The organism is Rugosimonospora acidiphila (genome assembly GCF_039543385.1).
Lineage (GTDB): Bacteria > Actinomycetota > Actinomycetes > Mycobacteriales > Micromonosporaceae > Rugosimonospora > Rugosimonospora acidiphila.
In genome coordinates this window covers 114,535-226,122 of record NZ_BAABJQ010000010.1, presented here as the reverse complement: position 1 = coordinate 226,122, position 111,588 = coordinate 114,535, and the positions used below count along the sequence as shown (strand labels likewise).

Below are 111,588 nucleotides of genomic sequence, written 5' to 3'. Positions count from 1 at the left end.
ATCTGTTCCCGATTGGGCCCAGAAGTGATCAGCATCTCCGACACCCCGGGGTGGCGGCCGTCACGAGATGCCGCACACTGGGCCCATGACGGGTTTCAGCCTTGGATTTGACGATGCCACGCTCCCGCTGAAGGTCAAAGATGCGACCGAGGGCCCGTCCGGAATCGACGTCACTGGTCTGCTCAATCAGACCGGACACGTAACGCTCGATACCGGCTTCGTCAACACCGCTTCTTGTACATCGGCAATTACCTATATTGATGGTGATGCCGGAATTCTCCGCTATCGCGGTTACCCCATCGAACAACTCGCGGAGAAGTCGTCGTTCCTTGAGGTCGCCTACCTGCTGATCTACGGGGAACTGCCCACCGCCACCGAACTGGCCGAATTCACCGACCGGATCAAGTGGCACACGTTGTTGCGCGAGGAGATGCGCCGGTTCTTCGACGGCTTCCCGCGCGACGCCCACCCCATGGCGGTGCTGTCCTCGGCGGTCAGCGCGCTCTCCACCTTCTACCAGGACAGCCTGGACCCGTTCGACCACGAACAGGTCGAAATCTCCACGGTCCGGCTGTTGGCCAAGCTGCCGACCATCGCCTCGTACGCGTTCAAGGGTTCGATCGGCCAGCCGTTCCTGTACCCGGACAACTCGCTCGGGTACGTCGAGAACTTCCTCCGCATGACGTTCGGCGTGCCGAGCATGCCGTACGAGCTGGACCCAATGCACGCCAGCGTCCTGGACATGCTGTTCGTCCTGCACGCCGACCACGAGCAGAACTGCTCAACCTCGGCGGTGCGGCTGGTCGGCTCGGCGCAGGCGAACATGTTCGCCTCGGTGTCGGCCGGGGTCAACGCCCTGTTCGGTCCGCTGCACGGCGGCGCCAACGAGGCGGTGCTGGACATGCTCCAGCGGATCCACCTGGCCGGCGACGACGCGGAGTCCTTCGTCCGGAAGGTCAAGAACAAGGAGGCCGGCACCCGCCTCATGGGCTTCGGCCACCGGGTCTACCGCAACTACGACCCGCGGGCCGCCATCGTGAAGAAGGCCGCGCAGGAGATCGTCAACGGCATGGCCAAGCCGGATCCGCTGCTGGACATCGCGCTGCGGTTGGAAGAGATCGCGCTGTCCGATGAGTACTTCATCGAGCGCAAGCTCTATCCGAACGTGGACTTCTACACCGGCCTCATCTACAAGGCCATGGGCTTCCCGACCCGCATGTTCACCGTGCTGTTCGCGATCGGCCGGCTGCCCGGCTGGATCGCGCAGTGGCGGGAGATGATGCAGGACCCGATGACCAAGATCGCCCGCCCCCGCCAGATCTACACCGGCGAGACCGAGCGCGCGTACACGCCGATGGAGCAGCGCGCCTGAGCACCGAACGACCAGATCCTCAGTAGCCAAACCGAAGCGGGCGCGACCGGAGCACCGGTCGCGCCCGCTTTATCGTCGGCGTCCTACTGCGCGGCGAGCACGTCCACGACGAAGCGCAGCGCGCCGGCCGGAGCCCCGTTGGTGGGGTTGTCGCCGTAGGCGAGGTTCGACGGGATGTCCAGTTGGACGCGGCTGCCGACCTTGACGCCCACCAGGCCCTGGTCCCATCCGGGGATCACGTTGCCCTGGCCGACGACGAAGGTGAACGCCTGCGAGTTCTTCCACGACGAGTCGAACTCGGAGCCGTCCTTGTCGGAGACCCCCACGTAGTTCACGGTGAGGTTCTGCCCGGACTTGACGGCGGCGCCCGTGCCCTGGATCAGGGTGGTGACGTCCAGCTTGGTGGGGGTGGTGGTGTCCGGCTTGACGGTCGGCTTCGTGCCCAACGCCGGGTCGGCGCCCGGCGGCAGCGACGCGAACGCCTCGGGGCTCGCGCTCGCGCTCACGGACGGGGTCGCCTTCGCGGCGCTGTCGTGCTTCTTTCCGCCGAACACCAGGACTCCGATGACGACCAGGGCGGCCACCACTATCACCGCGACGATGATGGTGACCAACTGCCGCCGCTGCCGACGCCTCGCGGCCTCGGCCTCGGCGGCGGCCTTGGCCGCCTTGGCGGCGAGCCGCTTCTCGTTCTTGGTCATCGGCTGCTTGCCGACCCTGCCGACCGGCCGGCCACCCGAGCCCGCCTTGCCCCGGGGATAACCGTCGCGAGGGTGATCCGACGCGGTCGGCTGACCCTTACCCAACGGCTGGACCGTCGGCGGTCTCCGCGCGGTCGTCGACCCCCGAGGCTGGCTGCTACGCACCCGGTCGCTCACTGGACATCGCTCCCTGCAGGAAAGTTCGGTGGGGCTTCAATGAGTGGCGTCCGCCGGGCCAAGGCCAGGCGGACCTAGCACAAGGTACCTGGTCGACCTCATAAAGTTGCCAATGCCGCCCGCGCGACTGCCGTTGTGGCCAGGTCCTCTCCCCGCACCGGCCGACGCCGCCGCCGCCCCGGACGTGGCATGCTGCTGGGCATGCCTGGGGTTGGCGGAGCACCGGTACGGGGTGCGCGATGACCGTAGTCTCGGTGATCAATTACAAGGGCGGCGTCGGGAAAACCACCATCGTGGCCAATATCGGGGCGGAACTCGCCTCGCGCGGCCGCCGGGTACTGCTGATCGACCTGGATCCCCAGGCCAGCCTGACGTTCTCCTTCTACCGGCCGCGATACTGGGAGGAGGAGCTGGCCGACGGCCGGACGATCCTGCAGTGGTTCGGCTCGGTGCTGGAGGACGACGCCGGGGACGACAGGGTGCGGACGCTGCACAGGTACGTGCTGACCCCGCAGATCGTCAATGACGTCATCGGCCGGCACGGCACCGGCCGCCTGGACCTCATCGCGTCGCACCTCGGGCTGATCGACGTCGATCTGGACTTCGCGGCCGACCTGGGGGGATCGCGCTTCCAGCACGGCAGCCCTCGCTATCTGAAGCTGCACCGGGCGCTCGCCGAGGCGCTGGAGCACGAGGCGTTCGACGAGTACGACGCCGTACTGGTGGACTGCGCGCCCAACTTCACCATGGTGACCCGTACCGGAATCGTGGCCAGCGAGCACATCCTGGTGCCGGCCCGGCCCGACTACCTCTCCACGCTGGGCATCGACTACCTTCGTCGCAAGCTGTCCGAGCTGGTGCGCGACTACAACCGGGTGGCCGGCTCGGAGGCCGCCTCGATCAACCCTACTATTCTGGGCGTCGTCTTCAATATGATCCAGTACAGTAGCTCCGGCCCGATCCTGGCCCAGCGCAACTATGTGGCTCAGCCGGGAACGATCGAGGTTCCCGTGTTCAACCAGACGCTCAGGGAAAACAAGACCCTCTTCGGCACCGCCGGATCGGACGGCATCCCGGCGGTCCTCGCGCCCGACGCGAACCCCAACGTCCAGTACGAACTGCAGCAGCTCACCAGCGAATTCGTCGCGAAGATCCGGATCTAGGGAGTACCCGTGACAACCGACCCGGCCGACCTCACCCATCTCGTCCTGCTCAAGGTGGCGGAGTTCATCCGCAGGCTCCCGGCCGACCAGCTGGCGGACCTCGCCGAGGGCAGCGCGAAGCTGGAACTGGTGCCGAAGGGTGGCCGGGTGGCGGCTCGCGGTGCGGGAACGAGCCGCGCGACGGCGGCGCCGACCGTGAGCGTGCAGCGGGTCCGGGAGTACCTGTCGGGGATCGGGGACCGCGCGTCCGGCATCCGGTACGTCGACGAGCTGAAGCTGACCGTGGCGCAGCTGCGGGCGCTGGCGAAGGAGTTGGGCATCGCGGTGCCGAGCAAGGCCGCCAAGGCTCAGGTGACCAGCACCATCGTGGAGTGGACGGTCGGCCACCGGCTGGACTCCGAGTCCATCAGCCGCCCGGCGCCGGCCCGGGGCTGACCCCGCCATCCGGCGCTCCAGCGGTCCAGGAGGCGAGAATGCCCAGGGCCTGGTGTGCGGGGGTGCCGGGCTCGGCGGTCAACACCATGAGGCGCTGCCCGCTGCCGTCGGGGCTGTCCCACACGTCGCAGTCGAGGGTGAGCTCGCCCATGATGGGGTGCCGGTAGCGCTTCGTGCCGGCGCTGCTGCTGGAGACCTGGTGGGAGGCCCACCAGGTGCGGAAATCAGGGTCCCGCGTCGATAGCTCACCGACCAGCACGGCGAGGTCGGGGTCTTCGGGGTCTCTGGCGGCCTCCATGCGCAGCGAGGCCACGCCGGTGCGGGCGGCGTTCTCCCAGTCGGTGTGCAGCGCTCGCATGGCGGGATCGGTGAAGAGCAGGCGAACGTAGTTGCGGCGGTTCGCGGGGATCCTCGAGAAGTCGGTGAACAGGGCGGCGGCGCTGGCGTTCCACGCGAGGATGTCCATGCGCCGTCCGAGCACCATGGCCGGGGTCTCGGTGAGCTGGTCGAGCAGGCGCCGCATGGCCGGCCGGAGCCGCTGGGGCGGACGGCGGCGCGGCCGGCCCGCCGTCTTACCGGCCAGCTCATAGAGGTACGCCTGCTGGTCCTCGTCCAACCGCAGTGCGCGGACCAGGGTGCCGAGCACCGAGGCAGACGCTTCGACCCGGCCCCGCTCGAGGCGGGTGTAGTAGTCGACGCTGATGGCCGCGAGCTGCGCCACCTCTTCCCGGCGCAGCCCCTCGACGCGCCGGAACGACCCGGTGTCGGGCAGACCGACCTCCCGTGGTGTCAGCTGGGCGCGCCGGGCCCGGAGGAAGTCTCCGAGACTCGGGGGAGGCGTGTTCACAGGTTCCATTCTCCGCAGCGGCGCCGGGGATGCGGGGGCAAATTCCTTCCCCCGAAGCCGGGTACCCCGGCAGGAATTCCCCCTTCACCCCGGGCCGGGACGGCGGCGACTCTTGGATTCGCCCCCGGCCACTCGCCGGGCGCAGCCGGCGGACACCTCCGCCGGGCGATATCACAGGGAGAAGACCCAGATGAAGACGAACGTCACGTTCGACAGCGCCGGCCTGGCTCTCGCCGGACACCTCTACACCCCCGACGGGCGGCACCCCGGTCCCCGGCCCGCGATCGTCGTCGGACACCCCGGAAGCGGCGTGAAGGAGCAGGCCGCCGGCCTCTACGCCGAACGGTTGTCCCGCGCCGGCTACGTCACACTCGCATTCGACGCCGCCTATCAGGGTCAGAGCGAGGGCGAGCCGCGCGGGCTCGAGGACCCGTCGCACCGCGTCGAGGACTTCAAGGCGGCGGTCTCGTTCCTGAGCACTCAGACCGCCGTCGATTCCGACCGGATCGGCGCGCTGGGCATCTGCGCGTCCGGCGGCTACGTCATCGCCGCCGCCGCGACCGACCACCGCATCAGGGCCGTCGCGACGGTGAGCGCCGCCGACATGGGTCGCCAGTTCCGCGAGGGCGCCGACGGCACCCAGGACCGGTCGGTCATCCAGGGCCTGCTCGACGCCGCCGCGGCGGCGCGTACCGCCGAGGCCCACGGCGAAGGCGTCGGGACCTTCCCGATTTTCCCGGCGACGGAGGAGCAGGCCCGCGCCGGCGGCCAGCACCTCTTCGAGGGATGGGAGTACTACTGCACCGATCGGGCGCGGCACGAGCGCTCGGCGAAGTCGTTCACCCTCAACAGCGTCGACCGCATCGCGTCATTCGACGCGTTCCAGTTCGTCGGGATGATCGCACCGCGTCCGCTGCTCATGATCGTCGGGACCGAGGCCGTCACCTCGTGGATGACGACGCACGCCATCGAGCACGCCGGGGAGCCCAAGGAGCAGTACTGGGTCGAGGGCGCCAGCCACGTCGCCCTCTACGACAAGGACGAGTTCGTCTCACCGGCGATCGCCAAGCTGGCCGGCTTCTTCCGCGCGAACCTGAGCGACGCCGTCTAGTCGGCCGGCGGGGTGAGCAGCTCCGCGAGCCGGTGCAGGATGCCGGGCCAGGCCTGCTCGGGTGCCGCGCCGCGGACCTGGCCCGCGAGGTGCTCGGCGAGGCGCCGGACGTCGCGCTCCCCGAACGCCGCTACGCCGTCCCGGGTGGTGGGGGCCGACGCGGGTACCGACAGCGGAAGCGGCTCGCCGACGCACACGATGTCGAGGTGGCGGGTGGCCCTGGTGAGCGCGACGTAGAGCATCCGGTGCCCGCGCTCGTCGCCGGCCACGATCTGCTCGGGCTCCACCACGATGACCGCGTCGAACTCCAGGCCCTTCGCCTCCCGTGGGCTCACCAGGTTGACCGCGGCGCCCAACTCGCCCCGGTCGGCGCTGCTCCACTCGACCCCGTTCTCAGCCAGTGCCGCCTCGGTCTCCCGCCGGCAGCGGGGCGGGCAGACGATACCGACGAACAGGCCGGCGGCCGAGTGCCGCATGGCCAGTGCGACCGTCCGGCCGGCCCGCTCGCTGAGGCCGACCCGGTGGATTCCCGGCTCCGCGGGACCGTCGCGTACCACCTCCGGCGGCCTGGCCCCCGGCGCCGCGACCGGCAGCAGCCGCGCCGCGTACCGGTACAGCTGGCGCGGCACCCGGTACCCGTAGCGCAGCTCGGCGACCGCGGTCGGAAGCCGATCGGGCAGGTGACGCGTCACCTCCGCCCAGTCGTCGCGGGCCCACGGCCCGGTCGACTGCGCGATGTCGCCCACCAGGGTCAGCGAACCCGTGGTGCTGCGACGCCCCACGCTGCGCAGCTGCATCGGCGACAGGTCCTGCGCCTCGTCCACCACCACGTGACCGTAACGGTCCTTCGGACCATTGATCAGATGGTCCAACTCATCCAGCAGCGGCAGGTCGGCCGCCGACCAGACCTCCTGGGACAGCCGATCCGCTCCCCGGCGTACCAGCGACGCGGTCTCCGCCTCGGTGAACTCGTCACCGGCGGCGGTGCGCAGCCGCTGCCGGGATCCGAACAGGTCGCGCAGGAACGCCGGGGCGGACTGCTGCGGCCACAGCCGCTCAGCGAGGTTGGCCAGTGCCGGGTCGCCGCCCGAATCCACGCCGGTACGCGCGAGGACGAGCGCGACCAGTCGGTCCCGCAGCAACTGACGGCGTTGCGTGTACGGTCCGATGGCCGCACGGCAGGCCGAGACCGCCTCGGCCACGTCGGCGCCCGGCAGGGTGACGAACCGTCCGCCGATCAGCAGCCGCTCGGCCGGTTCGGGCGCGCCGATCCGGGCGTCCAGGGCTCGGGCCAGCAGTCCCGCCATCCGCGCCTCGCCCTTGAGTCCGGCCAGCTCCTCCGGCTCGTTCCGTCCACGGTGGACGTCCGGTGCCAGCCGGCCGACATCAGCCATGCGCACCTGCGTGTCGCCGAGTTCGGGCAGCACCCGCCCGATGTAGCGGATGAATGTCGGGTGCGGCCCGACGACGAGGACGCTGTCGGCGTCGAGCCGGTCGGGGTGTTGGAACAGCAGCCAGGACACCCGGTGCAGGGCCACCGCGGTCTTTCCGGTACCGGGCCCGCCGTCGACGATGAGCACCTGGTCCAGCGGCGCGCGGATGAGGTCGTACTGGGCGGCCTGGATCGTCGCGACGATGTCACGCATCTGGCCGGTGCGCGCCCGGTCCAGCTCGCCGAGCAGGTAGTCGTCCACGGTCGCGGCTATCTCCGCGAAGACCACGTCGGTGAACGACTGGATGGTGTTGCCGGTGCACTCGAACACTCGCTTGCGGCGCACGCCGCGCGGGTCGGCGTGGCTCGCGGCGAAGTAGGGCGCCGCGGCGGTCGCCCGCCAGTTGACGACCAGCACCTCGGAGTCATCGTCCCTGATGAGGTGTGGGCCGACGTACAGCACCTCGCCGGACTCGCCGTCGATCCGGCCGTACGCCACCGCCTCGCCCGCCTGGCCGATCGCCTGGCGGGCCTGCTCGATGTGCTGCCTCATCGGCTTGGCGGCGCCCCGGTGCGCGGTCGCCAGGGCCAGGTCACCCAGCCCGGCGAGCTTGCGCTCGCGGAATCCGGCGGCGGCGTCGAAGTACGTCTGCTCCTCGGCGATCTCCGCGTCCCGGTCCCCGCCCGGCCCCTGGTCCACGCTCGTTTCCTGGTTCACGCCCGACCCCTGCATTCCCAACCGATCCCGATTGCGGCGTCCCTTCAACGGCTGCGTCAGGGTAGTAGCCGGGCGCCAGCGGCGGTGACCGGGGCGTCTCGACCCGTCCTATCTCGTGGCGGTCAGCGCGGCGATGAGCAGGGCACGGGGGTTTCCGGGTTCCCAGCCGGGGAGCGGGTCGATGGTGTCGGCGTGGACGAAGCCGCGCGCCTTCCTGAACGCGTAGGTGGCGGCGTAGGGCGGGTACCCCGCCGCCGGGTCCAGCGTCTTGACCTCGGCGATCCGCACACCGGCGTCGCGCAGCGCGTCGAGCACGTGTTCGATCAGCGCGGTACCGATGCCGTGGTCGCGGCGGCCGGCGGCTGCCGCGGCCCAGCGGATCTCCGCCGCCTCGCCGCGGCGCTCGACGACGGCGAACCCGGTCACCCGCCTCCGGGCTGTCCGCACACGCCCGTTACGGGGTTGCCGGGGCCGGTTGCGTCGGGGTGACGTGGTCCCGCAGCGGCCCGACCCGCAGCCCGCGCCGGGCACACTCCTCCAGCACCCACGGAAGCGCGCGCAGCGTCGACCGCCAGGCGCACGGTGCCTGGTCGCCGTCGGCGTCGTGCAACAGGATGGTGGCGCCGCCGTTGAGACCCGGCCGCAGCTTCGCCAGTATCGACTCCGGGGTGGCCTGCGGCTTCCAGTCCCGCCCCCAGCAGGTCCACAGCACCGGCGTCAGCTCCAACCGCGCGGCGGCCACCAGCGCCGGCGTGCTGAACAGGCCGTGCGGCGGCCGGAAGAACCGGGGCTCCTGCCCGGTCAGGTCCGCGATCAGCGACCGGGCCCGGGCGAGGTCGGCGTACGTGGCCGCGGGGCCGCGAAGCATCAGGATGCGGTGGCTCCACCCGTGCAGGGCCACCTCGTGACCGGCCTCGACAATGGCGCGGCTCAACGCCGGCGCGCGGGCGGCCATGCAGCCGAGCATGAAGAACGTGGCCTTCACACCCGACTCGTCCAGCGCCTCCAGGAACCTCGGCGTCGAGACGGGGTTCGGCCCGTCGTCAAAGGTCAGCGCTATCCGGCCACCGTCACCGACCCCGGTCACGCGCGCCGACAGTCGCGCCCGTACCCGGGGAATCGCCAGCACGCTCGGTGCCGCGTGGGCCACCACGAGCGCACCGATCGCCGCGCCCACCCGTGCCGCCACCGCGGCCGTACTCGGGGATCGCCGGCTCCGGCGCAGCGTCACGCGGCAGGCCCTTCGCCACCACCGCCTCGCCCGGCGAACTCACTCTGCCCGGCGAACCTGTTCGGTTCGGCGAACCCGCTGTGCTCGGCGAATCCGGCCTTCGCGAGATCCGCGACCACGGTCGCCGGATCGGATTCGAACAGGGCCAGCGCGGCCTGGCACTGCTGCAGGCCCACTCCCCCGTCGATCAACTCGGTCAGCGCCGGACCCAGCGCCTCACGGCTGTGGATCCAGTGGGTCACCCCGGCGAGAACCATGGCCTCCGCGTTCTGCGTACCGTGCCCCGGTATCGCGCGGTAGGTGGCCACCGGCACCCCGCACGCCATCGCCTCCAGGGCGGTCAGCCCACCCGCGTTCTCGACCAGCACATCGACCGCGTGCAGCATGCCGAGCATGTCGTCCACCCAACCGAACACGTGACCGACGCCCTGCTGGCACGCCGCCTGGTACATCTCGGCGTTGTCGCCGCACACCACCACCGGTACCGCGGCCCCGCTGCCGGCGACCTCGGCCGCCGTCGCCACCAGTTCGCCCACGCCCCACGAGCCGGCCACCAGCAGCGCGTACCGTCCGGACGCCGGCAGCCCGAGACGTTCCCGCGCCTCCCGCTTCGCCTCGGCCGATGCCGGGCGGAACAGCGGCGACACCAGCCGGCCGACCACCCTGGTGTCCCCGGCCCCCAGGTCGCGTGCCTGGACGCGGGTCACCTCATGCGCCGCGCAGTGCATGTCGACGCCCGGCGCCACCCAGATCGGGTGCACGCCGAAGTCGGTCAGGTACGTGATCGCCGGTACCGTGAGGCGCTTACTGCGGCGCAGCGGCCCGAGTATCTGTCCGCCGAGCGGAAAGGTGGAGACCACCGCCCGGGCATCGGGGGGCAGCCGGCGCAGCAACCGGCGCCGCATCGGGCGCAGCAGCGCCCGGGTGATGGGCGCCGCACCGTTGAAGGTGCAGGCGATCCGGAACAGCGAGTCGTACAGCCTCGGCCGCCTGGTGAGCATGCGGCGGTACATGGCGCGCAGGAACGGCCCCAGCCAACCGGGAAAGACCGAAATCAGGTCCATGCACTCGACCTGGAACCCGCGTTCCGACAGCCGGCCGGCCAGTTCCCGCGCCGCGCCGTCGTGCCCGGCACCGATGCTGGCCGAGATCACCTGGATGCGCGCGGGTCGTTCGTCCGCACGAGTCGCCAGTTGCTCCGATCGTTCCTTGTCGTCCGTTTTCGCGTCCTTTCCGTCTCGCCCACCGGTACCCGCCGGCACCCGACCGGCCATCGACTCGCCGGCGGCCGGCGGCCGGCTACCCGCTGGCCCGTCACCCGCCAGCCCCGCGCCCGCGCGCTCGGCCGTCGCGAACCCGGCGCCCGGGCCCGCCGACCCCGCGGCGGCTCGCTCGGTCGCCGAACGCCTGCGCGCCCCGCGTCGCTCCAACGGAAGCGGTCGGGCCTGCGGCGCCGCCCCGAGGTGCGCGGCTCCCAGGGCCGCCTGCCACTGACTGCGTACGATCCCCGACAGGTCGTGGCTGGGCCGCCAGCCCAGTTCCCGGCCGATCTTCTCGATGGACGCGACCACCCGCACCGGGTCGCCACCGCGCCGGGGCCGGGCCTCCTCCTCGAAACGGACCCCGGTGACCTCCCGGATCTGGTCAAACACCTGCCCGACCGAGTAGCCGATGCCGCAGCCGACGTTGTAGACCCCGCCCTCGTGCCCGGCGTCCAGCGCATCGGCGGCAACCACGTGCGCCGAGGCGACGTCCAGCACGTGGACGAAGTCCCGGATGCAGGAACCGTCGGGTGTCGGGTAGTCACGGCCGTACACGACCGGTTGCGCCCCTCGTGCGACCGAATCGACCGCGCGCCCGACCAGCCCGATGTCCGACGGTCGAGGGCGACCGATCATCGACGCTCCGGCCACGTTGAAGTACCGCAGAACCAGCGGCCGGAGTCCGTGCACCCGGGCCGCCTCCATCATGATCCATTCACAGACCAGCTTGGTGGCACCGTACGGGTTGAGCGGCTGCAGCTCCGCGTCCTCGCCGACCACGTCGCACTCGGGGTTGCCGTAGACCGCGGCGCTCGACGAGAACACGATCTTCTCGATGCCCGCCTCGGCCATGGCCTCGATCAGTGCCTGGGTCCCGCCCACGTTCTGCTGGTAGTAGGTCAGCGGCCGGGCCAGCGATTCCACCACCGACTTGCGACCGGCCAGGTGGATGACGCCGGTGACGTCATACTCCGCCAGGGCGTGCCGAACCGCCGCGCTGTCTCCCACGGACGCCCGCACCAGCGGTACCTCCGGCGGTACCGTGCCGAGGTCGCCGGAGGACAGGTCGTCCAGTACGACGACCGGGCGGCCACTGTTCAGCAGCGCGCGCACCACCGGGGCGCCGATATATCCTGCCCCGCCCGTTACCAACCAGGCCACGAAGGTCCGTTACCCCGATTGCTCGGTTTAACCCTCGCCGCGCGGCGACCTGACACGTGTGTCCGGTTCCCCGGCCCCGTTCCCCGCGTGGGCGTGACCCCCCCGTTCGGGTGAACGCCCCGCCACCCAGTGACCGGCGCGGATGTATCGAATCGGTGCGCGGCACCGGTGCCGGCGAGGTAAAGGCGCCCGCTAAATGGATTGCTCGCAAGGATCGGCGACCGTACCGTTGTCTTCAGCAACGACGAACGAACAACCACGAACGAACGAACAACCACGAACGAACGAACAAGGAGATCCGAGATGTACCGGCAAGCCTCAGTGAGCCTGCGACAGCTGATGTCGCGGAGCGAGGCGAGCCTGCGGGCGCGTGGGCTGCTGCGTCACGCGCCACTGACACAGAAGTGGGTCATCCGGCCGGACCGGCGGCGCTACTGACGCGAATCCATCGCGTTCACGCCGCCCTCCCCAGCCGGGACGGGCGGCTTTTTCGTTTGTCGCTTCCTCACGAGCGGGTTAGGTGCAACAGGCAGCACGCCGGATTCCAAACCCGGAGGTAGCAGGTTCGAGTCCTGCAACCCGTGCGCGCCCCGGCATGCCGGTGGCATCGAGCGTTGACAACTCCACAGTGGATGGCATTTCTGCGGGTTCGACTCCCGCAGTTTCAGGCGGGTTCGGCTAGCGGTCAGGCCGCCGCGTTCTCAGCGCGGAGACAGGGGTTCGACTCCCCTACTCGCTACCACCTGGCGCAACACAGTGGCCGCCTGCGGCGGCCACGATCAGCGCGAGGGCGACCGGACGCCGGCCGAGGCACGGATGCCGCCGCGGACCACCCCGCGGGCTCCGCGCCGGGCCGCCCTCGCCACGCGCTGATGATGGTCGGCGGGACCGCGGCCCGCCGACCCCCTCCCGAGTCGGCTAACCGGCAGGCCGCCGCGCTCTGAACGCGGTAGTCGAGGTTCGAATCCTCGCCCGGGATCCAGGCCCTCGTAGCCAATCCGGTTCGATACCGAGATTATCCACAAGGGACGATCAACCCTTTTCATCATGCCCGGCTGGCCCAATCTTGGCAGAGGCGCCCGGTTCAGCGCCGGGAGGTTCAGGGTTCGAATCCCTGGCCGGGTACGCACATTCTCGGGATGCTCGCCCGCGCCACACCCTGGCTCGGCCGTGCTCCCCGCGGGGGGTTCGACTTCCTCGCCGTTCGCCATCCCGTCGTGGCCCAGCGGTTAGGGCACTGTCCTGATAAGGCAGCGATCGGTGGTTCGAATCCACCCGGCGGGACCTTGCCCCGGTAGCTCAGTGGATAGAGCAGCGGTTTACGAAGCCGCGAGTCACAGGTTCGAATCCTGTTCGGGGTACGCGATCGGGACGTGGCGTGGCAGCGCGCCACGCACGGATCCACCGACGCCCGCCAGGGCGTGGGTACGGGTCCGAGTTCCCGGCAGGAGATCAGGTGCCGCTAGCTCAACGGTAGAGCTGCTGACTCTTAATCAGCGGGTTCGGGGTTCGAGTCCCCGGCGGCGCACCGCGGGTGTGGTGGAGTGGAACCATACGAGACTCATTATCTCGGGACGCCGTTCGAGTCGGACACCCGCAACCAGGTCCGTGGCGCGGCAAAAGCGTCACGTCTACTGACTGTCGGCCGGTGTTCGAGGCCGGCCCGCAGCCGATTCCGCACGTTCGGCTATGGATGGACCCAGCGACTCCACCGTGGAGAAACCGGTTCGAGTCCCATACGCGCGACCATTCCCACGTCGCCCAGTCGGCAGGGCAGCGGATTGTTAATCCGTACGGCGCTGGTTCGAGCCCAGCCGTGGGAGCGGAAACAGATATCCCGCCGGGTGACTCAGCGATGGCGCGTCACCCCCTACAGATTGTCGAGAACTCAATTCCCCGCGATCACCCTTCTCGCGCGTCGTGGTCGGCCGGCCGCCCGGCGGTCCGTGACACGCTCGTCCTGCCCTCGTGGCGCAGTGGATAGCGCGCGACGTTCCGAGCGTCGAGGCCGGAGGTTCGACTCCTCCCGGGGGCACGCACGACCCGGCAGCGCTCCTGGCGCAGCGACTCGCGCGCAAAGTGAGTGATTTTCGGGATTCGATTCCCCCGCCGGATTTCCAGCCATCCACTGTGGAGTCGGGACCAGTCGCCCGCATCGAGTATGCCGTGATCGTCCGGATATCTCGCTCAGTTGCCTATGCCGAACGGTTCCATAATTGCCCATCGATATGGCACTCTCTCATCATGTCGTTCGGCCGTTTCCCCTGAAAGACAACTGAAGGAAAGACCGCGCCATGAAAGATTCCACGGCGAAAAATGCGCCAGGCTCATCGGCGACGAAAAGTTTCATAGCGAAAGCTCCGCTCTCGGAAAGGGCGTGACTCGCAACCCCGTTCAGCGGATGAACGGCGTGCGTGAATACCGCGAGAGGTAAGGCAGCGGATGCGTACCAGCGTCGAAGGAGGCCACGTGTCGTCCCGGTTGACCGCCGGCTACACGGCCCTGATGGCTCTGCTCGGAGCAAGTGTGTTCGCCGCGCCCGGTCTCGGCGCCCTCAGCTGGGCGGCGATCGGGCTGTGCAGCGCGGCCGCCGTGGTCGTGGGCGTCAGGCGCTTTGCCCCGTCGCGGCCCCTGCCCTGGTGGGTGCTTGCCGCCGCGATCCTCGCCATGGGGGCCGGAGACACCATCTACGGCGCGGAGGCCGCCGGCTGGCTGCACGCCCCGGCCCTCGCGGACATCTGCTACCTGGCGATGTTTCCGCTGATGACCACCGGCCTGATTCAGATGGCGCGGTCCAGCGCGGTGCTTGTCGACTGGTCCCGGATGCTCGACCTGCTGACCTTCACCTGCGCCGCCGCGCTGCTGTCCTGGATGTGGCTCGTCACCCCCGGGCTGGGCGCCGACAACCTCGGCCACGCCGCGAAGTCGGTGACGGCTGCGTACGCCCTGGGCGATCTGCTGATCCTGGTGACCACGGTGGGGTTGGCGGTCGCCGCCGGGCGGAACGCGTCGATGACCCTGCTGGCCCTGGGTGCCATCGCACTGTTGGCGGCGGACGTCTGGTACGCCCTGGCCACGCTGGGCGGTGGCTGGCATCCCGGTGGCCCCGCGGAGTCGCCCTACCTGCTGCTCTACTACTGCTGGGGCGCGGCGGCGCTGCGGCCGTCGATGGTGCGGCTCACCCAGCCGGTACCGGCCCGCTCCCCGCAGCTGCCGATCCGCTCGGCCGCGCTGCTGGGCCTGTCGTTGTCGACTCCGCCGGCGGTGCTGCTGGTGGAGGCGAGCGCCGGGCAGGTGCGTGACGGCGTCATCATCGGGGCCGCCTGGATGCTGATGTCCGCGCTCGTCATCACCAGGCTGGCCATGGCGTTGAGCCGGCACCGCCAGACCGTCGACCGGCAGCAGCAGCTGCGCCGGGGCTGCGGCACGCTGGTCGCGGCGAGCGACATCGCGAAGGTGGACGACGCGCTGCGCGCGGCCGTCGGCGACCTCATGCCCGCCGGGCTGGCACACACCGTGTTACTCGCCGTGCAGGACCCGCGCTCGCCGGGGGATCCGGATCCGATCGCCAAACTCATCAAGCGGTACCCGCTGCCGCACGCCGACCAGGGGCGCACCCGCCTGGTGAATACCCGCATGCTGCACCCGGAACTGGGCGACCGCCTGGACTGGCACCCCGCAACGCTGGTCTGCCGCCTCGCCGTCGACCATCGCGACCAGGACGACCCCGAACTGGGCGCCCTGCTGGTCGCGGGTGACGGCGTCGCGCTGGCCGCTATCCAGGACGCGGTCGAGGTGCTCGCCGCGCAGGCCTCGCTGGCGCTGGAGCGCATCGCGCTGACCGACGCCATCAACCGCCGCTCCAACGAGGAGTATCTGCGGGCGGCCACCCGCAACAGCATCGACGCGGTGATCATCGTGGACGGCGATCGGTGCGTCCGCTACACGAGCCCGGCCCTGGCCGACATCATCGGCTCCGACGTGCCGATCCTCACGGCGCTGCGCGACATCGTGCACCCCGACGACCACGAGCAGATCGAGCGCACGCTGCGGGCGGCGCACCGGACGCCCCAGCCCGACGGGGCGCGCGCCTGGTGGCACCTGCCCCGCCCGAACGGCGGCGTGATGACGGTCGAGGTGAGCTGCCGCGACCTGCGCCACGACCGGAGGGTGCGGGGCTACGTGATCACTATGCGGGACCTGGCCGAACAGGAGGCCATGCAGCGCGAGTCCATCCGCCGCGCGCTGAGCGCCCTGCCCGCCGCGCAGAACCGGGAGCGCTCGCACCGCCGGTTCGGCTGAGCGCGTGGCCCCCGACTGTCCACGTCCCGCCTGTCCGGATACCGCCTGTCCGGATACGGAAGCCGCATCCGGAATCCGCGTGCTGGGCGACGAACCACCCGAAACCACCGCGCCCGACGGACCCGACTCCCCGCGCTGGTCAGCGACTCGACTAACGTGATCGACATGGCGACAACCGGCCCGTCCAGCATCATGATGCCGGTGGATCTGGGCACCGCGGAGTTCGTACCCGACCCACGGCGCCCGCGCGCCTGGACCCTCCTCATCGACGGCGTCGCTCAGTCCTATGTGGACCTGGATCGGCCGACCCACCTGGAGTTCGAGTACGCCCGGCGGGTTGCCGCTGTTGTCGACGTGGTGACACGGCGGGCCGAGGCGATCCGGGCGCTGCACCTGGGCGGTGGGGGGCTGACCCTGCCCCGTTACGTGGCCGCCACCCGGCCCGGCTCGGCGCAGCGGGTGGTCGAGCGGGACGCGACGCTCAGCGAGGCGGTGGGCCGGATCCTGCCGCTGCCGGGCGACGCGCGGATCGAGGTACTCATCGGGGACGCCCGTGAGGAGGCCACCCGCCCCGACCCGGTCGGTGAGGATCGCGGACGCTTCGATCTGGTGGTCGCCGACGTGTATCAGGCCGCCCAGATGCCGGCTCAGGTGGCGACCGTGGAGTTCGCCGAGGGAGTACGCGGACTGCTGGCCGACACCGGGCTGTACGTGCTGAACGTCACCGACCTGCCCGGCCTGACCCTGTCCCGCGTCCAGGCGGCCACCCTGCGCGGCGTGTTCGCCGACGTGGCCGTGATCGGTCAGCCCGGCATGCTGCGCGGGCGCCGGTTCGGCAACGTGGTGCTGGCCGCCTCGCCGAGGCCCGGAGGACTGCCGGTATCCCGGCTGACCGCCGCCCTCCGTGACGCGGAGGGCGGCGGCGCGAGACTGGTACACGCGGCCGAACTGGACGACTTCGTCGCTGGGGCCCGCCCGTTCACCGACTCGGCGGCCGGCGTGCGGCTGCGGCCCACGTGGCGGGACTGAATCAGCCGAACACCCTGGCCAGCCACGCCTGCCAGGTGCGGCCGGCCTCCGCCGCGTCCACGCCCGGCGCGAACAATTGGTGCATCGCCAGCATCGGACCCTGGAAGCCGCGCACCATCCGGTACATCGCGTCGTTCGTGCGCACGCAGGCGACGTGGTCGTTGACGAAGTACGCGACGCCCTCCACCGCCTGCGCCCCGTCCGGGCTCAGCCGCACCCGGTCGCCCTCGCGCACCGGCCGGTCGAGGCCGAACGCGGCGCCCAGCGCCGCCCACGCACGATCCCAGTCGGTGATCGGTGGCCCGAACGCGAGGACCGGGGTCGCGGTGCGGTTCGCGAAGTGGTTCACATACTCGACGAGGGTGCGGAAGACCATCGCGCCGCCCTTGGTCATCGCCTCGAACTCGTCCGCCCAGTCGTCGCCGGGCAGGAACCCGCTGGTCACCACGCGAATCGAGGCTCCGCCCCCAGCCCGCGCCTCAACGAGGAAGTCGTAGGCCAAGAACCGCCCGTCCGGCTCCGGCGGGGCACCGTAGGCGAACCGCTTCCCGGGCTCCTCGGCGAAGATGGGCGCCACCGGCGTGTACTGACCGAAGACGGTACGCACCTCGCCACCGGCCACCTCGTTGTGCCCCATGTACCAGGAGTCGATCCCCGGACCGGTGGCGATGGCCTGCCACACCTCGTCAACCGTGGCGTCCACATCCGCGTCGAGGGACACCTCGAACTCGTGCCCCATCTCAGGACTCCGCCCCGTCTCGCGATTCCGTCCCATGTCGGGATTCCGCCCGAAAGAAGTTGATCAGCGCGGGGGCCAGCAGCGCCGGCTTCACCTGATGCGTCTGCCCCGGCAGCGTGGTGCGCCTCGGGTGCGGGATCGCGTCGGCCACCGCCTGGACACCGTTGTGCATCCAGGCCGGGCTCTTGCCCCCGTCCGCCACCAGGGTGGGCACGTCGATGGCACCGAGTACCTTGCGGAACTCCTCCGGCAGGCCCTGCCCACGGAAGGCGTCGCCGAGGACTGCGAAGTCGTACCGCAGCGTCGGCGCCACCGCCTTGAGCTTCGGCCAGGCCGGGGTGAGCCGCAGGACGTACGGCACGAAGGCCGGAGCGGCGACCACCTTGGTCATGAAGAACGAGACGACATTCCCGTTGCGCCCGGCCGCGATCAGATCGTCGACCTGCTTCCGGTAATCCTCCGGCGGCGCTGGCCGGCTCCGGTCGACCAGCAGCGGCGGCTCGTACACGGCCAGGCTGCGCACCTTGCCCGGCAGCGCGGCGGTGGCCCGCATGGCCAGCACGGCACCGGAGGAGATGCCGAACAGGTGCACCGGCGCGCCCGCCGCGTCAATGAGCGCCTCCAGGTCGTCGATCTCCCGCTCCGCCGCGTACGGCTGGGTGTCGCCGCTCTGGCCACGGCCGCGCCGATCGTAGTTGTACACGGTGAAGTTCGGCGCCAGCAGCGGAGCGAGCTCGGGCATCGGCCCGAACGATCGACTGCAGAACGCGCCGTCAACCAGGACGAGCGCCGGCCCCTCGCCGGTCCGGTCATACCCGATGGCGGTTCCGTCGGCGGAGGTCACCGTTCGCGTCGCGGGATTCATCGCGGTCCAATCCTTTCGCCTTTATCGTTGCCATTGTCGTCGTCACGGGTGCCGTCGATGCGCTCGCCGGCCTCGCCGTTGGTGCCGGCGCCCTCGCTGGCGCCGAAGCTTTCGTTGGTGCCGAAGCTTTTGTTGGTGCCGAAGCTGTCGTTGGTGCCGGCGGTGTCGTTGGTGCCGGCGGTGTCGTTGGCGCCGACGCTGGCGTTGGTCGCCACCATGCTCGGATGCACGGCCACGAGCACCCGGTGCTTGCGTCCGCCGGGTGCCCGATCGTCGTGATACTTGCCGACCAGCGCGGTCACCGCGGCGGTCAGCTCCTCAGTGAACGCCGACCGATCCGCCGCTGAGGCGAACCGGACCTCGCCGTCGAGCGCGAAGGTCGCGACCCGCCTGCCGGCCCTGGCGCCGCCGGTGATGAGCGCGCCGACGTCGCGGACGAGCTTCGCGGCAAGCGCCAGGAGCCAGCTCGCGGACAGCCGGTCGGGATCCCGGGCCGGGTCGGGGGCCAGCGACGAGAGCGCGACCGGCGATATCACGTACGACGCTGCGGTGGCCCGCAGCACGCGCTCCGTCACGTTGCCCTTGCGCCGCTCCTCCACCAGTTCGACGAGGCCGTGCTCCTCCAACGTCCGTAGGTGGTAGTTGACCTTCTGCCGGGCCAGACCGACCCGGGCGGCAAGGGTGGTGGCCGACCCGGGCTCGGCCAACGCGGCCAGCAGCCGCGCCCGGATCGGGTCCAGGGACGCCTCGGCGGCCGCCGGATCCTCGATCACTGTTACCTCGAACATGCCATCGAGCGTGTCACCGACAGATTTTTTTGTCAAGACAAGATTGGCTGTCGGGTCAGGGGTTCGGACGGTCAGCGGATATGCGGGTAAATGCCGCGTAACGGTGGCAAGTACGGGCGGAAAGGGGGGCGCCCTCCCGAAACGGGGGGATCGGAATACACAGCCCCGGCGGGATCGGGTACAGTCTGAACCCGCTGAGGGCGATTAGCTCAGCGGGAGAGCGCTTCGTTCACACCGAAGAGGTCACTGGTTCGATCCCAGTATCGCCCACCCAGGTCAGGGGCCATAATCCATTGATGGATGTGGCCCCTTTCGCGTCCGTACAGCAACGAAGTACAGCAATCGCCCTGGTCACGCATCGGCCGACCCGCCCAAGCTCTCGCCCGGGCGCTTGAGCGCGTCCCGGGTCGACTTGCTCGACACCTGCGTGTAGATCTCCATCGTGATGGAAAACTGCGCATGCCGCAGGATCTGCATAGCGACCCGGGGATGCACGTCCAGGTCTGCGAGCAGGGTCCCGCAGGTGCGCCGGGCATCGTGGACCGTGATCCGCCGCACGCCAGCCTTCATGATCCGGGTGTCGTAGGACCGGCTGAAGTTGCGCGGCTCGACCGGCGTGCTGAACCGCGTCGTGAACACCAACCCGGAACCCTGCCACGCCTTGCCCGCCTCCGACCGCGCCTCCCGCTGTCGGACCTGCCGATGGCGCAGCGCGGCGACGCAGATGTCGGGCAGGGGAAGCGTGGCGTCTGAGCCCTCCGTCTTGGTCTCCCGATGGAGGAGCTGACGCCGCACCCGTTGCAGCTGACGGCCAATGGTCAGCTCTGCCCCGTCGAGGTCGATGTCATCCCAGGTCAGCCCCAGCGCCTCACCCTTACGCAACCCCAGCACCAGCACCAGGACGTACGCGGCGTAGAAGACATCATCGTCGGTGCGCGCGGACTCCAGGAACCGACGCGCGTCGTCGCTGGACCAGGCTTTGCGCTTCTTCGATCGTGAGCTAGGCAACGTCACCGAGGCGGCCACGTTCTTGCCGATCAGCTCATCGATGATGGCCTGCGACAACGCGGTGCGTAGCGTGCCCCGGATGTCGCTCACCGTCCGGGCCAGACGGCACGTTATCGCAGCACTGTCCCAAGGCATGGCCGACAGCGAACCCCACGCGGAAGCTGAGCCAGCTCTAGCGCAGAACCAGGCTCTCGATGATCTGTTGTTGCTGCACTCGACCTCCTGGCGGGTAGACGGACCCGCCGTCATGGTGACGTACATTGCGGTCATCTCTTCGTTCGGGCTTGTGCGCGACCGCTGGCCCGACGCGCGACCGGTCAGAATCGGACTTGCAACCGCCGTTGGGAAGCCGCCCGTTGCCAGCCCCGTCGAGCCGCCGGAACCTCGATACATCGACGTTCTAATGCATGCGCTGCGCCACATTCGGTTTCTTTTGGAGACCGACGACACTAACAGCGCCGTGCTGGACCAGCGCTGGCGCCGACACCTGGCCTCGCTAGAGCCGGCATTAGCAGGGATGTACCGGCGAGACCGAGACGCCGCATAGCGCCAGCAGTCCACAGGGCCCGGTCTTCGGACTGGGCCCTGTAGTCGTCCGCGACGGCTAGATGTCTTGGCTCAATCCACCGCCCAGGCGCTCCGCACTGTACTGGCGGCTAATAGCGCGACGAGACGACACATCGTTACGCTTCACTGCGATTCTTCGCAGCGCGGATAAGGGAGCGTGTGGACAAGTTGGAACCTCTGGCGCCGGACGAGCAACAGGGCACACAGCACCAGCAGGTAGAGGCGCCCGATCGTACCTACAAACTAGCCCGTTCCTAATTCGTGTGCCGTCCGATCTCCTGACGCCGCTGCCAGCGGAGTAGAGCAGCCCTAGCCACCAGGGCCGATCGCGCATGACGCCGGTAACGGGTACGCACAGGCCATGTTCACACCCGTCAGACATTGGGGACTCATCGCCGGGCCGCACTAGCTCAGGCGTGGACCTCGCTACAACCCAGTCGTTCGAGACTCGGTTGTCTGCTCATCGTCACCGTAGATTGCTGCCTGTGCATCTCCCATGAGTCGCTGACGCTCGTCCGGGCTCAGGTCGGCTTCCCAGCGCTTGTACTGTTGGATGCCTTGACTGATCGGGTCGGCGTACGCGGACGTGCGGGCGACGCTGCGCAGGTCGGTGCCGCCGCTGAGGAGTTCACGGGCCATCTCGGCGAGTTCCGGGCCGGCGGCGCCACCTTTGAGCCGTTGCAGGCTGCGCTTGACCGCGTCGGCGAGCTGAGGCGTTCCGATCATTTCTTCAAGGTCGCGGTCGAGAGGATTGTCCGTCACGTCAGGCTCCAGGCGCGACGTAGGCGACGTTCGGGAGGTTGATGGCGGACAGGTTGCCGCCCTTGTAGCCCAGGTCCATGCCGGCGCCGGCGATGCCGACAATGACGGTGATGGCAGCGTTAATGATGGTCGAGGCGCTGTTGATGAGTTTCACCATATCGGCGACGATCAGCGTGGCGGCAGCGTAGCCGGCGACGGCGCCGATGCCGGTTTCGGCGAGGACAGTGCCAGCGGCTGCGGTGATGCCGGCGAGGATGGCCTTATCCGCTAGCGCCTGCAAGATGTTGCCGAGCTGGTTCGATAGGTGCCACGCCCCCTGGGCCGCCTTGTGGTATGCCTCCCGACTGTCGCGTAAGGCGATTTGCTGGCCGCTGGCGGCAGAGGCGAGGGTTGAGAAGTAGCCGAACGCTGCGTCGTCGGCATTGCCGTCCCAACGATTATCCAACTGCAACATGCCCTGCTGGATGTTGATGCCGATCTGCTGCATGCACTCAGCCAGGTTCCCCATCGCGTCGCCGAACTTCCAGATGGCGGCCCAGTCGCCGCCAACCCAGTCGGTGAAGTAGCCAAACACGTCGAAGCCGGTGAGGCTTTCGATGGCGCTGTTGATCCACGCCGATGGTGAAACGTAGTTGAACAGGTCCGCCGGGTTGGCGAAGCCGTTGCTAACGCTGTCGTCGGGTTCACCGGGCTCGGTGAGAAGCGCGGTGGGATCGTCCACGTCGGGTCCCCGTTCGCTGTTCTGGTCAGCTGCGGTTGATCGGCGCCCGTGGCGTGGCCGGGTAGGAAGCGTCGATCATCGCCGCCGTCTTCAGATCGGTGTGCTCGTAGTCGTCCGCCTCCTTCGAGAGGACAGTGCTGGAGGCGTCGGCAAGCTCGGCGAGATGCTTCAACATCGTGTTCAGCTGGGATACGAAATTGGCATGCTGAGGAAAAATCATCCCCAAGATGCCTTTCTCGTGGGCGTTCAAGGTGCCCCACCGGTTGACGTAAGTCCTGGCGGCGTCGGCGTCGCGCCAAGCGTCGTCGAGCTGGCCAGCGTAGGTGCGCAGCGCTTGAGGTTCGACGCGGAAACTCATGAGTTCACCTGGTTCAAGGCGATCGCGTCGGCAATCAGCAGGACCAGCCCGATGGCCGTGTAGAGGGCGCAGCGCCGCCAGAGTGCCGTCGTTCGGTAAGAATCAGTGGTGCGATGCAGCCGGACCGCATCAATAGCCGCGGGTACGAACGCCGCACCCGGGATAAGGATCAGCGGCCAGGTAATCACCGGCACCGAGGTGCGTCCGGCCAGGGTAACCACGCCACCCACCAGAACAAGGATGTAGACGAACGCGAGCAGCAGTGCGAACTTGCCCACCAACCGGCGCATCTCCATCGTTTCCGCGCTGGGCTTCACGTGTCCCCTCTCCCCGTATGACACCACTCTGATCTTATCAACCGTTATCCATGCGAACAGGTCTCTGTCTCGTGGCTGACATCGAGAGAGAACCGTAACGTGTTCCGATCAGGCGCCTCCTGGAGACGCCTTGGAGACGATCTTGCGAATTGGCCCTCGGCTGACCATGTCAGGCCGACGGCAACCGCTACCTTGACCAGCGCGTATAGCCGAAGAACCAGGTGGTGAGACCAGCCCGACCTAATTCACACCGAAGAGGTCACTGGTTCGATTCCAGTATCGCCCACCTGGTCAGGGGTCATGTCTCATCGATGGACATGGCCCCTTTTGCTGCCTGCGTGACTAACTGAGTGACTAAGCCCCTCGGGCCTTGCCCGCTTTCGCGGCACGGCGTCAACGTGCGGGTCCTCGCCGACACCCGTGGCCGGCTGCTGTGGGCCTCGCCTGCCCTGCCTGGTGCCACTCACGACCTGACCGCCGCCCGCCGCCACGGCATCCCCACCGCCTTGGCCAAATTCGGCGTCGCCTGCTACGCCGACAACGCATACCGCGCCGCCGGACCGACCATCGCCGTCCCGTTCCGACGTAAGCCACGCCGCCTATCGGCCAACCAGCAGAAAGTCAACGCCAACCATGCCCGCAACCGGGCACCCGGCGAACGCGCCGTCGCCACCCTCAAGACCTGGAAGGTCTTAACGAACCTCCGTTGTTGCCCACGCCAGGCCACCACGATCATCGCCGCCATCCGTGTCCTTCAAGCCGCCGAAGACCAGCACAGATGAGATTGGAAGGGGCTCACTTCTTCGGCCGGCGGATTCTTTCCTTCTGGCGGAGGCGTGTTTCCGATTCTGACAGCCTCGACCGCGAAAAGTTGCGCCATGAGGCTCTGCACGCAACGTCGTACCTCATCGCTGCCGATCAGATGTAGTTGAGCGATCACTCGGCTAATACGAGAATCGGTCTCCTACTGGTCATAAATCCGCTCCATAAGGTACTTCTTATGCGCCTCATCTCGGTCCATCCATGGCAGCGAATCAGCAGTACCAGCCCAAGCCCGTACATCCCTAACCCACGGCTGGAGTGCCTCTATGAGGGCCGTGTAGACCTCTTGACGGCGGTTCAACCACCGGGACACCTCGAATGTGACTGTTTCCAAAATGCTGCTGAGCTGCAAAAACGAGGCTGAAACACTGGGGACGGTGACCGAGGCTCGAAACGAAAGCGACCTGGACTTAGGGTTCCAGCGTGAAGGCCGCGAGACCCAGGAAGAGGCCGCGCGAGTTTGGCCGGGAATCAGGTGGTGAACAGGAGCACGACGAACAGCAGGAACGGGATCCCAATGAAGGTCAGGCACAGGATCAGTGGCAGCGAGACCAGAGCGGGGCCCGGATCGAGCGGATCCGGATGCTTGCGCGTCGCGTTCACGAGCGGCTGTGCGGGCCCGAGCCGGGTAATCCGTCGGGCCCGGATCCGGTTGATGAGCAGCATGATCGGCACCGTGAAGCCACCGACGTGCCACCAGCCCAGCTTCAGAGAGGCGCGCTGCTTCCTGTGGTACTCGTGCAGACCGCAGTCGCGGCACAGAACCGCCTTGACCGAGCTGAGCCGGTAAGCGATCAGCAGGCCGACCATGGACTGAAACACCACTCGACGTGCGGGCGCCCGGCGGCAGTACTCGCACCTCTCGACGTACGACCCGGCCGGTCGCGCCTTAGCCGTCCCGATCCGTGCCGGAGCTTTTTTGGCGGCAGTGGCATTTGTGGGTTCCACGGATGACATGTCTCCCCCAATGATCAGTTCGGCGGCATGAGGCTACAAGCGCCGTCTATGGCCCGTCAACGGCTCTTCGGATTCAATGGCAGCGTCAGCCGGCCTACTACATCGCGCCGCGATCTTTGCCGCGATCTTTGCCGCGATCTTTGTCGAGTCCCACCTGATGGCCGCATGAACGACTGGCCCGACGTAGTCTGCGGGACGGGCATCGCGAGGTGTGTCGGCTCACGTCCGGTCCTAACGATGACGGGTCTTGGAACTTTACGTACGTCGGCCTGGAACCTCTGGCTCCATAGCAGGCCACGGCGTTGCGGGCGTTCCGTCAACCCGGTGTTTCAGCGCTCTGACGGGTGAGTGGCTAACTGCGTGACTGTCATGACGAACCTTGGCGGACACGAGCGCACCGCGATGAACTGTTTGCGCAGATTTCGTTCCGATCGGCCGTCTTGGAGAATTCCCGGAGATGGTCTTAGCTGGTCACTGTTCAGGCCCCCTCTCCCCCAGCCATCAACAGCCGGTCGAGCTCGGCGACTGGCGACCGGGGGTCGAGTACCGGGCGAGCGTCTAGGGCCTCGGCCCAGACCTTGGTCAGACCCGCTACTAGTCGATCGATCATGGGATCTGTCACGTGGGAGTACCGGGCTTGGATTGAGCCGTTCTCGTGCCCCATTTGGGCATCCATGAGCTTGTGGGGTGTGCCTAGCTCTTCCATGAGCGTCTTGTAGCTGTGTCGGAGACTGTGGGGAGTGAGGTTGGCCCCGATTGGTGCCCAGCAGGCATCTGCTCGCCCGGCGGCGTTGCGGCCCCGGACAGGGACACCCGGAAGGGGTGCCGCCCCGATAGGGAGGACGCCGGCCGGTCCGGTCTTCTTTGGGTACCGACCTGTAAGGGCGGGTTGGAAGATCCGGGCGGCGAAGTTGTTGCGCCGCCAGTGTGCGGCCAGGTCGTGCCGACGGCACCGCGCTGGTAGCCCAGTTCTTCGATCGCCGCGACCACCGCCGCCCGAGTTCTCTCCGAGACTGACTCTGGCTGATTGAGCACGGTCGAGGCGGTCCCGATCGAGACACCGGCCCGGCGAGCCACGTCGATCAACCGCGTTCCCGGTACACGAGCGCTGCTGCGGGCCGGACCATAGCCGCGGAAGGTGTACGTCAGCCCGTGGCACGAACAGGCCGTGGGCTTGATGCGGGCGATGTGACCCGTGACGAGTGTGGCCTACCAGTTCGGGATGACGATGGTGCGGTACGAGTCGTCTTTGGGCGGGCACCGCAGGAGTTGCCCGTTGTTGAGTTCGTAGAGTTGCCACTCGGCTAATCAGGCGTACCCAAGCGATCCGGTCACGCAGGTATCGGCATTGATCGTTTCCGTAGGCGACCAAGCCAGACGGTGATCGCGAGCGCCGCCAATGACACGGCTACCCCGACCGTGGTCTGCACCCACGACGGGTAGAGCCAGAACTGCGGAACACCGAACGTGTTGACCGGGTTGCCCAGCACCACGACGCCGGCGAGGGCGAACAGCACCTCTGCGGCGACCAGAGCGCGCCTGCGGGGTTGCCAGCGGGCAGTGCGCATCGCGGTGTGCCGCCGGGCCAACGACAGCGTTACCAACATCAGTACCCCGAGGCCGAACAGCACCAGGCCCGTGATTCCCAGCTGTACCAGGTTCACGGTGCCGGGAGAGCGTGCCGTCAGGGCCACCGTCACCATCCTGCCGAGTCCGAGCGACAGTAGGACCGCCCCGGCCAGGGCCCAAACGCCGGTCAGCGCGGGACGCAGCAGGTTGCGGTGGGCGGCGCGGAGGTCGCGGGCGACCTTTGTCGGCGAGCCGAACCGGGTCACCGCCGCGCGCTCGGCCGCCGCCGGATCGAGCCCACGACTCTTCTCATCCGCCACGGCGGCCCTGAGATGGTCCTCGATCTCGACGAGCGCGCGCCGGCCACCGGCGCCGGTCCCGGTCAGACCGTCGAACACGTCGTCAAGCCAGCGCTCCACGGTGCCGCCGGGCACGAGGTCCGCGCTGTCGTTCTCGTCGGGCACTAGTGCACTCCCTGTCATCCGGTCGGCTCGGGGTGCACCCGGCCGACGATCAGCTGTACTCCCTTGGCGAACTCTCGCCATTCCCGGTTCTTGCGCTGCAGGGCCGTGCGCCCCTGCGGGGTCAACTGGTAGCTGCGCCGCCGCCGCGGAGCCCCCTCCTCCCAGAACCCGGCCACCAACCCATCGCGCTCCAGCCGGTGCAGAGCCGGGTAGACCGTGCCCTCGGGCAGGTCGAAGGTGCCACCCGAGCCCTCCCGCAACGCGATGATCAGCGCGTATCCGTGCGCCGGACCGCGATCGTGCAGCGTGGCGAGCAGCAGGAGATCCAGGTGTCCGCGCAGATCCATACCTAGGAACCTAGGCATAGGCATGCTAGGTGTCAAGTACAGGGCCCAGCAGATGGAGAGTCGGCCGACCATTCGACGGGTTCTCCCGTTTCGAGATCTAACTGGAGCCCGTGCAACGCCAAGCGTGGGCACTTTGGAGACGATCTTGTAAGAACGTCGTCGTCCGGCCACGACAGACCGATGACCACCCACGCCATGACCTGCGCGGGTAGACAAAGAAGCAGACGGTGAGACGAGCCCGACCCCATTCACACCGAAGAGGTCACTGGTTCGATCCCAGTATCGCCTCGCCCACCATGCACAGCGGCAACGGCCATGAGCTGCGGGAACGCGGTTCTCATGTCAACTCATAGCCGGCCGTCTATGGCGGCACCATACCTGGGCTGCGGCGACGCGGTTCTTATGAGGTTGCATGTCGGGCACAGGTGCAGGTGCGCAAACCAGGACTTCGCCTCGGTGTAGGCGACCGGTCATGATCTACTAACGATCTTTGATGATGGTTGCTGAGTAGCGCCGTGGTGTCCGGACTCAGCGTCCGCGAGAGCCCGGGCTGGAAGCGGCCGGCTTCATCCTCAAAGACGCTGGCCCACCCCTGCTCGTCGAGGCCGTACGCGCCGCTCACAACGGCGACGCGCTCGTCTCCCCGTCGATCACCGTACGACTGCTACGCCACTTGACCGTGCCGGCCCCACACCCCGACAGGTCACTGCCGCCGTTGTCCGAACGCGAGATCGAGGTGGTACGGGAGATCGCCCGCGGCCGCACCAACTTGAAGATCGGGGCCGAACGCCGTCTGGGCCTACGAGAACCGAATCATCGGAAACGCCTGAGCCTGCCGCCAATCATGCACCCACGAGCCGCGGTACGCCGGTCACGCAGCGCGTCGCTCGGCGTCGTTCCGGTTCGATTCGACTTGCGGAGCTGCCGCGATCAAACAGGCATCATGCCCGCAGCCGTCGTCGTACTGGCTGGACGCTCGCATCCGCGCCTTGAACAGGGAAAACGCGTTCTTATTCATGTGCGAATGCTCCACCGCCCACGCCCCTGAACGTAGGTCCGTGACTAATATCATGCGTTGCATGGGAAAGGTCATTCTGCACAGCGCGGTCACCGTCAACGCCGCCTACGAGGCGCCGACCCCGGAGGAGTGGTTGGAGCTCGACAACGAAAGCCGCGATGCGAGCCAAGATCAGCTGATGCTCGCCGACGCGATGCTGCTCGGGCGCAAGACCTACGAGGGCCTGGCGGCCCTGTGGCCGACACTCGGCGAGGTCCCGGGGATGGAGAGGTTCGCGGACCGGATCAACTCGATGCCGAAATACGTTGCATCGCGGACACTGTCCGCCCCGTTGACGTGGAACGCGACGCTGCTCGAGGGCGACCTGACCGAGAGCGTCACGAAGGTCAAAGAAAGCAGCACGCTGTGGGTCTCCGGGTGCGGGGAGTTCGCGCAGGCGCTGGCGCAGCGCGGCCTGATCGACGAGTACTGGTTCGGGGTGCACCCGCACCTATGGCCCGCCGGCCCGCGGTTCTTCGACGGCTTCGGGCCGCTGCGGCTCGAGCTGGTATCGGCCACGCAGTACAAGTCCGGGGTGATCACGCTCTGCTACCGGCCCGCGAACGGCTGAGGGAGCAGCGTGACGGGAAAGACGATCATGGGCGCCGTTGCGTCGGTGGACGCGGGCGTTCCGTCACCAGCCCCCAGTGTTTCAGCACTCTGGCGAGTGAGTAGCTAACCGCGTAACTGTCGTAACGAACCCTGGCGGACCCGAACGTACTGCGAGGAACCGTTTGCGCAGGTAAACCAGCGTGCGGCGCGACGGCCGGGGGCGGCAGCCCCACGTCCGTCACCGACGACGACCCGGCGGCGACGGACGCGGACCGGCGTGCGGTCGCTGCCGCGGCCGGCACCTCGCACGCGGCGTTCCTCGGCCCGGGGCGGACGCCGGACGGTGGCTGGCCGGTCCGGTTCTTCACCGCCACCGCCGAACTGTCCGGCTGCGGCCACGGCACCATTGCCGCGCAGGCCGTCCGGTTGACCCGCACCGCGCTGGGCGAGCTGAACGACCGCCAACACACCGGGGGGCGCACGTTCGACACCGTCGCGATCCGCCGCCCCGCCGGCATCGAGGTGCGGTTCGACCAGGGCCTCGTCGCGCTGCGTCACCCGGCACCGCAAGGCTGACCGTCGACGACGCGGCCAGGGGTATCGCCACCTCGGCGGTACCCCTGGTCCACGATGACACTCGAATCAACCTCCGGTGTCGCGAGCATCGGCGTGGTGAGCAGGAAGGTCAGCCGTGCCGATTCCGGACGATGGAGCCGGCCGGCCCCATGAGCTGATTCGTCACGCCACCGCCGGGCTGGAGTCGCCGACGATGGTGGCCAGAATGTCGAACTGCCGCGCTTCGAGGCGACGGGTGGCCACCCGGCCGAGCCCGAGGGCCAGCGCCGCTCCCGTGCCGGCGGCGACCGGTACCGCGAGCCAGGACAGCACCGGCGAGCCGGCGACCGCCCCGACGATCAGCAGCCCGGCGGCGGGAGCGGCGGTGAGCGGAGTGAGCAGGAGCGTCGCGTACGCCTTGATCACCCAGCCCGGGGTCAGGCCGCCGTGGTCGTCCAGGGTCTGCACGCTGATCACCGAGGCGAGCGGGAACAGGCCCAGCCCTCCGCCGAGGATGGCCAGCGTGGCGGCCAGCATCCACGGCCAGGCCCAGGACTGCCCGCCTACCGCGGTCAGCAGCACGCCGAGCACGAGGACGTACGGCCCGACGATGAGCAGCCAGGCGAGTTGCCGGCCGCGGACGTCGGTGGCCGGACCGGCCGGGGCGAGGATGGTCAGGCGCAGCGCGGGCCCGTCGGCGCCGTAGAGGTTCGCCGCGCCGGCCACCGCGATGACGATGGTGAGAACTCCGGCGAACGGCATGAGCCGCTCGGTGCCGTGGGTGACGGCGGGGATCACGCACGCACCCAGCCCGACGATCGCACCGATCATGAGCAGCGTGACCCGGATCGGGTCGCGCAGCCAGAACCGCAGCTCCTTGGCGACAACCGCGCCGGTCGGCGTCTGCGGCAGCAGAGTGTTGGGGGTACGGCGGATCCGCGCCGCACGCCGCCCGCCGGCCCGCCCGTCCAGCCGCCGGCCGAGCACCGCCGGCCACAGCAGCACCAGTCCTCCGCCGAGCAGCAGCAGCCCGGCCAGCGGAGCGATGGTCTCCAGCATGTTGCCGGCAGCCGCACCGCGCACGGCGTCGGCGGCCCAGCCGGACGGCAGGATCCGGGCGGTCCAGGCGACCGCTGGCGACGTACCGTCCTGTACCGCGGCGGACAGCGCCGGCAGCGTGGTACCGGCGACGGCGACCAGGCTGATCACCACCGCGACGAGTACCGTGCCGAAGTCCCGGGTGCGCCGGGCGCCCTGCGGGTTGACCGCACCGACCACCGTAGCCAGCACGTTGACCACCAGTACCGTGAGCACCAGGCCGAGCGCGCCGACGACGGCCGGCCCGGCGCCGTACCGGGCACCGGCGGCGACCAGCGCACCGAACGCGATGGCGAGCACGACGCCACCGGGGTCGAGCAGGCCGACGGCCAGCAGCGCGCGGGCCAGCACGGTCCGGGACACCGGCAGCATCCGGAACAGTTCGAAGCGCAGGGACGCGTCGCCACCGGCGAACGCGGCGTAGCCGATCCGCCCGATCACCCAGACCGCCATGGTGACCGCGACGACGTCGGTGGCGCCCTGGACGCTCGAATAGTGCCGGAAACCGATCAGCAACGTACCGACCGCCGTCAGCAGTCCGAGGACCGCCGAGACGATGGTCGACACGACGGCGAACCGGGTCGCACCGCGATTGGCGAGCATCGCGGCGCGCATGCGGATCAGGACGCGAACCATGACAGCTCCCCACCCGCCGCACCGGCGCCGACCAGGTCGCTGAACGCCTCGTCCAGCGTGCGCCCGGCCCGGACCTCATCGACAGTTCCGCTGGCCCGCACCCGGCCGTGGGCAAGGATGGCCACATGGTCGCAGAGCTGCTCGACCAGTGCCATCACGTGGCTGGAGAAGACCACTGTGCCGCCGGTACGGGTGAAGCCGTGCAGGATCGACCGGATGGTCGCGGCGGAGACCGGATCGACCGCCTCGAACGGCTCGTCCAGCACGACGACGCGGGGTCCGTGCAGCAGGGCCACCGCCAGCGCGATCTTCTTCCGCATGCCGGTGGAGTAGTCGGCCACCAGCCGGGAGCCGGCGTCGGCCAGGTCGAGCACCGTCAGCAGTTCCTCGGTGCGTTCCCGCACCACGTTCCCGTCGAGCCCGCGCAGCAGGCCCAGGTAGGTGAGCAGTTCACGACCGCTGAGCCGCTGCGGCAGGGATTCGCCGTCGGGGAGCACGCCGAGCAGTTCCTTCGCCCGTACCGGCTCGGACCACACGTCGTACCCGAGCACCGCCGCCGTACCGGCGTCCGGCCGCATCAGCCCGACGGCCATCGACAGCATCGTGGTCTTCCCGGCACCGTTGGGCCCGACGAGCCCGAAGAAGGAGCCGGCCGGAATGGTCAGGTCGACGTCGTCGACGGCGGTCAGGTCGCCGAAGGCCTTGCGTAGTCCGCGCAGCCGCAGCGCCGGTCCGGTACCCGCGCTCATCGGGCACTCCCCGGCTTCGCGATCGCCCGGCCGTACAGGGCGATCAGGTCGGTCCCGTACGCCTCGACGTCGAACTCCAGATCCGCGCGCAGCAGCCCGGTCGCGGCGTCGATCGAGGCGCGCAGCGCGACGGCGGCCGCCCGCGCGGGGACCCGGTCGAACTCGCCGGCGTCGACGCCGCCCTGGATCAGCGCCTCCAGTGCGGCGACCGCCTCCTGCTGCGACCGGCCGAAGGCCCCGCGCATGGCGCGGTCGTTGGTCAGCACCTCGGTCATGGCGAGCACCGCCGGCCGCGCAGCCGAGATGAACGCTAGGTTCGCGGTGATGTAGCGGCGTAGCGCCTCGGTGTACGAGGGCGCGCCCTGCACCGCCGGCGTCATGGCCTCTTCCGCACGGCGCAGCACGGTCTGCACGACCTCCTGGAGCAGCTCGGCCTTGCCGGCGAAGTGGTAGGAGATGATCCCCTTGCTGATGCCGAGGTGCCCGGCGATGGCGGCGAGTGAGGACGAGCCGTACCCGCTGGTGGCGAGCACCTCGATCGCACCCGACACGATCTGTTCACGCCGGGCGGCCTCGGTGAACGACCTTTGGTCGCCTGGTTTGGTTGTTGACCGCATGGCCAATTTCTAGCACACCCGGCCTGGATTCAGAAAGCGGTCGGTCATCGTTTCTGGATCACCGCAGTGGAAACCCGCCTAATGGGGGCCAAACCGCCGACTCGCGACGCCGAACGACCGCACCGACCGGAGAGGGGGGTCGGTGCGGCCGCCGCCGCACGGTGTCAGTGGTCGAGCAGGTCCATGCCGCGGCCGCCGTACCGGGTACCCGAGACCAGCTGGCGCGGCACCGCGTCACCGATGCGGGTCAGCTGCCGCGCGGTCAGTGAGATGGCCCCGGCCGCCACGTTCTCTTCGGCGCACCTGACGCGCTTGGTACCCGGGCCACGGTCCGAGGGTGACCCGTAACATCGCCCCCTGGTCGACGAGATGGGCATAGGCGACGGCGACAATGGCTCGTCCGGCTCGCCGACCGGTGCTGGGTCGGCCGAGACGTTCCGGGTCGAGTTCACGCCGACCAGCCGCGACAAGAAGTTCGGGACGTTCCAGCTCTACCTGGGTGGGAGCCCGATCGGGGACGGCAGCACAACCGCCCTGTACCCGCACTACCAGAACTTCTGCCGCCTCTACATTCTGGCCAAACAGCCCGGCCCCCAACAACGAAGGCGGCCTCACCTCGACGACACCTTGGACCACCTGGACATCTACGTAGAGATGACCAAGCTCGACGTGGTCTTCACCCTCACGACCCGCGCAGAGTGGGGGCGCTCCGCCGCCATGGGCGCCACCGGTAGGCACGTGGCTCCGACCGAGCGTTCCCCGGTCCGGATTCATCAGCACCTGGGACCGGGCAGAGCCGCAATCCCGATCTCTCCTGGCACTGCGGTAGCCGGGGCTCCGCCCCGAGACGGCTGCCGGCCCCAGGAGACTCCGCCTATCGCCTCGACTGTGGGGCACGCTTCAAGAGCGAGCGGGCCAGTAACCGGTGCCGCTCGCCGTCACGAGCGGGCACTAACGCACCCGCCGTGACCGGGCGCGCCGAGCGTGCGGCCCCCGAGATCATCAATCTTCCAAAGTGACGGTGCGCGAGTCGCTCGAGGTCCATCCTTGGGCGCCCGGCACACCGCAGTCGTGCAGGACGTTTGGCTCGTGCCAGTATCTGATCATGCGGACGTGGGATGAGCTGAGCCATGACGAGCAGTGCCTGATGGTGAACGCCCGTGAACACGACCTGTTACCTGGTGCGATCTACGACTGGCGTACGGATCTCGAGTTCGCCGACAGGTTGGAACGCGCGCCCGAACTCGGCCCCGTGTTGATTGCTCTCGTTGATCAGGGGCTGATCGAGGTACGCCGTCTGAGTCCAGATCGCACTGACGGCAGCTACGAGGTCATCTCTCGGGAGCGCTTGCCAGAGTTGCTGGCTGACCGGACGGTCTGGAACTACACCGACCGCGGCTGGGATCATCGGGACGAAGGGCTGGTGATCGTCGAGACACCGGCCGGACAGCAGCTAACGCGGACCGACCGATCTGGCGTGCCCAATCCTCAGGCGTCGAACCCCTTCCTCAGCCAGTAGCCAAGGGTCCGGGCCGGGGCATGTCACGAGGCGTGACGGCCTGCCTCGACAAGAGACACAAGACGGGACCCGGCGTCGACCAGTACCCTCCCGACCTTCCCCATTGGTCGTCACTCCGGAGGCTCACCAAGCTATGCCAGTCCGCCTGAAGAAACAGATTCTTCCCGACACCGAGATGCTGGCCAACGAAGTGTGTCTCGAGTGGCATGTGTGGGAGAGCCAGCTTCAGCCATACACGGATCTCGAGTCCGGCGACCACGTGATCATGGTCTCCGGCAAACCGGGCTCCGGAATGCTCACGTGGGAGGTCGAGGTCGTATCTGTCGCTCGCGATCGCTGCGACGACGTTGATGCCGCCTGGCGACTCCTTGAGCCGCTCGCCACGCGGGCCGGCGTGGCGGAGGATCAGTTCCGCGCGGATCCGTTCACTGATCGACTCACCCGAGGCCGCCGATATGTCCTCGGCTGGACCTACCGACTCGTCCGCGAAATCATGCAACCCCGGATCCGCGGAGAGCACGACCTTCTGCGGCACGGCTGGAGAACGATTGACGTGTTGCGGATCGGCTCGTCAGGCAACAGCGCCGCAGCCGGGCAGCGGCAATTGCAGGATGCGATACTTCGAGGCAAGATCGAAGCCGCCGCAATGGGCATGGTCCACGCCTGTCTGGTCCGGGACGGCTGGGCGGTCGATGACATCCACGACACGTCGACGAACAGCCCGTATGACTACGAGATCGGTCCCGAAAGTGATCCGTATCTCGTGTCGAGGTGAAGGGTACTCAAAATGGTCTAGGAGACGTGTTCGTCACCGCAGGCGAGGTGGAGTCGGCCCTGAATGGCGGAGTACGCACCATGCTCGCGATCGTCCACGATCTTAAGGTGACCTTCGATCGGAACGGATCCTGGCGGGTCACGGGCGGCCGGCTGTGGCGCGACGAGGATTGGAAACCGGAGCCGATCCGCCTCCAACCAATCCAGTACCGGTACACGCCGAACCTGGGATGACCGCCTGTTCGACCGCCGGCCCGCGCCGTCACACCCGGAATGCAGGGCGACAGCGGCAGAACGCCTTCCTGCGGCCCGCCGGTCTTGCACGCACTCCGTCATATGCAGGCAGGCCAACCGCTTCAGCGTGCGCTGATCTACCGCGTCCGCGCGCTGCCGGTCTCACGACGGATCGGGCTGGGCCGGTGCCCGGACATGCCGACAAGCGCGCGTCGGCATGGATCGGAGTTCTCGACAACGCCTGTCCCTGCCGCGTCCCGGTCAGCTGGCCAGTGCGCCCTACTTCGGTGCCTGGAAGCCGCCGGTCTTCTGTTCGAGCAGTTCGGCCAGCCGCAGCGGGGTGCGGTCCTCGAACATCGGGCCGATGAGCTGCACTCCGACCGGCAGCCCCTCGGGGGACCGGCCCGCGGGTATGGCGGTGGCGGGCAGGCCGGGCATGGTGGCCAGGCCGGCCCAGACGAGCTGGTCGAAGTACGGGTACCCGACGCCGTCAACGTCGATGCGCCGTTCCAACGGATTGCGGTTGTGGTCGTGCGGAAACGCGGGAGTGGGCGTGATCGGGCACACCACGGCGTCGAACTCGGCGAACAGCTGCCGCCAGCCGTGGCGGTGGAGTTCCCGGCGGTTGTTCGCCTCAATCCAGTCGCGGTGGCTGAACACCATGGCGCGGCGTCGCACGGCGTCAAGACTCTGGTCGTCCGCGCTCAGTCCGGCGGCGCGGGTCCGCAACTGCTCGTGCGATTCGATGGGAAAACGCGCGACGGAGCCCGAGATCAGCAATTGCATGTAGAGCGTCGCGGCCTCGGTCAGGTCGGGCAGCAGCGGGCTGTGCCGTTCAACGCGGGCTCCGCCGCTGGCGAGCGCCTCGGCCATCCGGTTCACGCCCGTTCGCACGGCGGAGCCGGTCGGAATGAGCGGATGCTCGTCGAGGACCAGCACCCGGAAGTCGCGAAGCTGCTCGTGGCGCGCGGGCGGCAGCGTCAACTCGTACGCGACGCCGAGCGTCAGCGGGTCCGGTCCGGCCATGACGTCGAGCAGGAGCGTGAGGTCGCGGGCGGTGCGAGCCATCGGACCGACGACGGCGAGGTCGAGGTCGGCCGGCAATGCCGGCTCGGGCGGCGGGACCATTCCGCGGATGGCCGCCAGCCCGAGGGTCGGCTTGTGCGCATAGACGCCGCAGAAATGCGCGGGGGTGCGCAGCGAGCCGGCGATGTCGGAGCCGATGGACAGGGCGCCGAATCCGGCCGCCAGGGCCGCCGCTGACCCCCCAGAGGATCCGCCCGACGTGCGACCGTGATCCCACGGGTTGTTGGTGGTGCCGTAGACCTCGTTGAAGCTCTCTATATCCTGCAGCCCCAACGGCACATTGGTCTTACCGAGGATCACCGCGCCCGCGGCCTTGAGTCGCGACACCTGTACCGCGTCCTCGGCCGGCATATAGTTCCGGTGCGGCGGCATGCCCCAGGTCGTGGGCAGCCCGGCGATGTTGTACGACTCCTTGACCGTCACCGGAACACCGAGCAACGGCCCATCCTCGCCGCGGGCGCGTGCCTGGTCGGCACGGTGTGCGTTGGCCCGCGCACGGTCGAAGTCCGGCACGCAGATCGCGTTGATCACCTCGTCGTCGCACTCGATACAGGCGATCGCCTCATCGGTCAGTTCCACCGATGTCACCGCACCAGCGCGCAACGCGGCAACAAGCTCTTCGGCCGTCTGAAAGTTCCACTCCATGAATCCGAAGCTATCGGCCTGCCAAAGAGGACACGAAATTCCGGCTCGCGCAACGGGGAGGCTGAACGGGCCACCCTCACCGACGAAGTCGCGCACTCGTTCTACCACCGAAGGCGGCCCACCGCAGGTCACAGCGTCGACGGGTGCGCCAACTCCACCGCAGAGGCCATGAAATGCCGCATCGTACAACAGGATGGATGTCTCAATTCTTGTCCGCTGACCGTTGATGTCCCATCGCCCATCGGGCCTTGTCCAACACATCGTTTGTCGACGGGCAATTGGCGTCATACTTCTCAACGTCCGGACGTGCTACGAGTCCCGCGGCGAAATCGACCGGATCGTAAAGGGCTACGGGACAGCGGCACGACGCTCGTGCCGCTGTCCCTTCCCTTAAGAACGGCTGGGCGCTAGTGCGCCAGGCCGGCCAGGATGGTGGACATGGTCTGCGGTCGGGTCAGGTAGCCGAGGTGGCTGGAGGTCAGGGTGTGCAGGTCGAACTTGTTGTGCGGCGTGGCCGCGTCCGCCTCCGCGATCATCTTGTCCTGCAGGGGCAACGGGATCGCCTGGTCATCGGTGAGCCGGACGAAGGTGTGCGGCACCCGTCCCCACGTCGTCGGGTCGATGCGCGCGTCGGTGAAGGACATCAGCGCGGACTCGTCGGGCTGGCAACCGGCGATGATCGCGCGAAGCTGCTCCTCGGTCCCGTCGGCCAGGAACGCGGTCCGCACCTCTTCGAGGAACGTCGGGTCGGCCGAGCGCCAGTTGGTACGCAACGCTCCGGTCTGAGCGGGATCGCCGACCTTGGGGATCGTGAGCACGGCGCTCGGAAGGCCCTCCGGAGTCACGTAGTAGTCGTACACGGTGGGCAGCTCGACGCAGCAGAAGGCCGAGATATAAACGAGCCGTGAGACCAGGTGGGGCACGCGGTTGGCCACTCCGGTGATGCTGAGGCCGCCCAGGCTCTGACCGACCAGGATGACCGGCCCGTGCGCGGCCACTCGGCGCACCACGTCGGTCAGGAAGCTCACCGTGCTGTCCAGGGTGACCGCGGCCATGTTGGACGGCTCGGTGGCGAAGGCGTCCAGGTCCTGCGGTGCCTGGTAGGACACTGGAATGCTGGCCTGGAGACCGTGGCCCGGCAGATCGACGGCGACGGCGCGGTACCCGAGCGCCGCCAGCTCCACGATGACGGGAGTCCACAGCCCGCCACTGCTGTTGGCGCCGTGAACGAACACGAAGGTAGGGCTGGGGCGGCCGGAGGCGTGGGCGGGTGTGGCGGCCACGCCGATGGCAGCCGCGCCGACCAGCGCACCCTGCGCGGCGGTGCGGAGCATGGTGCGGCGGGTGGTGCGAGGCATGATGGGTTTCCTTTCGCCAGGGTGGCGGGTGGTCAGGCGTGCAGGCCGTCGGGGCCGGACTTGCTGAGCACGAAGGAGCGGAGCACAACCATCAGGACCGGCCGTCGGCGGATGAGCGAGCCGGACACTCACACTCCGGCCAGGCCGCCGACCATTCCGGTCCAGGCGTCACGGATGAGCAGGGCGCGGGGTTGCCGGTCAGGGCCGGCAGCACCAGGTCCACCGCCTCGACGTGAAGCTGAGCAGTGTGAAGAACTCGACCTGGCTGCGCGGGACGACGCGGTACATCACCACGCCGACCGGTGCCGCCGCCGAGGCCAGCAACGCTCACGGCAAGACCAGGTCGGTGAGCAGGGAGCCGATCACGGCTCAGCGCTCGGCCGGTGGCGGTCGCCCACCAGTGCCCTTTGGTGGGTCGGGGCGGCGGCGCTGCCGGTTCGGGGGCGTGGCAGTCCTGGGCGAGCATCGCCGCCTTGGGTCCTTTCGAGTGGCCAGGTCGAACAGGGCAACCAGTTCGCGGGCGTATCCGTCCAGGTCCAGGCCCGGGTTAGCGGCCAGCTCGGTGACGGCGGTGTCGATGGCCGCGCGAAGGGTCACGGCCATGACGCGGGGATCGAAGGCACGGAACTCGCCCGCCTCCTGGCCCCGCCGGAACAGCTGCTCCAGCAGGGCCAGCGGTGATCCGGGCCCGGACATGTCGATGATCGGCGTGCCGGGCGCCGGGCGGGCGTTGGAAGCTATCTCCACCACGGCCCGGATGTGCGCCGGATGGGTGCCGATGAACTCCAGGTTCGAGGTGATGTAGGTGGCCAGCGTCGCCGACGGGCTGGCCTGACCCTGCAGGCGGGGGTGCATGTACGCGGCGGCGGCCCGGAGCGCCTCCTGCACCACCGCCCGGATCAGGTCTTCCTTGCCGGCGAAGTGGTACGAGATCAGGCGGGTGCTGCTGATCCCCGCCCGCTTGGCGATCTGGGCAAACGAGGCGTGCGCATAGCCCAGTTCGGCGATGCACTCGATCGCGGACTCGACGATCTGCGCGCGGCGGGTAGCGCTGGCGGAGCTTTGACTGTCGACTGTCGGCGACGTCGTGACTCGCATGGGTAAAAATTACTCAGGCGAGTAACGACGCGTCAAGGAATTTCCGGATCGTTCTATATCTACATTAGACGATCGACTTCCTGAGGGCTCTGACGCGTTCTTCCGCGTGGTAGACGATCGGGCCAGTCGGGCACCAGCAAGGGATCTGCGGTGCGAGGCGACGTCTCCGAGGGGTGCCTGCCATGGAAAACCGAGTACGCGTCCCGCGACAAGTGTCCTCATTGGACAGATACATCGCCGACGGGTGCGACGATGTGATTCTCACGCCTGGAAGTAGTGGCCCTCGTCGAGGTCGGCGATGAGGCCAGGGCGGGTCGGGGTCCAGCCGAGCAGTTCGCGGGTGATCGCGGCCGACGTCGGGTTGTCCAGCTGCGCGAACGGTCCGAGGAAGCCGAAGTAGTCGGTCGCCTCCTCGGTGCCGATGCTCCGGACCGGGATGCCCAGGTTGCGGCCGACGGCGGCGGCGATCTCGGCGAACGGGACGCCCTGGTCGGCGACAGCGTGCAAGCGCGAGCCGCCCGGCGCCTTTTCGAGGGCTAGCCGGTAGAGGTTGGCCGCGTCGAGCGTGTGCACGGCCGGCCACCGGTTGGCGCCCTCGCCGACGTATGCGGCGTACCCGCCGTGCCGGGCGGCGGCAATGATGGCCGTGATGAAGCCGTGGTGGTCAAGCGAGCTGTGCACCGTGGGCGCGAGCCGGACGATCGAAGAGCGTACGCCGCGCGAGGCGAGGTAGGCCACGAAGTTCTCGCCGTCGATCCGGTAGCCGCCGCCCGGGAACACGTCCCGTTCGGTACCGGGGCGGCCGACGATGCCCCCGACGACGAGCATGGCCGTCCCGCTCGTACCGACCAGCGGTTTGCCGGAGCCGTCCAGACCGTCGGCCAGTGCCTTGAGGGCGGCCAGGTCGACCTCGGCGGCGCCGGCGAGGTCGCCGCTCAGCATGAGGTCGTGACGGAACGCGAGGTGGATGACGCCGTCGGAGGCGGCCGCCTGCTCCCGCAGCACGTCGAGGTCGGACAGGTCGCCGCGGCACACGTCGGCGCCGAGCTTCTCGATCGCGGCGGCCGACGCGTCGGAGCGGGCCAGGCCGACGACCTGGTGTCCAGCGGAGAGCAGTTCCGGCAGGATCGCGGAGCCGAGGTGGCCGGAGGCGCCGGTGACGAATACCCGCATGGTGGTTCCTTTCCCAGGGGTCGATGTCATCTTGCGACATCACCGTACACTCATGATGTCACCATGCGACATGCTCGTGCAAAGATGTCACGGTGTGACATCGGATACCATGGCCGGCATGGCCCGCTGGCAACCGGACGCGCGCGGCCGCCTGGAGGCGGCCGCGTTGGAGCTGTTCCGCGAGCGCGGCTTCGAGCAGACCACGGTCACCGACATCGCGGCCCGCGCCGGCCTCGACAAACGCACGTTCTACCGGCTGTTCGGGGACAAGCGCGAGGCGCTTTTCAGCGGTGGCACGCTACTGGAGGAGATCCTGGTCAAGGCGGTCGCCGAGACGGACACGGCGCCCTTCGAGGCGGTTGTCGCCGGATTCCGCCGGGTGGCGGACGAGATCTTCGCTGATCGCCTCGAACTGGTTCGGATGCGCCAGTCGATCATCGAGAGCAGTCCCGAGCTACAGGAGCGCGAGCTGCGCAAGCTGGGCTCACTGGCGGTGGCGGTGGCCGCCGCCCTGCGCGCCAAGGGCGTCGGGGAGACCACGGCCACCCTCGCCACCGAGTCGGGCGTCACGGTCTTCCGGGCGGCGTTCGCCCGCTGGGTCGCGCCCGGTCTCGACGCCTCCCTCAGCGACCTGATCGCGGAGCTGGCGTCCGAGCTGGCTGCGGTCACGTCGGGCGGGTCGGAGACAATAGCATCATGACCATTGTCAAGATCAATGCCATCACGGTACCGGCCGACAGCGGCGACGAGCTGGCGCGCCGCTTCGCCGCGCGGGCCGGCGCCGTCGATGACCAGGACGGATTCGAAGGCTTCGAACTGCTCCGCCCGAACGACGAGCGGACCACGTGGCTCGTGATCACCCGCTGGCGCGACGAAGAGGCGTTCCAGGCGTGGGTCAGTTCGCCCGCGTTCGCGCACGGTCACCGCTCGGCCGCCGAACGCGCGGGCGAGGCGGCCCCGCCACCGGTCGGGGTACACAGCGAGGTCTGGTCATACGTCCCCGCCGGCGGCTCCGACCCCACCCGCCCCTGACTCTGGGCTCCGGTCCGAACGGATCGAAGGCGAGAGCGCGCCGCTCCGCGCCGCTACGCTACGGGTCATGAGCCCAGACGAATCCAAGTGGAACGATCTGGACACCACCACACCCAATCCGGCCCGCATGTACGACTACCTCCTCGGCGGCGGTGCGAACTTCGCGGCCGACCGCGCCGCGGTGGATCAGGTGCTGCGCACCAACCCACAGGGCCGGCAGCAGACCCAAGCGAACCGCGCGTTCCTGCGCCGCGTGGTGCACCACCTGGCCGGGCTGGGCGTGCGTCAGTTTCTCGACCTGGGCGCCGGCGTGCCCACGGTCGGCCCGGTCCACGAGATCGCCCACCGGTACGCGCCCGAGGCTCGGGTCGTCTACGTGGACAACGAGCCGATCGCGGCCACCTACAGCCGACGCGTCCTTGCCGGGGTGCCCGGCACCGCCGTGGTGGAGCAGGACATCCGCGACGTGGACACCGTGATCGCCCGCGCCGGCCAACTGTTGGACTTCGCCGAACCGGTCGCCGTCCTGGCGTTCGCAGTGCTGCACTTTCTCGCCGACGACGCCGTGGCGGGCCAGCTTGTCGTGGATTACCGGGAGCGCACCGTGGCGGGTAGCTGGCTGGCCATTTCGCACGGTACCGCCGAGGACGATCCCGCGGTGGGCGAGGCGGTGCGGCACTACCAGCACACCAGCATGCCGGGCGCGTTACGCACCCGTGCCCAGGTCACCGCCTTCTTCAAGGGGTACGACCTCGTCGAGCCCGGCGTGGTCGGCGTGCCGGATTGGCATCCCGACCCTCTCGAAGAACCGGGACGGATCCGAGCGGCGTTCCTCGGCGGGCTTGGACGCAGGCCCTGACCGGGCAGGGGCCACGGTAAGTCCCTTGCGAGAATCCACGGCCGAGGCGCCGCGGCTGCCCCGACACGGTATGGATCCGGCAGCGCGAAATCGTCACCGCACAGTGGACACTCGCGGGTAGCTCGCAAGGGGGACAAGCAGATCGCAGTCGGAGCGCGGCGGACACCGCCGGTGATCGCCGCCTGCCGCGGCAATGTGCGGCGCTAATCGCGGGCGGGTCCGCCACCGGAGCCCGGAAGCTCAGCTGAAGTCGGCGGCCAGACGACGGGCCAGATAATCCATGACCGAGGTCGCCGACGGGATCTGGGCGTCGTCAGTCGCTCCCGCCGGCTCGAACCGCATGCCCCGCAACTCCTCGGCGAGAACGTCCAGATCGGCGCCGTGCTGCAGGGCCAGCGACGCCGCGATCGAGAACGCGTCGGTCACCCCGGCCATGGTCGATCCGTGCCGGTCGAGGCGGAGGAAAATCTGTCCCAGCTCACCGCTCGGGTAGGCGTCGGTGGTCAACGTCGCCTCGGTGTCGCCGACGCGGAACGCGAGGGTGTCGGACCGGCGAGTTCGTGGCAGCTGGCGAGGGAAGGCGCGGCCGGGCTGCGAGGAAGGAACGGCTGGTGTCATCACGGTGCCCCCATCATCATCCGTGGTAGCTGGCCGGCGCCGGCCGAGCAATCAGCGCCGACAGCCTAGACCATCGGTGCGGGGCCAAGCCGACGCGACGAGCCGCCGGACGAGTTCGAGTATCCGGATCTCCCGCTCGCGCCGGTGGCCGGACTCGGGCGACCGGGCACCCCTGGTCAGGGGCCCTCTAGTTCGGGAAGTCAAAGATCAAATTAAGAAAATGAAGGTATGCACGTTGACGCCTTAAGAAAATCAAGCTAAAAATGAATGTGTAGGCGGGCCGCCGAGAGTAAGGGAGCCCCAAGGTGGACTGGCAGGAGCTGACGGACCTGACTCGCGGACAGCCGTTCGTGATCGAGCGGGTGCGCCTCGCCGGCAGCGGCGTGGCGGTCGAGGGTCAGTTCGAACCGCCGCAGCTGGCTCAACTCAGCGTCGACGACCAGGTGTTCGTTGCCGCGTTCGTGCGATCGCACGGTTCGATCAAGGAGATGGAGCGGATCTTCGGGGTGAGCTACCCGACGATCAAATCCCGGCTGAACCGGATCGCCGAGCAACTCGACTTCGTCGACACCGACCCGGCGCCCACCGGCGCCGACGTGGTCGACCGCCTGCGGCGGGGGGAACTCAGCGTCCAGGAGGCGCTGGCCGAACTGGAGAAGTCCCGATGATCCCGCAACTGGTGACGGTGCGTTATCGGCGTCTCAACGGCCGCCGGCTGTGGCTGCCCGTCCCCGTCCTGCCGGTACTGCTGGTGCTGTCACCGCTGCTGGTGCTCGCCGTGCTGGGTGGATTGGTGGCATGCCTCGTCACCGGGGTGGATCCGGTGGGCGCGCTACGCGGCGCCGGGCGACTGCTGTGGGCGCTGCCCGGCGCCCGGTTCGAAATTCAGGACGGCCGAACGGCCGTGCTGGTAAGCGTCAGATGAGTCACGGGGAGGAACAATGAACGAGCAGCGCCGCCAGATCCTGGAGATGCTGGCCGAGGGCAAGATCACCGCTGACGAAGCCGAGCGGCTGATCGACGCCCTCGAACGAGAGCAGCCCGAGCCGCCGCCGGGAGCCGCGCTCCGCCCGAAGGCCCGGCCCAAGTACCTGCGCGTGTTGGTGGAGGACAACTCTGGCGGCGAGGCGGCAAGCCGGGTCAACGTGCGGGTCCCGCTGCAACTGCTGCGCGCCGGGGTCCGGCTCACGAGCCTGGTCCCTCCGCAGGCGCTCACCAAGCTCAACGCGGAGCTGGACAAGTCAGGGGTACCGATCGACCTGACCCAGCTCAAGCCGCAGCAACTCGAGGAGCTCATCGAGCACCTCGATGAGCTCACCGTCGACGTCGACGACGCCGACAGCAAGGTGCAGGTCTTCTGCGAGTAACACCGCCACGAAGCCGGATGGCCGCCCGGACCACGGGGTCGGGCGGCCGTTCGGCCCCGCCGCGCGGGCGGCCCGGCGCACCACCTCCGCCGACGCTCTCGACCCGGCGGCGAACCCGACCGCCGTCCTGACTGTCAGGCGCCGGCCGAGGCGGCCGCTTCTGCGGCCCGCTCAATCCTCGCGCGCTGAGCCTCCAAGAAGGCCGCGTCGCGTTGCCCGCTTGCCGAGCCGGCCGCCATTCCCGTCGAGCCGTCGAGCTGTTCGCGCAGGATGTCGGCGTGCCCGGCGTGCCGGCCGGTCTCGGTGAGCATGTGGACCAGGATGTTGAACAGCTTCACGTCGGGACGTGGCCACCACGGCACGTGGCCCGGGGAGTCGATGGTGAGGGCGGTGATCGTCGCGTCCGAATGCGACCACACGCGGCGGTACCGGTCGATGATTTCCTCGCGCGTCTCGTGCTCGGTCGCCCACAGGTCGGCACCGCGCTCCCCCGCGTCGTTCCACCGGGGCGAGGGCTCGGGGAACGGTCGGTCGAAGACCTCGCCGAAGTACCTGGACTCCCAGAGCGACAGGTGCTTGACGAGACCGAGAAGGTTGGTTCCGGTCGAGGTCAGGGGGCGGCGGATGTCGTATTCGGAGAGACCGTCGAGCTTCCAGACCACGGCCTCGCGGATCTCCCGCAGATCGGTGTGCAGGTACTCCTTCGCGAAATCATCGATCACGCGCACGAGCGTGCCATGCGCCGGCCGGCGGGCTCAACCCGCGACCGCGCCGAGATAGGTGAGCACGGCCCGGACCCGGCGGTTGGTGTCGTCGTCTGCGGCCAGGCCGAGCTTGGCGAAGATGGTGGTCGTGTACTTGCTGATGGCTCCCTCGCTGAGGAAGAGCTGGCCCGCGATCGCCGCGTTGGAAAGGCCCTCCGCCATCAGCGCGAGCACCGAGCGTTCCCGTTCGGTGAGCGGGGCGAGCGGATCGGCGTGTCTGGGCCGACCGATCAGCTTCGCGACCACCTCCGGATCGAGCGCCGTACCGCCGGTGGCGACGCGGTCGAGCGCGTCCATGAACTGGTCGGCGTCCAGGACGCGATCCTTGAGCTGGTACCCGACGCCGCCCTGCCCATCGGCGAGCAGTTCGCGGGCGTAGAGCTGTTCCACGTGCTGCGAGAGGATGAGTACGGGCAGCCCCGGCACCTCGCGGCGGGCGGCGAGCGCGGCCTGCAGCCCCTCGTCGGAGAACGTCGGCGGCAACCGGACATCCACGATCGCCGCATCGGGCCGGGTGCGCAGCAGCGCGTCGAGCGTGCCGGGACCCGTGTCGGCCGTCGCCACCACGGAGTGCCCGTACGCCTCGGCGAGGCGGACCAGCCCATCGCGCAGCAGGAACAGGTCCTCGGCTATGACAATTCGCATGACACCGCCACAGTGATACGGGTCGGGCCTCCGGCCGGACTCTCGATTTCCAAGCGGCCACCGAAGGCCGACATCCTTCGCTCGATGCCGCTCAGCCCGGAGCCCGCCGACGCGGTGGCCCCGCCGACCCCGTCGTCGGTCACGGTCGCGGACAGCGTCCGCGCGGCGTAGCCGAGCTCCACCGTCACGTGGGTGGCATGGGCGTGCTTGGCCACATTCGCCAGCAACTCCGCGACGGCGAAGTAGACCGCGGCCTCAACCGGGCGTTCGGGTCGGGAGGGCACCGTGCTGTGCACGGCGACCTCGACGGAAGCGTCGAGCGCCAGGGCCCGGACGGCGTCCACCAGGCCGCGCTCGGACAGCACGGGCGGATTGATGCCACGGACCAACGCTCGCAGCTCGGCGAGCGCGGCGACCGACGAGGCCCGGGCCTCGGCCAGGATCGCCTTCGCCGTGGTGGGATCGGCATCGACGAGTCGTTCGGCGGCCTGCACCGACATGCCCATGGCCACCAGCCGGGCCTGCGCCCCGTCGTGCAGGCCACGCTCGATGCGCTCCAGTTCGGCCGCCTGCGTCTGGGTCAGGTCCGCCCGAATGGCCTCCAGTTCCCGCACTCGCCTGCCGAGCCGCGATCGCGGGCTCGCCCCGAGGAAATGGAGGGCCACCGGCCCGAAGACCCGCCACGCGAACGGGGCGCCGGCCAGGCCGACGGCGATCGCGGCGATGCCGTACCCGAGAAGTCCCGGCGTCACGACCAGGTACCCGCCGACGGCGATCGCGCACCACGGCAGAACCGCGACCGGCAGCGCGGTCACGCCGGCGATCGCTATCCAGGGCAGGTCACGGCGCAGCTGCGCGAATCGGGCATCCATCTCGACGTGGTGGCGTGCGTCCCGCTCGGACCGGTGATACTGGCGGCCGTCCCACCAGTAGCCGGTGGCCATGCGGGTGATCGGTCGGACGGGAGGGTCGGCCGGCTCAATCCGCACGCCGAGCCAGCGTTCCGCGAGCCGGCACGCGGCCCGGTCGAGCCCGGGGCCGGCAAACAAAAGGACGAACAGGACGGGCACGGCGGTCCACACCGCCACCAGCAGTGCGGATCCGAAATCAGCCAGCGCCTGGAGGATTCCGGGCGCGTCCGGCCCCGCGAAGGAGGGCGCCACCTGGGCGAACCCGAGCCCGCCGGCCACGGCCACCGCCGGTACCGCGCCGGTGACGCCGGTGACCAACGCTGAGCGGTAGAGCCCAGGCCCGATCCCGGACAGCCAGCGCCGGATCCGGCCTCCCGCGGGAGGCTTCACGCCTGCGACCCTTCCATCACGACTGTCATTGTGCCAGCCGGGTCCGGACGGAATTGTTCGCGCCGACGGCCGCTGGGCCGGCGCCCTCTCATCGACCATGGAAATCCGCTCCTCCTCCAGCTCAGCGGGCGATCCGCGTTTCGCCCTGCCTACGCTTGCGAAGCTACGGTCGGTCGGCCCGCGCCTGGTATCCCGCTGAGCCCCGGGGATCGTGGGCCTAGCCCCACCCGCTCGGGCGGCCACACCCATGCCGCCGAGCGGGATCCGTTTCTAGCGTCGAAGCCACGATCGCCGAACGAACGAAAGGACCAATCGTGGCCCTCGCCGACGCCCTCGCCGCCCCGCTCGTCCGTCCGACGCCCAAGCGGACGGGCTCCCGGGTGGACTGGATCGACCGCCTGCGGATCTGGCTGACCGTCCTCGTGGTCGCTCATCATGCCGCCGACACGTACGCGACGATTTCCGACTGGTACGTTCCCGAGCCCGGGCGGGACGCGAGCGCATTCGGGCTCACCGTGTTCCTGACCGTGAACCAGACCTACTTCATGGGGTTGTTCTTCCTGCTGTCCGGACTGTTCGTGCCGCGATCCGCGGATCGCAAGGGACTTGGCCGGTTCACCCGCGATCGGCTCCTCCGGCTCGGCGTGCCGATCGTCGCGTATGTCGTGGTCATCCGGCCGCTCTGCCTGATCTACGCGGCGATCTACCTGAACCGCCGCGCCGCCGCCAACGGCCACTCATTCTCGATCGCCCGGTACCTGGCCTTCGGGGGCGACCCGGGCGTGACCTGGTTCCTCGAGGTACTGCTCGCCTTCACCCTCGGGTACGTCCTCATCCGGCTGTGCCTCGGCCGCCTGGCCCGCACGCGCGTTGGCCGCCACGGCGACACCGCACCGGAGGGGGTCCCGGTGCGCGCCCCGCGGCCGTGGATGCTCCTCGCGTTCGCCGGTGTGCTGGCGGCGGCCACCCTCGCCTGGCACTGGCTCACCCCGAGTGGCTCGTACTGGCCGGGCGTCGGGCTGCCCTCACCGGACTACCTGCCCCAGTACCTGCTGTTCTTCGTCGCGGGCGTGGCCGCCTCCCGGAGGGGTTGGCTGGACCGGCTCTCGCGCTGGTACGCGATCCCGGCGGGGCTGGCGGCGCTGTTCGGGGTCGTGCTCTACGCGCCGGTGGTCGGCCAGCCCGTCGGCCTCGCCCAGCTTTCCACCGGTGTCGCGACCGCGGTGGGCCAGACGCTGTTCGCGATCGGCTCCACCATCCTGCTCGTCCTGCTCTTCCGGACGGTGTTCGCGCGCCCCGCCGGTCGGCTCACCCGCCTGCTCGCCAACCAGTCAATGGCGGTCTACGTCACGCACCCGGCCGTACTCGTCGCCGTGGCCGTCGCCCTGCGCCCCCTTGCGGCGCCGTCCGCCGTGAAGGCCGCGATCCTGTTCGCCATCTCCGCCCCGCTGTGCTGGGCCGTCGCCTGGCTCCTGCGCCGGATCCGCGTCGTCCGGGCGGTGGTCTGACGACCGCGGGGGCGGTCGGACTGCGGGTGACGGCGACGCACTGGCGTCGGCGCCACCCGCCGTCGTTCACTTGGTGGGCGTGTCCATCCAGTCCGGGTGCGCCGCCACGAACTGGCTCACGGTGTCGGCGCGTACCGCGTCGAGCAGTTGCCGGCTGGTGTCGTTGAGCGTCTGCACCTCACCGAGCCCCGGCTGCTGCGCGGTCACGTACTGGCCGCCGTTCATCGCGATCCCGATCAGGCCGTCGCCGGGCAGGCCGCGGACGCTCGAGAACCAGTCCGTCAGCGACGCGCCGCCGCTGTCGATGATCAGCGCCTTATCCACTGTGGACAGTAGGTCGCCGAGCCGGTGCGGGTCGGCGAGGGTACCGGCGCTGAGCACCTGGCGGTACACGGCGACGAGGAGCTGATTCTGGTGGCGCTGGCGGCCGTAGTCGCCGTCACCGTTAGCCAGCAGGTCCCGCTGCCGGATGTAGTCGATCGCCTGCGCACCGGTCAGGTGCTGGTTGCCCACGTTGTAAACGACCGGGGTCACCCCGGGTACCGCCCCCATCGGCGGGCTGCTGCCGTCGCGCTTGAACGGCACGGCCTCGTTCCCGGACCTGTCGTACCCGAGGTCGGTGGAGATGGTCTTTTCGTCGACGTACAGGTTGATGCCGCCGATGGCGTCGATGACCTGCTCGACTCCGGCGAGGTTGGCGCTGGCCGTGGCGTTGAAGGTGATGCCCGACAGCGCGGTGACGGTCTTGCTGAGCAGGTCGAGTCCGTGCCGGCGCGCGGCCGTACCGGTGAGCCCACGAGCGCCGTATCCGTAGGCCATGTTGAGCTTGGCCTCGCCGCCCGGGTATGACTGCGCGCCGTTGTTGTAGGCGGGGATCCGCACGCCGGTGTCGCGCGGGATCGAGATCAGATATCCGGTACGGTGGTCCGCCGAGAGGTGCAGGATCATGATCGCGTCCGCGCCGCCGTCGGCGCTGGTCCCGTACGGGTCCTCCCCGGCCAGCAGGATGTTCTCCGGGCCGGTCAGCGCCGCGTGCGACGGAGTGGCGGATACGGCACCGGCCGTGCCGAGCGTGCGATGCGCCGCTGGCCTCAGCGTCACCAGGCCGGCCCCCGCGCCGGCCAGCACGAGAACGAGCGCGCCGGCGAGGCCGACGGTGCGGAAGCGTCGCCGCCGCGTGATCTTGCGGTGCAGCAGCGTCGCGCGGTCGCCCGACGCCGGAGCATCCTTGCTGAGGTCGCGTAGCAGGTGGCGGAACCGCTCCTCGAAGTCGGTCATCGGGTCAACTCCTCCGCGTGGGCACGCAGTTCGGTAATGTCGCGCAGCTTCGCCAGGGCGCGGCTGGCGTGGGTCTTGACGGTGCCGACCGAGATACCCAGGACCTCGGCGGTCTGTGCCTCGGTCAGATCCTCGAAGTAACGCAGCACCAAGATTGCGCGCTGCCGCGCCGGCAGCCGGCCGAGCACCTGCCACACCGCGTCCCGCTCGGCGTGCTCGGCGGCCGGATCGGGCAGGTACCCGCGCCCCGAGTCGGGATCGGGCCAGGGGATCTCCCCGGACGAGCGGCGCCGGCGGAACGAGATGTGAGTGGTGACGATGATCCGCCGGACGTAGGCCTCCGGGTCGCCGCGCACCCGCGACCAGGCGAACCACACCTTGATCAGCGCTGATTGCAGTAGGTCCTCGGCGGCACCCCAGTCTCTGGTCATCAGGTAGGCGACGCGCAGGAGCCGGGGCGAACGTTCTGCAACGAAACGGTCATACTCCGGCCGATCGGTCACGTGGTCCTCCTCAGGTAGCCTCGCCTGGAATACGCCGCCAGCGCGCCGGATGGTTGACCGCGATCATCCCGAACCCGCGACGGTGGGTGGCCCGCCGACGAGCGGGCACGAGGGGCGCGACCGACCGCTGAGCGCGTCGATCGCGGCAGGCGAGGGTGCGGGGAGGAGCGGCGGGAGCCGGGCTACACGCCCGCGGCCGGGAACCGGTGAATGGCTCGCCTCGGCTCGTACCACGTCTGTCCGGCGGGCTCGCCCGCCAGGTTCCAGCTCCACGAGACGGTCGGCGTGATCCGCGTATAGACGCCCGGGCCGACCATGCCGACCCGCTCGACCGGAAGCTCCGCGCGGCCGTAGATCCGGATGCACCGCGCCACGAACGGGTCCATGGACACCAGATCATCGATGACCAGGCAGACCTTGCCGTTCCCGGCTCGGAGGTTGCGGAACTTGCGGGTGTTGACGACGGCCGCACCGGTGCCACCGACCCAGAAGAAGCCGTTGTCGAACTCGAAGGCGAGCGGCACCACGTCGGGCTGCCCGTCGCCGGAGACCGTCGCGACCCGGGCGAGCGGCTGCGACCGCAGGTAGGCGATCTCTTCGTCGGTGAAAGACATCGACACACCTCCTCGTCGCTCGGGCGACTATACGGAGCCGACCGGACCGATTCAAGGAATTCGGGACGTGTCGCACCGGCGGTGGCGCCGGACGCGGACCGGGGCGCGGCGGTAACCGCCACGCCCCGGGACAGCGGTAGCCCCTACGCCGCCTGGTATGCGGTGCGCAGCGCGGTCTCGAACGCCTCGACGGGCTGCGCGCCGGCGACGCCGTACTTGCGATCGAGCACGAAGAATGGCACACCGTTCGCGCCGAGCAGGTGAGCCTCGCGGATGTCCGCCTCGACATCCTTCGCGTACTCGTCGCCGGCCAGCACCCGGTGCGCCTCGGCGGCCGGTACGCCGACCTCTTCGGCCAGCCGTACGAGCGTGTCGGCGTCGTCGACCCGCTCCCCCTCGATCAGGTTGGCGCGCATCAGCCGCTCGTGCAGCTGCCCGCCGAGCCCGTGCGCCTTGGCCAAGTGGGTGAGCCGGTGCGCGTCAAAGGTGTTGACGACGATCGACCGCTCGAAGTCGTAGGCCAGCCCCTCCTCGGCGGCCAGCGCCTTCACCCGGTCGGTCATCGCGCGGACCTGCTCCACCGAGCCACCGGTCTTCTCGGCCAGGTGCGAGTACACCGGCCGGCCGGCGCCCCTGGGGTACTCGGGGTCGAGCTGGAAGCTGCGCCACTCCACCTCGACCTCACCGGCGTGCTCGAACCCCGCGAGCGCGTTCTCCAGCCGGCGCTTGCCGATGTAGCACCACGGGCACACGATGTCGGACCATACTTCGACCTTCAACGACTTCTCCTCGCTCACAGGCATACCCCGTCCGAGCACATCGGGGCGTCATCCCCGGCCAGCACCACCAGGCCGGGCACCGCCGGCATCGGTGCCACCGGCGCCGCCGCCCGCGATCCGTCGGCCGCGGGGCCAGCCTCGGCAGAGGCTTCCAACGGGGCCGCGTCGGGCGACTCGGCGCCGGAGGTGCGCGCCTCCCCGTTCCGCGTGGACAGACTCATCGAGACTCCCCTAACGATTACTGGTCAGTACCCCCATCTTCCGTCAGCATGATCGCGGCCGGAAGGACGCCCTGCGGTGTCGGCCGGCACACGGGCGGGCGCGTGGCCCCACGCCAGCGCTTCCCCACCCCGCGTGGCCCACCGGGGCACCCCCGCCCAGGGCGTGGCCCGCCGAGACGCGCCGGCCAGGGCACGCCTACCGAGGCGCGGGGCAGGGACGCGGGGCGGATACGCGAGGGACGCAGCCGGGGGCCGCAGGCGGCCCGAACGGGTGCCAGCCAGGGGCGAATCGCTCGATCTGTCCGAATAGGGTCAGTTGCCCTATTAAATAATGTTGTCGGGGCTTGCCCCGATCCGAAGGCGACCCGGTGCCGACCCACCGGGGCTTCGCCGAGTACAACGGGCCCACCCCGGCCAGGAACCCGACTCCGGCGCCGTACCCGACTCAAAAGCATTTCTTGCCATCCGAAAGTGGCCAACCGGTAATGGTGCGAATTTATCGCGATCCACCAGAACGACCCGTCGGCCCAGGGTCGCCGGCCACGCGATCCCGGTCGGCGACGGCGAGGGCTGCCCGACCCGTCCGCCGGGCGCCACACCGCCGACTCGTCGCGCGCGCGGGCCCCGGCGGCCACGGTCGACGGCACCTCCGCCGGGCCCGGCTCCTCAACGATGGCAACGACTCGGGACTCTTCGACCCCGGTCGCGTCGCCGTAGCTCGCACGCCGCCCCGGCCGCGGCGATCCGTCCGAATCTCAGCCTTCCGCAGGCCGCAGTTGACCCGAACGGCCGAGCCTTCGCACCGTCTCCAGGTCGCCCGCAAAGACGTTCCGCGCCCAAAAGGCTTACACCGTCACCTGAACGGACCAACGCACGTTACCGGAGTGAGTCATCGGCAGAAAAGTAAAATCCGACGCCAGGCAAATCAGGGCACAAAAGCGGAAGTGGACATCTCATTAAATTTCCACTCAATCGCCTGAGTCTTCTGCTTTGTCATCCCACTACAGAGTGAGATAGAGCCATGGCGGAGCGTGACGAGAGGTATCGCCTTGAGTATGGGAGGGGCGGGGCACAGCGAGCGGCCCCGCGATGGTGTCGGGGGGAGTAGTTCATGAGTGCCATTCGTCCCACGACCGTTGAGGTCGAGACGTCACTACGGCTGGTCGCGCCGGATGCCACCGCCTTACCGGTGCGGGCCAGCCTGCGGTACGACCCGGCCGACCCATACGCGGTGCATGTGCTTTTCCACGCGGAGTCCGCCGGGGGCGAGGCCGTCAGCTGGTCCTTCGCCCGGGAACTGCTGGTGAGCGGGCTCGACGAACCGGCCGGGATCGGCGATGTACGGGTCTGGCCGTGGGCCACGCCGCGTGGCGACTTCATCGCGCTCGCCCTGTCCTCACCGGACGGCAACGCGCTGTTCGAGGTGCCGCGCAGCGTACTGGTGCGTTTCCTGCGCCGTACCTATGTGGTGGTTCCCCGCGGGCGGGAGACCGAATACCTCGACCTGGACGCGGCCGTCTCCCGGCTGCTCGCCGGTCGCTAGGCGACCTCAGGGCTCGCGACCGGGCCGGGTTCCGGCGAAGCCGAGCACCCCAACCGGAAGTTGGTGTCACGACGGGTCGGCGCTATCCAGGCGCCGACTCGTCGTTGGCGTACCGTCGCCGGTCACCGGCCGGGGCAACCGGCAACGGGTCCGGCCCGCCACGGCCGATCCCCCGCCGCTGCTGGCGGGCGCGGTTCGGCGGATGCGGTTCGGCGGGCGCGATGCGGCAGGCGTGGTCCGGCGGGCGCCGGGGTGGTTGCCGCGCCGGCGAGGTGGGAGTTGAGGGTGGGCCGGCAGCCGTGTGGGATGCGGCTGCCGGCCCTCGATCATCGAGCGGTGGCAACGGGGTTGGCCTACCCGTTGTACTGAGCGATGATCTTCGAGAAGTCATACGGGCTTTGTGAAACGCTACTGCATGACCCGTCCGCCCAGTTGTGCGGCACGCTGGGGTCACACGCCCGATCGCGGTTCAGCGACCAGTAGGACAACCAGCCGACGTGCTTGGACCGCGCGTAGTTGAGCAGGGACTGGAAGCTGGCCAGCGAGAACAGTTCCGAGGGTTGGTCGGTGTGACCGTTCATGATCTGTAGACCCAGGTGGCTCCACGCGGTGGCGTCGTCCCAGCCGTACAGGCTCTTGAGCTGTGACTGGGCCGCGGCGGTCACCAACTCGACGCTGGTCACCTGGTCACCGGCATTGGTCAGACCGTAATCGAAGGCCATGATGTTGACGATGTCGAATGCCGCGCCGGCCGAGATGGCCGCGCGGATCTCGTCGGTACCGGTGCCGGGGAAGCCCACCGTGGTCATCGGCACGGTCAGCGACACGTGCAGGGTCCGGCCGGAGGCGCGGGCGTTGCTCTCCAGGATCTTGATGGCGCCGAACCGCACGGCCGTGTTGGTGTCCAGATCGTCGCCCTCGTAGTCGAGGTCGATCCGAGTCAGGCCGTACTTGTTGATCACCGACTGGTACGCCGCGGCGAGGCCGGCCGCGCTGCCGCAGGAGGCGCCCAGTTCGTTGCCGTTGTACCCGCCGAAGGACACCGCCACGTCGCCGCCCCTGGCGCGTACCGCGTTGACCACGCCGGTGACGGTGCCGTCCGAGGCGACGGTGTGCGCGCTGTCCCCGTCCCACGCCGGGGTGCATCCGCCGGAGTCCAGCACGAAGGCCAGGTTGTAGTCGCGGACGCCCGAGGCGTTGATCGCGTCGGTGATGTTCTGCGGGTTGTTGTCCAGCGGCATGAAGTAGATCGGGTTCCGGTAGCTGCCATTGCTCGGCGGCGGATTGCTCGGCGGCGGGCTGGTCGGCGGTGTGGTCGTGGGCGGTGCGCTGGTCGGCGGTGCGCTGGTGGGCGGCGGCGTCGGCCCGTGGGTGGTCGGCGTCGGGCTGGGGGTGGGGCCGCCCGGCCCGTTCATGGTGACGTCGTCGGCGTAGTAGGTGCCCTGGGCGTACCAGCCGTGCAGGTAGACGGTGAGGGTGGTGGTGCCGTTGGTGGTGAAGGTGGTGCTCAGCTGGGTGTACCCGCCGCCGGTACTCGGCGTCCAGGTGGTCGCGGTGGCGGCGCCGGTGGTGCCGAGGTAGACGTAGGCCCCGCTGACATGCGCGGTGAGGGTGTAGGTGGTGTTGGCGGCCACCGTGACGGTCTGCGCGCACTGCGCCGTGCTGGTGGCGGTGGCGGCCCCGGCCAGGGCGTAGCTGCCGGTGTGCGCGTGCCCGGTGACGGCCGAGTCGGCGGCGTCGCACGACCAGCCGCTGAGGCTGCCGGTCTCGAAGCCGGGATTGGTGATGGTGTTGGTGGCGGCCGAGGCCGCGGGGATCGCCACGCTCACCGCCGCCACGCCGATTCCGGCGGCGGCCACGGTGGCGACGGCGGCGCACAGTGCGGTGCGCCCGCGCCCGCGCACCCGTGGTTGGGGTGCCAGTGGTTGGCGTGCTAATGGTCTGCGCATCAATGGTCTGCCCTTCAGGGGTCCGCGCACCGGGCAACTGTCCCGGCGCGGTGGGGCGGGGCGACCCGCCTCACCGCGCCGTCTTCTCCGCCGATCAGCTCACCGAGAAGTCGTCGGCGTGGTAGGCGCCCTGCGCGTACCAGCCGTGTACCCAGATGGTGACCGAGGTGGTCGAGGCGCCGGTGGTGAACCCGACCGACAGCTTCGAGTACGCCCCGGCCGTACCGGGCGTCCAGGTGCTCGGGTCGGAGGTTCCGGTACCCGTCACTCCGATGTAGACATACGAGCCGTTCACCCAGCCGGACAACGTGTACGTGTGGTTGGGCGACACGGCGATGGTCTGCGCGCACTGCGCGGTGTCGGAGTTGCCCACGGCGCCCGCCAGGGCATGGGTTCCGGCGTGCACCGGGCTGGCCACCACGCTGCAGTTGGCTCCCGTCCACGGGGACAGCGCCCCGGTCTCGAAGCCGCCGTTGACCACCGCGCCGCTGCCGCCCCCGGTCGGGGTCGGAGTCGGTGACGGCGTGTGCGACGGCGTCGGCGAGGCCGACGGCGTGTGCGAGGGGGTGGGCGAGGTCGTCCTGCTCGGGCTGGGGCTGGGGCTGGCCGGGTGGCTAGCGGTCGGCGAGCTGCTGGGCCGGCTGCTGCCGCTCGGCGTGACGCAGGTGGTGGTGCTGCCGTTGACGTCGTTGACCACGTCGTTGAAGAGGGTGGCCGCCGGGTCGAGGTCGTACAGGGAGAACATCATCGCCCCGCCGTACCCGTTGCAGTGCAGGTAATCCGCCTTGGCCTTGATGGACTGCGGGGAGTCGCCGACGTAGAGCGTGTTCCCGTCGTAGAACCAGGCGGCCTGGGTCAGCGGATCGTAGAAGGTGTCCGAGGCGTTGGCGACGATGTTGGTGATCTCCTTGTACATCGCCACACCCGGAACGTTGCCCGACAGCGTGAAGCCCTGTGACGGGCCGGCGGCCTGCTGGTAGAGGCCGTGGTTGCTGCCCGCCGGGACCCCGGTCCAGCCGCGGTAGTAGAACGGGAACCCGATGGTGGCCTTGCTGGCCGGGAAGCCGCCGGGTATGCCGTACGCGGGTGCCCCGACGGTCCACGCCTTCATCGCCTCGTCGATGCTGTATTTCCCGGTGCCCGGCGCGACCGGAGTCATCGGGTCGTTGGGCGAGGTGAACGTCGGGTCCTGGAAGTTGGTCGGGCCGGTCGGCTCGAAGCCGCCGTGCATGTCGTAGGTCATGATGTCGCCGAAGTCGAGGTACTGCCCGATCCGGTTGGTCTGGATGTACTTGATCTTGTCCTGGCCGGAGGGCAGGGCGGCGGTCAGCGCGTAGTGCTTACCGCCGTGCGCGGAACCGTAGGCGTCCAGTTCGCTGCGGAACTCGGCCAGCAGCGCGGTGAGGTTCGCCGGGTCGTTGGTCGGGTCGACGTGGTTGCCGAGGTGCCCACCGGGCGAGCCGGGGTACTCCCAGTCGATGTCGATGCCGTCGAAGATGCCGGCGGCGGTCCCCGGACCGCCATAGCCGCCGGAGGCCGGGATGTTGCCGGCGATGAACATGTCGATGCAGGAGCTGACGAACTTCTGCCGGCTGGCCGCGGTCTTGGCCACGTCGGAGAAGTACTTGGAGTAGGTCCAGCCGCCGATGGACAGCAGCACCTTGAGGTTCGGGTGCTTGGCCTTGAGCTCCTTGAGCTGGTTGAAGTTTCCGGCGATCGGCTGGCCGAACGCGTCGGCCACGCCGCTGACGCTGGTGCTGGCGTCGAAGGTCTTCTGGTAGTCGGCAAACTGGTCCTCGGCCCCGTCACCGGCGTTGGGATCGTTCTCCCCGCCCGGGTCGGGATCGGTCGCCTTGGTCGTCTCGAAGCAGGTGAGGTTGGCCGGGTCGATGTTCTCGAAGTCGTAGATCATGTAGTCGAGCTTGCCGGCCACCCCGCTGGTGTCGACGTTCTTGAGGTAGTAGGCGTTCTGGTAGATGGACCACTGGTCGTAGTACGCGATCTTCAGGCCGCCGCTGGTCGCCGCCTGTGCCACGGAGTTGCCCGTGAGCAGGGCCGGCACCACCGCCGCGGCCACGGCGACGAGCGCGCAGACCAGCGCGGCCGCGGGTGCCCTTCTCGACGCGGCCCGCGGCGCGCCGGAGCCCCGGTCCCGCTGCCGGCCCCATTCCGGGCGAATCGCTGCTCTCACCGCTGTCCCCTCCCCATCGGAGCGCCGGCTCGCGCCGCGTGCGGGACGGGCCGGGCGCCGCCAATCAGTAAAGAAACCTTATTGTTGGTGATTAATATTGATAGCAGTCTCCGCGTTGATAAACAAGCCCTGCGCGACAGACCGGCCCTACCGCCCCGGGCACCGGCGTGCCAGAGTGTTCGCGTGGATCATGTGCCGCTGCGTCGACGTTGGTACGACGCGATATTCGTGGCGTTCTTCGCGGTCAATGTCGGATTCGTCACGTACATCTTTGACCTGGAGCAGATCGCGATCCCGGACACGACCCACTTCCGGTACCCGATCTGGCCACCGCGCCCGCTGGTGAACCTGGTGCACTGGTACGGCGACAAGTGGGACCCGTTGCTGATGGCCAGGCCGCCGTTCTGGAAGATGACCATCTGGATAGACGTTCTCTTCTTCGGACCGTTCTACGTCGCCGCCATCGTGGCGTTCGTGCGCGGCCGGGACTGGATCCGGGTGCCGGCGCTGATCTGGGCCGGCATGATGATGTCCAACGTGCTGATCCTGCTGATGGAGGAGAAGTACGGGCAGTGGGCCACTCCTCACTTCCCCATGGTGCTGGCCGCCAACCTGGCCTGGTTCCTGCTCCCGCTGGCGATGATCTGGCGGATGCGCCACGACCGCCCCTTCACGAGGATGGTGACGACTTGACATCCTCCGCCGCCCTAGAGGGCGCGGATTCCCTCGGTCACCCGTGGGTTTTCCTGCTGCACCGACGACTGCCCCGTCCGGGAGGACTCCCGTCGAGGTCTTACACCGTCTCCACAGGCTGTCGCCGCCAGCCCGGCGGTCAAAATGTTGCGCGCCGCGTTGACATCCCGATCGTGGGTCGCGCCGCGGGGGCACACCCACCGCCGGATGCTCAGCGGCATTTCCTCGGCCAGTCTGCCGCAGACCGAGCACAGGGGGGAGGCACACGGGTGAACCCCTATCCGTCTGGGCGGCGAATCGGCCATTCCTGCCCTGCTTCTCAGGAGTCCCGTTTCCTCCCCGGCCCGAAGACCGGGGCATCCACGGAAGGAATCCGATGAACGGCTTCGCCGGCAAGTACGGGCCCTGGGCGGTGGTGGCCGGAGCGTCCGAGGGCATCGGCGCGGCGTTCTCGACCGCCCTGGCCGAACGCGGCGTCAACCTGATCCTGGTGGCCCGCCGCTCCGAGCCGCTGGCCGCGCTGGCCGACCGGCTGACGGTGCAGACCGTACCGGTGGTCGCCGATCTGTCCACACAGGACGGACTGGAGGCGGTCTACTCGGCGGCGGAGGGCAGGCCCGTCGGGATGCTGGTGTGCAACGCGGCGTACGCGCCGGTCAGCCCGTTCCTCGACCTGACGCCGTCCAAGCTCTCCACCCTGGTGGACCTCAACTGCCGCGCGCCCCTGCTGCTGGCCCGGCACTTCCTGCCGGACATGGTGGCCCGCCGTGCCGGTGGGGTCATCGTGATGAGCTCGCTGGCCGGCATGCAGGGCTCACCGGGCCTGGCCGCGTACGCGGCGAGCAAGGCCTTCGGTGCGGTGCTGGCCGAGAGCCTGTGGGCCGAGCTGGCCGGCACCGGCGTCGACGTGGTCACCTGCGTGGCGGGCGCGGTCAGCACGCCGGGCTATCAGGAGTCGATGAGCCGTCCGGCGCCGGGCACGGTCGACGCGCAGACCGTCGCGCGGACCGCGCTCGGGGCGCTGGGTCGGGGCCCACGCACGGTACCGGGGGCGATGATGCGGGTCAGCTCGGTGCTGATGAGCCGCCTGCTCCCCCGCCGTACCGCGATCAAGTTGATCGGCCGGGCCTCCTCCGGGCTGGCCGACTAGCCGGGCGCGCCGGCCGGTGAGTGCCTCATCACCGGCCGGCGCCGGGCCGGACATGGCAGCATTGCTGCTGTGGACATCGAACTGCGCGACAACGCCGACGAGAACCGGTACGAGGCGGTGGTCGACGGACAGGTCGCCGCCTACATCGTGTACCGGGACCGGTACGACGGCGCCCGGGTCTACCTGCACACCGAGACCGATCCGGCCTTCGCCGGCAAGGGCGTGGCCAGCTCGCTGGTCCGGCAGGCGCTGGAGGCCGAGCGGGCGCGTCCCCGCCGGGTCGTGCCGTCGTGCCCGTTCGTCGCCGCGTTTCTGGAGCGGCACCCGGATTACAAGGACGTGACCACCCTCTAGGCGCAGGGCGCGCGCCTACACCGGCCAGCGGCCGGTCAGCCGCCGTACCGCCTGGGCGGCTCCCCGATCCATCGCGGCCCGTACAATCGCGAAGACCACGCCCTGCAGCGCGGCGGCGGCCAGCACCTCACCCCAGCCGCGCTCCTCGTCCAGCGCGTCCGGGGCCTGCTGGTCGCCCGGGGCGAGCCGCCAGATCTGCTTGACCAGGACGCCGGCCACCGCTCCGGCGGCCACCCCGACGAGCAGGCCGACCGGCCGGTAGAACAGCTTCTTCCCGGCCATCTCAGGCGCGCCTTCGCCAGATCACCAGGCCGGTGATCAGCGCGAGCACCCCGGCGGCGCCGGCCAGCAGGGGCCACCGGCCGCCGACCAGGTCGACGACCCGCTCGCGCGAACGGCCGACCCGGTACGCCACGTCGCTGTAGACCTCACCGGCCTTGTCCTGAGCGCGGGCCTTGACGTCGGCCTTGGCGGCCAGCGCGCCGACGGTCTCGCCCAGCGCGGTCCGGGTCTGCTCGATCTCGGCGCGCAGCGCGGCGCGGCGTTCGGCCCCGACCAGTCCGTCGGCGGTCGCCGCGAAGCCCGCCGCCGGGCGGTGCCCGTCCCCGTCGCCGCCCATGCCGCCCGCGCCCATGCCGCCACCACCCGGGCCGCCGCCCAGGTTGGCCTCGTGCGAGGCGCCGTCGCCCGGCCCGGTACCGGCCATCGCCAGCGCGCTGCGGATGGGTGGGTCCGAGGCTGCCCGCGCGCTCATCGTTGCCTCCTGCGCTCGACCGCCGCGGCCACCGCCCCGAGGTCGCGGTGCACGCCGTCGACCGCTGCCTCGGGCAGCGGCGGGGTCGCCTGCTTGACCTGGGCGCGTCCGGTGATGGCCATCAGCCCGCCGATCGCCAGCAGCAGTGCGCCGATCACCATCGCCGCCGCCCACGCGGGCATCACCTGGGCGAGCAGCAGTACGCAGCCGGTCAGGATGCCGAACACGCCGTACAGGCTGATCACGCCGGCGCCGCCGAACAGGCCGGCGCCCTTGCCGGCGTGGCCGGCCTTGTCCATGATCTCGACCCGGGCCAGCGCCAACTCGTCACGTACCAGTGTGGACAGCTGCTCGGACAGGCGCCGGATCAGCTCCCCGGTGGACAGCGAGTCGAGCGCCCGGGATCCGTCCGGCTGCGCGCCGGCCGGCGCGGACGGTGCCGCGGCGGGGGCGTGGGGAGGCTCCGGATCCACGATCACCTGGCTCCGGCTGCGCTCCCGGGAAGAAGACTCGGACATCTTCGCCATTCGCCCCAGGTGCCCCAGGGCGTGCGTGTCAAACGCGTACCTGATAAATGTTCAGATGCCGGGCTCATCGGCCAGCCGCTCCATCAAACCGGCGGCGATCCGGACAATTTGCTGTTCGGCCGGGGTGAGCGCGCTGGTCATCGCGGCGGCCAGCCACTGCTCCCGCCGGGCGCTGTCCTCTCCGAGCACCCGCACCCCAGCCGGAGTGATCTCCAGTAGCGACTGCCGGCCATCCTCCGGATTGCCCCGCCGGATCACCAGCCCCTTGTCCTCCAGCGCGGCGAAGACCCGGGTGAGCGTCTGCGGGGTCACGTGCTCGGCGTCGGCCAGCGCCTTCGGGGTCATCACCTGGTGCCCGTACAGCCGGCTGAGCACGGACAGCTCCAGCGGGGTGACCCCGTGCTCCTGTTTCTGGGCGCGCATCCGCCGGGCCAGCCGGATCACGCCCAGCCGGACCTCCCGGACCATCGCCGCCAGCTCCGCGTCACGCACCGCATCCACGCGTGGACCCTAACCCGCCGTGAGCTGCTCTCCCGACCTCGGCCCGGCCGGTCGCAGGAACCCCGCGTACCGGCCGGCGAGGCCGACCAGGTCGGCGTGGGTGCCGCGCTCCACGATCCGGCCGTCGTGCAGCACGACTATCTGGTCGGCCCGCTCGATGGTGGCCAGGCGGTGGGCGATCACGATGGTGGTGCGCCCCTCGGAGAGCGCGTCCAGCGCCTCCTGCACCGCCCGTTCGGTGCGGGTGTCCAGCGCGCTGGTCGCCTCGTCCAGCAGCAGTACCGGCGGGTTGCGCAGCAGCATCCGGGCGATGGCCAGGCGCTGCCGCTCCCCGCCGGAGAACCGGTAACCGCGCTCGCCCACCATCGTGTCGTACCCGTCGGGGAGCCCCTCGATCAGGTCGTGGAGGCGGGCCGCCCCGGTGGCCGCCCGAAGCTGCTCGTCCGTGGCGTCCGGCTTGGCCAGCAGCAGGTTCTCCCGGATCGAGGCGTGCAGCAGGTACGTCTCCTGGGAGACCAGCCCGATCGAGGTGGCCAGCGAGCCCAGCGTGACGTCCCGTACGTCCGTGCCATCGACGCTGACCGTGCCGCGCTCCGGTTCGTAGAGCCGGGCGATCAGGTAGGCGAGCGTGGTCTTACCGGAGCCGGTCTCGCCGACGATGGCGGTCATCGAGCCGGGCGGGCAGACGAGGTCGAGGTCCTCGATGGTCCACCGCTCGGCCCCCTCGTACCGGAACGAGACGTCGGTCAGCCGCACCTCGCCGCGGGTCACGACCAGCGGGCGGGCGCCCGGACGGTCGTCCACGTCGACCGGCAGGTCCAGCACGTCGAAGATCCGGCCGAACAGGGCCATCGAGACGGACACGTTCTGCCCGATGCCCTGCACGCCGCTGATCGGCCCGATCAGCCGGTTCACCATGCTGGAGAAGGCCACGACCGTGCCGATGCTGGCCAGCGAGGCGCCGTGGGCCACCTCGATGCCGGCCAGCCAGTACACGATCGCGGGGACGACGACCAGCGCCACCCGCCGGGTGGCCAGCCGCCACCGGCCGGCCATCACCGCGGCCAGTTCGACGTCGGAGATCTGCTTGGACTGGTCGGAGAAGCGGCGGACGAGTTCGTCGCGCAGCCCCATCGTCTTGGCCAGCAGCACGCCGGCCACGGACAGCGACTCCTCGACCAGGGTGGTCAGGGCGGACAGGCCGCCCTGGCGCCGCCGGGACAGCGCGCGGCGCTGCCGCCCGAGCCGGAACGTCATGGCCAGGAACAGCGGCACCACCAGCAGGGCCAGCACCGACAGCCGCCAGTCCAGCAGCAGCATGGCCACGACGATGGCGCCGGCGGTGACCGTGTTCTGCACCAGCGAGCTGGCCGTGTTGGTGACCACGTTGTCGACCCCGCCGACGTCGTTGAGCACCCGCGACAGCACGTCCCCGGTGCGGGTACGCGTGAAGAACGCCAGCGACATGCGCTGCAGGTGCCCGTACACGCTTACCCGCAGCCCGTGCATGATGCGCTGCCCGATCACGTTGGACAGCTGGCCGGTGACCACACCGAGTGCGCCGGCCGCCACCGCGGACCCGATCATCCCCAGCGCCAGCCAGGTGATCAGCACCGCGTTGCGCTCGGGCAGCCCGCGGTCGATGATCGCGCGGAGCATGAACGGCGCCACGACATTGAACGCGGCCTGCCCCACCACCAGCACGAGCAGCAGCGCCAGCAGCCAGGTGTGCGGGCGGAACAGCGCGACGATGCGGCGCAGGGGCACCTTGCGCTCCTGGTCCGACGTGTCGAGCACGGCGGGCGCCTGGCGGGTTGCGGCGGATGTCATACGCGTGAGCGTACTATTTTGAGGCCGCCAGAGCGCAACTGAATAAGAAAGTAGTTCGCTGACGCTTACTATCGGGCGGCTGCCGGCCGAGCCTCAACCGGCCTGGACGGCCGGCCCCTGCTCGCCGGTGTGCCGACCGCCGGACAGCGCGTCCCCGGTGCGGGGACGGGTCAGCGCCCAGTAGAGCACCGCCATGCCCACCACCTGGGCCAGGTGATAGGTGGAGGTGGGGTCCAGGTCGATCCAGTGGGTGACGCTCGGGCTCAGCGCCTGGGTGGCGCCGGCCGCGCCGCTCGCGGCGATGGCCAGCAGCACCGGCCAGCCGAGCGGATGGTGCCGGTACGTGGCCCAGCACCACAGCACCAGCACGCTGGTCATGGTCAGGCCCTCGCAGGACATCATCGAGGCGACCCCGGCGTGACCGGTGAAGGCGAGCACGACGTACGCCACCAGCCCGACCGAGCGCAGCAGCCAGAAGGTACGCGCGTGGCCGCTGCCCAGCACCTCGACGACGGTACCGGCGAGCAGGTACGACACCGCGATCACGATCATCACGGTGATGACGGCCCAGCTGAAGCTTCCCCAGCGGGTCCAGCGCACCAGAACCGCGTGATGTACCGAGCCGGCCAGCGCCGCCGCGGCCGTCCAGCCGAAGGCCGACTGCCACGGCCGGGAGATGTTTCCCCTGCGGTGCAACCGCACCGCCAGCGTGGCGACGACGAGTCCGAGAAGGAGATCGGTCAGTGCCTGAGCGGGTTGGGCGAGCACATTAGCACGTTACGCCGCCGCTCCATGACGAACCATGGAGATCGGTCTCGTTGCCGGACTCGCCACCACGCAACCGGCCACCACCGGATCGCAACCGACCCGCGGCGCAACTTGCACAACGCCACGCCAGTTGCGCGGTCGGGACACACTAATCCCAACGCGTGGTCCGGAGGTGACAGTGGGTGGCGGAGTGTTCGTGACGGCCGTGCTGGTGGCCAACCCCGCGCTGCTTGTAGTCGCGGCGCTGGTCCGGCTCTGGCCGCCGCGACGCGCCGGCCGGGAACTGCGCCCCACCGAGATCGCCCTGCTGCGCTCCGGACGCACGGCCGCCGTGTCCACCGCCCTGGTGCTGCTGCACGCGAGGGCCGCCGTGGACGCCGCCATGCCGGGCACCGTGCGCCGCTCGGGCGCACTGCCGCGCGGCTGCGACCCGCTGGCCCGATCGGTCTACGAGTCGCTGGCGCGGCCGGCCGGTCCACGCGAACTGGTCGCGCGCACGCCGGTGCGCGGCGGCCTCTCCCAACTGGCGGCCGGCCTGGCCCGCGCCGGCCTGATGCTGACCTCGCGACGGAGGGTCACCCTGCGGGTACTGGCGATCGCCGCCGGGGTGCTGGCCGTGGCCGCCGCGCTGACCGGGGCGCCGTCGGCCGCGTGGTTCGCGCGGCTGGCACCGGTCGTACCGGCCGCCGCGATCGTCGCGCTCGCGCTGCTGCCCGGCCGCACCCTGGCCGGCCGACGGCTGATGCGCCGGCTGCGCCGCCGGCACTCCGACCTCACCCCGGAGCACGAACCGGACGCCGCCGAGTGGTCGCCCCAGTCGCTCGGCCTGTCCGTCGCCCTCTACGGCGCGCCAGCGCTGCGGTTGACCTTCCCGCGGTTCGCCGCGCAGGCCGGCCTGCTGCGGGACTCCTCGCGGGTGCCCGTGTCGGTGGCGGGTCCGGGGTCGCCGGCCAGGTCGGCCGGGATCAGCCCAGGTTCTTGACCGCCTGCTCGATCGCCCGGTGGAACGTCGGGTACGCGTACATCATGCTGCGCAGCCGGTCGACCGGGACCTCGCCGTGCACCGCGACGACCAGCGCGCCGAGCACTTCGCCACCGACCGGGCCGGCCGAGGTCGCCCCGACCAGCACCCCGCGGTCGGCGTCCGCGACCAGCTTGACGAAGCCGTGGTTGCCGACCTTGTGGATGTAGCCGCGGGTGGACTCGGTCAGGTCGGTGTATCCGGTCGTGACCCGCAGCCCGCGCGCTCGCGCCTGCGCCTCGGTCAGCCCGACCGCGCCGACCTCCGGGTCGGTGAACGTCACGCGCGGCAGCGCCCGATAGTCGGCAGCCGGGCCGCCCTGGCCCAGGATGTCCCGCACCACGATGTCGGCCTGGTACATCGCGACGTGGGTGAACGCGCCCTTGCCGGTGAGGTCGCCGACGCCCCACAGCCGGTCACCGGCGCGCAGCCACTCGTCCACCTCCAGCGTCCGGGCGGTCGGGTCGAGCCCGACGGTGTCCAGGCCCAGGTCGCCCAGGTTGGCTCGCCGCCCGGTCGCGACCAGCAGCCGCTCCGCCTCCAGGACGTCGCCGCCGTCCAGGGTGACCGTGAAGCTCTGCGCGTCGTGCCCGACCCGGACGACCTTCGCGCCGGTGCGCACCTCGGCGCCCGCGCCCTCCAACTCGGAGTGCAGCAGCTTCGAGGACTCGGGCTCCTCCATGGCGAGCAGCCGATCCAGCGCCTCGACGATGGTGACCCGGGTGCCGAACCGCAGGAACACCTGAGCCAGCTCCAGCCCGATCGCCCCGCCGCCCAGAATGATGAGCGACTCCGGCGCCTCGGTGGCCTCAATGGCCTCCCGGTTCGTCCAGTACGGCGTGCCGGCCAGCCCGTCGATGGGCGGCACGGACGGTGCGGTACCGGCGCCGAGCACGATGCCCCGCCGGGCCTGGAATGTCACGCCGTCGACGTCGACCCGGCCGGGCCCGGCGAGCCGGCCGTAGCCGCGCACGAACCGACCGCCCTTGCCGGTGAACCGATCGACCGCCGCCTTGTCGTCCCAGTCGTCGGTGGTCTCCCGCACCCGTGCGGCCACCGGACGCCAGTCCGGCTCCACGGTCGCTGTGCCCGCCATCCCGTTGACCCGCCCGCCCTCGGCGAGCAGGTTGGCGGCCCGGATCATCTCCTTGCTGGGCACACAGCCCCAGTACGGGCATTCGCCGCCGACCAGCCGGTGCTCGACGCCGACCACGGACAGGCCCGCGACGGCCAGCCGACCGGCGACCTCCTCGCCACCGACGCCCATGCCCAGCACGACGATGTCGACCTCGTCGACACTGTCATGATCAGCCATCCGCCCGTCCCTCCGGCTCGCCTGGCGACAAATCCGACCGGGGCGGCCGGCCACCGGTCACGACTAGTGTGCCCCAGTCAGAAGTCACCCAACCCGTGGGCCTTCTGGATCGTCTCGCGGACCCGCTCGATCGCCGCACCCGGCCGCGACGCCTGCTGCGCCGACGTCCGCAGCTGCTCGATCAGTCCGAGCAGGGGTCCGGCGGTGCCACCCTTGAGCGCGTCGGCGACCAGCGTCCGCGCCTCGTCGTAGTCCTGCGCCGCCGCGGCGGCCTTGGCCTGCCCCTGCTCCAGCTTCTGCAGCGCGGCGGCCAGCCTGGTCACGATCTCCTGAGTGCTCATCGGACCCGATTGTGCCCCAACGGCCGCGCCGGGGCACTCGGCCCGCCGGGGCGCCCCGCACAAAACCGCGCGAGGGGCCACCGCACGTCGCCGGGCCCGGGGCTCGCGCCCCGGGCCCGGCCCGGAATGTGCTGGGTTGCGCCGACGGTCCGGCTCGGCCGGCGGCGATTCAGCTAGCGGTCAGCGAGACGTCGTCGATGAGGAACGACGTCTGCACCGAGACGTCCTCGGTGCCGGTGAACCGGATCGTCACCGTCTGGCCCGCGAACGCGGACAGGTTGAACGACCTCAGCGTGTACGCGGTCCCCTTGTTCAGGTTCGAGTAGGTCGCCAGGGTCGTCGAGCCGACCTGCACGTTCATCGCGTCGAACACCTGCGAGAGGCTCGATTCGGCGGAGTCGACGCGCAGATAGAAGCTGAGCGTGTAGTTGCTGCAGCCCAACGGGAGGGTGACCGTCTGGCTCAACGTGTCGGTGTGCCGCTGCGCGTACCCGTCCAGCCACGCCTTCCAGGCGCCGGAGTGGGCCGGCTCCGAGGAGGAGTTGTCGATCACGCTGGCCGATGTGGTCCACGGTGCCGCGGAGCCGGTCTCGAAGCCCGGGTTGCCCAGCTTCTGGCCCGGGCTCTCGCAACCACCGGTCGGGTTGACGAGCCAGTTGAACGAGGTGCTTCCGGTCAGGCCGCCGCCGGTCGCGGTCACCGTGACCTGGTAGAGCCCCTTCGTGGTCGGCGTGCCGGTGATGACCCCGGTCGAGGAGTTGAGCGACAGCCCGGCCGGCAGGCCGGACGCGGACCAGGTGTACGGGCCGGTGCCACCGGCCACGGACAGCGTGAGGCTGGTCGCGGTGTTGACCAGAACGCTCTGGGTGCCCGGGTTGTTCACGGTGAGGCCGCCGGAGTTGAAGGCCGCCGTGCCGTTCGGGGTACCGAGCCCGGTCGGGCCGTCCCAGCCGGTACCCGCGGTGCACATCGGCGCGCCGCAGGAGCCGTTGCCGCCGCTGGTCACGTCGAACAGGTTGCCGGCGTGCGCGTACGGGTAGGAGGCCGGGGTGTCCGAGAAGCCCGGGGTGCCGGCGAGCGCGTAGGTCGCCGCGATGATCGGGGAGGCCGCGCTGGTGCCGCCGTACTCCGCCCAGCCGAGGTCGCTGTACGAGTTGTACACCGCGACGCCGGTGTTCGGGTCGGCGACCGCGGACACGTCCGCCTCGCCGCGACGGGTGCAGCCCGTGGTGGCCGTCTGGAACGCGGGCTTGGGCTCGTAGGCGGAGCAGCCGGAGCCCGCGCCGGCCCAGGCCGACTCGGTCCAGCCGCGCGAGTTGGTCGAGCCGTTCAGCGTGGTGCCGCCGACCGCCACGACGTACGGCGAGGTGGCCGGGTACTGCGCGCCGTTGCCCAGGTCGCCGGTGCTCGCCGTGATGACCTCACCCGGGTGGTTGAAGTGCGCGTCCTCGATCGTCTCGACGGTCGTCTCGGCCCCGCCCCAGCTGTTGGAGACGAACTTGGCGTGCGCGGTCGCGTAGTCCTCGGCCGCGAGCAGGTCGGTGTCGTTGTTCGTGTTCGCCTCGACGAGCAGGATGTGGCAGGTCGGGCAGATCGCCGAGACCATGTCCACGTCCAGCGAGATCTCGCCGGCCCAGTTGGCGTCGGGGGTCGGCATCGGGAACGTCGCACCGGTCTGGTTCACCTTGGTGAAGCAGCCGTTGGCGGTGGTACACGCCGGCAGGCCCCACTGCGCCCGGTAGGTGTTCAGGTCGGAAGCGGCGGACGGATCGTCGAACGCGTCCACGATCGCGACCGTGGCGGTGGTGGTGCCGGCCGGCAGCTTGTACGCGGCCTTGAGAGTGGACGGGCCGTAGCCGGCGGTCACGGCGTTGGGCGTCAGCGCCCGCGCGCTGTGCACGTCGGTGCGGCGCATCGCGAAGCAGGTCGACTGGCCTGGCTGGGCGAGACCGCAGATGGATGTGTAGTTGGCCGCGATGGGCGCGGCCGACGCGGGTGGCGCGGCCAGCACGCCGGCGACGAGTGCCGCCACAGCGCCGACCACGACGAGTACCGGGGGTCTGACCCGCATGCTCTCTCCTTCAACGCAAGGGGTCTCAGGATGGCATGGGGCGCGGGCCCGCAGTTGGCCCCCACCTTCCCATTGATTGACATGCTTAGATGGGAAAAAGTGGCGCACACCAACACAGCAGGGTCAAATGATTGCGCAGAAGACTGGATTTCGCATGTGACGAACGGATGCGAATATCGAGAAGAGCTGTAACAACGCGGCGGCGCTCCGCCGGGCTGACCGCCTCGGGGCCACCTCGCGCGGGGGACGCGACGTCGAGCCGGTGAGTACCGGCTCGACGGGTCTTCCGTTATCGGGGGCGGCTCCGCTCGCCGCCGTCGACGTAGTTGTGCGTTCGTTCAGCCGACGTGGTACTGCGCCCGTTCGGCCGACGTGGTCCTGCGCTCGCTCAGCCGACGTAGGGCATGCGACGGTCGGGGCGGCGCAGCACCGGCACCGGCTGCGGCCGGGAGTCCACCATCCGTCGGCGCCGGCCCGGAATCATCGCCGCGTCGACGGCCTCCAGGTAGACCCGCTCGTACCGGCGGGCCATCAGCGGCGCGGAGAAGTTGGCCCGCACGTGCGCCACGCAGTCGGCCGGGTCGATCTCGTCGATCCGGTGCAGGGCCGCCGGCAGGTCCTCCGGCCGGCCGCGTACCCAGCCGGTCAGTCCATCGCGGACCAGCTCCGGCACCGCGCCGCGGGACAGCGCCACCACCGGGGTACCGACCGCCATCGCCTCGATCATCACCATTCCGAACGGCTCGTCCCAGCGGATCGGCATGATGAGGCACCGCGCCTCGGCGAGCAGCTTGTCCGTGACCGTCCGGTCGGCGTCGGCCAGCAGCTGGATGTCGTCGCCATCCCGCAGCATCGGCCGGATCTCCTCCTCCAGGTACTTGGCCTCGCTCGGCTCACTGGCCTTGCCGGCCAGCACCAGCGGCAGGCCGGCCTCCCGGCAGGCGTTGATGGCCAGGTCCGGCCCCTTGTCCGGACTGAACCGGGCGAGCCAGAGCACCGGACCGTCGTGCCGCTGCGGCGCCTCGACCGGGTCCATATAGGGCAGTGCGTTGTGCACCGTCGCGGCCCACGGCAGGCTCGGGCGCGACGCCCGCTGGGATCGGGAGATGGCGACCAGCCGCACGCTGTCGCCCAGCGCGTCCAGGAAGTCGCCGAGGTCGCTGTTCACGATGCCGTGCACGGTCACGACGGTGGGCGCCTTGCGCATCGCCGCGGTGACCGGACCGTCCGTGGTGTGGTCGTGCACCACGTCGTACTCGCCCTCGCTCATCAGCTTGTTCACCCGCGCGGTGTGCACCAGGGCGGGCAGCAGCTGACCGAGCCGGGCATGCTGCAACGAGGGGTTGCTCGCGATGAAGTGGGAGGCGGCGGTCCCGGTACGTGAGCCGGCGCCAAACAGCGTGACCTCATGCCCGCGAGCCACCAGCGCGTCCACCAACGCACCAGCGATCACTTCCACCCCGCCGTACCCGAGCGGCGGCACCTCGTACCAGGGCGGAACGACCATGGCGATCCGAAGGCGCCGATGTCCCCGGTGCGGGGGCTCCAGTAGTGATTCGGTCACGGTCAGCCTCTTTTCTTCCGCGCTGGGGCTGGCGCCCACACGGGTCGATGTGGCCTCGTTCCCGGTACCCAGGGAAATCCGGCCGTAACGTTGGCGTCCTCGTACCGGCGCGAACCGCGCTCGCGAAATCCGGTGTTCGCCACCCCTTGGCGGCCCCCGGGAAGCACCCCACGAGGGGCACCCGGAAGCCGGACGAAGTGCGGTGAAATGGACATCCGAATCACCCTAAATCACCGTATAGTTGTGGCGTTCACGGGGCCTAGGGATGGGGGACGGGCATGGCCGCCGTCATGGTGGTGACCACTGAGGAGATTCCCGGGTACCGGATCAGCACGGTGATCGGCGAGGTGATCGGGTCGATCGCCCGGCTGAGCAACGCCTTCACCGAGGGGATCCGCGCGCTGGACGGGAATCTGAACCCGAAGCGCTCTTCAGAACTGACCCAGTGGCGCAAGGACGCGGTGACCGAGATGGTCGAGCAGGCCCGGCAGCGTGGCGCCAACGCCGTCGTCGGGCTGCGGTTCGACAACCGGAACATCAGCACGGCCTGGGCCGAAATCTGCGCGTACGGCACGGCGGTCCGGGTCGACCCCGCGACTGGCTGAGAGCCGCCCTTTCCCGGGACCCACGACCTTTTCGCCGCTTGGGGCAGCCTGCGGCCCACTGAGCCCTTAGCCGCCTTATCGTCCCGTCCACCCCGCGCTCGGCGGTTGAGCCCCCTTGGGAACCGCTCGGTCGATCCGGGCGGCCCCGGCATTGTTCTCCCTCGGGCGGCCCCTCGCGCGCCGCCAGGTGCCTTGCCACCCGTCCGGAGCGTCGGGGGCGGATGCGATCCGTTTTCACAGCCTCCTCCGACGCCGGCCCGGCTTGTCCGGAGCCTGGCCGGCGCTAGGATGGCGCGGATACATCCCATGTATGAGGGGGCACGTTGGCAGTCACCGACGAGGCGATCGACAAGATCAAAGGCATGATCGTCTCCGGCGAGCTGAGCCCGGGAGACCGCCTGCCCAAGGAGGCCGACCTCGCCGACCGGCTCGGACTGTCCCGCAACTCGCTGCGCGAGGCGGTCAAGGCGCTGTCGCTGATTCACGTGCTCGACGTGCGCCAGGGCGACGGCACCTATGTCACCAGCCTGGAGCCCCACCTGCTGCTCGACGCCATGACGTTCGTGGTGGACTTCCACCGCGACGACACGGTCCTGGAGTTCCTCGAGGTACGCCGGATTCTCGAGCCGGCCGCCACGGCGATGGCGGCGCTGACCATGGCGGACGCCGAGATCGTGCAGCTCCGGGCGGTACTCGACCAACTGCCCGTCGAGCCGACCATCGACGCGCTGGTCACCAACGACCTCGAATTCCACCGCCGGATCGCGCTCGGGTCGGGCAACACCGTGCTGTGTTCGCTCATCGACAGCCTGTCCGGGCCGACCACCCGGGCCCGGATCTGGCGCGGGCTGACCCAGGAGGGCGCGGTGGACCGCACCCGCGAGCAGCACTCGGCTATCTGCGAGGCGATAGCGGCCCGCCAGCCGGAGCTGGCCCGCTCCTGGGCCACCGTGCACGTCGCGGGAGTCGAGGAGTGGCTGCGCCGGACGCTGCAGGACTGACGACGCCTCGGGTTTGACAATCCGGCGGGTTTGACAATCACCTGCCGGCCGCCGGCCGCCGGCCGCCGGCGGCGCGCGGCCGGGCTGCCCGCCCGGCGCGCGCCACAGGCGGGCTCAGTGCGGCAGCTCCCAGACCAGGTTGATGCCGGAGTCGTCGCCGGAGTAGTCGTCCTCGACCTCCAGCAACTCGGCCATCCGCGCCTGCCAGGGCGCGTTCGCCTGGTGGTCCCGCAGGAAGTGGCGCATCCGCCGGTAGTCCTCGACCTCCACCACATGGAACAGGTCGAGCCCGTCACGCCAGATCCGCCAGTCGTGCACGCCGGCCTCGCGCAGCGCGGCGTCCAGGTCCGGCGGGATCACCGCGTGAACCGCTTCATACTCCGCTTCCTTGCCCGGCGCCAGCCGGGTGTGCAGAGCTATCCGCTGCATCCTCAACCCTTCACTCGATCTAATCCTGCGCCTCGCCCGAGGAGAACCGCGAGACGATCAGCGCGGCCAGAATGATGACGCCGTCCAGCAGCTGATCCCAGACCGGTGGGACGTGCGCGAAGTTCATCACGTTCAGGATGAGCTGCAGCGCGACGACGCCGGTCAGCGCGCCGAACATGCTGCCCCGGCCGCCGTTGAGGCTCACCCCACCAATGACGGTCGCGGCGAACACCTGGAAGATCCAGCCGCTGCCCTGGCTCGCCGAGATGGAGCCGTAGTGGCCGACGTAGAGGATGCCGGCCAGCGCCGCCAGCGTGGAGGCGAGGATGAACACGATGAGTAGCAGGCGGTCGGTGCGGATGCCGGCCGCCCGCGACGCGTCGGGGTTGCCGCCGATGGCGTACAGCGCCCGACCGTGCCGGAACCAGGTGAGCAGCACGATCCCGATGGCGAACAGCACCCCGCACAGCCACACCGATACCGGTACCCCGAACCAGGCCGCTCGGCCCAGGTAGGTGAAGGAGGCGGGCAGCTCGAAGATGGAGTTGCCGCCGCTGACACCCACCTGCAGCCCGCGCAGCGTGATGAGCATGCCGAGGGTGAGGATGAACGCGTTGATGCGCACCTTCAGGATGACCACCCCGTTGAACGCGCCGATGAGCGCGCCGATCAACAGGCACAGCGGAATCGCCGTCCACCCCGGAAGGCCGGTACCCAGCCCGTGGAACCGGCCGCCGTGTGCCGGCAGCACCAGCCATACCGCCAGCACCGGCGCCACCCCGATGGTGGACTCCAGGGACAGGTCCATCCGCCCGGCGAGGAGCACCAGGGTCTCGCCGAGTACCAGCAGGCTCAGCTCGGTGCACTGCTGCAGCACGGCCAGCATGTTGCTGCCGGTCAGGAAGTCCGGGCTGACGATGAACCCCACGAGCAGCAGCAGGAGGATCACCGGTATCAGCGAGAAGTCCCGCAGGCGCCGGATGGCGAACCGGCCCGACACGGGGCGGGTGCGGACGGTCTGGTCAACTATCGTGCTCACCTGACAACCCCTCCATCGCGGCGACCATGCGGTGGTCGTCCCAGCCTCGTGCGAACTCCTTCACTACGCGCCCGTGGAACATGACGATCACCCGATCCGCGGCCCGCAGATCGTCCAGCTCGTCCGAGACGATCAGCGCGGCGCAGCCGCCGGTGGCCGCCGAGGCGACGGTCTCCAGCAGCGACTCCTTCGACTTCACGTCGACCCCGGCGGTCGGGCGCAGCAACACCAGTACCCTCGGCCGCGCGGCCAGCGCCCGACCCATCACCACCTTCTGCTGGTTGCCGCCGGACAGCGCGGACACCGGCTGGTCCGGCCCGGCGGCCACCACGTCCAGCCGCTCCATCAGCGGTACCGCCGCCGCCCGCCGCGCCGCGCCCGACACGAAGCCGAACCGGCCCAGCCGACGGGTCACGGTCAGCGTCATGTTCTCGGCGATGGACCGCAGCGGCACCAGCCCCTCGCGGTGCCGGTCCTCGGGCACGAACCCGATCCCGGCCGCGAGGCTCGCCGGTACGCTGCCGGGCCGGACCGGCCGGCCGGACACCGTCACCGTGCCGGCGGTGGGCCGGCGCAGCCCGGCGATCGTCTCGCCGAGCGCGGTGGCGCCGGCGCCCACCGCCCCGGCAAGCCCGAGCACCTCGCCGGCCCGGACTCGGAACGACACCTCCGCGTAGACGCCCTCGATGGACAGGTTGTCGACGGCGAGCGTCTCGGGTGCGTGTTCGCCGATCGGTGCCGCACCGGAGCCGACCTGCCGCAGCTCGGTCGCCTCGCCGGTCATCGCCTCGATCAGCGCCTCCCGGCCGAGCCGCGCCACGGGCGCGGTCAGCACATGCCGGGCGTCGCGGTACACGGTGACGGTCTGGCACACCTCGTACACCTCCTGGAGGTGATGCGAGATGAACAGGAAGGCGACCCCGGCCTCCCGCAGCGCGCGCAGGCGGTCGAAGAGCCGGCCGATGCCGGCGCCGTCCAGCTGCGCGGTCGGCTCGTCGAGGATGATGAACCGGGCCCCGAAGGACAGCGCGCGGGCGATCTCCAGGGTCTGGCGCTGCTCCACGGTCAGCGTGCCGGCCTCCGCCCGCGGGTCGACGTCGATGCCCCAGGTCTCCAGCAACTCGGCCGCCCGCGAGCGCAGCGCGCGCCAGGAGATCGCGCCCGGGCCGCGGGAGCCGCCCCGATCCTGGCGGTTGAGGTAGAGGTTCTCGGCCACCGACAGCGACGGGATAATCATCGATTTCTGGTACACGCAGGCCACGTGCCGGCGCCACGCGCTCGGGTCGGAGACCGGGGGCGCCGCCCGGCCATCGAAGCTGATCCGGCCGCGATCGGGTCGGGCGAGCCCGGTCAGGATCGACACCAGCGTCGACTTGCCGGCGCCGTTGCGGCCGACCAGCGCGTGCGCCTCGCCGGGCGCCACCCGCAGGCTCACGTCGTCCAGCGCGACGGTCGCGCCGAACCGCTTGGTGATGCCGGCCGCCTCCGCGACGGCCGCGCCAAGTTCGGCGGTCGGCCCGTCCGGAACCGGGTCGGCCGCGGTGGCTTGGTCGGCGGTGTGGCCGGGGCGGTCGGCGGCCGCCCCGGCGTGGTCGGCCTGCCCGCTCACTTGCCGACCTGGTTGCCCCACAGCGACGGGTCGTCGACGTTCTCGCTCGTCACCAGTGGGGCGGGTAGCTGGTCCTCCAGCCCGTTCGGGATGGACACGATGGTGGAAACGTGGTCCGTCGGGCCGGGCTTGAACGTCTTGCCCTGCAGGGCGGCCTGGGCGTAATACAGCGCGTACTTCGCGTACAGGTCGGCCGGCTGGGACACCGTGGCGTCGATCTGGCCCGCCTTGATGGCGGTGTACTCGGCCGGGATCCCGTCGTTGGACACGATGAAGATGTGCTTCGGATCGCTCGGCGGCACCAGCAGATTCTTCTGCTGCAACAGGGTCAGCGTCGGGGCCAGGAACACGCCGCCGGCCTGCATGTAGATGCCGTTGACGGTGCCCTGGTTCAGCGCGTTCTGCAGCTTCGCCGAGGCGACGTCGCCCTCCCAGTTGGTCTGCTCCGCGAGCACCTTGACGTTCGGGTACTTCGAGGACATGCACTGGCCGAACGCGTCCGAGCGGTCCCGGCCGTTGACCGACGTCAGGTCGCCCTCGAACTCGACGACCGTGCCCTTGTCGTTCAGCTTCTTGCCGAGGAAGTCACACGCGGTGGTGCCGTACGCCTTGTTGTCCGCGCGCACCACCATGTAGACCTTGCCCTTGTCGGGCCGGGTGTCCACGCTGACCACGGGGATCTTCTTCGACGCCAACAGGTCGAGGGTGCTGGCCACCGCGCCGGTGTCCTGCGGCGCCATCACTATCGCCTTGGCGCCCTGCGCCTGCAGCGTCTGCACGTTGCTGGCCAGCTTGGTGATGTCGTTCTGGGAGTTGGTCGGCGGCAGCGCGTCGAGCTTCATGCTGGTGATGTCGGACTTGATGTACCCCGCCCAGGAGTTCCAGAAATCCGAATCCGATCGAGGGAAGTCGATGCCGATCTTACCGGCGGACCCGCCGCCGGTAACGGACGATTTCGAAGGGCCACGGTTGCATCCGCTCGCGGCGAGCGCCACGAGCACGACCACGGCGGCAGTGGCCGCCACTGTACGGTTGAGCATTGAGTCCTCGCTCTGGTGTTGAGGGACGGAAACTCGCTGCGTAACTCATCTGTGGTCGAACCTTGTGCTGGTGAAGCCGTCAGTCGGACAACCTATCGCCGCGTGCGGGGAGCGGTCTAGCTCAGACGACCGCCTCCGCCCACGCGGGGCCATGCGGGTACGCGAATTCGGTCAGGGTCTCCGCCCGCATGGTCGCGGAGAAGCCCGGAGCCGTGGGGGTCTGGTACCGGCCGTCACGGATCGCGACCGGGTCGACGAAGTGCTCGTGCAGGTGATCCACATACTCGATGATCCGGTCCTCCATGGACCCGGACACCGCGACATAGTCGAACATCGACAGGTGCTGGACCAGTTCGCACAGGCCCACGCCGCCGGCGTGCGGGCAGACCGGTACGCCGAACTTGGCCGCCAGCAACAGGATGGCCACGTTCTCGTTGACCCCGGCCACCCGGGCCGCGTCCAGTTGCAGGTAGGACAGCGCGTCCGCCTGCAGCATCTGCTTGAAGACGATCCGGTTCTGGACGTGCTCCCCGGTGGCCACCTTGATCGGCGCGATGGCCCGGGCGATCGTCGCGTGGCCGAGCACGTCATCGGGGCTGGTCGGCTCCTCCACCCACCACGGGTGGTACGGCGCCAACTCCCGCACCCACGCGATCGCGGTGTCCACGTCCCACCGCTGGTTGGCGTCCACCGCGATGCGCACGTCCGGTCCGCACACCTCCCGCGCGATCCGGATGCGCCGCAGGTCGTCGGACAGGTCCGCGCCGACCTTGAGCTTGATCTGGGTGAACCCCGCGGCGAGGGCCTCCTCGCAGAGCCGGCGCAGCTTCGCGTCGTCGTAGCCGAGCCACCCCGGCGAGGTGGTGTAGGCCGGGTATCCACTCGCCAGCAACCGCTCGGTCCGCCCGGCCCGGCCCGGCTCGGCCCGGCGCAGGATCTCCAGTGCCTCGTCCGGAGTCAGCGCGTCGGAGAGGTACCGGAAGTCGACCAGCGAGACGAGTTCCTCCGGTGACATCTCCGCCAGCAGCATCCACAGTGGACGCCCGGCGCGCTTGGCGGCCAGATCCCATACGGCGTTGACCACCGCCGAGATGGCCATGTGCATGACGCCCTTCTCCGGGCCGAGCCAGCGCAGCTGCGAGTCGTGCACCAGCTCCTTCCAGAACCCGCCGAGGTCGCCCAGCACGGCATCGACCGGCCGGCCCACCACGAACGGGCGCAGCGCGTCGATCGCGGCGGTCTGCACGTCGTTGCCCCGGCCGATGGTGAAGGCGAAGCCGTGTCCCTCGTGCCCGTCGCCGGCATCGGTGCGCAGCACCACGTACGCGGCGGAGTAGTCCGGGTCGGGGTTCATCGCGTCCGACCCGTCGAGCTCACGGGAGGTCGGAAAACGCACGTCGTACGTGTCGAGGGACAGAAACCGCGGCTCCGGCCGGACCTGTACCGGAATCGTCGGCGCCACGTCGAGGATCTGTTCGGTCGACTCGCTCACCGGCACGCACCCCCCACGGCGGCGGCGCGGCCCGCGGCAGCGCTACCCGTGGCGGCACGACCGCTGGGAGCGGCGCAACGCGAGAACTCCCGCGACCCGACTCCTCGCAGCCCGATGCTTCGCGGCCCGGTGGCCCGCGTCCCGACTCGCAGTGACCTCACGTGCACATCCCTCTGCAGTCAACCCGATACATCGGATGTCTACCAGGTTTTGGGCACGGTCCACAAGAGCAACGATCGGACATTACGGGTAACGATCGGATCAATCACCCCGATTTCGCTGAGCTCACCCCTGCCGGTGGGACGGGCCGAGGCGGTCCGCGGGCCTCGCGGAGCGGGGGGGGCAGGCGACTGCGGGGCGGGGCGAACAGTCGCCAGCGACGGGCGGTGGATGGGCCGGCGCCAGCGGCAGGCGGGGGCGAAGCCAGCGACAGGCGGGGCGAAGCACGCGCCAGCGGCGCCCGGAGAGCGGGCACCGCTGGCGATCGTGGCCTCACTTCCCGTCGATGAACCCCTGCGCCAATCGCTCGCCGAGGGTCACGGCCGCGGCGTGGTCCTCGATCGGCCCGGCGACGCCCGAGGAGCCGGTGAACACGATGAACGTGACGCCCGACCCGACCCCGCCGACCCGCGGGTCCGGGTTGATGCCGAGCCCTTCGGCCAGCGCGTACGAGCCCTCGCCGATCATGTGCGTCGGCCCGACGTCACCTACCACGGCGTACATCAACCGGTCGTCGTAGATCACGGCCGCGACCGAGCCGGCCCGCACCCCGGCGTCCCGATAGCTCCAGGTGTCGCTGATCCCCGGCACCACCACGTACGGCAGCGACGCGGAGTCGAGCGGCTCACCGTCCGATTGCTGGAACGCGGTATCGCTCGCGAAGCAGCAGTCGGTGATCGAGTTGCATTCGTCGCTGCGCTGGCCGTCGCAGTCGACGGCCATGCCCGAACGCCAGAAGACGGCGCCGTTCGCCCCGCAGACCGGCACCGAGCCGGAATCCCCCTCGCTGTCGTAGGTGCCGTCGGAGACCGGTGTGCAATGGGCGGTGGCGGCCAGCAGTTGGGCCGCGCTCGGGCCGGCGGCGGCCACGGCGGCACCGGAAGCACTGCCGGCACCGGTGGCACCGGCACTGGCAGCACCGGCACCAACCTCCGCCGGGGCATCGGCCGCCTCCCCCGCATCCGCCGTCCCATCACCATCGCCGGCAACGGCGGCACCATCACCCACGCCGGCACCACCGCCCACGCCGGCACCACCGCCCACGGCGGCACCGTGCCGGCCCCGGGGCGGGCCCGCACCGTCTCCCGCGGCGGTACCGACCTCGTCCTCGCCGGCTCCGGTGGCGTTGGCGCCGCTCGCCACGGTGATCGCGTCGAGGCCGGGCGCGAGACCGCCCGGGTTGGTGAACGTCAGGGTGTTGACCCCCGCGGCCAGGTCCACCGTCTCGACCAGCGTGCCGACCGGTACGCCCGGGCCGGTGCCGACGAAGTCGAGGGTCACCGGCGCCTCGTCGTTGACCGACAGCCGCGCCTGTCCCGGTGCGGTGCCGGCGTAGGTGATGGTCAGCGTGGCCGACCCGGTCGCGCTCGCGGCGACGCCGTTGAACCGGATACTGCCCGCGGCATCCCCGGCAAAGCCCACCATGCCGCCGCCCAGGCACGCGTCGCAGGACGCCACCTCGGCCGCGCCGGACAGGGTGTTGGCCGCGGACTCGGCCTCGTAGCTGTTCGTCGCGGCGTTCGCCACCTCTGTCATCGCCACATTGGTGCCCACCGTCGCCAGCGCACCCATGCCGGCGAGGAGCACGCTACGCATTCGCATGTTGCCCTCCTGGAATCTCCAACGGGTGTGGTGAAGCGCTACTCCTTCCTCGCGGTAGGAAACCCGGCGCGGCGCGCGGCAGGCGCCGGGTGAGCGATAGGCCCGTTGGCCACCGCGCGGTGCGGGCTCGCCGCCGTCTCGCGCCGGCTCCGGCGACGGCCACAGCGACGGACGGCGGGCGGACCGGACCCGATCGGGTCGAGTCGCCTCGGGCGGCGCGGTGGCCTCTCCGGGCGCGTGGTGGGCTGAGCGCGGTGGTCTGAACGGAATGATCTCCGGCCGAGGCGGCCCCCGGGCGCGGTCGGTCCGGGCGTGATGGGACTCGGCTGGTCAACGAGCTTGTGATGGATCACTCGCGGTCGCGGCTCGCCCGGTCGTGTTGCCCGAGGTCGTGTCCGTGCCGATCCCAGCCGATGCGGGGTGGTCCTGTCTTGGGCTCAGCGTAATGGATTCCGCGCTGTCATGTTGCGTTCCGGGGCGAACCCCGATCGTGACGGCCCCGCGAGACCCGGACTCCGGTTAGCGGGCCGCGACACCACGGCGCGCCCGGACCCACGAGGGTCCGAGCGCGCCGGAGTCGGATGTGCCGGGGCCGGAAATACCGGAGTCGGATGTGCCGGGCCGGGTTCAGACCGCTACCGGCAGCGGAACCTCCAGGTCGGCCAGGATGGTGGTCACCTCGTCCCGCTCGGCGGGCGTGAGAGTGCCGATCGGTGGCCGGACGTCACGGCGGCAGATGCCAAGCTGAGCCAGCGCCTCCTTGACCACCGACACGTTCAGCGCGCTGCCGCCGCGGGCGCGCATGTCCTCGAACGCGCGCAGCCGCCGCCAGGTCGCCGTCGCCGCCGCGAAGTCGCCCGTGCGCAGCTGGCCCAGCAGGTCCAGCGAGTACCGCGGCGCGACGGTGGCCAGGCCGGAGGTGAAGCCCCGGGCGCCGGACAGCCAGAAGTAGGGCGCCCACGTCTCGGCGAGTCCGCAGGACCAGACCCAGCGTCCCGCTCCGACCGCACCGATCAGATCCGCGAGCGCCACCACGTCGGGTACCGCGTACTTGACGCCCACCACGTTCGGGCACGCGTCGGCGAGCGCCACGAAGGCGGCCCCGGTCAGGGCGGGGCTGCGCACGTAGCAGACCACGCCCAGCTCCGGTACGGCGTCGGCGATCCGGCGGTGGTAGTCCACCCAACCCTGCGCCGACTGGTACGGATGCACGGGCTGGTGCACCATCACGCCGTGGGCGCCGGCCCGGGCCGCGGCGGTCGCCGCCGCCACCGCGTCGGCGACGTCGTGACCCACGCCGGCCAGCACGGTGGCCCGCTGCCCGACCGCGGCCACGGTGGTGTGCACGGCCAGCTCCCGCTCCGCCGCACCGAGCGAGTAGAACTCGCCGGTGTTGCCGTTCGCGGTCACCACATCGATCCCCGCGTCCACGCAGCGGGTGAGCACCGCGGCATAGGCCCGCGCGTCGACGGCGCCGTCGGCGTCAAAGGGCGTGACGGCGATGGTGACCACCGATTCGAGGGCTCGCCGGACGTTGTCAACGGACACGACGCCTCCTAGGGGTGTCTTGAGATGCCACCACGATAACGTCATCCGAACCGGTGCTCCCGCGCCCGAGGCACCCACTCGCGCCCCGCAACCAACAGCCGGCGGGCGCCGGTCGGGGACGCGCGGATTCCGGCGGGGCCCGGCGCGCACTGTCGATTCTCCAGGTCAGCGCCTGGCGGGGTCGGAAGCTCGCGGAGATCGGGGGCCACGCAAACCATTGCAGAGGCGGTGCGCACCGGCCCGCCGGCCGTACCCGGACCAACGAAAATCTGGCACACAACCGGGCACCGGCCCAGCTCACCGCCCGGCGCGCCGGCGCCCGACGGGTACCAGCTTGAAGATCGATGTCATTGAACTCTTGACGCGGCTGGCCCATTGACGATTGACTCTGCCACAAACGTTTGCAAAGTGCCGATCGGGCCACCCAGGTCATCGAGGGAGCGCTATGCCGGTAACCATCCATGACGTCGCGCAGCGTGCCCAGGTGTCCGCGTCCACGGTGTCCCGGGCGCTCAGCGCCTCGCATCTGGTGCGCGGCACCACCCGGGAGCGGGTGCTCGCGGCGGCGCGAGAGCTTGGTTACCAACCCAACCCGGCCGCGCGCAGCCTCATCACCGGTCGCACCGGCAACATCGGCATCGTCGTGCCGGATCTGAACAACCCGTTCTACACCGGCGTGCTGCGCGGGGTGCAGTCCCGGGCGCGGCAGGGCGGCTACGCCGTCTTCTTCGCCGATGGCGAGGAGGACCCGGTGGCCGAGGAGGCGCTGGTCCGGGCGATGTCCCGGCAGGTCGACGGGGTGGTCGTGTGCGCGCCGTTCGCCTCGGACGCGCAGCTGCGGTCGCTGGCCGGCCTGACCTCGCTCACGCTGCTCAACCGGCGGCTGCGCGACATCCCGGCCGCCCTGATGGACAGTGCGGGCGGCATGCGCCAGATAGTCGACCATCTGGCGGCGCTCGGCCACCGGCGCTGCGCATACCTCAACGGACCCAACAACGCCTGGTCCAACCGGGAACGCCGGCGCGGCCTGCGCGCCGCGGCCAGCCGCGCCCGGATGGCGGTCGTCGAGTTCGGACCGTTCGAGCCGAAGTTCGAGGGCGGCGTGCAGGCGGCCGACCTGGCGCTGGCCGACGGCGTGACCGCCATCATCGCGTACAACGACCTGATGGCGCTGGGCGTGCTGTCCCGGCTCGCCGACCGTGGCGTCGCGGTGCCGCAGGAGATGAGCGTGGTCGGCTTCGACAACCTGCTCTACGCGGCCGTCTGCGCGCCCCCGCTGACCACGGTCGCGATGCCGATGGAGGCCGGCGGCCGGGCGGCCGTGGACCTGTTGCTGTCCGGCATCGACGGCACCGGCGACGGCGCCGGGCCGCACCGGGAACTCCCGACCAACCTGATCGTCCGGGCGACGACCGCCGCCGCCCGCTCGCGCTCCGCCCGGCCGCACGTCGACAACCGGCGTCCGGCGGCGGGGCATGCCGCTTCCGGACCCACCGCCGCCGCCGTGCATCGGCCGTCCGGCGGCCGGAGCGCGGCGCTGCCCGAATAGCACACACCCGCCACTCACCCCTTGACGACAGGAGTTCGACATGGGTGACCCAGCAATTGGTGACCGCGCAAGCCACCGCGGGCCGGGCCGACCGCCCGAGGCGGGGCGGCGCCCGGCGCGGCGCGCCCGCCCGGCTCGCGCCGGCTCCGGCCGGCGTGGCACCGGGCTCGTGCCGGTCGCCGCGGCGTCGGCCCTGTTCGTCAGCGCCTGCGGCGCGCCGAGCGGACACTCCGCCGCGCCGGTGTCGGCCGGCGCCGTGCCGGACAAGCCGTCGAAGCCGGTGACGCTGAACATCCTCGACGTCGCCGGCAACCTGCAGCTGACCCAGGGCATGCTCGACGACTTCGTCAAGCAGCACTCGGACATCGTCAGCAAGATCACGACCTCCACCGGCAAGGCCCCCGACCTGGCCGGGAAGGTGAAGGCGCAGGAGGACGCCGGCCGCCTCGACATCGACGTGGTGCTCACCGGCACCGACGGGCTCTCCGCCGGCATCGCTCAGAACCTGTGGACGAAGATGACGCCGGACTTCAGCACCCGCCTGTCCAACATGGGCAACTACACCGATCCGGCCGTCAAGATGCAGGAGCTGGCCCAGGGGTACGGCGTGGAGCTGGTCGAATACCCGTCCGGCCCGCTGCTGGAGTACAACCCGGCCAAGGTGACCGACCCGCCGACCAGCACTGACGAGCTGCTCACCTGGTGCAAGGCGCACCCGGGCCGGTTCCAGTACGCGGTGCCCGAGAACTCCGGCCCCGGCCGCACCTTCCTCATGGGCCTGCCCTACATCCTGGGCGACAGCGACCCGAAGAACCCGACCACCGGTTGGGACAGGACCTGGGCATACCTCAAGGAGCTGGGCCAGTGCTCCGCCCCGTACGAGTCGGGCACGGCCAACACCATGACGAACCTGGCCAAGGGGACCGTGGACATGATCGCCAGCACCACGGGGTGGGACATCAACCCGCGCGTCCTGGGCACGGTGCCGGACGACGAGAAGATCACCACCCTCAAGGGCTTCCACTGGGTGACCGACGCGCAGTACGCGGTGGTGCCCAAGGGCATCGACAAGGACAAGCTGTCGGCCATCCTGAACCTGTTGCAGTTCATGCTCACCCCGCAGCAGCAGGCGATCGCCTACGACAAGGGCTACTTCTACCCCGGCCCGGCGGTCAACGGCGTGACGCTGTCGATGGCGCCGCAGTCCAGCCAGGACGCGCTCAACAAGTACGGTCGGTCCGAGTACGACTCGCTCATCGCCGACAACCCGCAGGAAACGTCGCTGCCGGCCGACCAGCAGGTCGCGGCGTTCGCCAAGTGGGACAGCGAGATCGGCGCGGCGAAGAAATGACCGGGCAGCTCACTCCCGCCGGGCCGGCGCGCGCGCCGGCCCGGGACGGGCAGTTCGACCACCTGCGCCTGGAGGGTGTCTGCCGCCGGTTCGGCGACCGGCTCGTGCTGGACGGGCTCGACCTGCACATCGCCGGCGGCGAGTTCGTCGCGCTGCTCGGCCCCTCCGGCTGCGGCAAGTCGACCGCGCTGAACTGCCTGGCCGGGCTGCTGCCACTGTCCGGCGGCAGCATCTGGCTGGACGACCGGCGGGTCGACACGCTGCCCCCGGAGCGTCGCGGGTTCGGCATGGTCTTCCAGAACTACGCGCTGTTCCCGCACATGTCGGTGCGCCGCAACGTCGGCTTCGGGCTGCGCATGCGCGGCGTCGCCAGGGTGCGGGCGCGCGAGCGGGTCGACGAGGCACTGCGCCTGGTGCAGTTGACCCAGTACGCCGATCGGCTGCCCGGTCAGCTCTCCGGCGGCCAGCAGCAGCGGGTCGCCATCGCCCGGGCCATCGTGGTCGAACCACCGCTGGTGTTGATGGACGAACCGTTATCCAACCTCGACGCCGCGCTGCGGCTGGACATGCGCACCGAGATCCGCCGGCTGCACCAGTCGCTCGGGCTCACCACCGTCTACGTGACGCACGACCAGGAAGAGGCGCTGTCGCTGGCCGACCGCCTGGTGGTGCTGCGCGAGGGCGTCGTCCAGCAGATCGGCACCCCCGAGGAGCTGTACCGCTCGCCGGCCAACCCGTACGTCGCGGGGTTCATGGGGTACCGCAACCTGTTGCCGATGAGCGTCGTGCGGGGCGAGGGCGGGTACGCCACCGCGCGCGGAGACGGCATCGAGCTGACCGGGACGGCCGCCGGCACCGAGCCTGGAAGGGACGGGGAGGGCATCGTCGCGATCCGGCCCGAGGACTTCGTGGTCGGCCAGCCGCCGACCGGCGAGGACAACCGCCTGGACGTGGTGATCGAGGTCGTCGAATACCACGGCCGGGAGTTGTCCGTGCAGGCCCGGCTGCCCTCGGGCCAGGCGCTGCGGCTGCGCACCCCGGAGCGGGTCGCCCGGGGCGAGACGGTTTCGGTGTGGGTACCCAGGGGTCGGGTCCTGGTCTTCGCGGCGGACCCGTCATGACGCCGGCCGCGCCGCGGCGCCCGGCCCTGTCGCACCGCCTCGCCGAGCGGGGCGTCGACCGCACCCTGCTGCTCCTGCTGCCCGGCCTGGCCCTGGTCATCCTGCTGTTCCTCTACCCGTTCCTGTACGGGCTGGGCCTGTCCTTCCAGCCCATGCACGGCACCGGGATGTTCTACAACTACCGGAAGTTCTTCGCCGACCCGTACCAGCGCGACACCATCTGGATCACGCTGAAGATCGGGCTGCCGGCCGCGCTCATCAACGTGCTCGCCGCGGTGCCGATCGCGTACCGGCTGCGCGGCCGGGTGCGGGGCAAGCGGGCGCTCACCACGGCGCTGGTCATCCCCATCACGCTGGGCACCGTGCTCACCGCCATCGGCATGCTCGAGTACTTCAGTGGCACCGGCTGGCTGAACAAGATCCTGATGGCGCTGGGCATCACCGACCTCGACCACCCGGTGCCGCTGCTGCACAACTACTGGGGAGTCATGCTCTCGCTGCTGGTCAGCGGGTTCCCGTTCGCCTTCCTGCTGACCCTGTCCTACCTGTCCGGCATCGATCCGAGCCTGGAGGCCGCCGCGGCCACCCTCGGCGCCGGCTGGTGGCAGCGCTTCCGTGAGGTCGTCCTCCCGCTGCTGGCACCCGGCCTGGCCATGACGTTCTGCCTGAACTTCGTGCTGGCCTTCTCGGTGTTCCCGTCGGCCGTCCTGCTGGGCAATCCGGCCGGCTCCACGCACGTCATCTCCATCGCCGCCTACAACGCGGCCTACCAGGAGTACGACTACTCCAAAGCCTCGGCGATAGCGATGGTGATGGCGGCCGTGATGCTGATCGTCGTCTCCGCCGTGCTGTTCGCCCGCGGCCGGCTCTACCGCGGCTCCTCGGGAGGTAAGGGATGAGCGCCGGACCCACCATCGCCCCGGCCGCCGGTCCACCGGGCGGCGCCGGCCCCGTCGGGGTGACCGATCCGGTCGGGCGGCCCGACGGGGTCGGGCGGCGCCGCCTGATCCTGCGGCCGTCGACCTGGGTCACCTGGGCCGTGGTGGCGTTCTTCTTCATCAACCTGCTCGGCGTGGTCGGCTCCGTGGTGGTCAACTCGTTCTCCACGCACTGGTTCGGCACCTGGTGGCCGGCCGGGCTGACCACCCAGTACTGGGCCGAGGCGTGGCACGAGTTCGACCTGACCCACGTGCTCATCGTCACGCTGGAGGTGTCGCTGGCGGTGGTGGTCATCGCCGCACTGGTCGGCGTGCCGGCGGCCTACGTCCTGGCCCGCCGCCAGTTCCCGCTCAAGCGCCTGGTGATGCTGTTGTTCCTGCTGCCGGTGATGGTGCCGCCCATCGCGTACGGCATCCCGCTGGCCACCGTGCTCTACAAGTACGACCTGGCCAACTCGCTGACCGGGGTGATCCTGGCCAACCTCGTACCGTCGGTCCCGTTCGTGGTGCTCACCATGACGCCGTTCATCGAGCAGATCGACCCGAAGATCGAGGCCGCGGCCCGGATGTGCGGGGCGACCACCCGCGCGGTGTTCCTGCGCGTGCTGCTGCCGCTGCTGGTCCCCGGCGTGCTGGCCGCCGCGGTGCTGGTGCTGGTGCGCACCGTCGGCATGTTCGAACTCACCTACCTGACCGCGGGTACGGACAGCCAGACCCTGGTCGTCGCGCTCTACAACGCGTACTACGGCGCGGGGATCCGGGCACCGCAGTCCACCGACGCGATGGCCGTGCTGTACATGCTCACCATGCTGGTGCTGCTCGTGGTCGCGCTACGGTTCGTCAACCCCACCCAACTCGTGACGCGGGTGGCCGACGAGCGCCGCGGTGACTAAGGATGATGCCATGACGGAATTGCGTAGCCAGCGGTGGTACGGCGGGGAAGGCGTGCGCGGGTTCAGCCACCGCGCCCGCACGAGGCAGCTCGGCATCGGTGCCGAGGAGCACACCGGCAAGCCGGTGATCGGCATTCTCAACACCTGGAGCGAGATAAACCCCTGCCACCTGCACCTACGCGAGCGGGCCGAGGCGGTCAAGCGCGGCGTGTGGCAGGCCGGCGGATACCCGGTCGAACTGCCCATGTCGGCCATCGCCGGCGAGACGTTCACCAAGCCGACCGCGATGCTCTACCGCAACCTGCTGGCCATGGAGGCGGAGGAGGTCATCCGGTCGTACCCGGTGGACGGGGTGGTGCTGATGGGCGGCTGCGACAAGACCACCCCCGCGCTGCTGATGGGCGCGGTCAGCGCCGGGCTGCCGGCCATCTTCGTGCCCGCCGGGCCGATGCTGCGCGGCAACCTGCGCGGCGAGGTGCTCGGCAGCGGCAGCGACATGTGGAAGTACTGGGACGACCGGCGGGCCGGCCTGGTCGACGACCAGATGTGGAGCGAGCTGGAGGAGGGCATCGCGCGCTCCCCCGGCCACTGCATGACGATGGGCACCGCGTCCACGATGACCTCGGCCGCCGAGGTGCTCGGCATGACGCTGCCCGGAGCCGCCTCGATCCCGGCGGCCGACGCGGGGCACCCCCGGATGGCCGCGGCGAGCGGCCGGATGGCGGTGGAGATGGTGTGGGCCGACCGGCGCCCCGAGCGGATCCTCACCGAGGAGGCGTACCGGGACGCGGTCACCACCGTACTGGCGCTGGGCGGCTCGACCAACGCGGTCATCCACCTGATCGCGATGGCCCGGCGCGGCGGCATCCCGCTGTGCCTCGACGACTTCGACACCGCGGCCAGGCGCACCCCGGTGCTGGCCAACATCCGCCCGGGCGGGGCGTGGCTGATGGAGGACTTCTACTACGCCGGTGGGCTGCGTGCGCTGCTGGCTCGCCTGGAAGACCTGCTGCACCTGGACCGCCCGACGGTCACCGGCAAGTCGCTGCGCGACGCCATCGCCGGCGCGCAGACCTACCAGGACGACGTCATCCGGCCCCGCGACAACCCGTTGTCGGCCGAGGCCGGGCTCGCGGTGCTGCGCGGCAACCTGGCGCCGGATGGCGCGGTCATCAAGCACATCGCGGCGCGGCCGGACCTGTTGCGGCACACCGGGCCGGCGGTGGTCTTCGACGGGTACGCGGACCTGCTCGACCGCATCGACGATCCCGACCTGGACGTGGACGAGAACAGCGTGCTGGTGCTGCGCGAGGCCGGGCCGCAGGGCGGGCCGGGCATGCCGGAGCACGGGATGCTGCCGATCCCGAGCAAGCTGCTGCGCCGCGGCGTGCGGGACATGGTGCGCATCTCCGACGCCCGGATGAGCGGCACCAGCTACGGCGCCTGCGTGCTGCACATCGCCCCGGAGTCGCACGTGGGCGGGCCGCTGGCGCTGGTGCGCGACGGCGACCTGATCGCGCTGGACACCCCCGGGCGGCGGCTGGACCTGCTGGTACCCGAGCCGGAGCTGGCCCGGCGGCGGTCGGCCTGGACCCCGCCGGCGCCGAGGTACCCGCGCGGGTACGGCGCGCTGCACGCCGAGCACATCCTGCAGGCGGACGCGGGCTGTGATTTCGACTTCCTGGCGGCACCGGGGCGGACGCCGGAGCCCGACGCGCGATGAGTCCCCACCGGCCCAGACAACGGTAAGACCGACAAATGTTCGGATACGATGAGGGTTCTACGGGACGCGTCCGGTAACGCACGCGTGAAAGGTGGCGAACGGGTTGGCCGGCACTGACAATGGCGAAGACACGTACCGGCTACTCATGACGGGCGCGGCGGGCAACATGGGCCAACTGCTGCGCCCGTTGCTCCGGCGGGAGGGCCGGATCGTCCGGCTGGCCGACCTGACCGAGGTCGGGGACCTTCAGCCCGGCGAGGAAACGATCGCCGCCGACCTCACCGACGCCGACGCGATGGCAAAGGCGTGCCAGGGCGTCGACGCCGTGTTGCATCTGGGCGGGATCAGCGTGGAGGCCGCGTTCGACGACATCCTGTCGGTGAACGTGGTCGGCACCCAGAACCTGCTGCAAGCCGCCGTGGAGGCCGGCGTACCCAGGGTGCTGCTCGCCTCCAGTAACCACGCGGCCGGCTTCTACCGGCGCGGTGACGTCCCGGCCGGCTCGGACGGGTTGCCCGGCGACCTGCCCGCCCGGCCGGACACCTATTACGGCTGGAGCAAGGCGGCCATCGAGTCGATGGGCGCGCTCTACCACCACCGGTACGGCCTCGACGTCACCGCGTTGCGGATCGGCTCCTGCTTCGCCGAGCCGTCGGACGCCCGCGCGCTGGCCACCTGGCTCGCGCCGGCGGACGCCGCCAGGCTGGTCGAGGCGGCGCTGAGCCACCCGGAGCCCGGCTTCCGGGTGGTCTGGGCGATCTCCGACAACACGAGGCGCTGGTGGTCGCTGTCCGGCGCGCGGACCCTGGGGTATGAGCCGGCCGAGGACGCCGAGCGGTTCGCGCAGTCGCGGATCGCGGCGGACGGCGAGCCCGACCTCGCCGACCCGTTGCATGATCTGGTTGGCGGCGGGTTCTGCCAGGCACCGCTCGGCGAGCCCATGTAGCCATCAACCATCCGTAATCGCCCCAACGCTCGCTGCAATAGTCCGGACCGCCCGCCCTCTCCGAGGTGGGCCGGATATCGTGGCGCCGATGACGATCTCCACGGTCCCGCCGACCGAACACCCCCGACCGGCAGACCTGCCGTCCGGGCCTGCCCGCCTGCGGCGCCTGCTGGCCCGGCTGTGCTGGCCGCTGGCCGCGGTGTGGGCGTTCGTCGCACTCGTGCGGCTGCTCGGACTGCACGTCGACCGGTGGCCGTTGGCGATCGAGCCGGCGGTGGTGCCGTACGCGGCGATCACCGCCGTGATCCCGCTGGCCGTGGCGCTGCTGTCACGCAGGTGGCTGGCCGCCGCGCTGGCCACCGCCGCGCTGGTCGCGCTGGTGGTCGTCGTGGCGCCCCGGGGATTCGGCGGGCCCGACCCGGTACGCGGCCCGGCCGTGCGGGTGCTGACCGCGAACCTGCGCGAGGGGCACGCCGACCCGGCCTCGGTGGTCGCCCTCGCCCGCCAGCGCAGGGTGGACGTGCTGGCGATCGAGGAGGTCACCCCACCGGAACTGGACCGGCTGCTCGCCGCCGGGCTGTCCCAGCTGCTGCCCTATTCGTCGACCAACCCGCAGTGGATAGGGCCGGCCGGTACCGCGCTGTTCTCCCGGTACCCGCTGACCGGGGTCGGCCGGCACTCGCTGCCGCACACCTTCACGGAGACCCTGGCGACCGTGCAGCCGCCCGGTTCGGTACCGGTGGCGATCGACGTGATCCACTACTGCGCGCCGGTGGACCCGGACCAGACCGCGTGCTGGAACGCCGGCGTACGCAGCATCCCGCCGGCCACCCCGCACGGCCCGGTACGGCTGCTGCTCGGCGACTTCAACATGACGCTGGACTTTCCGGACCTGCGGCACGTGCTGTCGACCGGGTACCGGGACGCGGCCGAGGTGGTGGGCGAGGCGCTCACCCCGACGTTCCCGTACCTGGGCCCGCCGCTGCCCAAGGTGACCCCCGACCACGTGCTGGCGGACTCCCGGATCGGGATCAGCTCGGTGTCGGTGCTGCCGATCCGGGACAGCGATCACCGCGCGGTGTTCGCCGCCCTCACCTTCCCGAAGCAGGGCTGACCCCACCGGGCTGACCCCCACCGGGCTGATCCTCTGCGGGCTGACCCTCTGCGGGCTCAGCCCCCTACCGGACTCAGCCGGTCTCGCCGCTGACCGTGAAGGACCGGAGCCGGTCGATGGCCAGCACCGTGCCGCCGACCAGGAACACCGCGCTCATCACCAGCGCCGCCGGCAGCCCGACGTGCGCCGAGAGCAGGCCGCCGGGCTCGATCGCGTGCACCACGGTCAGCGCGTACTGGTGGATGGACAGCACCCGGGTGCCGCTCAGCACGTTGGTGAGCAGGCTCTCCCAGATCAGCACGTACAGCAGGCCGACCAGCACCGGCCGGCGGCTCAGCAGGCTCAACGCGAGGAACACCGCGCTGTACCCCAGGGACCCGATCGCGCACCCGGCGGCGAGCGCCAGCCCGAACCGGGTCGAGTCAACCACCAGACCGGCGATGAACATCGGTACCGCCGCGGTCACCGCGGTGATCCCCACCGCCACCACCAGCTTGGCCAGGATGATGTCCCGGCGCGGCAGCGGCTTGGCCAGGATGTGCACCACCGTGCCGTCGTCGATCTCGGAGCCGAGCACGCCGGTACCCACGATCAGCGCTATCACCGGCAGCATCACGGAGAAGCCCATGCCGTCGAGGACCGAGGGCGCCCAGTCACTCACCGCGGTCCCGGACGCCTTCGCGGCCACGGTCAGCAGGAGCAGCAGCAACGGCAGCGGGAACAGCAACAGGAAGCGCCGCCGGCCGAACAGGCCCCGTGCGGTGATCCGGGCTACGGTCAGGTTCATCTGCGTTCACACTCTCTGCCAGCGCGTGGCCGTCTGGTAGTTGTCGATGGGCCGTCTGGGACGTGGTCGGGGCCGGGCGTCAGGCCGGGGCCGGCGTCAGGCCGGGGGCGAGCGTCAGGCCGGGGCCGGGCATCAGGCCGGGGCCGGGCATCAGGCCGGGGCCGGGCATCAGGCCGGGGCCGGGCATCAGGCCGTGACCAGGTAGGAGAAGACGCTCTCCAGCGACTCGTCCGACGGGGTGAGCTGGCGCACCCGCAGCCCCTCGCGCAGCGCGATCTTCGGCAGCGCGCGGGTGAAGGCGCCGTAGTCGCCGGCGCGCACGGTCAGGCCGTTCTGGTCGACGTCCAGCCCGTTGACCGAGCCCTCGTTCATCAGGGCCACGGCCAGCCGCCGGTCGTCGGTCGAACGGATCGCGAAGACGTGCGGCCGGTGGGTCATCAGCCGGCGGATGGTCCGGTAGTCGCCGGAGGCGGCCAGCCGGCCGGCCACGATCACCTGTACCGTGCCGGAGACCTCTTCGACCTCCTCCAGGATGTGCGAGGAGAACAGCACCGTGTGGCCCAACTCCCCCATCTGGTGCAGCAGCCGCATCATGTGCAGCCGTTGGCGCGGGTCCATCCCGTTGAACGGCTCGTCCAGCAGCAGGATCTCGGGATCGTGCACCAGTGCCGCGGCCACCCGGGTGCGCTGGCGCATGCCCTTGGAGAAGGTCTCGATCCGGCGGTCCTGCGCGTCGGTCAACTCGACCAGTTCGATGGCCCGCCGGGCGGCCTGTACCGGCTGGGGCAGCCGGTGCATCTTGGCACTGGCCAGCACGAAGTCCCAGGCGGTCAGGAAGCCGTGCACCGCCTCGCGCTCGGAGACCAGGCCGAGGTGCCGGTAGATTTCCGGGTTGCGCCAGGCCGGCTCGCCACCGATGCGCAACTCACCCTGGGACGGCGCGAGGAACCCCGACATCATGTGCAGCAGGGTGGTCTTGCCGGCGCCGTTCGGGCCGAGCAGGCCGGTCACGCCGGCGCCCAGGGTCATCGTCACGTCGTTGATGGCGACGACGTTGCCGTACCAGCGGGAGACGTTGGTCAGCTCCACGGTCCTCATCAGGCGGCCACCTTCCGGTACCGAACGAGCAGAAGCGTCACGTACACGGCCACCAGCACCACCGCCACGATGAGGTACAGATATCCGTGATTGCCGATGTCAATCCCGGTCGACCGGTGATACAACCAGGCCTCCAGGCCCTCGACCAGATCGATGGGGTTGATCACCGGGGCTATCTTGCCGACGGTGCCACCGAGCGTCTGCAGGACGGCCGCCACCGGGGTGGTCACCAGATACACGGCGGCGACCACGGCCGCGGATACGGCCCGGCGACCGCTCAGCGAGGCGAGCAGGATGCCGAGGCTGGAGAAGACGATGGCGACGATCGCCGCGTAGCCGATGCCGCCGAGGAAGTCCATGACCTCGTCCATCGCCCCGCCGAACCCGTCCTTGCGGGAGAACACCCCGCCGATCAGCATCAGCAGCTGGGGTGCGGCCAGCAGCAGCCAGAACGCGCTCGTCATCGCGGCGAGTTTGGCCAGCGCGTAGTCGTCGCGCCGCAGCGGCCGCGAGAAGTAGAGCGGCAGCACCCGCGACCGCAGGTCCCGGGAGACCAACTCGGGCGCGACGACCGCGAGGAACAGCAACAGCGGCAGGCCGATCGTGTCGGTGAACTGAAGGTAGCTGAGGACCACCTGATTCGACTCGGCGCGTACCGCCACCGCGACCATGGCGACCACGAACACCAGCCCGACCACGAGCCACGGGAAGATTTTGGCCTTCGCGCTGCGACCCAGGCCGAAGGCCGTCCGTAGACTGTGGACATACAGCGCCCGGGACGCGTAGCCGCGCCCGAGACGCGATCCGCTGTAGCGCTGGTACCCGATGTCGTGGATGACCCCACCGGACCGGTCGGCCGGCGCCGGCTGGGTGGGCACTATGTCAGCTGGCACGAGTCTCTACCTCCTGCGGGTCCGGCCGGGCCGAGAACAGCTCGGAGACCCGGTGCCGCCGCTGCTCAAGCCTGTGCAATGGCAGGTCCAGCGAGGCGACCGTGCCGATGATGACGTCGTAGGTCTGGTCCGACTCCAGCGGCACCAGCAGCAGCCGGCCGTCCCGGCTGACTCCCAGCCCCGCGGCGGCCAGCCCCTCGGCCAACTGCTCGGTCCCCTCGTCCACCTCGATGGCGAGCACGTCGCGCTGCACGGTCATGGCGGACATCCGGTCGGCGCGCAGCAGCTTCCCGCCATCGATCGCCACCAGCGAGTCGCAGATGCGCTCGACCTCACCGAGCAGGTGGGAGCAGACCATCACGGAGATGCCGAACTGGCTGCCGATGCGGTGGATGAGCCCGAGCATCGCGTCCCGCCCGGCCGGGTCGAGACCGTTGGTGGGTTCGTCGAGCAGCAGCAGGTCGGGATCGTGTACCAACGCCTGAGCCAGCTTGACCCGTTGCTTCATGCCGGTCGAGTAGCCGCCGATCTGCCGGTACCGCTCCTCGTAGAGCCCGACGTGACGCAACGCCTCGGACGCCCGCTCCCGGGCCGCGGTGCGCGGCAACCCGCTCATCCGTGCCATGTGCGTGACGAACTCGGCGGCGACCATGTCGGGCGGGAGGCAGTCGTGTTCGGGCATGTAACCCACCCGAGCCCGGATCGCCTCGGCGTCCCGAGCTGGATCGAGCCCGAGCACCCGGATCGAGCCCGAGGTCGGCGCCGAAAGGCCGAGCAGGGTCTTGATCAGAGTCGACTTGCCGGCGCCGTTGGCGCCGACCAGGCCGATGATGCCGGGCTCGATGTCGACCGTGAACGCGTCGAGCGCGGTGACCCTCGGGTAGCGCTTGGTGAGAGAACGTGTCTCGATCAAAGCCACGCCCCGACTGTACGGTCTCACCGTGACTCGCGGGGGTTGGCCACCCCTGGTGTCTCCCTGATCCGCGACCCCTAGGGTTCGATCATGGAGCCGAGATGACCTCGCACCGAACGGCTCAGCTGGGCACCACGCTGTCCGCGACCACCACGTCGTAGTGCGTGGTGACCGGATCGAAGCTCAGCAGTGCCGCCCGCGCCTCGGGCGCGACGATCGCGGCGGTGGCGTCCGGCCCGGCGAAGCCCTCGATCGCCTCGACCGAGTCCCACAACGTGAGTACCCGGATCTCGGTGGCCTCGGTGTTGTCGTTGCGCAGCAGGTACCCGCCGCGAAACCCGGGCATCATCCGCAGCCCCGGCAGGACCTCGCTGACGAAGTGGGTCTCGTACCAGTCGGCCCCCTCGCCGGTGGCGGTGCCCGACCAGTGTCGCGCGATCATTCCGGACCCCCTGCCCTCGTCGAATCCCCTGCTCTTCGTACCACTCGGGGCGAGGGCCGGGCGGAATTCGGCCGGACCGTCCGGCGCCCGAGGTCCGATTCGTTCAAGACCTCCGGGTGACGGTCGCCGTACCGTGGCGCCATGACATCCCAGCAGCCGCTCGACCCCGACGCCTCCCGCGTCGAATCCGCCGACCGTCGCCCGAGCCTTCACTTCCACTTCATCGGGCTCGTGGTCGCCGATATGGCACGATCCCTCGCGTTCTACCGTCGGCTGGGGCTGGCCGTGCCGGACGGGGCCGACGGCGAGCCGCACGTCGAGGCGCCGCTCGGCGACGGCGCCATCCTGGCCTGGGACACGGTCGAGGTCATTCGCGGCATCGATCCGGAGTGGACACCGCCGAGCGGCAGCCCCCGTGCCGCGCTCGCGTTCCGGTGCGCGGATCCGGCCGAGGTCGACCGGGTGTACGGCGACCTGGTGGGGGCCGGGTACACCGGGCACAAACAGCCGTGGGACGCCTTCTGGGGTCAGCGGTACGCGGTGCTGCACGACCCGGACGGCAACGCGGTCGACCTGTTCGCCCCCAACGGCCAGGGCTGAGACCGCCCCGAGCCGGCCGATGACCAGACGGCCACCGATCGACAGACGTCAGTCGCGAATCAAGGTGCCCAGCGGCACGCCTGCCAGCGCCCGGACGTCCCGGGACAGGTGGGCCTGGTCGGCGTAGCCGGTGCGGGCGGCCACGTCGGCGAACGGTACGCCGCGACGGGCCAGCGCCACGGCGCTGTCGAACCGGAGCACCCTGGCGAGGGTCTTCGGCCCATATCCGAACAGGGTCAGGCACCGCCGGTGCAGCTGCCGCTCGCCGAGCCCGACCCGCTCGGCCAGGGCGCGCACCGAGGCACCGGCCCGCAGCGACGCGACGGCGCGGCCAGCCCACGCATCCGGCGCCCCGGGGCCCGCCGCCGTGGGGCTCAGCGCCGTGGGGCTCAGCGGCCCGGGGCCCAGCGCCGTGGAGCCCGCCGTCATGGCGTCCAGCGCCACGGACTCCAGCAGGCCCGCCGGGTCGCCGGCCTCGGCGATCCGCTCGGCGATCCGGCGGACGACCGCCGGGCGCCACAGCGCGGCCAGCTCGACCCGGCTGTCGCGCAGTTCACAGGCGGGCACGCCGAGCACGGCCGGGCCGGTGCCCGGGGCGAACCGCAGGCCCACGTAGGCGGTGCCCGGCGCGCTCTCGGACAGCCAGGCCCGGGTGTCGGGCCCGGCGACCAGGAGCGTGCCGGACGCCCAGATCAGGTCCAGGCAGCCGTCGGGCAGGATCCGGTCGCTGGTGACGCGTGCGGCCGGCCCGCCACCCGTCACGAGTCTCACTCGGATCGTCTCCGAGCTATCGGACAGCGAGCCATCGGGCAGCGAGCCATCGGGCAGCGAGCCATCGGGCAGCGAGCCATCGGGCAGCGAGCCGCCGGGCGCCGAGCCATCCGGCACCGAGCCGTCAAGGGCGAGGCCGCCCCGGGCTGCCGTCGCGGCGCCGGACGCGAGCCGGTCTCCGGACACCGAACGGGTCCAGAGCACGGAGCCCGCGATCCGGCTCGACGCCCACTGTCGGTACACGCCGGACAGCATGCCACCGCCCTACGACAGGATCCGGTGCACCGGACTCAGGCCCGCGGCTCCCAGTACACCTCCACCCGGTACCCGTCCGGGTCGAGGCACTTGAAGGAGACCATGCCGGGCTCGTCGTCGTACTCGACGATCCGGTACCCGTCGGCGGCCAGCCGATCGTGCAGTTCGCGTACCCGGTCCGGGCTCTCACACGAGAACCCGAAGTGCAGGAAGGGCGGCGCCGACGTCGGCGCGGGGCCGTGCTTGGCGATCTCGTGCAGCGCGAGGTCGAAGCCGTGCCGGTCGCGCACGATGATCGTGCCGTCCGGGTAACGGCTGGCCGTCGCCCGGTCAAACGCGAAGTACGTCGCGTAGAACCGCAAGCTGCGCTCCTGATCACCGACCGCCAGGCCGAGGTGCCGCAGAAACATCTGGACAGGCTCACATCGCCTGCGGTTTGTGGTCAACGGGTAACGTGATCGCCCGACCGAGAGGAGATCTTGTTGAGCGCCCCTTACCCCCCGCAACAGCCTGGTGATTCGGGTTACCCGCCCCCGGCGGGTTATCCGCAGCAGCCGGGCTACCAGCAGCCCGGTTACCCTCAGCAGAGCTACGAACAGCAGGGCTACGAACAGCAGGGCCAGCAGCAGGGCTACGAACAGCAGGGCTACGAGCAACAGGGCCAGCAACAGCAGGGCTACCAGCAGGCGGGCTACCCCCAGCAGCCCGGTTACCCGCAGCAGGGCTACCCCCAGTCGGGCTACCCACAGCAGCCCGGACAGCAGCAGCCCGGGCAGCAGCCGGGTTACCCCCAGCAGTCCGGTTATCCCCAGCAGTCCGGTTATCCGCAGCAGTCCGGTTATCCGCAGCAGTCCGGTTATCCGCAGCAGGGCTACCAGCAGGCGGGCTACCCGCAGCAGCCGGGCTACCCGGCCGGCGGCGGTGGCGGCTCCGCGATAGTGCTGACCACGAAGTTCTTCGTGATGGCCTTCCTGTTCTTCTTCTTCAAGCCGAAGATCGTGATCGACGGCCGGGAGATCCAGGGCGTCTGGGGCCGCAACACCATTCCGGTGACGCCGGGCCAGCACCAGGTGCACACGCACGTGCCGTACCTGATTCCGCCTCAGGTCGGCAAGGCGGACATCATGATCAACGTTGCCCCGGGGCAGACGGTGGAGTTGGAGTACAAGACGCCGCTCTGGGCGTTCACCCGCGGCTCCATGGGGCCGCCTCCGCAGAGCTACAACGGCAAGTGGGTCTACTGGGTGTCGGGGGCCCTCCTACTACTCATTATCGTGTGCTGTTGTGGCAGCCAGCTGCTGAACAGCTAGGCGCACACAGGTAGTCGCCTCGGTCCCGTACCCCGGGCGGGATCCCGACGACCAGCCCAAAGAGGCACGTAACGACCGAAAGGGCCGGAATGTACGACGCAATGATGTCGGAGACGGTGAAGATCAACGGTCACCAGGGAGACGAGGTCGAGGCCTACCTGGCCCGTCCGCTCACCCCTGGGCCCGTGGGGGGCGTCGTGGTGATCCACCACATGCCGGGGTATGACGAATCGACCAAGGAGATGGTGCGCCGGTTCGCCGCGAACGGGTACGCGGCGATCTGCCCGAACCTGTACTGGCGGGAGGCGCCCGGCGCCAGCCCGGACGACGCGGCCGCGGCGGCGCGGGCCGCCGGCGGGGTGCCGGACGAGCGCCTGCTGGGTGACGTGGCCGGTGCGGCCAGCTACCTCCGCGCACTCAGCTCGTCCAACGGCAAGGTGGGCGTCATCGGCCACTGCTCCGGTGGGCGGCAGTCCTTCCTCGCCGCCTGCGAGCTCGACCTCAACGCCGCCGTGGACTGCTACGGTGCGTTCGTCGCGAGCGCCCCGGCGGAGGGCTTCCCGCTCCAGGTGGAGCCGGTAATCTCGCGCGCCGAGAAGCTGGACTGCCCCGTGCTGGGCCTGTTCGGCGATGAGGACCAGTACCCGGCCCCGGCCGAGGTGGCGACCCTCGACGCGGAGCTCAAGCGCCTGGGCAAGCAGTTCGAGTTCCACAGCTACGAGGGTGCCGGCCACGCGTTCTTCGCCGTGGACCGGCCGAGCTACCGCCCGGCCGCCGCGGTCGAGGGCTGGCAGCGCATCTTCGAGTTCTACGGCAAGCACCTGGCCGCGTAAGGCCGCGTAAGGAGAATCCCATGTGCACGTACCTGACCCAGTACGCCGCCATCGACGGCAGCGGTAAGGGCAGTAGCGGCTGGTTTTCGCTCACCCAGGCGACGGTGTACGTCGACCACCCGCAGCACGCGCCGTACGAACACACGGTGAACATCGACCTGGGCAACCCGAAGCTCGGCCCGGCCGCCCGCGTGGCGGTCGAACTGACGGAGGAGGCGGCCCTGGCACTGATCGACTCGATCCGCGCCGCACTGGCCTCGGCCCCGCCCGGACTCGCCTCGAAGGCCGGCAGCGCCCACCAGCAGGTCGCGGCCTGACCGATCGACCGCTCGATGCGACAACTGGCCGGCGCCCGCACTTAGGCGCCGGCCGGTTGTCCAAAGCCCCCAGATAGAGAAGCTCGCCGGCGCCCGCACTTAGGCGCCGGCCGGTTGTCCAAAGCCCCCAGATAGAGAAACTCGCCGGCGCCCGCACTCAGGCGCCGGCCAGTTGTCCAAAGCCCCGAGGTAGAGAGGCTGTCCGGCTTCGCGGTGGTCAGTCGGAGGACTGCTCGCGCAGGTGTTCGACGGCCAGGCGGGCAGCGAGCCCGATGGCGGCGTCCGCGCGGGGGAGGTTCAACGCCGTGCTGGTGCTCCGGGTGAACACCGCCACCGCGTAGCGCCCACCATCGGGATACTCCACCACCCCGATCTCGTTACGGATCGTCGGCAGGGTGCCGGTCTTGCCCGCCACGGACACATCGTCGAACGGGAACCCGGACGCCAGCCGGTGCGGCCACACCTGCAGCGACAGCAGCCTGCGGATGGCACCGCACGAGGCGGGCCCAGCCGCCTCGTCGCGCCAGATCAGGGCGAGCAGGCGGGTGCAGTCCCGTGCGGTGGAACGGTTGCTGGTCAGCGGATCGAGCACGCGCAGGCGGCTGACCGCGGCCGGATCGGTGACCAACCCGCGTTGCTCATCGAGGTCCTCGCGGGTCAACGCGGCCACGTCGCGGGTCAGCAGCGGCACCCGGGTCCGGTGCAGGCCGAGCGCGTCAAGGGTCTCGGCGACGTTGTCGAGTCCCACGTGATCGGCGAGCACGTCCGCGGCGGCGTTGTCGGAGACGGTCAGGGCCAGGTAGGCGAGGTCGCGCAGCGAGATCGTCACCGGGTCGAGCATCGCCGCTATGCCGGTCGGGCCGCCGCTGCGCTCCGCCAGCGGTACCGTCACCGGCGCCCTCGGGTCCAACCGGCCGTCCTCGGCGGCCCGGAAGAACGCGACGACGAGCGGCACCTTGAACACGCTGGCGAGCACGACCGGTTCGTCGGCGCGCAGCTCGACCTCGCTGGCCCGGTCGATGTCGACGGCGTGCAGCCATCCGCTGACCCCGGCCGCGTCGAAGGTCGCCCGGATCCGGGCGAGCACCGGTTGGCCCGGGGTCACGGTGCGCCCCACGGAAGGAATTCGGAGGTGGGGCGGGCTCGCAGCGCGGTGCCCGGGCGGACCGGCCCGACGACGCTCATGCCCGCCTCGCGTTGCAGCACCACGGTCGCCGTCTCGGCGAAGGCGTGTACGGCCGGGTTGTCCCGCCCGCGTGGCCACACCGTGGCCAGCCGCGCGGCCAGCGGTTGCCCGGTGACCGGACGCCACACGGCGCCGGCCGGTGGCGCCAGCGCGCCGTCGTCGAAGGCGACGGCGCCGCCGGCCATGACCAGGCCGCGCCCGAACTCCGTGCTGCTGACCTCGTGGACGGTCGAGGGACGATATCCGTGCCGGGCGCAGGTATCGAGAATCTCATCGAACACCGCCGGCGCCGTGGACCGCCGGAAGATGACGAGCGCGAGCGGGGCCAGCACGGACAGCAGCAGCTCGGGATGCCCGGCCAGCGGGTCGTTCCCGGCGATCAGGACCCCGAGGGGGCGCTGAACCACCGGTCCGAGGGCCAGGCGCGCGGTGTCGAACGGCAGCCGCAGGACGGCCGCGTCGAGCCGCTGTTCCACGAGGGCCCGGTGCTGCACGGCGGGCGCGGACTCCTGCAGCCGCAGGGTGACCGCCGGTTGCCGGGCGGCGAACTCCGCGGCGAGGGCGGCGACGGTCGTGCCGGGCACATCGGGAGGCAGTCCCGCACGAAGGACGTTGATGCCCTCCGAGCGCAGCTGACCGGCCAGTTCATCGAGCACGGCCGCCCGCGCGACGAGGTCGCGGGCCTCGACCAGCAACAGCTGCCCGGCGCCGGTCAGGTTCACCGCCCGGGCCGAGCGGTCGAACAGCCGCAGGCCGAAATGCCGTTCCAACCGCTGGATGCGCTGGGACAGCGGCGGTTGGGACATGTGCAGCCGGGCGGCGGCCCGGCCGAAGTGGAGTTCCTCAGCGACCGCGATGAAGTACCGCAGGTGCGCAATCAGGTCCACGGCCAGCGACGATATCAAAAACCGTATCGCCGGTCAGACGCTATTGATGTTGGCCTCGTCACGGGCCCCGCTGGTTGAGTGACTTCCGTTGGACGGCGCGGCCGCGGATGCCCAGGGTGGCTGCCCAAAGGTTCGAGGAGAGGACGGTCGACATGAGGCGAAGCGACGATAAGCCCGAGGGAATCAACCGGCGTGGCGTGCTGCGCGCGGCGGTGGCGGGCGGGGCCGCCGCCGCCATCGCCGGGGGTGTGGGCGGTGGCCTGGCGACGGCAACGGGCGCGGCGGCCGCGCCGGCGCGGCCGCTGACCGCCGCCGGTGTCGCGATGCGCTGGTTGGGGGTGGCGGGGTGGGAAATCACCTTCGACGGCCACGTGCTCTACTTCGACCCGTACGTGAGCCGGTTCGACTACACCACCAACGGTGGGATCCTGGCCCCGAACCCGGCAGTGGTCGACAATCTGCTCACCACCGGCCGGCTCGCCGGGCCGCCCGAGCTCATGATGGTCAGCCACAGTCACTGGGACCACATCGCGGACGTCCCGCAACTGCTCAGCCGGGCCGAGTGGGCCGGCGCCACGATCAGGACCATCGGCACCGACACGCAGCGCAACCTGCTGACCGCGATGGGAGTCTCGGCGGGGCGGATGGCGAATTTCATCACCGCCAGCGGGGGTGAGGACCTGACCTTCCAGGGCGGCGCCTACCAGGTACGGGTCATGCGCAGCCTGCACAGTCAGTCGCTGGGATACGGCTACTTCGCGCCCGGCATCCGCGTCGAACCACCGGCGACGCCCAAGACGACCACCGATCTGGTGGAGGGCAACACCCTGGCCTACCAGCTGACCGTGCCGGGGCGCCTGAAGGTGCTGATGTTCGGCGGTACCAACTTCGTCGAGAAGGAACTCGAGGGGCTGCGGCCGGACGTCGTTTCGGTCTGCGTGACCGACTTCAGCTCACTGGACCACTACCTGGAGCGCCTGCTGACCGTTCTCGGCGGCCCCCGGTACGTCATTCCGGTGCACAACGACGACATGGTCACCGGGTACGACTCGCCGGACCTGCCCAAGACGATCGACCGCACCCCGATCGACCAGCTCAAGAAGACGGTTCAGTCGATGGGCCTGAAGACGCAGGTCGTCGAGCCCACCCACCTGCGGGTGCTGAACTTCTAACTGGACCGACCCTTCTACCGTCAGACCCATGTCTCGCAGGACTCCGGACCGACCGGCTTCGCCCAGGTGGCGCTGGGAGACCGCGTCTCGTGCCAAGAGAACAGGTGAAACAGCGCCATGACGCAAGCCGGAGGAGCCCTTGCCGTGGTAGCTATCCAGTTACTGCTTGTCGCCTGGCTGATCTGGAACCTGTGGAATCTCTTCCGCATCGCCACCGGCCTGCGCAACGCGTCCTGGCGGCGCCCGATGTGGTGGACGCGCGTCTGCTCCATCTCGCTGTTCGCCGGCCTCGCGTCCTGGACGTGGGGCGCGTTCAGCGGCGGCCTCGACGTGGGCGAGGCATGCACGTGGAACCATCACCAACGCTACGACGAGGTCTACCGGGACGCCCATGCCGAGGAATTCCAGCGACTCTTTCCGCTGCACAACAAGTGCAATCCGGATTTCGACCTGGTGCCCGCATGGGTCAACCCGATCGTGGCGGCCAGCGCGATCGTCCTGGTGATCGCCGTCGCCGTACTCCTCTGGTTCGGCTGGGCCCGCCTCACCGGCCGGCTCGCGGGTCGAGAATCCGCGGGCCGGGTGGCGGGCGCCGCCGGCGACTAACCGGCGAAGGGCAGCGCCGGCAGGCCGGCCACCCCCGGCCTGGCCCGGAACACCGCGCCCGCCTCGGGCTCGGCGTCGGCCGCCAACCCGTCGCGGGACGTGGTGATGTACAGCTCGGACAGGCCCGGGCCGCCGAAGGTACACGCGGTCACCTGGCTGACCGGCAACTCCAGGGCGCCGTCCAGCATGCCGTCCGGCCGGTACCGGTGCACGGCGGAGCCGCCGTACACGGCCACCCACACGTAGCCCTCGCTGTCCACGGTGAGCCCGTCCGGCCCGCCCAGCCCCGCCGGCACCTCCACGAAGGGCCGCCGGCCGGTCAGGCCTGACTCGGGGTCGTAGTCGAGGATGTCCACCCGTTGGGTCGGGGTGTCCACGTAGTACGCCGACGTGCCGTCCGGGGTCCAGGCCAGCCCGTTCGAGATGGTCACGTCCGACCACACGACGCCGACCGTGCCGCCCGGGTCCAGCCGGTAGAAGCTGCCTGCGCCCGGCGACTTGTCGTATCCCATGGAGCCGCAGTAGAAGCGGCCGTCCGGGTCGCAGCCGCCCTCGTTCATCCGCACACCGGGGTCGGACCACAGCTCGTCGAGCGACCGCACCGCGCCGTCCGGGTCGATGAGGGCGAACCCGCGCTCGGCCGCCACCACCATGCCCCCGCCGGTACGGGGACGGAACGCGGCGGCCACCGAACCCACGTGCATCCGGTCGATCGGTTCGCCGGCCGCGTCCAGCGACAAGATGTCGCCGGCGAGCATGTCGACGAAGCGCAGCCCGCCCCACTCCCGCGTCCACACCGGACCCTCACCGTGGTAGGCGAGCGGTGCGGAGAACTGTTCTACCTCTGCGTTCATCAGTGCGACTCCCTCGGTACGGCATGGCCACGGCACCCGCGCAGGAAGTCGAAGTCCGCTCCCGCCTCGGCCTGCAACACGTGCTGGGTGTAGAGCCACGCGTACCCGCTGGTCGGTCCCTGTTGCGGCGGGCGCCACTGGGCGCGGCGACGGTTCAATTCCTCGTCCGGCAGATCCAGAGTGAGCGTGCGCGCCGGCACGTCCAGCACTATCGCGTCGCCGGTGCGCACCAGCGCGAGCGGGCCACCCAGCGCGGACTCCGGCGACACGTGCAGCACGACGGTGCCGAAGCCGGTGCCGCTCATCCGCCCGTCGCAGATGCGCACCATGTCCTCCACGCCGCGGCGCAGCAGCTTCGCCGGCAGCGCGACGTTGGACACCTCGGGCATGCCCGGGTACCCGCGCGGCCCGCTGCCCCGGATCACCAGCACGTCGCTCGCGTCCACGTCGAGATCCGGGTCGTCGGCGACCGCGTGATATTCCTCGGGCGAGTCGAACACCAGCGCCCGGCCGCGGTGCTTCATCAGGTGCGGCGAGGCCGCCGACTGCTTGATGACCGCCCCGCCGGGACACAGGTTGCCGCGCAGCACGGCGGTGCCGGAGCCGGGCGGTTGCAGCGGCGCGTCGAGGGTGCGGATGACCTCCCGGTTCCAGCACTCGGCCGTGGCCACGTTCGCGCCGATCGTCGTGCCGGTAACGGTGAGCTGTTCGGTGTGCAGCAGCCCGCCGGCGGCCAGCTCGCGCAGCACCACCGGCAGCCCACCGGCGTAGCAGAAGTCCTCCATGAGGAACCGGCCCGAGGGCATCAGGTCGACCAGGGTCGGCACCGACCGGGACAGCGCGTCGAAGTCGTCCAGATTCAGCTCCACGCCCAGCCGGCCGGCCAGCGCGAGCAGGTGGATGATGGCGTTGGTGGATCCGCCGATGGCCGCGTTGGCCCGGATCGCGTTCTCGAACGCGGCGCGGTTCATCACCGCGCTCGGCCGCAGATCCTCGTCGACCATGGCGACGATGCGCTGCCCGGCGCGCTGCGCGGTCTCCATCCGCCGGGAGTCCGCCGCCGGCCAGGCCGCCGATCCCGGCAGTTGCATGCCCAGCGCCTCGGCGACGCAGGCCATCGTGGACGCGGTGCCCATCGTCATGCAGTGGCCGTTGGACCGGGCCATGCAGCCCTCGGCGACGTAGCACTCCTCCTGGGTCATCCGGCCGGCCTTCAGGTCGGCCTCGAACTTCCACACGTGGGTGCCCGACCCGACGTCCTCGCCCCGGTATTTCCCGTTGAGCATCGGGCCGCCGGTCACCATGATGGCGGGCAGGTCGACGCTTGCCGCGGCCATCAGCAGGCCGGGCGTCGTCTTGTCGCAGCCGGACAGCAGCACCACGCCGTCGAGCGGATTGGCCCGGATCAGCTCCTCGGCCTCCATCGCCAGCAGGTTGCGATAGAGCATGGTGGTCGGGCGCATCAACGTCTCGCCCAGCGCCATCACCGGAAACTCCAGGGGGAAGCCGCCGGCCTGCCAGACGCCCCGCTTGACGGCCTCGGCGACCCGGTGCAGGTGCGAGTTGCACGGCGCCAACTCGGACCACGCGGTGGCGATGCCGATGACCGGCCGGCCGTCGAAGACGTCCGGGCCGAAGCCCTGGTTGCGCATCCAGGAGCGGTACACCATTCCGGAGCGGCCGGTCGCACCGAACCAGGACTGGCTACGCCTCTTCCGGTCAACGCTCATCGCGACTCCCCCATCGGCCCGGCCGGCACGCCACGGCCGCGCCGATCCGGCGCCGCCGCGAAAACCCTATGCCGTACCCGCCTCACGGGGCCAGGGTTGGCATGCCGCCCGCCCGTCAGGCGCTGGCCCACGCCTCGGTGCCCGTGCGCACCGGGGCGCCAGTGCGCAGCGACTCCCCGATCGCGTCGCTGATCAGGTGGTCCTGGCAGGCCTCGGCGAGCGGGTACGGCGCCGGGCCCTCGCCGCGGGCCCACAGGCCGGTGCGCCACGCGAGGTCGACCACCGCGAGGTCGTCGTCGGACAGGCCGGAGCCGACGAACGGATTGCGGTACACGATCTCGCCGTCGAAGCTGATGTGCTTGAGGTCCAGGCCCTCCAGGTTGAGGTCGATGCCGGTCTGCCGGCGCATGAGCGCCGACTCGACCGGGGTGTCCGGATCGATCAGCCGGACCACCCGGTCGTCCACCAGCTCACCGAGCGAGCCACGCACCACTATGCGCCGGTGCCGCAGCGGGTTCCACCACTGGTTGTCGGTGAAGTCGTACAGGCCCATCCGCCCGCCGAAGTCGATGGTGGCCAGCGTGGTGGTCGCCTGCTTCGGGGTGTCGTCGCCGGTCCAGCCGTCGCCGGTCAGCGGGTTCGCCAGCGGCGCGACGAACTCCCGGGCGCTCACCTCGGTCTCGGCGTACCCGACGTCGAGCATGCCCCGGATCACGGAGACCACGTGGTAGAGGTGGGTCGAGGAGACCTGCACCGAGGTCGGCTCGCCGATGACCCCGGAGCGCACCACCGCCAGCCGCGCGCTGTGGCTGGGCATCAGCAGGTACTGCTCGGCCACCTGTACCAGGCCGCTCGGGCCGACGTCGGACCAGAGTGCGCGCAGCCCCGCCCGGTCCGGGGCCGGCGGCGTCTCGGCGAGTACCGGCACGCCGAGGCCTACCACCTCGCGGATCGAGTCCGGGCTGACCTGCCAGGGTACCGACACGATGACGTAGTCCGGACGCTCCGCACCCACCAGCTCGGCGACCGAGCGGAAGGTGGGTACGCCCCACTCCGCCTCGACCTCGGCACCCCGCTCGGCAGTACGGGTGACCACCCCGGTCGCCCGCAATCGGTGGGGCAGGCGCTTGGCCAGCCTGAGGAAGAACAGCGACCGCCAGCCGCTGCCGATCACCCCGAACGTCACTGGCGCCGTCGATGTCATCAATGGTCCTCCCGTCGTACCCGGCTACGGGTAGGACCATTTTCTCTTATCCGCTTCCTGGGTCAGGAGCCACCGGTGTTCAGCGGGTTGACCAGCTCTGGATGGGACTTCGCGAACTCCTGGAGCGTATCGTCGCGCAGTGCCTGCCATAGCTCCGGCGTGCCGTCGTCGGGCATCACGTACGACGTGCCGTCCACCTCGTCCGGATACGACGGGGTACGCAGGCCGACCAGCGAGCTGGCCTTGATGCCGCGCATCATCAGCACCAGGTTGGTGACGGAGACACCGTTGGTGTCCGTGAGCATCGAGCTGCCGATGTCGTGCACCACCCGGTCGAGTTTGATCGGGTTGCTCATCGTGTGGGTGGACGCGGTCTGTTTGAGTACCGCCATCATGAACTGCTGCTGGTGGCGCTGCCGGTCGTAGTCGCCACCGGGCAGCAGCTCACGCTGCCGCACGTAGTCCAGCGCCTGCCAGGCCGCCAGGTGCTGGCAGCCGGGGTAGTAGACCTGCGGCGTGACGCCGGGCACCGGCTGTGGCGTCCCGGTCAGATTCGTGTACGGGGCGGCGTAGTGCCCGTTCTTGTCGCGCCCGATGTGCACGGAGACCACCTTTTCGTCCACGCACATGTTCACGCCACCCATCGATTTGACCGCCTTCTTGAACCCGTCGAACCGGGCCTCCACCGCACCGTTGAACTTCAACCCGGTCAGGTCGGCCACGGTCTGCGACATCAGCGGCATGCCACCGTAGTTGAGCGCGGCGTCAATCTTCTCCGTGCTGCCCTCGAAGCCGGTCGGCGAGTACGGCTTGATGGTGTAGTACAGGTCGCGCGGCACCGAGACGAGGTAGCCGCTCTTCGCCCCGCGCGGGATGTGCACGATCATGATGGAATCGGCCCGTTCGCCGTTGCCCGGATTGTCGTTGCGCCAGTTGGAACCGATCAGTAGATAGTTCAACGGCCCGTGTTTGACGCCGCGCGGCGCTCTCGCGGTGCCGAGCAGATTCCCGGGCACCACCGCGCCGTTGAGCCGGTTCACGACCAGCAATCCGCCGGCGAACACGGCCGCCGCCAGCACGCCCAGCACCAGCAGGAACACCAGGAACGCGCGGCGCAGCCGGCTACGGCGACGCCGGACCCGCCGGACGTACCGTACCGGGACGCGTTTCGGGCCACCGCCGGCCGTCACGGCGTTCACCGGTACCCCCTTGCCCACAACCGGCGCCGGACCAGATCCCACACCCGTCAGGCACCGCGCACAGGATGGGCGGTTACCCAGTTCGCCGTGATGCAATCACGCGCGACCGGGCTCGGGCCCTGACCGACCGGAACGGCCCGCCGACCGGTTCGCCGGGCGGACCGCCGCCTGACCGGTTCGTGCCGGGCCGCCCCGACAACGGTTCAGGCGTGCCGGAGGAAGGGCGCCTCGCCCACCACGGTCAGGGAGCCCGGTTCCAGCTCGGTCAGGCCACCGTCGCGCACCATCGGCAGCCCCGCGCCGGACAGCCGCGCCCAGTCGCCGGCCGGGGCGGTGCGTACGGACACCGGCAGGCCGGCGGCCCGCCACCGCTCGCGGGCCGGTTGGTCGGTGGCCCACCACAGCAGCTGCGCGCCGTGCCCAGCCTGGGCCATGGCCTTGCCCGCCGTCATGGACAGCCCCGGGTTGAGCCACAGCGTCGGTCGCCCCGGCTCGGGCGCCGGAGGCGGCGCCGGGTCAGCCAGTTCCGTCCCGCCGACCTGGAGCTTGGCCAGGTCCGGCGGCCAGCCGTCGAGCGGCACCGGCGGGTAGACCCGGACCTCGGCGGTGCGCACGGTCACGGTCAGGCCCGGCAACGCGAGCGCCCGCGACCAGGCGGCGCCCCGGGCCCGGCGGACCACCTTACGGATGTGCCCGGACTCCCACAGCCGCACCGCGGGCGTCCACTCCCCGTCGGTCGTACGCGGGTCCCCGAGCAGCTCCAGTACCGCCCGAGCGGCGGCCTCCAGCGCGTCGGTGCGCGCCGGTGGGTCCGCCCGCTCCAGCCGCACGACCAATGGCAGCACCAGCTCCGGGGCCGCGTCCCGGTCGGCGGGCGGCGGATCGGCGATCCGGATGTCGTCCACGCACCCATCGTCCCAGCCCCGGCCCGCCCTCCGGGACCGGGTCGGCGATATCGACGACGGCGGCCCGGTGCGCCGTGTGCGTGCGCACGCACAGCGCGTGCGGGCTCCGGCCCGGTCGCCAGCCCCACCGGCGACAGACCCAACCGGCACCGCGGCGTCAGCCGCCGGACCGGGCGCGACCGCCCCGCGGCCGGGCACGCCGGCCGGCCCCCTCGCCGCTGTGCGACAGCAGTCGGGTCGCCACCGGCAGCAGCCGCTGCACCGTCGGCGGCTCGACCGCGAGCAGCGCCTCGATGAGCAGCCCGTCGAACGCGGCGACCAGTACCCGGGCGGACAGATCGTCGGCCATGTGCGGGCGCACCACGTCGACCAGCAGCTGGACCCAGCCCTCGGCCAGGGGCAGCAGCGCGGGCCGGCGCATGGCCGCCATGCACAGCTCGTACTCCGCGATGGTCGCCCGCCGCTCCGGCCCGGCCAGCCGGGCCACCAGCTCGCTGAGCGCGGTGGCCATGTCCGCGTCCGGGACGAGAGAGCCGGCCCAGGCCCGGATCGTGGCGGCGGACCGCTCCGCGGCCTCGGTCAGCGCGGCGACCAGCAGGTCGTCCAGGGTCGCGAAGTAGTACGTGGTGGCGGCCAGCGGCACTCCGGCCTCGGCGGCAACCGCCCGATGCCGCACCGCGGCCACCCCACCGGTCTCGATCAGGCGCAGCGTCGCCTCGACGATCTGCCCGCGCCGGGCCGCGCCGCGGGCGCGCCGGCCGTCGGTCACGACCGGCCGGCCGGCCTCGATCCCAGTCCCGGCCGGCGGCTGCGCCGCGACAAGCCCGGTGGAGGTCGCCGGTGCGGTGGGGATCGGCTCGACCGCGACCGAATCCGGCACCACCGGCTCAACCAGCACCGGCTCGACTATCACCGGCTCCGCTGTCGTCGGCTCCGCTGTGGCCGGCTCCGCTGTGGCCGGCTCGCCGGGGGCGGGCTCGCCCGTACCCGCGTCCGTGACAGATCGCGTTCTTGTCATTACGTCTGGTGTCCCCCGCCGATGTTGAGCGCCACTACGCCCGCGATCACCAGGGCGATGCCCCCAATTTTGAACCAAGTCACCGGCTCATGGAAAAGCGCCAGGCCGATCGCCGCCACCGCCGCCGTACCCGCGCCGGACCAGATCGCGTAGACCAGGCTCACCGGCAGGGTCTTGAGCACCTGCCCGAGTATCACGAACGACAACGCATAGCCGATGGCGACGCCGATCGACGGCCACAATCGGGTGAAGCCGTTGGCGAGCTTGAGCAGGGTCGTCGCGCCGATCTCGCTGCCGATGGCAAAGGCGAGCAACAGGTATGGCAATTTCGCGTCCTCAGGTCCGGGTACCTCTGGGGAAGAGTACCCGCGGTTGTGGTACGGACGTCCCGAAAGTTCGAGATCGAAGGACACGTACGGTGACCGACACCGAGCGTTCACCGAAGGGGAACTGGCCGTCTGCCTTGGCCCGTGCATGATGTTGGACGAACGTCCCAGGTTACGGATTGTCGAGGGGCGTCGAGTTCAACTGCAATCGACTGCACTTTGTCTAGGAGGATTCGTGCGCACCTGGATTGCCCGTGGAAACGCGCTCGTCGCGGCTGCCGGGCTCATATTGGCGGTGGCGGCCTGCTCGCCCCCGTCCAAGAACGACAGCGGCAGCGGCAGCGGCGACAGCGCGGCCACCGCAACCAGCGCGACCGCCCTCGGCGGGATGGACAAGCTGGTGGCCGCCGCGAAGAAGGAAGGCCACCTCAACGTCATCGCCCTTCCGCCGGACTGGGCGAACTACGGCAACATCATCAAGGCGTTCACCCAGAAGTACGGCATCAAGGTGAACTCGGCCCAGCCGGACGCCGCGAGCCAGGACGAGATCAACGCCGCCAAGCAGCTCAAGGGCCAGGGCGGCGCGCCGGACGTGTTCGACCTCGGCACCGCGGTCGCGTTGGCCAACACCTCGATGTTCGCCCCGTACAAGGTGTCGACGTTCGACGACGTACCGGCCGCGCTCAAGGACGCCAACGGCACCTGGGTCAACGACTACGGCGGCTACATGTCGATCGGGTACGACGCCTCCAAGGTGCCCGCCCCGACGAAGGTGACCGACCTGCTCGGCCCGGCGTACAAGGGCAAGGTGGCGCTCAACGGTGACCCGACCCAGGCCGGCGCGGCGTTCAGCGGCGTGGTCATGGCGGCGCTGGGCAACGGCGGCTCGGCCGACGACATCTCCAAGGGCGTGGACTTCTTCAGCCAGCTGAAGAAGTCGGGCAACTTCCTGCCGGTCGACCCGACCCCGGCCACCATCGAGTCCGGCCAGACCCCGGTCGTCATCGACTGGGACTACAACAACGTGGCGCAGGCTTCCACGCTGTCCGGCAAGATCACCTGGAAGACCGTGGTACCGCAGAACGCGGTGGTCGGCTCGTACTACGTGCAGGCCATCAGCAAGGACGCGCCGGACCCGGCGGCCGCCCGGCTGTGGGAGGAGTTCCTCTACAGCGACCAGGGCCAGAACCTGTACCTGCAGGGCGGTGCCCGGCCGGTTCGCGCCGACGCCATGCAGAAGGCCGGCACGATCGACCAGACCGCCAACGCCGCGCTCCCGGCGGCCACCGGCACCCCGGTGTTCCTGACCGAGGATCAGACCCAGAAGGCCACGACGTACCTGTCGGCCAACTGGGCCAAGGCAGTCGGCTGACGACGACATGAGCACGGTTGCCCAACAACCGGACGCGGCGATGAAACAACGCCGCGACCCGGCGCCAGCCCCCGCCAGATGGCGGGCCGGCTGGCGCCGGGGCCGGCAACTCGCCGGTGTCGTGCCGTTCTTCGCGTTCATCGCGGTGTTCCTGGTGATCCCCACGCTCGTCGTGGCGATCGGCGCGTTCGCCAACGATGACGGCCACCCGACCCTGGACAACCTTTCCTCACTGGGTGACGGGTACATCCTCG

Annotated in this window: 114 protein-coding genes, 10 tRNA genes and 1 pseudogene (1 of these 125 only partly in view); 52 read left to right on the top strand and 73 right to left on the bottom strand. The window is 70.2% G+C overall.

The genetic code is table 11. The annotated features are described in order from the left end of the window. The first annotated feature begins 85 nt into the window (after nt 1-85). Nucleotides 86-1,372 (top strand): citrate synthase, encoded by a 1,287-nt coding sequence (locus tag ABEA87_RS19285; protein ID WP_345631366.1) that lies wholly within the window; start codon nt 86-88, stop codon nt 1,370-1,372. An 83-nt stretch (nt 1,373-1,455) separates the two neighbouring features. On the opposite strand, the gene ABEA87_RS19280 is transcribed toward ABEA87_RS19285, so the two are convergent. Next, nucleotides 1,456-2,073 carry an FKBP-type peptidyl-prolyl cis-trans isomerase gene (locus ABEA87_RS19280; protein WP_345631365.1) on the bottom strand — a complete coding sequence of 206 codons (618 nt, stop codon included), beginning with the start codon at nt 2,071-2,073 and terminating at the stop codon, nt 1,456-1,458. 416 nt (nt 2,074-2,489) lie between these two features. Here ABEA87_RS19280 and ABEA87_RS19275 point away from each other — a divergent pair, with 416 nt between their 5' ends. Next, nucleotides 2,490-3,413, top strand: coding sequence for a ParA family protein (locus ABEA87_RS19275; RefSeq protein WP_345631363.1), 924 nt, complete (start codon nt 2,490-2,492; stop codon nt 3,411-3,413). A gap of 9 nt (nt 3,414-3,422) precedes the next feature. After that, nucleotides 3,423-3,848, top strand: a complete 426-nt coding sequence (locus ABEA87_RS19270) for a hypothetical protein (RefSeq protein WP_345631361.1) — start codon at nt 3,423-3,425, stop codon at nt 3,846-3,848. Here ABEA87_RS19270 and ABEA87_RS19265 read toward each other — a convergent pair. Beyond that, on the bottom strand, nt 3,820-4,695 hold the full coding sequence (locus ABEA87_RS19265) for a helix-turn-helix domain-containing protein (RefSeq protein WP_345631359.1): 876 nt from the start codon (nt 4,693-4,695) through the stop codon (nt 3,820-3,822). The genes ABEA87_RS19270 and ABEA87_RS19265 overlap by 29 nt on opposite strands. A gap of 190 nt (nt 4,696-4,885) precedes the next feature. Here ABEA87_RS19265 and ABEA87_RS19260 point away from each other — a divergent pair, with 190 nt between their 5' ends. After that, nucleotides 4,886-5,806 (top strand): alpha/beta hydrolase, encoded by a 921-nt coding sequence (locus ABEA87_RS19260; protein ID WP_345631357.1) that lies wholly within the window; start codon nt 4,886-4,888, stop codon nt 5,804-5,806. Here the strand turns inward: ABEA87_RS19260 and ABEA87_RS19255 are convergent. The 4 genes from ABEA87_RS19255 to galE form a co-directional block, all read right to left on the bottom strand. Further along, the gene (locus ABEA87_RS19255) at nt 5,803-7,956 is read right to left on the bottom strand and encodes a HelD family protein (protein ID WP_345631355.1); all 2,154 of its coding nucleotides are present in this window, start codon (nt 7,954-7,956) and stop codon (nt 5,803-5,805) included. The genes ABEA87_RS19260 and ABEA87_RS19255 overlap by 4 nt on opposite strands. Nucleotides 7,957-8,064: 108 nt before the next feature. Continuing rightward, nucleotides 8,065-8,382 (bottom strand): GNAT family N-acetyltransferase, encoded by a 318-nt coding sequence (locus ABEA87_RS19250; protein ID WP_345631353.1) that lies wholly within the window; start codon nt 8,380-8,382, stop codon nt 8,065-8,067. A gap of 28 nt (nt 8,383-8,410) precedes the next feature. Then, nucleotides 8,411-9,187, bottom strand: coding sequence for a polysaccharide deacetylase family protein (locus ABEA87_RS19245; RefSeq protein WP_345631352.1), 777 nt, complete (start codon nt 9,185-9,187; stop codon nt 8,411-8,413). Then, nucleotides 9,184-11,610: a UDP-glucose 4-epimerase GalE gene (gene galE / locus ABEA87_RS19240; RefSeq protein WP_345631350.1), complete on the bottom strand. Its 2,427-nt coding sequence runs from the start codon at nt 11,608-11,610 to the stop codon at nt 9,184-9,186. The genes ABEA87_RS19245 and galE overlap by 4 nt, the downstream gene beginning before the upstream one ends. A gap of 511 nt (nt 11,611-12,121) precedes the next feature. Between galE and ABEA87_RS19235 the strand changes: the two genes are divergently transcribed. The 11 genes from ABEA87_RS19235 (at nt 12,122) to ABEA87_RS19180 (ending at nt 16,941) form a co-directional block, all read left to right on the top strand. Further along, nucleotides 12,122-12,194: transfer RNA gene (locus ABEA87_RS19235), tRNA-Trp, on the top strand. 83 nt (nt 12,195-12,277) lie between these two features. Continuing rightward, nucleotides 12,278-12,352: transfer RNA gene (locus ABEA87_RS19230), tRNA-Glu, on the top strand. Between the two features lie 165 nt (nt 12,353-12,517). Continuing rightward, nucleotides 12,518-12,592, top strand: a tRNA-Gln gene (locus ABEA87_RS19220). A gap of 67 nt (nt 12,593-12,659) precedes the next feature. Further along, nucleotides 12,660-12,735: transfer RNA gene (locus tag ABEA87_RS19215), tRNA-Leu, on the top strand. Between the two features lie 86 nt (nt 12,736-12,821). Continuing rightward, nucleotides 12,822-12,894, top strand: a tRNA-Ile gene (locus tag ABEA87_RS19210). Nucleotides 12,895-12,898: 4 nt separating this feature from the next. After that, nucleotides 12,899-12,971: transfer RNA gene (locus tag ABEA87_RS19205), tRNA-Arg, on the top strand. 95 nt (nt 12,972-13,066) lie between these two features. Further along, nucleotides 13,067-13,138: transfer RNA gene (locus tag ABEA87_RS19200), tRNA-Lys, on the top strand. A gap of 222 nt (nt 13,139-13,360) precedes the next feature. Beyond that, nucleotides 13,361-13,433: transfer RNA gene (locus tag ABEA87_RS19195), tRNA-Asn, on the top strand. 139 nt (nt 13,434-13,572) lie between these two features. Next, nucleotides 13,573-13,645, top strand: a tRNA-Arg gene (locus ABEA87_RS19190). A 434-nt stretch (nt 13,646-14,079) separates the two neighbouring features. Next, nucleotides 14,080-15,912 carry a PAS domain S-box protein gene (locus ABEA87_RS19185; protein ID WP_345631349.1) on the top strand — a complete coding sequence of 611 codons (1,833 nt, stop codon included), beginning with the start codon at nt 14,080-14,082 and terminating at the stop codon, nt 15,910-15,912. Between the two features lie 165 nt (nt 15,913-16,077). Then, nucleotides 16,078-16,941: a spermidine synthase gene (locus ABEA87_RS19180; RefSeq protein ID WP_345631347.1), complete on the top strand. Its 864-nt coding sequence runs from the start codon at nt 16,078-16,080 to the stop codon at nt 16,939-16,941. A gap of 1 nt (nt 16,942) precedes the next feature. Here ABEA87_RS19180 and ABEA87_RS19175 read toward each other — a convergent pair whose 3' ends face one another. Genes ABEA87_RS19175 through ABEA87_RS19165 form a run of 3 tightly spaced genes read right to left on the bottom strand, consistent with a single transcriptional unit; the run spans nt 16,943 to nt 19,333 of the window. Then, nucleotides 16,943-17,680 carry an SRPBCC family protein gene (locus tag ABEA87_RS19175; RefSeq protein ID WP_345631346.1) on the bottom strand — a complete coding sequence of 246 codons (738 nt, stop codon included), beginning with the start codon at nt 17,678-17,680 and terminating at the stop codon, nt 16,943-16,945. Between the two features lies 1 nt (nt 17,681). Beyond that, nucleotides 17,682-18,545: an alpha/beta fold hydrolase gene (locus tag ABEA87_RS19170; RefSeq protein ID WP_345631344.1), complete on the bottom strand. Its 864-nt coding sequence runs from the start codon at nt 18,543-18,545 to the stop codon at nt 17,682-17,684. After that, the gene (locus ABEA87_RS19165) at nt 18,542-19,333 is read right to left on the bottom strand and encodes an ArsR/SmtB family transcription factor (protein ID WP_345631343.1); all 792 of its coding nucleotides are present in this window, start codon (nt 19,331-19,333) and stop codon (nt 18,542-18,544) included. The genes ABEA87_RS19170 and ABEA87_RS19165 overlap by 4 nt, the downstream gene beginning before the upstream one ends. Before the next feature lie 198 nt (nt 19,334-19,531). Here ABEA87_RS19165 and ABEA87_RS19160 point away from each other — a divergent pair. Further along, nucleotides 19,532-19,603: transfer RNA gene (locus ABEA87_RS19160), tRNA-Val, on the top strand. Nucleotides 19,604-19,684: 81 nt separating this feature from the next. Here ABEA87_RS19160 and ABEA87_RS19155 read toward each other — a convergent pair. The 5 genes and pseudogenes from ABEA87_RS19155 to ABEA87_RS19135 all read right to left on the bottom strand — a co-directional run. After that, nucleotides 19,685-20,474, bottom strand: a pseudogene (locus ABEA87_RS19155) (tyrosine-type recombinase/integrase); the annotation flags it as partial. Nucleotides 20,475-21,334: 860 nt separating this feature from the next. Next, nucleotides 21,335-21,670, bottom strand: coding sequence for a hypothetical protein (locus ABEA87_RS19150; RefSeq protein ID WP_345631341.1), 336 nt, complete (start codon nt 21,668-21,670; stop codon nt 21,335-21,337). A gap of 1 nt (nt 21,671) precedes the next feature. Next, entirely contained in the window at nt 21,672-22,391 is a 720-nt protein-coding gene (locus tag ABEA87_RS19145) for a hypothetical protein (RefSeq protein WP_345631339.1), read from the bottom strand. Nucleotides 22,392-22,416: 25 nt separating this feature from the next. After that, on the bottom strand, nt 22,417-22,749 hold the full coding sequence (locus ABEA87_RS19140; RefSeq protein WP_345631337.1) for a hypothetical protein: 333 nt from the start codon (nt 22,747-22,749) through the stop codon (nt 22,417-22,419). Next, on the bottom strand, nt 22,746-23,066 hold the full coding sequence (locus ABEA87_RS19135; protein WP_345631335.1) for a hypothetical protein: 321 nt from the start codon (nt 23,064-23,066) through the stop codon (nt 22,746-22,748). Before ABEA87_RS19135 ends, ABEA87_RS19140 begins: the two co-directional genes overlap by 4 nt. Before the next feature lie 350 nt (nt 23,067-23,416). Between ABEA87_RS19135 and ABEA87_RS19130 the strand changes: the two genes are divergently transcribed. Then, nucleotides 23,417-23,848: a transposase family protein gene (locus ABEA87_RS19130; RefSeq protein WP_425570912.1), complete on the top strand. Its 432-nt coding sequence runs from the start codon at nt 23,417-23,419 to the stop codon at nt 23,846-23,848. Nucleotides 23,849-24,359: 511 nt separating this feature from the next. Here ABEA87_RS19130 and ABEA87_RS19125 read toward each other — a convergent pair. From ABEA87_RS19125 to ABEA87_RS19095, 6 genes are all read right to left on the bottom strand, one after another. Continuing rightward, nucleotides 24,360-24,698 (bottom strand): hypothetical protein, encoded by a 339-nt coding sequence (locus ABEA87_RS19125; RefSeq protein WP_345631333.1) that lies wholly within the window; start codon nt 24,696-24,698, stop codon nt 24,360-24,362. 625 nt (nt 24,699-25,323) lie between these two features. After that, nucleotides 25,324-25,551: a hypothetical protein gene (locus ABEA87_RS19120; protein WP_345631331.1), complete on the bottom strand. Its 228-nt coding sequence runs from the start codon at nt 25,549-25,551 to the stop codon at nt 25,324-25,326. Continuing rightward, on the bottom strand, nt 25,539-25,880 hold the full coding sequence (locus tag ABEA87_RS19115) for a helix-turn-helix domain-containing protein (RefSeq protein WP_345631433.1): 342 nt from the start codon (nt 25,878-25,880) through the stop codon (nt 25,539-25,541). The genes ABEA87_RS19120 and ABEA87_RS19115 overlap by 13 nt, the downstream gene beginning before the upstream one ends. A 296-nt stretch (nt 25,881-26,176) precedes the next feature. After that, nucleotides 26,177-26,878, bottom strand: a complete 702-nt coding sequence (locus ABEA87_RS19110; protein ID WP_345631330.1) for a permease prefix domain 1-containing protein — start codon at nt 26,876-26,878, stop codon at nt 26,177-26,179. Between the two features lie 14 nt (nt 26,879-26,892). Beyond that, on the bottom strand, nt 26,893-27,225 hold the full coding sequence (locus tag ABEA87_RS19105; protein ID WP_345631329.1) for a PadR family transcriptional regulator: 333 nt from the start codon (nt 27,223-27,225) through the stop codon (nt 26,893-26,895). An 871-nt stretch (nt 27,226-28,096) separates the two neighbouring features. Next, complete coding sequence (locus ABEA87_RS19095; RefSeq protein ID WP_345631327.1) at nt 28,097-28,243, bottom strand: hypothetical protein; 147 nt, start codon at nt 28,241-28,243, stop codon at nt 28,097-28,099. A 61-nt stretch (nt 28,244-28,304) separates the two neighbouring features. Here ABEA87_RS19095 and ABEA87_RS19090 point away from each other — a divergent pair, with 61 nt between their 5' ends. Together ABEA87_RS19090 and ABEA87_RS19085 are read left to right on the top strand one after the other, a co-directional pair. Continuing rightward, nucleotides 28,305-28,853, top strand: a complete 549-nt coding sequence (locus ABEA87_RS19090; protein WP_345631326.1) for a dihydrofolate reductase family protein — start codon at nt 28,305-28,307, stop codon at nt 28,851-28,853. A gap of 131 nt (nt 28,854-28,984) precedes the next feature. Beyond that, nucleotides 28,985-29,410, top strand: a complete 426-nt coding sequence (locus tag ABEA87_RS19085) for a PhzF family phenazine biosynthesis protein (protein ID WP_345631431.1) — start codon at nt 28,985-28,987, stop codon at nt 29,408-29,410. 162 nt (nt 29,411-29,572) lie between these two features. Here ABEA87_RS19085 and ABEA87_RS19080 read toward each other — a convergent pair whose 3' ends face one another. The 4 genes from ABEA87_RS19080 to ABEA87_RS19065 all read right to left on the bottom strand — a co-directional run bounded on the left by ABEA87_RS19080 (nt 29,573) and on the right by ABEA87_RS19065 (nt 32,776). Further along, nucleotides 29,573-31,123 carry a hypothetical protein gene (locus tag ABEA87_RS19080; RefSeq protein WP_345631324.1) on the bottom strand — a complete coding sequence of 517 codons (1,551 nt, stop codon included), beginning with the start codon at nt 31,121-31,123 and terminating at the stop codon, nt 29,573-29,575. Next, nucleotides 31,108-31,872, bottom strand: a complete 765-nt coding sequence (locus ABEA87_RS19075) for an ABC transporter ATP-binding protein (protein WP_345631323.1) — start codon at nt 31,870-31,872, stop codon at nt 31,108-31,110. Before ABEA87_RS19075 ends, ABEA87_RS19080 begins: the two co-directional genes overlap by 16 nt. Then, nucleotides 31,869-32,489, bottom strand: a complete 621-nt coding sequence (locus ABEA87_RS19070) for a TetR/AcrR family transcriptional regulator (protein WP_345631321.1) — start codon at nt 32,487-32,489, stop codon at nt 31,869-31,871. The genes ABEA87_RS19075 and ABEA87_RS19070 overlap by 4 nt, the downstream gene beginning before the upstream one ends. Before the next feature lie 164 nt (nt 32,490-32,653). Further along, the gene (locus tag ABEA87_RS19065; RefSeq protein WP_345631320.1) at nt 32,654-32,776 is read right to left on the bottom strand and encodes a hypothetical protein; all 123 of its coding nucleotides are present in this window, start codon (nt 32,774-32,776) and stop codon (nt 32,654-32,656) included. 728 nt (nt 32,777-33,504) lie between these two features. On the opposite strand from ABEA87_RS19065, the gene ABEA87_RS19060 reads away from it, so the two are divergent. The 3 genes from ABEA87_RS19060 (at nt 33,505) to ABEA87_RS19050 (ending at nt 35,016) form a co-directional block, all read left to right on the top strand. Then, a complete protein-coding gene (locus tag ABEA87_RS19060; protein ID WP_345631318.1) occupies nt 33,505-34,008 on the top strand; it encodes a hypothetical protein in 504 nt (167 codons plus the stop codon). 133 nt (nt 34,009-34,141) lie between these two features. Continuing rightward, entirely contained in the window at nt 34,142-34,783 is a 642-nt protein-coding gene (locus ABEA87_RS19055) for a hypothetical protein (protein ID WP_345631317.1), read from the top strand. A 26-nt stretch (nt 34,784-34,809) separates the two neighbouring features. Further along, the gene (locus ABEA87_RS19050) at nt 34,810-35,016 is read left to right on the top strand and encodes a hypothetical protein (protein ID WP_345631316.1); all 207 of its coding nucleotides are present in this window, start codon (nt 34,810-34,812) and stop codon (nt 35,014-35,016) included. A 279-nt stretch (nt 35,017-35,295) separates the two neighbouring features. On the opposite strand, the gene ABEA87_RS19045 is transcribed toward ABEA87_RS19050, so the two are convergent. The 4 genes from ABEA87_RS19045 to ABEA87_RS19030 all read right to left on the bottom strand — a co-directional run bounded on the left by ABEA87_RS19045 (nt 35,296) and on the right by ABEA87_RS19030 (nt 40,376). Continuing rightward, the gene (locus ABEA87_RS19045; protein WP_345631314.1) at nt 35,296-36,747 is read right to left on the bottom strand and encodes an amidase; all 1,452 of its coding nucleotides are present in this window, start codon (nt 36,745-36,747) and stop codon (nt 35,296-35,298) included. Between the two features lie 407 nt (nt 36,748-37,154). Beyond that, nucleotides 37,155-38,105, bottom strand: coding sequence for an alpha/beta hydrolase (locus tag ABEA87_RS19040; protein WP_345631312.1), 951 nt, complete (start codon nt 38,103-38,105; stop codon nt 37,155-37,157). A 369-nt stretch (nt 38,106-38,474) separates the two neighbouring features. Then, the gene (locus ABEA87_RS19035; protein ID WP_345631310.1) at nt 38,475-39,203 is read right to left on the bottom strand and encodes a TetR/AcrR family transcriptional regulator; all 729 of its coding nucleotides are present in this window, start codon (nt 39,201-39,203) and stop codon (nt 38,475-38,477) included. Nucleotides 39,204-39,464: 261 nt separating this feature from the next. Then, nucleotides 39,465-40,376 (bottom strand): SDR family oxidoreductase, encoded by a 912-nt coding sequence (locus ABEA87_RS19030; protein WP_345631308.1) that lies wholly within the window; start codon nt 40,374-40,376, stop codon nt 39,465-39,467. Between the two features lie 118 nt (nt 40,377-40,494). Here ABEA87_RS19030 and ABEA87_RS19025 point away from each other — a divergent pair, with 118 nt between their 5' ends. The 3 genes from ABEA87_RS19025 (at nt 40,495) to ABEA87_RS19015 (ending at nt 42,267) form a co-directional block, all read left to right on the top strand. Further along, a complete protein-coding gene (locus ABEA87_RS19025) occupies nt 40,495-41,076 on the top strand; it encodes a TetR family transcriptional regulator (RefSeq protein WP_345631306.1) in 582 nt (193 codons plus the stop codon). Then, complete coding sequence (locus ABEA87_RS19020; protein WP_345631303.1) at nt 41,073-41,408, top strand: antibiotic biosynthesis monooxygenase family protein; 336 nt, start codon at nt 41,073-41,075, stop codon at nt 41,406-41,408. The genes ABEA87_RS19025 and ABEA87_RS19020 overlap by 4 nt, the downstream gene beginning before the upstream one ends. 67 nt (nt 41,409-41,475) lie before the next feature. Beyond that, nucleotides 41,476-42,267, top strand: coding sequence for an SAM-dependent methyltransferase (locus tag ABEA87_RS19015; RefSeq protein ID WP_345631301.1), 792 nt, complete (start codon nt 41,476-41,478; stop codon nt 42,265-42,267). Nucleotides 42,268-42,507: 240 nt separating this feature from the next. Here the strand turns inward: ABEA87_RS19015 and ABEA87_RS19010 are convergent, their stop codons facing one another. Further along, nucleotides 42,508-42,885: a TSCPD domain-containing protein gene (locus ABEA87_RS19010; RefSeq protein WP_459112887.1), complete on the bottom strand. Its 378-nt coding sequence runs from the start codon at nt 42,883-42,885 to the stop codon at nt 42,508-42,510. 305 nt (nt 42,886-43,190) lie between these two features. On the opposite strand from ABEA87_RS19010, the gene ABEA87_RS19005 reads away from it, so the two are divergent. Genes ABEA87_RS19005 through ABEA87_RS18995 form a run of 3 tightly spaced genes read left to right on the top strand, consistent with a single transcriptional unit; the run spans nt 43,191 to nt 44,252 of the window. Next, on the top strand, nt 43,191-43,553 hold the full coding sequence (locus ABEA87_RS19005) for a DUF2089 domain-containing protein (RefSeq protein WP_345631298.1): 363 nt from the start codon (nt 43,191-43,193) through the stop codon (nt 43,551-43,553). Beyond that, nucleotides 43,550-43,810 carry a hypothetical protein gene (locus ABEA87_RS19000; RefSeq protein WP_345631296.1) on the top strand — a complete coding sequence of 87 codons (261 nt, stop codon included), beginning with the start codon at nt 43,550-43,552 and terminating at the stop codon, nt 43,808-43,810. Before ABEA87_RS19005 ends, ABEA87_RS19000 begins: the two co-directional genes overlap by 4 nt. 16 nt (nt 43,811-43,826) lie before the next feature. Continuing rightward, a complete protein-coding gene (locus ABEA87_RS18995) occupies nt 43,827-44,252 on the top strand; it encodes an SHOCT-like domain-containing protein (RefSeq protein ID WP_345631295.1) in 426 nt (141 codons plus the stop codon). A 134-nt stretch (nt 44,253-44,386) separates the two neighbouring features. Here the strand turns inward: ABEA87_RS18995 and ABEA87_RS18990 are convergent, their stop codons facing one another. From ABEA87_RS18990 to ABEA87_RS18980, 3 genes are read right to left on the bottom strand one after another with little or no spacing between them, the layout of a single operon-like run. Beyond that, nucleotides 44,387-44,974 (bottom strand): DinB family protein, encoded by a 588-nt coding sequence (locus ABEA87_RS18990; RefSeq protein WP_345631293.1) that lies wholly within the window; start codon nt 44,972-44,974, stop codon nt 44,387-44,389. Between the two features lie 33 nt (nt 44,975-45,007). After that, on the bottom strand, nt 45,008-45,661 hold the full coding sequence (locus ABEA87_RS18985; RefSeq protein WP_345631292.1) for a response regulator transcription factor: 654 nt from the start codon (nt 45,659-45,661) through the stop codon (nt 45,008-45,010). Then, on the bottom strand, nt 45,646-46,962 hold the full coding sequence (locus ABEA87_RS18980) for a sensor histidine kinase (protein ID WP_345631290.1): 1,317 nt from the start codon (nt 46,960-46,962) through the stop codon (nt 45,646-45,648). Before ABEA87_RS18980 ends, ABEA87_RS18985 begins: the two co-directional genes overlap by 16 nt. A gap of 314 nt (nt 46,963-47,276) precedes the next feature. On the opposite strand from ABEA87_RS18980, the gene ABEA87_RS18975 reads away from it, so the two are divergent. Then, nucleotides 47,277-48,470, top strand: coding sequence for an acyltransferase family protein (locus tag ABEA87_RS18975; protein ID WP_345631288.1), 1,194 nt, complete (start codon nt 47,277-47,279; stop codon nt 48,468-48,470). A 66-nt stretch (nt 48,471-48,536) separates the two neighbouring features. On the opposite strand, the gene ABEA87_RS18970 is transcribed toward ABEA87_RS18975, so the two are convergent. From ABEA87_RS18970 to ABEA87_RS18950, 5 genes are all read right to left on the bottom strand, one after another. Next, complete coding sequence (locus ABEA87_RS18970; RefSeq protein ID WP_345631287.1) at nt 48,537-49,748, bottom strand: LCP family protein; 1,212 nt, start codon at nt 49,746-49,748, stop codon at nt 48,537-48,539. After that, on the bottom strand, nt 49,745-50,251 hold the full coding sequence (locus ABEA87_RS18965) for a SigE family RNA polymerase sigma factor (RefSeq protein WP_345631285.1): 507 nt from the start codon (nt 50,249-50,251) through the stop codon (nt 49,745-49,747). Before ABEA87_RS18965 ends, ABEA87_RS18970 begins: the two co-directional genes overlap by 4 nt. 182 nt (nt 50,252-50,433) lie before the next feature. Further along, nucleotides 50,434-50,865 carry a PPOX class F420-dependent oxidoreductase gene (locus tag ABEA87_RS18960; RefSeq protein ID WP_345631283.1) on the bottom strand — a complete coding sequence of 144 codons (432 nt, stop codon included), beginning with the start codon at nt 50,863-50,865 and terminating at the stop codon, nt 50,434-50,436. A gap of 143 nt (nt 50,866-51,008) precedes the next feature. Next, nucleotides 51,009-51,644, bottom strand: coding sequence for a DsbA family oxidoreductase (locus ABEA87_RS18955; protein WP_345631281.1), 636 nt, complete (start codon nt 51,642-51,644; stop codon nt 51,009-51,011). A gap of 14 nt (nt 51,645-51,658) precedes the next feature. Beyond that, nucleotides 51,659-51,865 (bottom strand): hypothetical protein, encoded by a 207-nt coding sequence (locus tag ABEA87_RS18950; protein WP_345631280.1) that lies wholly within the window; start codon nt 51,863-51,865, stop codon nt 51,659-51,661. Nucleotides 51,866-52,976: 1,111 nt separating this feature from the next. On the opposite strand from ABEA87_RS18950, the gene ABEA87_RS18945 reads away from it, so the two are divergent. Next, nucleotides 52,977-53,408 carry an SsgA family sporulation/cell division regulator gene (locus tag ABEA87_RS18945; RefSeq protein WP_345631278.1) on the top strand — a complete coding sequence of 144 codons (432 nt, stop codon included), beginning with the start codon at nt 52,977-52,979 and terminating at the stop codon, nt 53,406-53,408. Between the two features lie 353 nt (nt 53,409-53,761). Here the strand turns inward: ABEA87_RS18945 and ABEA87_RS18940 are convergent, their stop codons facing one another. Both ABEA87_RS18940 and ABEA87_RS18935 read right to left on the bottom strand, forming a co-directional pair. After that, on the bottom strand, nt 53,762-55,357 hold the full coding sequence (locus ABEA87_RS18940) for a carbohydrate binding domain-containing protein (RefSeq protein ID WP_345631277.1): 1,596 nt from the start codon (nt 55,355-55,357) through the stop codon (nt 53,762-53,764). Between the two features lie 94 nt (nt 55,358-55,451). Beyond that, on the bottom strand, nt 55,452-57,548 hold the full coding sequence (locus ABEA87_RS18935) for a glycosyl hydrolase family 18 protein (protein ID WP_345631275.1): 2,097 nt from the start codon (nt 57,546-57,548) through the stop codon (nt 55,452-55,454). Nucleotides 57,549-57,731: 183 nt separating this feature from the next. Between ABEA87_RS18935 and ABEA87_RS18930 the strand changes: the two genes are divergently transcribed. After that, nucleotides 57,732-58,241 (top strand): EXPERA domain-containing protein, encoded by a 510-nt coding sequence (locus tag ABEA87_RS18930; protein ID WP_345631273.1) that lies wholly within the window; start codon nt 57,732-57,734, stop codon nt 58,239-58,241. A 14-nt stretch (nt 58,242-58,255) separates the two neighbouring features. On the opposite strand, the gene ABEA87_RS18925 is transcribed toward ABEA87_RS18930, so the two are convergent. Next, nucleotides 58,256-58,546: a zinc ribbon domain-containing protein gene (locus ABEA87_RS18925; RefSeq protein ID WP_345631272.1), complete on the bottom strand. Its 291-nt coding sequence runs from the start codon at nt 58,544-58,546 to the stop codon at nt 58,256-58,258. 71 nt (nt 58,547-58,617) lie between these two features. Between ABEA87_RS18925 and ABEA87_RS18920 the strand changes: the two genes are divergently transcribed. Both ABEA87_RS18920 and ABEA87_RS18915 read left to right on the top strand, forming a co-directional pair. After that, nucleotides 58,618-59,391: an SDR family NAD(P)-dependent oxidoreductase gene (locus ABEA87_RS18920; protein ID WP_345631270.1), complete on the top strand. Its 774-nt coding sequence runs from the start codon at nt 58,618-58,620 to the stop codon at nt 59,389-59,391. A 69-nt stretch (nt 59,392-59,460) separates the two neighbouring features. After that, nucleotides 59,461-59,745, top strand: coding sequence for a GNAT family N-acetyltransferase (locus tag ABEA87_RS18915; protein ID WP_345631268.1), 285 nt, complete (start codon nt 59,461-59,463; stop codon nt 59,743-59,745). Nucleotides 59,746-59,760: 15 nt separating this feature from the next. On the opposite strand, the gene ABEA87_RS18910 is transcribed toward ABEA87_RS18915, so the two are convergent. The 6 genes from ABEA87_RS18910 to ABEA87_RS18885 all read right to left on the bottom strand — a co-directional run bounded on the left by ABEA87_RS18910 (nt 59,761) and on the right by ABEA87_RS18885 (nt 64,125). Continuing rightward, on the bottom strand, nt 59,761-60,027 hold the full coding sequence (locus ABEA87_RS18910; RefSeq protein ID WP_345631267.1) for a DUF4235 domain-containing protein: 267 nt from the start codon (nt 60,025-60,027) through the stop codon (nt 59,761-59,763). A 1-nt stretch (nt 60,028) separates the two neighbouring features. Next, nucleotides 60,029-60,499 carry a DUF3618 domain-containing protein gene (locus ABEA87_RS18905; protein WP_345631265.1) on the bottom strand — a complete coding sequence of 157 codons (471 nt, stop codon included), beginning with the start codon at nt 60,497-60,499 and terminating at the stop codon, nt 60,029-60,031. Continuing rightward, nucleotides 60,496-61,017, bottom strand: coding sequence for a phage holin family protein (locus tag ABEA87_RS18900; RefSeq protein ID WP_345631263.1), 522 nt, complete (start codon nt 61,015-61,017; stop codon nt 60,496-60,498). The genes ABEA87_RS18905 and ABEA87_RS18900 overlap by 4 nt, the downstream gene beginning before the upstream one ends. Before the next feature lie 60 nt (nt 61,018-61,077). Beyond that, nucleotides 61,078-61,527 (bottom strand): MarR family winged helix-turn-helix transcriptional regulator, encoded by a 450-nt coding sequence (locus ABEA87_RS18895; protein ID WP_345631261.1) that lies wholly within the window; start codon nt 61,525-61,527, stop codon nt 61,078-61,080. Nucleotides 61,528-61,536: 9 nt separating this feature from the next. Further along, nucleotides 61,537-63,357 (bottom strand): ABC transporter ATP-binding protein, encoded by a 1,821-nt coding sequence (locus ABEA87_RS18890; protein WP_345631259.1) that lies wholly within the window; start codon nt 63,355-63,357, stop codon nt 61,537-61,539. 93 nt (nt 63,358-63,450) lie between these two features. After that, on the bottom strand, nt 63,451-64,125 hold the full coding sequence (locus ABEA87_RS18885) for a DUF6962 family protein (protein ID WP_345631257.1): 675 nt from the start codon (nt 64,123-64,125) through the stop codon (nt 63,451-63,453). A gap of 196 nt (nt 64,126-64,321) precedes the next feature. On the opposite strand from ABEA87_RS18885, the gene ABEA87_RS18880 reads away from it, so the two are divergent. Continuing rightward, nucleotides 64,322-65,107 carry a TIGR04222 domain-containing membrane protein gene (locus ABEA87_RS18880; RefSeq protein WP_345631256.1) on the top strand — a complete coding sequence of 262 codons (786 nt, stop codon included), beginning with the start codon at nt 64,322-64,324 and terminating at the stop codon, nt 65,105-65,107. Here the strand turns inward: ABEA87_RS18880 and ABEA87_RS18875 are convergent. From ABEA87_RS18875 to ABEA87_RS18860, 4 genes are all read right to left on the bottom strand, one after another. Continuing rightward, complete coding sequence (locus tag ABEA87_RS18875) at nt 65,091-66,461, bottom strand: dihydrolipoyl dehydrogenase family protein (RefSeq protein WP_345631254.1); 1,371 nt, start codon at nt 66,459-66,461, stop codon at nt 65,091-65,093. The genes ABEA87_RS18880 and ABEA87_RS18875 overlap by 17 nt on opposite strands. Before the next feature lie 77 nt (nt 66,462-66,538). Then, nucleotides 66,539-66,802: a DUF6244 family protein gene (locus tag ABEA87_RS18870; protein WP_345631252.1), complete on the bottom strand. Its 264-nt coding sequence runs from the start codon at nt 66,800-66,802 to the stop codon at nt 66,539-66,541. Nucleotides 66,803-66,971: 169 nt separating this feature from the next. Continuing rightward, nucleotides 66,972-68,873 carry a putative Ig domain-containing protein gene (locus ABEA87_RS18865; protein WP_345631251.1) on the bottom strand — a complete coding sequence of 634 codons (1,902 nt, stop codon included), beginning with the start codon at nt 68,871-68,873 and terminating at the stop codon, nt 66,972-66,974. A 388-nt stretch (nt 68,874-69,261) separates the two neighbouring features. Beyond that, nucleotides 69,262-70,380 carry a glycosyltransferase gene (locus tag ABEA87_RS18860; protein WP_425570913.1) on the bottom strand — a complete coding sequence of 373 codons (1,119 nt, stop codon included), beginning with the start codon at nt 70,378-70,380 and terminating at the stop codon, nt 69,262-69,264. Between the two features lie 335 nt (nt 70,381-70,715). On the opposite strand from ABEA87_RS18860, the gene ABEA87_RS18855 reads away from it, so the two are divergent. Both ABEA87_RS18855 and ABEA87_RS18850 read left to right on the top strand, forming a co-directional pair. Further along, the gene (locus ABEA87_RS18855; protein WP_345631248.1) at nt 70,716-71,042 is read left to right on the top strand and encodes a YbjQ family protein; all 327 of its coding nucleotides are present in this window, start codon (nt 70,716-70,718) and stop codon (nt 71,040-71,042) included. 323 nt (nt 71,043-71,365) lie between these two features. Beyond that, nucleotides 71,366-72,043 (top strand): FadR/GntR family transcriptional regulator, encoded by a 678-nt coding sequence (locus ABEA87_RS18850; protein WP_345631246.1) that lies wholly within the window; start codon nt 71,366-71,368, stop codon nt 72,041-72,043. 114 nt (nt 72,044-72,157) lie between these two features. Here the strand turns inward: ABEA87_RS18850 and ABEA87_RS18845 are convergent, their stop codons facing one another. The 7 genes from ABEA87_RS18845 to ABEA87_RS18815 form a co-directional block, all read right to left on the bottom strand. Beyond that, the gene (locus ABEA87_RS18845; RefSeq protein ID WP_345631245.1) at nt 72,158-72,472 is read right to left on the bottom strand and encodes an L-rhamnose mutarotase; all 315 of its coding nucleotides are present in this window, start codon (nt 72,470-72,472) and stop codon (nt 72,158-72,160) included. Nucleotides 72,473-72,491: 19 nt separating this feature from the next. Further along, a complete protein-coding gene (locus ABEA87_RS18840; protein WP_345631243.1) occupies nt 72,492-73,511 on the bottom strand; it encodes an ABC transporter permease in 1,020 nt (339 codons plus the stop codon). After that, complete coding sequence (locus tag ABEA87_RS18835; protein ID WP_345631241.1) at nt 73,495-75,120, bottom strand: sugar ABC transporter ATP-binding protein; 1,626 nt, start codon at nt 75,118-75,120, stop codon at nt 73,495-73,497. The genes ABEA87_RS18840 and ABEA87_RS18835 overlap by 17 nt, the downstream gene beginning before the upstream one ends. Beyond that, nucleotides 75,117-76,160, bottom strand: coding sequence for a sugar ABC transporter substrate-binding protein (locus ABEA87_RS18830; RefSeq protein WP_345631239.1), 1,044 nt, complete (start codon nt 76,158-76,160; stop codon nt 75,117-75,119). The genes ABEA87_RS18835 and ABEA87_RS18830 overlap by 4 nt, the downstream gene beginning before the upstream one ends. 121 nt (nt 76,161-76,281) lie before the next feature. Continuing rightward, nucleotides 76,282-77,610: an L-fuconate dehydratase gene (locus ABEA87_RS18825; protein ID WP_345631430.1), complete on the bottom strand. Its 1,329-nt coding sequence runs from the start codon at nt 77,608-77,610 to the stop codon at nt 76,282-76,284. A gap of 534 nt (nt 77,611-78,144) precedes the next feature. Further along, on the bottom strand, nt 78,145-79,473 hold the full coding sequence (locus ABEA87_RS18820; RefSeq protein ID WP_345631237.1) for a glycoside hydrolase family 75 protein: 1,329 nt from the start codon (nt 79,471-79,473) through the stop codon (nt 78,145-78,147). 627 nt (nt 79,474-80,100) lie between these two features. Then, nucleotides 80,101-81,021, bottom strand: coding sequence for a dihydrodipicolinate synthase family protein (locus ABEA87_RS18815; protein WP_345631236.1), 921 nt, complete (start codon nt 81,019-81,021; stop codon nt 80,101-80,103). Between the two features lie 445 nt (nt 81,022-81,466). Between ABEA87_RS18815 and ABEA87_RS18810 the strand changes: the two genes are divergently transcribed. The 8 genes from ABEA87_RS18810 to ABEA87_RS18775 all read left to right on the top strand — a co-directional run bounded on the left by ABEA87_RS18810 (nt 81,467) and on the right by ABEA87_RS18775 (nt 90,656). Further along, the gene (locus ABEA87_RS18810; protein WP_345631234.1) at nt 81,467-82,570 is read left to right on the top strand and encodes a LacI family DNA-binding transcriptional regulator; all 1,104 of its coding nucleotides are present in this window, start codon (nt 81,467-81,469) and stop codon (nt 82,568-82,570) included. A gap of 40 nt (nt 82,571-82,610) precedes the next feature. Continuing rightward, a complete protein-coding gene (locus ABEA87_RS18805; protein ID WP_345631232.1) occupies nt 82,611-83,921 on the top strand; it encodes an extracellular solute-binding protein in 1,311 nt (436 codons plus the stop codon). After that, nucleotides 83,918-85,042 carry an ABC transporter ATP-binding protein gene (locus tag ABEA87_RS18800; protein ID WP_345631230.1) on the top strand — a complete coding sequence of 375 codons (1,125 nt, stop codon included), beginning with the start codon at nt 83,918-83,920 and terminating at the stop codon, nt 85,040-85,042. Before ABEA87_RS18805 ends, ABEA87_RS18800 begins: the two co-directional genes overlap by 4 nt. Then, nucleotides 85,039-85,941, top strand: coding sequence for an ABC transporter permease (locus tag ABEA87_RS18795; protein ID WP_345631228.1), 903 nt, complete (start codon nt 85,039-85,041; stop codon nt 85,939-85,941). Before ABEA87_RS18800 ends, ABEA87_RS18795 begins: the two co-directional genes overlap by 4 nt. Further along, a complete protein-coding gene (locus ABEA87_RS18790) occupies nt 85,938-86,873 on the top strand; it encodes an ABC transporter permease (RefSeq protein WP_345631226.1) in 936 nt (311 codons plus the stop codon). Before ABEA87_RS18795 ends, ABEA87_RS18790 begins: the two co-directional genes overlap by 4 nt. A 10-nt stretch (nt 86,874-86,883) precedes the next feature. Beyond that, nucleotides 86,884-88,596, top strand: coding sequence for an L-arabinonate dehydratase (gene araD / locus ABEA87_RS18785; protein WP_345631224.1), 1,713 nt, complete (start codon nt 86,884-86,886; stop codon nt 88,594-88,596). A gap of 103 nt (nt 88,597-88,699) precedes the next feature. Continuing rightward, the gene (locus ABEA87_RS18780) at nt 88,700-89,542 is read left to right on the top strand and encodes an NAD-dependent epimerase/dehydratase family protein (protein ID WP_345631223.1); all 843 of its coding nucleotides are present in this window, start codon (nt 88,700-88,702) and stop codon (nt 89,540-89,542) included. Between the two features lie 88 nt (nt 89,543-89,630). Further along, nucleotides 89,631-90,656, top strand: a complete 1,026-nt coding sequence (locus ABEA87_RS18775; protein ID WP_345631222.1) for an endonuclease/exonuclease/phosphatase family protein — start codon at nt 89,631-89,633, stop codon at nt 90,654-90,656. A gap of 73 nt (nt 90,657-90,729) precedes the next feature. Here the strand turns inward: ABEA87_RS18775 and ABEA87_RS18770 are convergent, their stop codons facing one another. From ABEA87_RS18770 to ABEA87_RS18750, 5 genes are all read right to left on the bottom strand, one after another. Continuing rightward, on the bottom strand, nt 90,730-91,443 hold the full coding sequence (locus ABEA87_RS18770; protein ID WP_345631221.1) for an ABC transporter permease: 714 nt from the start codon (nt 91,441-91,443) through the stop codon (nt 90,730-90,732). 186 nt (nt 91,444-91,629) lie between these two features. Continuing rightward, entirely contained in the window at nt 91,630-92,541 is a 912-nt protein-coding gene (locus ABEA87_RS18765; protein ID WP_345631219.1) for an ABC transporter ATP-binding protein, read from the bottom strand. Next, nucleotides 92,541-93,434 carry an ABC transporter permease gene (locus ABEA87_RS18760; protein ID WP_345631218.1) on the bottom strand — a complete coding sequence of 298 codons (894 nt, stop codon included), beginning with the start codon at nt 93,432-93,434 and terminating at the stop codon, nt 92,541-92,543. Before ABEA87_RS18760 ends, ABEA87_RS18765 begins: the two co-directional genes overlap by 1 nt. Further along, complete coding sequence (locus tag ABEA87_RS18755) at nt 93,424-94,353, bottom strand: ABC transporter ATP-binding protein (RefSeq protein WP_345631217.1); 930 nt, start codon at nt 94,351-94,353, stop codon at nt 93,424-93,426. The genes ABEA87_RS18760 and ABEA87_RS18755 overlap by 11 nt, the downstream gene beginning before the upstream one ends. A gap of 115 nt (nt 94,354-94,468) precedes the next feature. After that, nucleotides 94,469-94,789 carry an antibiotic biosynthesis monooxygenase family protein gene (locus ABEA87_RS18750; protein WP_345631215.1) on the bottom strand — a complete coding sequence of 107 codons (321 nt, stop codon included), beginning with the start codon at nt 94,787-94,789 and terminating at the stop codon, nt 94,469-94,471. Nucleotides 94,790-94,930: 141 nt separating this feature from the next. Between ABEA87_RS18750 and ABEA87_RS18745 the strand changes: the two genes are divergently transcribed. Continuing rightward, nucleotides 94,931-95,389 carry a VOC family protein gene (locus ABEA87_RS18745; RefSeq protein ID WP_345631213.1) on the top strand — a complete coding sequence of 153 codons (459 nt, stop codon included), beginning with the start codon at nt 94,931-94,933 and terminating at the stop codon, nt 95,387-95,389. A 48-nt stretch (nt 95,390-95,437) separates the two neighbouring features. Here ABEA87_RS18745 and ABEA87_RS18740 read toward each other — a convergent pair whose 3' ends face one another. Continuing rightward, entirely contained in the window at nt 95,438-96,403 is a 966-nt protein-coding gene (locus ABEA87_RS18740) for a helix-turn-helix domain-containing protein (protein ID WP_425570911.1), read from the bottom strand. A gap of 47 nt (nt 96,404-96,450) precedes the next feature. Further along, on the bottom strand, nt 96,451-96,825 hold the full coding sequence (locus ABEA87_RS18735; RefSeq protein ID WP_345631212.1) for a VOC family protein: 375 nt from the start codon (nt 96,823-96,825) through the stop codon (nt 96,451-96,453). Nucleotides 96,826-96,897: 72 nt separating this feature from the next. Here ABEA87_RS18735 and ABEA87_RS18730 point away from each other — a divergent pair, with 72 nt between their 5' ends. From ABEA87_RS18730 to ABEA87_RS18720, 3 genes are all read left to right on the top strand, one after another. Next, the gene (locus ABEA87_RS18730) at nt 96,898-97,725 is read left to right on the top strand and encodes a hypothetical protein (protein WP_345631210.1); all 828 of its coding nucleotides are present in this window, start codon (nt 96,898-96,900) and stop codon (nt 97,723-97,725) included. A gap of 104 nt (nt 97,726-97,829) precedes the next feature. Beyond that, the gene (locus tag ABEA87_RS18725; RefSeq protein WP_345631208.1) at nt 97,830-98,558 is read left to right on the top strand and encodes a dienelactone hydrolase family protein; all 729 of its coding nucleotides are present in this window, start codon (nt 97,830-97,832) and stop codon (nt 98,556-98,558) included. A gap of 20 nt (nt 98,559-98,578) precedes the next feature. After that, on the top strand, nt 98,579-98,875 hold the full coding sequence (locus ABEA87_RS18720; RefSeq protein ID WP_345631206.1) for a DUF6295 family protein: 297 nt from the start codon (nt 98,579-98,581) through the stop codon (nt 98,873-98,875). Between the two features lie 217 nt (nt 98,876-99,092). On the opposite strand, the gene ABEA87_RS18715 is transcribed toward ABEA87_RS18720, so the two are convergent. Beyond that, nucleotides 99,093-99,992 carry a serine hydrolase gene (locus ABEA87_RS18715; RefSeq protein WP_345631204.1) on the bottom strand — a complete coding sequence of 300 codons (900 nt, stop codon included), beginning with the start codon at nt 99,990-99,992 and terminating at the stop codon, nt 99,093-99,095. Further along, nucleotides 99,977-100,948 (bottom strand): LysR family transcriptional regulator, encoded by a 972-nt coding sequence (locus tag ABEA87_RS18710; RefSeq protein WP_345631202.1) that lies wholly within the window; start codon nt 100,946-100,948, stop codon nt 99,977-99,979. The genes ABEA87_RS18715 and ABEA87_RS18710 overlap by 16 nt, the downstream gene beginning before the upstream one ends. Nucleotides 100,949-101,100: 152 nt before the next feature. Between ABEA87_RS18710 and ABEA87_RS18705 the strand changes: the two genes are divergently transcribed. Both ABEA87_RS18705 and ABEA87_RS18700 read left to right on the top strand, forming a co-directional pair. After that, nucleotides 101,101-102,120: an MBL fold metallo-hydrolase gene (locus tag ABEA87_RS18705; RefSeq protein WP_345631200.1), complete on the top strand. Its 1,020-nt coding sequence runs from the start codon at nt 101,101-101,103 to the stop codon at nt 102,118-102,120. A gap of 144 nt (nt 102,121-102,264) precedes the next feature. Further along, entirely contained in the window at nt 102,265-102,726 is a 462-nt protein-coding gene (locus tag ABEA87_RS18700) for a hypothetical protein (protein ID WP_345631198.1), read from the top strand. Here ABEA87_RS18700 and ABEA87_RS18695 read toward each other — a convergent pair. From ABEA87_RS18695 to ABEA87_RS18665, 7 genes are all read right to left on the bottom strand, one after another. Then, complete coding sequence (locus ABEA87_RS18695; RefSeq protein WP_345631197.1) at nt 102,723-103,580, bottom strand: SMP-30/gluconolactonase/LRE family protein; 858 nt, start codon at nt 103,578-103,580, stop codon at nt 102,723-102,725. The genes ABEA87_RS18700 and ABEA87_RS18695 overlap by 4 nt on opposite strands. Beyond that, the gene (locus tag ABEA87_RS18690) at nt 103,580-105,310 is read right to left on the bottom strand and encodes an IlvD/Edd family dehydratase (RefSeq protein ID WP_345631195.1); all 1,731 of its coding nucleotides are present in this window, start codon (nt 105,308-105,310) and stop codon (nt 103,580-103,582) included. Before ABEA87_RS18690 ends, ABEA87_RS18695 begins: the two co-directional genes overlap by 1 nt. Before the next feature lie 115 nt (nt 105,311-105,425). Beyond that, nucleotides 105,426-106,514 carry a Gfo/Idh/MocA family protein gene (locus ABEA87_RS18685; protein WP_345631193.1) on the bottom strand — a complete coding sequence of 363 codons (1,089 nt, stop codon included), beginning with the start codon at nt 106,512-106,514 and terminating at the stop codon, nt 105,426-105,428. A 62-nt stretch (nt 106,515-106,576) separates the two neighbouring features. Then, entirely contained in the window at nt 106,577-107,713 is a 1,137-nt protein-coding gene (locus ABEA87_RS18680) for an LCP family protein (RefSeq protein WP_345631191.1), read from the bottom strand. A gap of 203 nt (nt 107,714-107,916) precedes the next feature. Next, nucleotides 107,917-108,618 (bottom strand): peptidyl-tRNA hydrolase, encoded by a 702-nt coding sequence (locus tag ABEA87_RS18675; RefSeq protein WP_345631190.1) that lies wholly within the window; start codon nt 108,616-108,618, stop codon nt 107,917-107,919. 157 nt (nt 108,619-108,775) lie between these two features. Then, on the bottom strand, nt 108,776-109,516 hold the full coding sequence (locus tag ABEA87_RS18670) for a TetR/AcrR family transcriptional regulator (protein WP_345631188.1): 741 nt from the start codon (nt 109,514-109,516) through the stop codon (nt 108,776-108,778). Nucleotides 109,517-109,635: 119 nt separating this feature from the next. Next, complete coding sequence (locus tag ABEA87_RS18665; protein WP_345631187.1) at nt 109,636-109,962, bottom strand: DMT family transporter; 327 nt, start codon at nt 109,960-109,962, stop codon at nt 109,636-109,638. 235 nt (nt 109,963-110,197) lie between these two features. On the opposite strand from ABEA87_RS18665, the gene ABEA87_RS18660 reads away from it, so the two are divergent. Together ABEA87_RS18660 and ABEA87_RS18655 are read left to right on the top strand one after the other, a co-directional pair. Next, a complete protein-coding gene (locus ABEA87_RS18660; protein ID WP_345631185.1) occupies nt 110,198-111,334 on the top strand; it encodes an ABC transporter substrate-binding protein in 1,137 nt (378 codons plus the stop codon). A 7-nt stretch (nt 111,335-111,341) separates the two neighbouring features. Next, nucleotides 111,342-111,588, top strand: the 5' portion of a protein-coding gene (locus ABEA87_RS18655; protein WP_345631183.1) for an ABC transporter permease. Its footprint extends 686 nt past the window's final position; only the first 247 of its 933 coding nucleotides appear in the window; its start codon is at nt 111,342-111,344; its stop codon lies beyond the right edge, outside the window.

Bases quoted from the DNA above. Each gene is read 5' to 3' on its own strand.
- ABEA87_RS19285 (WP_345631366.1), top strand. From the start codon at position 86: ATGACGGGTTTCAGCCTTGGATTTGACGATGCCACGCTCCCGCTGAAG.
- ABEA87_RS19280 (WP_345631365.1), bottom strand. From the start codon at position 2,073: ATGACCAAGAACGAGAAGCGGCTCGCCGCCAAGGCGGCCAAGGCCGCC.
- ABEA87_RS19275 (WP_345631363.1), top strand. From the start codon at position 2,490: ATGACCGTAGTCTCGGTGATCAATTACAAGGGCGGCGTCGGGAAAACC.
- ABEA87_RS19260 (WP_345631357.1), top strand. From the start codon at position 4,886: ATGAAGACGAACGTCACGTTCGACAGCGCCGGCCTGGCTCTCGCCGGA.
- ABEA87_RS19180 (WP_345631347.1), top strand. From the start codon at position 16,078: ATGGCGACAACCGGCCCGTCCAGCATCATGATGCCGGTGGATCTGGGC.
- ABEA87_RS19175 (WP_345631346.1), bottom strand. From the start codon at position 17,680: ATGGGGCACGAGTTCGAGGTGTCCCTCGACGCGGATGTGGACGCCACG.
- ABEA87_RS19170 (WP_345631344.1), bottom strand. From the start codon at position 18,545: ATGAATCCCGCGACGCGAACGGTGACCTCCGCCGACGGAACCGCCATC.
- ABEA87_RS19165 (WP_345631343.1), bottom strand. From the start codon at position 19,333: ATGTTCGAGGTAACAGTGATCGAGGATCCGGCGGCCGCCGAGGCGTCC.
- ABEA87_RS19140 (WP_345631337.1), bottom strand. From the start codon at position 22,749: ATGAGTTTCCGCGTCGAACCTCAAGCGCTGCGCACCTACGCTGGCCAG.
- ABEA87_RS19125 (WP_345631333.1), bottom strand. From the start codon at position 24,698: ATGGTCGGCCTGCTGATCGCTTACCGGCTCAGCTCGGTCAAGGCGGTT.
- ABEA87_RS19120 (WP_345631331.1), bottom strand. From the start codon at position 25,551: ATGGAAGAGCTAGGCACACCCCACAAGCTCATGGATGCCCAAATGGGG.
- ABEA87_RS19105 (WP_345631329.1), bottom strand. From the start codon at position 27,225: ATGGATCTGCGCGGACACCTGGATCTCCTGCTGCTCGCCACGCTGCAC.
- ABEA87_RS19095 (WP_345631327.1), bottom strand. From the start codon at position 28,243: ATGAATAAGAACGCGTTTTCCCTGTTCAAGGCGCGGATGCGAGCGTCC.
- ABEA87_RS19090 (WP_345631326.1), top strand. From the start codon at position 28,305: ATGGGAAAGGTCATTCTGCACAGCGCGGTCACCGTCAACGCCGCCTAC.
- ABEA87_RS19080 (WP_345631324.1), bottom strand. From the start codon at position 31,123: ATGGTTCGCGTCCTGATCCGCATGCGCGCCGCGATGCTCGCCAATCGC.
- ABEA87_RS19075 (WP_345631323.1), bottom strand. From the start codon at position 31,872: ATGAGCGCGGGTACCGGACCGGCGCTGCGGCTGCGCGGACTACGCAAG.
- ABEA87_RS19070 (WP_345631321.1), bottom strand. From the start codon at position 32,489: ATGCGGTCAACAACCAAACCAGGCGACCAAAGGTCGTTCACCGAGGCC.
- ABEA87_RS19055 (WP_345631317.1), top strand. From the start codon at position 34,142: ATGCCAGTCCGCCTGAAGAAACAGATTCTTCCCGACACCGAGATGCTG.
- ABEA87_RS19045 (WP_345631314.1), bottom strand. From the start codon at position 36,747: ATGGAGTGGAACTTTCAGACGGCCGAAGAGCTTGTTGCCGCGTTGCGC.
- ABEA87_RS19040 (WP_345631312.1), bottom strand. From the start codon at position 38,105: ATGCCTCGCACCACCCGCCGCACCATGCTCCGCACCGCCGCGCAGGGT.
- ABEA87_RS19035 (WP_345631310.1), bottom strand. From the start codon at position 39,203: ATGCGAGTCACGACGTCGCCGACAGTCGACAGTCAAAGCTCCGCCAGC.
- ABEA87_RS19030 (WP_345631308.1), bottom strand. From the start codon at position 40,376: ATGCGGGTATTCGTCACCGGCGCCTCCGGCCACCTCGGCTCCGCGATC.
- ABEA87_RS19025 (WP_345631306.1), top strand. From the start codon at position 40,495: ATGGCCCGCTGGCAACCGGACGCGCGCGGCCGCCTGGAGGCGGCCGCG.
- ABEA87_RS19020 (WP_345631303.1), top strand. From the start codon at position 41,073: ATGACCATTGTCAAGATCAATGCCATCACGGTACCGGCCGACAGCGGC.
- ABEA87_RS19015 (WP_345631301.1), top strand. From the start codon at position 41,476: ATGAGCCCAGACGAATCCAAGTGGAACGATCTGGACACCACCACACCC.
- ABEA87_RS19010 (WP_459112887.1), bottom strand. From the start codon at position 42,885: ATGACACCAGCCGTTCCTTCCTCGCAGCCCGGCCGCGCCTTCCCTCGC.
- ABEA87_RS19000 (WP_345631296.1), top strand. From the start codon at position 43,550: ATGATCCCGCAACTGGTGACGGTGCGTTATCGGCGTCTCAACGGCCGC.
- ABEA87_RS18995 (WP_345631295.1), top strand. From the start codon at position 43,827: ATGAACGAGCAGCGCCGCCAGATCCTGGAGATGCTGGCCGAGGGCAAG.
- ABEA87_RS18985 (WP_345631292.1), bottom strand. From the start codon at position 45,661: ATGCGAATTGTCATAGCCGAGGACCTGTTCCTGCTGCGCGATGGGCTG.
- ABEA87_RS18970 (WP_345631287.1), bottom strand. From the start codon at position 49,748: ATGACCGACTTCGAGGAGCGGTTCCGCCACCTGCTACGCGACCTCAGC.
- ABEA87_RS18960 (WP_345631283.1), bottom strand. From the start codon at position 50,865: ATGTCTTTCACCGACGAAGAGATCGCCTACCTGCGGTCGCAGCCGCTC.
- ABEA87_RS18950 (WP_345631280.1), bottom strand. From the start codon at position 51,865: ATGAGTCTGTCCACGCGGAACGGGGAGGCGCGCACCTCCGGCGCCGAG.
- ABEA87_RS18945 (WP_345631278.1), top strand. From the start codon at position 52,977: ATGAGTGCCATTCGTCCCACGACCGTTGAGGTCGAGACGTCACTACGG.
- ABEA87_RS18940 (WP_345631277.1), bottom strand. From the start codon at position 55,357: ATGCGCAGACCATTAGCACGCCAACCACTGGCACCCCAACCACGGGTG.
- ABEA87_RS18925 (WP_345631272.1), bottom strand. From the start codon at position 58,546: ATGGCCGATTCGCCGCCCAGACGGATAGGGGTTCACCCGTGTGCCTCC.
- ABEA87_RS18920 (WP_345631270.1), top strand. From the start codon at position 58,618: ATGAACGGCTTCGCCGGCAAGTACGGGCCCTGGGCGGTGGTGGCCGGA.
- ABEA87_RS18910 (WP_345631267.1), bottom strand. From the start codon at position 60,027: ATGGCCGGGAAGAAGCTGTTCTACCGGCCGGTCGGCCTGCTCGTCGGG.
- ABEA87_RS18905 (WP_345631265.1), bottom strand. From the start codon at position 60,499: ATGAGCGCGCGGGCAGCCTCGGACCCACCCATCCGCAGCGCGCTGGCG.
- ABEA87_RS18900 (WP_345631263.1), bottom strand. From the start codon at position 61,017: ATGTCCGAGTCTTCTTCCCGGGAGCGCAGCCGGAGCCAGGTGATCGTG.
- ABEA87_RS18890 (WP_345631259.1), bottom strand. From the start codon at position 63,357: ATGACATCCGCCGCAACCCGCCAGGCGCCCGCCGTGCTCGACACGTCG.
- ABEA87_RS18875 (WP_345631254.1), bottom strand. From the start codon at position 66,461: ATGGCTGATCATGACAGTGTCGACGAGGTCGACATCGTCGTGCTGGGC.
- ABEA87_RS18870 (WP_345631252.1), bottom strand. From the start codon at position 66,802: ATGAGCACTCAGGAGATCGTGACCAGGCTGGCCGCCGCGCTGCAGAAG.
- ABEA87_RS18865 (WP_345631251.1), bottom strand. From the start codon at position 68,873: ATGCGGGTCAGACCCCCGGTACTCGTCGTGGTCGGCGCTGTGGCGGCA.
- ABEA87_RS18860 (WP_425570913.1), bottom strand. From the start codon at position 70,380: ATGGTCGTTCCGCCCTGGTACGAGGTGCCGCCGCTCGGGTACGGCGGG.
- ABEA87_RS18855 (WP_345631248.1), top strand. From the start codon at position 70,716: ATGGCCGCCGTCATGGTGGTGACCACTGAGGAGATTCCCGGGTACCGG.
- ABEA87_RS18845 (WP_345631245.1), bottom strand. From the start codon at position 72,472: ATGCAGCGGATAGCTCTGCACACCCGGCTGGCGCCGGGCAAGGAAGCG.
- ABEA87_RS18830 (WP_345631239.1), bottom strand. From the start codon at position 76,160: ATGCTCAACCGTACAGTGGCGGCCACTGCCGCCGTGGTCGTGCTCGTG.
- ABEA87_RS18820 (WP_345631237.1), bottom strand. From the start codon at position 79,473: ATGCGAATGCGTAGCGTGCTCCTCGCCGGCATGGGTGCGCTGGCGACG.
- ABEA87_RS18810 (WP_345631234.1), top strand. From the start codon at position 81,467: ATGCCGGTAACCATCCATGACGTCGCGCAGCGTGCCCAGGTGTCCGCG.
- ABEA87_RS18805 (WP_345631232.1), top strand. From the start codon at position 82,611: ATGGGTGACCCAGCAATTGGTGACCGCGCAAGCCACCGCGGGCCGGGC.
- ABEA87_RS18800 (WP_345631230.1), top strand. From the start codon at position 83,918: ATGACCGGGCAGCTCACTCCCGCCGGGCCGGCGCGCGCGCCGGCCCGG.
- ABEA87_RS18795 (WP_345631228.1), top strand. From the start codon at position 85,039: ATGACGCCGGCCGCGCCGCGGCGCCCGGCCCTGTCGCACCGCCTCGCC.
- ABEA87_RS18790 (WP_345631226.1), top strand. From the start codon at position 85,938: ATGAGCGCCGGACCCACCATCGCCCCGGCCGCCGGTCCACCGGGCGGC.
- araD (WP_345631224.1), top strand. From the start codon at position 86,884: ATGACGGAATTGCGTAGCCAGCGGTGGTACGGCGGGGAAGGCGTGCGC.
- ABEA87_RS18775 (WP_345631222.1), top strand. From the start codon at position 89,631: ATGACGATCTCCACGGTCCCGCCGACCGAACACCCCCGACCGGCAGAC.
- ABEA87_RS18770 (WP_345631221.1), bottom strand. From the start codon at position 91,443: ATGAACCTGACCGTAGCCCGGATCACCGCACGGGGCCTGTTCGGCCGG.
- ABEA87_RS18765 (WP_345631219.1), bottom strand. From the start codon at position 92,541: ATGAGGACCGTGGAGCTGACCAACGTCTCCCGCTGGTACGGCAACGTC.
- ABEA87_RS18750 (WP_345631215.1), bottom strand. From the start codon at position 94,789: ATGATCGCGCGACACTGGTCGGGCACCGCCACCGGCGAGGGGGCCGAC.
- ABEA87_RS18745 (WP_345631213.1), top strand. From the start codon at position 94,931: ATGACATCCCAGCAGCCGCTCGACCCCGACGCCTCCCGCGTCGAATCC.
- ABEA87_RS18735 (WP_345631212.1), bottom strand. From the start codon at position 96,825: ATGTTTCTGCGGCACCTCGGCCTGGCGGTCGGTGATCAGGAGCGCAGC.
- ABEA87_RS18725 (WP_345631208.1), top strand. From the start codon at position 97,830: ATGTCGGAGACGGTGAAGATCAACGGTCACCAGGGAGACGAGGTCGAG.
- ABEA87_RS18720 (WP_345631206.1), top strand. From the start codon at position 98,579: ATGTGCACGTACCTGACCCAGTACGCCGCCATCGACGGCAGCGGTAAG.
- ABEA87_RS18705 (WP_345631200.1), top strand. From the start codon at position 101,101: ATGAGGCGAAGCGACGATAAGCCCGAGGGAATCAACCGGCGTGGCGTG.
- ABEA87_RS18695 (WP_345631197.1), bottom strand. From the start codon at position 103,580: ATGAACGCAGAGGTAGAACAGTTCTCCGCACCGCTCGCCTACCACGGT.
- ABEA87_RS18690 (WP_345631195.1), bottom strand. From the start codon at position 105,310: ATGAGCGTTGACCGGAAGAGGCGTAGCCAGTCCTGGTTCGGTGCGACC.
- ABEA87_RS18685 (WP_345631193.1), bottom strand. From the start codon at position 106,514: ATGACATCGACGGCGCCAGTGACGTTCGGGGTGATCGGCAGCGGCTGG.